This is a genomic window from Ruegeria sp. CE8 (assembly GCF_056537465.1).
The window spans coordinates 389,945-504,904 of the sequence record NZ_JBQFRP010000001.1 but is presented as its reverse complement, the minus strand read 5'-3'; the positions used below and the strand labels follow the sequence as shown (position 1 = coordinate 504,904).

General features: G+C 58.7%; 108 protein-coding genes and 3 tRNA genes (2 of these 111 only partly in view). 62 read left to right on the top strand and 49 right to left on the bottom strand.

Annotation, left to right across the window (positions count from 1 at the left end; genetic code table 11):
• The 5 genes from fabI to trpE form a co-directional block, all read left to right on the top strand.
• On the top strand, positions 1-769 hold the 3' portion of the coding sequence (gene fabI / locus ACR0AA_RS02560) for an enoyl-ACP reductase FabI (RefSeq protein ID WP_480660366.1). Its footprint begins 38 nt before the window's first position; 769 of the gene's 807 nt are visible here — the last part of the coding sequence; the start codon falls outside the window, past its left edge; the stop codon is at positions 767-769.
• 4 nt (positions 770-773) lie between these two features.
• Positions 774-1,283, top strand: a complete 510-nt coding sequence (gene gpt / locus ACR0AA_RS02555) for a xanthine phosphoribosyltransferase (RefSeq protein WP_170424560.1) — start codon at positions 774-776, stop codon at positions 1,281-1,283.
• Positions 1,284-1,313: 30 nt separating this feature from the next.
• Positions 1,314-2,489: an aminotransferase gene (locus tag ACR0AA_RS02550; RefSeq protein WP_480755369.1), complete on the top strand. Its 1,176-nt coding sequence runs from the start codon at positions 1,314-1,316 to the stop codon at positions 2,487-2,489.
• Positions 2,490-2,572: 83 nt separating this feature from the next.
• Positions 2,573-4,414, top strand: coding sequence for a peptidyl-prolyl cis-trans isomerase (locus tag ACR0AA_RS02545; RefSeq protein WP_480755368.1), 1,842 nt, complete (start codon positions 2,573-2,575; stop codon positions 4,412-4,414).
• Positions 4,415-4,426: 12 nt separating this feature from the next.
• Positions 4,427-5,938, top strand: coding sequence for an anthranilate synthase component I (gene trpE / locus ACR0AA_RS02540; RefSeq protein WP_480660372.1), 1,512 nt, complete (start codon positions 4,427-4,429; stop codon positions 5,936-5,938).
• Positions 5,939-5,983: 45 nt separating this feature from the next.
• On the opposite strand, the gene ACR0AA_RS02535 is transcribed toward trpE, so the two are convergent.
• Positions 5,984-7,546 carry a divergent polysaccharide deacetylase family protein gene (locus ACR0AA_RS02535; RefSeq protein WP_480660374.1) on the bottom strand — a complete coding sequence of 521 codons (1,563 nt, stop codon included), beginning with the start codon at positions 7,544-7,546 and terminating at the stop codon, positions 5,984-5,986.
• A 195-nt stretch (positions 7,547-7,741) separates the two neighbouring features.
• Here ACR0AA_RS02535 and ACR0AA_RS02530 point away from each other — a divergent pair, with 195 nt between their 5' ends.
• The 6 genes from ACR0AA_RS02530 (at position 7,742) to lexA (ending at position 12,567) form a co-directional block, all read left to right on the top strand.
• A complete protein-coding gene (locus tag ACR0AA_RS02530) occupies positions 7,742-8,323 on the top strand; it encodes an anthranilate synthase component II (RefSeq protein WP_480755367.1) in 582 nt (193 codons plus the stop codon).
• Positions 8,320-9,339, top strand: coding sequence for an anthranilate phosphoribosyltransferase (trpD, locus tag ACR0AA_RS02525; protein WP_480755366.1), 1,020 nt, complete (start codon positions 8,320-8,322; stop codon positions 9,337-9,339). The genes ACR0AA_RS02530 and trpD overlap by 4 nt, the downstream gene beginning before the upstream one ends.
• Positions 9,336-10,148, top strand: coding sequence for an indole-3-glycerol phosphate synthase TrpC (gene trpC, locus ACR0AA_RS02520; RefSeq protein ID WP_480660380.1), 813 nt, complete (start codon positions 9,336-9,338; stop codon positions 10,146-10,148). Before trpD ends, trpC begins: the two co-directional genes overlap by 4 nt.
• Complete coding sequence (gene moaC / locus ACR0AA_RS02515) at positions 10,148-10,621, top strand: cyclic pyranopterin monophosphate synthase MoaC (RefSeq protein ID WP_480660382.1); 474 nt, start codon at positions 10,148-10,150, stop codon at positions 10,619-10,621. Before trpC ends, moaC begins: the two co-directional genes overlap by 1 nt.
• Positions 10,618-11,790, top strand: coding sequence for a molybdopterin molybdotransferase MoeA (locus ACR0AA_RS02510; protein ID WP_480660384.1), 1,173 nt, complete (start codon positions 10,618-10,620; stop codon positions 11,788-11,790). Before moaC ends, ACR0AA_RS02510 begins: the two co-directional genes overlap by 4 nt.
• A 78-nt stretch (positions 11,791-11,868) precedes the next feature.
• Positions 11,869-12,567, top strand: a complete 699-nt coding sequence (gene lexA, locus ACR0AA_RS02505) for a transcriptional repressor LexA (RefSeq protein ID WP_480660386.1) — start codon at positions 11,869-11,871, stop codon at positions 12,565-12,567.
• Between the two features lie 2 nt (positions 12,568-12,569).
• Here lexA and ACR0AA_RS02500 read toward each other — a convergent pair whose 3' ends face one another.
• Positions 12,570-14,606, bottom strand: a complete 2,037-nt coding sequence (locus ACR0AA_RS02500; RefSeq protein ID WP_480660388.1) for a ComEC/Rec2 family competence protein — start codon at positions 14,604-14,606, stop codon at positions 12,570-12,572.
• A gap of 78 nt (positions 14,607-14,684) precedes the next feature.
• Between ACR0AA_RS02500 and gltX the strand changes: the two genes are divergently transcribed.
• Positions 14,685-16,085 carry a glutamate--tRNA ligase gene (gene gltX, locus ACR0AA_RS02495; RefSeq protein ID WP_480661199.1) on the top strand — a complete coding sequence of 467 codons (1,401 nt, stop codon included), beginning with the start codon at positions 14,685-14,687 and terminating at the stop codon, positions 16,083-16,085.
• Positions 16,086-16,207: 122 nt separating this feature from the next.
• The gene (gene gltA / locus ACR0AA_RS02490) at positions 16,208-17,503 is read left to right on the top strand and encodes a citrate synthase (RefSeq protein WP_480660390.1); all 1,296 of its coding nucleotides are present in this window, start codon (positions 16,208-16,210) and stop codon (positions 17,501-17,503) included.
• Between the two features lie 51 nt (positions 17,504-17,554).
• Here the strand turns inward: gltA and ACR0AA_RS02485 are convergent, their stop codons facing one another.
• Positions 17,555-18,619 carry a PA0069 family radical SAM protein gene (locus tag ACR0AA_RS02485; protein WP_480660392.1) on the bottom strand — a complete coding sequence of 355 codons (1,065 nt, stop codon included), beginning with the start codon at positions 18,617-18,619 and terminating at the stop codon, positions 17,555-17,557.
• 301 nt (positions 18,620-18,920) lie between these two features.
• Here ACR0AA_RS02485 and ACR0AA_RS02480 point away from each other — a divergent pair, with 301 nt between their 5' ends.
• From ACR0AA_RS02480 to ACR0AA_RS02470, 3 genes are all read left to right on the top strand, one after another.
• On the top strand, positions 18,921-19,619 hold the full coding sequence (locus ACR0AA_RS02480; protein WP_480660394.1) for a corrinoid protein: 699 nt from the start codon (positions 18,921-18,923) through the stop codon (positions 19,617-19,619).
• Between the two features lie 146 nt (positions 19,620-19,765).
• On the top strand, positions 19,766-20,800 hold the full coding sequence (locus tag ACR0AA_RS02475; RefSeq protein WP_480660396.1) for a Hint domain-containing protein: 1,035 nt from the start codon (positions 19,766-19,768) through the stop codon (positions 20,798-20,800).
• A gap of 75 nt (positions 20,801-20,875) precedes the next feature.
• Complete coding sequence (locus ACR0AA_RS02470) at positions 20,876-21,538, top strand: DUF1638 domain-containing protein (protein ID WP_480755365.1); 663 nt, start codon at positions 20,876-20,878, stop codon at positions 21,536-21,538.
• 16 nt (positions 21,539-21,554) lie between these two features.
• Here the strand turns inward: ACR0AA_RS02470 and ACR0AA_RS02465 are convergent, their stop codons facing one another.
• Entirely contained in the window at positions 21,555-21,965 is a 411-nt protein-coding gene (locus tag ACR0AA_RS02465; RefSeq protein ID WP_480660400.1) for a SufE family protein, read from the bottom strand.
• A 139-nt stretch (positions 21,966-22,104) separates the two neighbouring features.
• On the opposite strand from ACR0AA_RS02465, the gene ACR0AA_RS02460 reads away from it, so the two are divergent.
• Positions 22,105-22,629: a hypothetical protein gene (locus tag ACR0AA_RS02460; protein WP_480660402.1), complete on the top strand. Its 525-nt coding sequence runs from the start codon at positions 22,105-22,107 to the stop codon at positions 22,627-22,629.
• A 6-nt stretch (positions 22,630-22,635) separates the two neighbouring features.
• Here the strand turns inward: ACR0AA_RS02460 and rnd are convergent, their stop codons facing one another.
• From rnd to purM, 3 genes are all read right to left on the bottom strand, one after another.
• Entirely contained in the window at positions 22,636-23,793 is a 1,158-nt protein-coding gene (gene rnd, locus ACR0AA_RS02455; RefSeq protein ID WP_480660404.1) for a ribonuclease D, read from the bottom strand.
• 108 nt (positions 23,794-23,901) lie between these two features.
• A complete protein-coding gene (purN, locus tag ACR0AA_RS02450) occupies positions 23,902-24,498 on the bottom strand; it encodes a phosphoribosylglycinamide formyltransferase (protein WP_480660406.1) in 597 nt (198 codons plus the stop codon).
• Entirely contained in the window at positions 24,495-25,541 is a 1,047-nt protein-coding gene (gene purM, locus ACR0AA_RS02445) for a phosphoribosylformylglycinamidine cyclo-ligase (protein WP_480660408.1), read from the bottom strand. Before purM ends, purN begins: the two co-directional genes overlap by 4 nt.
• A gap of 107 nt (positions 25,542-25,648) precedes the next feature.
• On the opposite strand from purM, the gene ACR0AA_RS02440 reads away from it, so the two are divergent.
• Positions 25,649-25,725, top strand: a tRNA-Ile gene (locus tag ACR0AA_RS02440).
• A 2-nt stretch (positions 25,726-25,727) separates the two neighbouring features.
• Here the strand turns inward: ACR0AA_RS02440 and ACR0AA_RS02435 are convergent.
• The gene (locus tag ACR0AA_RS02435; protein WP_480660410.1) at positions 25,728-27,047 is read right to left on the bottom strand and encodes an ATP-binding protein; all 1,320 of its coding nucleotides are present in this window, start codon (positions 27,045-27,047) and stop codon (positions 25,728-25,730) included.
• A gap of 44 nt (positions 27,048-27,091) precedes the next feature.
• On the opposite strand from ACR0AA_RS02435, the gene ACR0AA_RS02430 reads away from it, so the two are divergent.
• The 4 genes from ACR0AA_RS02430 (at position 27,092) to ACR0AA_RS02415 (ending at position 29,036) form a co-directional block, all read left to right on the top strand.
• On the top strand, positions 27,092-28,006 hold the full coding sequence (locus ACR0AA_RS02430; protein WP_480755364.1) for an MBL fold metallo-hydrolase: 915 nt from the start codon (positions 27,092-27,094) through the stop codon (positions 28,004-28,006).
• Between the two features lie 76 nt (positions 28,007-28,082).
• Positions 28,083-28,157 (top strand) — tRNA-Asn (locus tag ACR0AA_RS02425).
• A gap of 224 nt (positions 28,158-28,381) precedes the next feature.
• Entirely contained in the window at positions 28,382-28,723 is a 342-nt protein-coding gene (locus ACR0AA_RS02420; protein WP_480755363.1) for a DUF4156 domain-containing protein, read from the top strand.
• 238 nt (positions 28,724-28,961) lie between these two features.
• Positions 28,962-29,036 (top strand) — tRNA-Asn (locus tag ACR0AA_RS02415).
• A gap of 20 nt (positions 29,037-29,056) precedes the next feature.
• On the opposite strand, the gene ACR0AA_RS02410 is transcribed toward ACR0AA_RS02415, so the two are convergent.
• The 4 genes from ACR0AA_RS02410 to zwf all read right to left on the bottom strand — a co-directional run bounded on the left by ACR0AA_RS02410 (position 29,057) and on the right by zwf (position 34,603).
• Positions 29,057-30,676, bottom strand: coding sequence for a long-chain-fatty-acid--CoA ligase (locus tag ACR0AA_RS02410; RefSeq protein ID WP_480755362.1), 1,620 nt, complete (start codon positions 30,674-30,676; stop codon positions 29,057-29,059).
• A gap of 188 nt (positions 30,677-30,864) precedes the next feature.
• Positions 30,865-32,475 carry a glucose-6-phosphate isomerase gene (gene pgi, locus ACR0AA_RS02405; protein WP_480755361.1) on the bottom strand — a complete coding sequence of 537 codons (1,611 nt, stop codon included), beginning with the start codon at positions 32,473-32,475 and terminating at the stop codon, positions 30,865-30,867.
• A gap of 5 nt (positions 32,476-32,480) precedes the next feature.
• Positions 32,481-33,152: a 6-phosphogluconolactonase gene (gene pgl / locus ACR0AA_RS02400; RefSeq protein ID WP_480755360.1), complete on the bottom strand. Its 672-nt coding sequence runs from the start codon at positions 33,150-33,152 to the stop codon at positions 32,481-32,483.
• Complete coding sequence (gene zwf / locus ACR0AA_RS02395; RefSeq protein WP_480660423.1) at positions 33,149-34,603, bottom strand: glucose-6-phosphate dehydrogenase; 1,455 nt, start codon at positions 34,601-34,603, stop codon at positions 33,149-33,151. Before zwf ends, pgl begins: the two co-directional genes overlap by 4 nt.
• 162 nt (positions 34,604-34,765) lie before the next feature.
• Here zwf and ACR0AA_RS02390 point away from each other — a divergent pair, with 162 nt between their 5' ends.
• Positions 34,766-35,719, top strand: a complete 954-nt coding sequence (locus ACR0AA_RS02390) for a radical SAM protein (RefSeq protein ID WP_480660425.1) — start codon at positions 34,766-34,768, stop codon at positions 35,717-35,719.
• Here ACR0AA_RS02390 and ACR0AA_RS02385 read toward each other — a convergent pair whose 3' ends face one another.
• Together ACR0AA_RS02385 and ACR0AA_RS02380 are read right to left on the bottom strand one after the other, a co-directional pair.
• Complete coding sequence (locus ACR0AA_RS02385) at positions 35,720-36,415, bottom strand: lipid-binding SYLF domain-containing protein (RefSeq protein WP_480660427.1); 696 nt, start codon at positions 36,413-36,415, stop codon at positions 35,720-35,722. It abuts the gene before it with no gap.
• 105 nt (positions 36,416-36,520) lie between these two features.
• Positions 36,521-36,790 (bottom strand): usg protein, encoded by a 270-nt coding sequence (locus tag ACR0AA_RS02380; protein WP_239334929.1) that lies wholly within the window; start codon positions 36,788-36,790, stop codon positions 36,521-36,523.
• A gap of 193 nt (positions 36,791-36,983) precedes the next feature.
• Here ACR0AA_RS02380 and gyrA point away from each other — a divergent pair, with 193 nt between their 5' ends.
• On the top strand, positions 36,984-39,707 hold the full coding sequence (gyrA, locus tag ACR0AA_RS02375) for a DNA gyrase subunit A (protein ID WP_480755359.1): 2,724 nt from the start codon (positions 36,984-36,986) through the stop codon (positions 39,705-39,707).
• A gap of 42 nt (positions 39,708-39,749) precedes the next feature.
• Here the strand turns inward: gyrA and yghX are convergent, their stop codons facing one another.
• From yghX to ACR0AA_RS02350, 5 genes are all read right to left on the bottom strand, one after another.
• Entirely contained in the window at positions 39,750-40,646 is an 897-nt protein-coding gene (yghX, locus tag ACR0AA_RS02370) for a YghX family hydrolase (RefSeq protein ID WP_480755358.1), read from the bottom strand.
• Positions 40,647-40,709: 63 nt separating this feature from the next.
• Positions 40,710-42,179: a carboxypeptidase M32 gene (locus tag ACR0AA_RS02365; protein ID WP_480755357.1), complete on the bottom strand. Its 1,470-nt coding sequence runs from the start codon at positions 42,177-42,179 to the stop codon at positions 40,710-40,712.
• A 5-nt stretch (positions 42,180-42,184) separates the two neighbouring features.
• Positions 42,185-43,330, bottom strand: coding sequence for a heme A synthase (gene ctaA, locus ACR0AA_RS02360; protein WP_480660435.1), 1,146 nt, complete (start codon positions 43,328-43,330; stop codon positions 42,185-42,187).
• 62 nt (positions 43,331-43,392) lie between these two features.
• Positions 43,393-44,136 (bottom strand): RNA methyltransferase, encoded by a 744-nt coding sequence (locus ACR0AA_RS02355; RefSeq protein WP_480755356.1) that lies wholly within the window; start codon positions 44,134-44,136, stop codon positions 43,393-43,395.
• Between the two features lie 93 nt (positions 44,137-44,229).
• Positions 44,230-44,631 (bottom strand): hypothetical protein, encoded by a 402-nt coding sequence (locus ACR0AA_RS02350; protein ID WP_480755355.1) that lies wholly within the window; start codon positions 44,629-44,631, stop codon positions 44,230-44,232.
• A 179-nt stretch (positions 44,632-44,810) separates the two neighbouring features.
• Here ACR0AA_RS02350 and ACR0AA_RS02345 point away from each other — a divergent pair, with 179 nt between their 5' ends.
• From ACR0AA_RS02345 to ACR0AA_RS02330, 4 genes are all read left to right on the top strand, one after another.
• Positions 44,811-45,431, top strand: coding sequence for a thiamine phosphate synthase (locus ACR0AA_RS02345; RefSeq protein ID WP_480660441.1), 621 nt, complete (start codon positions 44,811-44,813; stop codon positions 45,429-45,431).
• Positions 45,432-45,485: 54 nt separating this feature from the next.
• Positions 45,486-46,379, top strand: a complete 894-nt coding sequence (locus ACR0AA_RS02340) for a PfkB family carbohydrate kinase (protein WP_480660443.1) — start codon at positions 45,486-45,488, stop codon at positions 46,377-46,379.
• Positions 46,376-47,290, top strand: coding sequence for a pseudouridine-5'-phosphate glycosidase (locus ACR0AA_RS02335; protein WP_480660445.1), 915 nt, complete (start codon positions 46,376-46,378; stop codon positions 47,288-47,290). The genes ACR0AA_RS02340 and ACR0AA_RS02335 overlap by 4 nt, the downstream gene beginning before the upstream one ends.
• Positions 47,291-47,357: 67 nt before the next feature.
• On the top strand, positions 47,358-48,035 hold the full coding sequence (locus tag ACR0AA_RS02330) for a DUF502 domain-containing protein (protein ID WP_480660447.1): 678 nt from the start codon (positions 47,358-47,360) through the stop codon (positions 48,033-48,035).
• Here ACR0AA_RS02330 and ACR0AA_RS02325 read toward each other — a convergent pair whose 3' ends face one another.
• Positions 48,036-49,061 carry a patatin-like phospholipase family protein gene (locus ACR0AA_RS02325; protein WP_480660449.1) on the bottom strand — a complete coding sequence of 342 codons (1,026 nt, stop codon included), beginning with the start codon at positions 49,059-49,061 and terminating at the stop codon, positions 48,036-48,038.
• 15 nt (positions 49,062-49,076) lie between these two features.
• Positions 49,077-49,850: a 3-hydroxybutyrate dehydrogenase gene (locus tag ACR0AA_RS02320; protein ID WP_480660451.1), complete on the bottom strand. Its 774-nt coding sequence runs from the start codon at positions 49,848-49,850 to the stop codon at positions 49,077-49,079.
• Positions 49,851-50,142: 292 nt separating this feature from the next.
• Here ACR0AA_RS02320 and ACR0AA_RS02315 point away from each other — a divergent pair, with 292 nt between their 5' ends.
• Positions 50,143-51,957 (top strand): extracellular solute-binding protein, encoded by a 1,815-nt coding sequence (locus tag ACR0AA_RS02315; RefSeq protein ID WP_480660453.1) that lies wholly within the window; start codon positions 50,143-50,145, stop codon positions 51,955-51,957.
• A 458-nt stretch (positions 51,958-52,415) separates the two neighbouring features.
• Positions 52,416-52,652, top strand: coding sequence for a hypothetical protein (locus tag ACR0AA_RS02310; protein ID WP_239334904.1), 237 nt, complete (start codon positions 52,416-52,418; stop codon positions 52,650-52,652).
• Here ACR0AA_RS02310 and ACR0AA_RS02305 read toward each other — a convergent pair.
• Entirely contained in the window at positions 52,641-53,264 is a 624-nt protein-coding gene (locus ACR0AA_RS02305) for a helix-turn-helix domain-containing protein (RefSeq protein WP_480660455.1), read from the bottom strand. The genes ACR0AA_RS02310 and ACR0AA_RS02305 overlap by 12 nt on opposite strands.
• Before the next feature lie 65 nt (positions 53,265-53,329).
• Here ACR0AA_RS02305 and ACR0AA_RS02300 point away from each other — a divergent pair, with 65 nt between their 5' ends.
• The 5 genes from ACR0AA_RS02300 (at position 53,330) to ACR0AA_RS02280 (ending at position 59,180) form a co-directional block, all read left to right on the top strand.
• Positions 53,330-54,847, top strand: coding sequence for a class I adenylate-forming enzyme family protein (locus tag ACR0AA_RS02300; protein ID WP_480660457.1), 1,518 nt, complete (start codon positions 53,330-53,332; stop codon positions 54,845-54,847).
• A complete protein-coding gene (locus ACR0AA_RS02295; RefSeq protein ID WP_480660459.1) occupies positions 54,844-55,503 on the top strand; it encodes a DsbA family oxidoreductase in 660 nt (219 codons plus the stop codon). The genes ACR0AA_RS02300 and ACR0AA_RS02295 overlap by 4 nt, the downstream gene beginning before the upstream one ends.
• A gap of 75 nt (positions 55,504-55,578) precedes the next feature.
• Positions 55,579-56,787, top strand: coding sequence for a multidrug effflux MFS transporter (locus ACR0AA_RS02290; RefSeq protein ID WP_480660461.1), 1,209 nt, complete (start codon positions 55,579-55,581; stop codon positions 56,785-56,787).
• Between the two features lie 57 nt (positions 56,788-56,844).
• A complete protein-coding gene (locus tag ACR0AA_RS02285; RefSeq protein ID WP_480660463.1) occupies positions 56,845-58,509 on the top strand; it encodes a tetratricopeptide repeat protein in 1,665 nt (554 codons plus the stop codon).
• Positions 58,506-59,180 carry an SH3 domain-containing protein gene (locus ACR0AA_RS02280; RefSeq protein ID WP_480660465.1) on the top strand — a complete coding sequence of 225 codons (675 nt, stop codon included), beginning with the start codon at positions 58,506-58,508 and terminating at the stop codon, positions 59,178-59,180. Before ACR0AA_RS02285 ends, ACR0AA_RS02280 begins: the two co-directional genes overlap by 4 nt.
• Here ACR0AA_RS02280 and mfd read toward each other — a convergent pair.
• Both mfd and ACR0AA_RS02270 read right to left on the bottom strand, forming a co-directional pair.
• Entirely contained in the window at positions 59,177-62,635 is a 3,459-nt protein-coding gene (mfd, locus tag ACR0AA_RS02275; RefSeq protein WP_480660466.1) for a transcription-repair coupling factor, read from the bottom strand. The two genes, ACR0AA_RS02280 and mfd, sit on opposite strands and share 4 nt — an antisense overlap.
• Before the next feature lie 19 nt (positions 62,636-62,654).
• Positions 62,655-63,182 carry a component of SufBCD complex gene (locus tag ACR0AA_RS02270; protein ID WP_480660468.1) on the bottom strand — a complete coding sequence of 176 codons (528 nt, stop codon included), beginning with the start codon at positions 63,180-63,182 and terminating at the stop codon, positions 62,655-62,657.
• Between the two features lie 119 nt (positions 63,183-63,301).
• Here ACR0AA_RS02270 and hemB point away from each other — a divergent pair, with 119 nt between their 5' ends.
• The 4 genes from hemB to ACR0AA_RS02250 all read left to right on the top strand — a co-directional run bounded on the left by hemB (position 63,302) and on the right by ACR0AA_RS02250 (position 68,156).
• A complete protein-coding gene (gene hemB / locus ACR0AA_RS02265; protein ID WP_480660470.1) occupies positions 63,302-64,300 on the top strand; it encodes a porphobilinogen synthase in 999 nt (332 codons plus the stop codon).
• Between the two features lie 142 nt (positions 64,301-64,442).
• Positions 64,443-65,015: a lipid-binding SYLF domain-containing protein gene (locus ACR0AA_RS02260; RefSeq protein WP_480660472.1), complete on the top strand. Its 573-nt coding sequence runs from the start codon at positions 64,443-64,445 to the stop codon at positions 65,013-65,015.
• A gap of 175 nt (positions 65,016-65,190) precedes the next feature.
• Entirely contained in the window at positions 65,191-67,653 is a 2,463-nt protein-coding gene (locus tag ACR0AA_RS02255; RefSeq protein ID WP_480755354.1) for a penicillin acylase family protein, read from the top strand.
• A gap of 107 nt (positions 67,654-67,760) precedes the next feature.
• Positions 67,761-68,156, top strand: a complete 396-nt coding sequence (locus ACR0AA_RS02250; protein ID WP_480755353.1) for an SgcJ/EcaC family oxidoreductase — start codon at positions 67,761-67,763, stop codon at positions 68,154-68,156.
• Between the two features lie 12 nt (positions 68,157-68,168).
• On the opposite strand, the gene ACR0AA_RS02245 is transcribed toward ACR0AA_RS02250, so the two are convergent.
• The 5 genes from ACR0AA_RS02245 to trkA form a co-directional block, all read right to left on the bottom strand.
• Positions 68,169-68,453: a putative quinol monooxygenase gene (locus ACR0AA_RS02245; protein WP_480660478.1), complete on the bottom strand. Its 285-nt coding sequence runs from the start codon at positions 68,451-68,453 to the stop codon at positions 68,169-68,171.
• Positions 68,454-68,470: 17 nt separating this feature from the next.
• Complete coding sequence (hflX, locus tag ACR0AA_RS02240) at positions 68,471-69,742, bottom strand: GTPase HflX (RefSeq protein ID WP_480755352.1); 1,272 nt, start codon at positions 69,740-69,742, stop codon at positions 68,471-68,473.
• Positions 69,742-69,981, bottom strand: coding sequence for an RNA chaperone Hfq (hfq, locus tag ACR0AA_RS02235; RefSeq protein ID WP_010440340.1), 240 nt, complete (start codon positions 69,979-69,981; stop codon positions 69,742-69,744). Before hfq ends, hflX begins: the two co-directional genes overlap by 1 nt.
• A gap of 126 nt (positions 69,982-70,107) precedes the next feature.
• The gene (locus ACR0AA_RS02230; RefSeq protein WP_480755351.1) at positions 70,108-71,646 is read right to left on the bottom strand and encodes a TrkH family potassium uptake protein; all 1,539 of its coding nucleotides are present in this window, start codon (positions 71,644-71,646) and stop codon (positions 70,108-70,110) included.
• Positions 71,646-73,022 (bottom strand): Trk system potassium transporter TrkA, encoded by a 1,377-nt coding sequence (gene trkA / locus ACR0AA_RS02225; RefSeq protein ID WP_480660484.1) that lies wholly within the window; start codon positions 73,020-73,022, stop codon positions 71,646-71,648. The genes ACR0AA_RS02230 and trkA overlap by 1 nt, the downstream gene beginning before the upstream one ends.
• Before the next feature lie 96 nt (positions 73,023-73,118).
• On the opposite strand from trkA, the gene ACR0AA_RS02220 reads away from it, so the two are divergent.
• Positions 73,119-73,598 (top strand): hypothetical protein, encoded by a 480-nt coding sequence (locus tag ACR0AA_RS02220; protein WP_480660486.1) that lies wholly within the window; start codon positions 73,119-73,121, stop codon positions 73,596-73,598.
• Positions 73,599-73,603: 5 nt separating this feature from the next.
• Here the strand turns inward: ACR0AA_RS02220 and ACR0AA_RS02215 are convergent, their stop codons facing one another.
• From ACR0AA_RS02215 to dusB, 7 genes are all read right to left on the bottom strand, one after another.
• The gene (locus tag ACR0AA_RS02215; RefSeq protein WP_480755350.1) at positions 73,604-74,779 is read right to left on the bottom strand and encodes an MFS transporter; all 1,176 of its coding nucleotides are present in this window, start codon (positions 74,777-74,779) and stop codon (positions 73,604-73,606) included.
• 43 nt (positions 74,780-74,822) lie between these two features.
• Positions 74,823-75,416 carry a helix-turn-helix domain-containing protein gene (locus tag ACR0AA_RS02210; RefSeq protein ID WP_480755349.1) on the bottom strand — a complete coding sequence of 198 codons (594 nt, stop codon included), beginning with the start codon at positions 75,414-75,416 and terminating at the stop codon, positions 74,823-74,825.
• A 17-nt stretch (positions 75,417-75,433) separates the two neighbouring features.
• A complete protein-coding gene (ntrX, locus tag ACR0AA_RS02205) occupies positions 75,434-76,843 on the bottom strand; it encodes a nitrogen assimilation response regulator NtrX (protein WP_480755348.1) in 1,410 nt (469 codons plus the stop codon).
• Positions 76,840-79,128 (bottom strand): sensor histidine kinase NtrY-like, encoded by a 2,289-nt coding sequence (locus ACR0AA_RS02200; protein WP_480660494.1) that lies wholly within the window; start codon positions 79,126-79,128, stop codon positions 76,840-76,842. The genes ntrX and ACR0AA_RS02200 overlap by 4 nt, the downstream gene beginning before the upstream one ends.
• Positions 79,129-79,227: 99 nt before the next feature.
• Complete coding sequence (locus ACR0AA_RS02195) at positions 79,228-80,595, bottom strand: response regulator (RefSeq protein ID WP_480660496.1); 1,368 nt, start codon at positions 80,593-80,595, stop codon at positions 79,228-79,230.
• A 40-nt stretch (positions 80,596-80,635) separates the two neighbouring features.
• Positions 80,636-81,703: a two-component system sensor histidine kinase NtrB gene (locus tag ACR0AA_RS02190; RefSeq protein ID WP_480755347.1), complete on the bottom strand. Its 1,068-nt coding sequence runs from the start codon at positions 81,701-81,703 to the stop codon at positions 80,636-80,638.
• Positions 81,700-82,683: a tRNA dihydrouridine synthase DusB gene (dusB, locus tag ACR0AA_RS02185; RefSeq protein WP_480755346.1), complete on the bottom strand. Its 984-nt coding sequence runs from the start codon at positions 82,681-82,683 to the stop codon at positions 81,700-81,702. The genes ACR0AA_RS02190 and dusB overlap by 4 nt, the downstream gene beginning before the upstream one ends.
• Before the next feature lie 185 nt (positions 82,684-82,868).
• Between dusB and ACR0AA_RS02180 the strand changes: the two genes are divergently transcribed.
• The 6 genes from ACR0AA_RS02180 (at position 82,869) to ACR0AA_RS02155 (ending at position 88,810) form a co-directional block, all read left to right on the top strand.
• Positions 82,869-83,999 carry a bifunctional 2-C-methyl-D-erythritol 4-phosphate cytidylyltransferase/2-C-methyl-D-erythritol 2,4-cyclodiphosphate synthase gene (locus ACR0AA_RS02180; RefSeq protein WP_480660502.1) on the top strand — a complete coding sequence of 377 codons (1,131 nt, stop codon included), beginning with the start codon at positions 82,869-82,871 and terminating at the stop codon, positions 83,997-83,999.
• Entirely contained in the window at positions 83,996-84,493 is a 498-nt protein-coding gene (locus ACR0AA_RS02175) for a phosphatidylglycerophosphatase A family protein (protein WP_480660504.1), read from the top strand. Before ACR0AA_RS02180 ends, ACR0AA_RS02175 begins: the two co-directional genes overlap by 4 nt.
• Positions 84,490-84,972, top strand: a complete 483-nt coding sequence (locus ACR0AA_RS02170) for a CinA family protein (protein WP_480660506.1) — start codon at positions 84,490-84,492, stop codon at positions 84,970-84,972. Before ACR0AA_RS02175 ends, ACR0AA_RS02170 begins: the two co-directional genes overlap by 4 nt.
• A gap of 145 nt (positions 84,973-85,117) precedes the next feature.
• The gene (locus ACR0AA_RS02165; protein WP_480660508.1) at positions 85,118-86,299 is read left to right on the top strand and encodes an ammonium transporter; all 1,182 of its coding nucleotides are present in this window, start codon (positions 85,118-85,120) and stop codon (positions 86,297-86,299) included.
• Between the two features lie 141 nt (positions 86,300-86,440).
• Entirely contained in the window at positions 86,441-87,118 is a 678-nt protein-coding gene (locus ACR0AA_RS02160) for an orotate phosphoribosyltransferase (protein ID WP_480755345.1), read from the top strand.
• A gap of 201 nt (positions 87,119-87,319) precedes the next feature.
• Positions 87,320-88,810, top strand: coding sequence for a replicative DNA helicase (locus tag ACR0AA_RS02155; RefSeq protein WP_480755344.1), 1,491 nt, complete (start codon positions 87,320-87,322; stop codon positions 88,808-88,810).
• Positions 88,811-88,813: 3 nt separating this feature from the next.
• On the opposite strand, the gene ACR0AA_RS02150 is transcribed toward ACR0AA_RS02155, so the two are convergent.
• Positions 88,814-89,353 (bottom strand): GNAT family N-acetyltransferase, encoded by a 540-nt coding sequence (locus tag ACR0AA_RS02150; RefSeq protein ID WP_480660514.1) that lies wholly within the window; start codon positions 89,351-89,353, stop codon positions 88,814-88,816.
• A gap of 197 nt (positions 89,354-89,550) precedes the next feature.
• Between ACR0AA_RS02150 and alr the strand changes: the two genes are divergently transcribed.
• From alr to ACR0AA_RS02095, 11 genes are all read left to right on the top strand, one after another.
• Positions 89,551-90,585: an alanine racemase gene (alr, locus tag ACR0AA_RS02145; RefSeq protein WP_480755343.1), complete on the top strand. Its 1,035-nt coding sequence runs from the start codon at positions 89,551-89,553 to the stop codon at positions 90,583-90,585.
• Complete coding sequence (locus ACR0AA_RS02140) at positions 90,582-91,364, top strand: MlaE family ABC transporter permease (RefSeq protein WP_480755342.1); 783 nt, start codon at positions 90,582-90,584, stop codon at positions 91,362-91,364. The genes alr and ACR0AA_RS02140 overlap by 4 nt, the downstream gene beginning before the upstream one ends.
• A complete protein-coding gene (locus tag ACR0AA_RS02135; RefSeq protein WP_480660519.1) occupies positions 91,361-92,107 on the top strand; it encodes an ABC transporter ATP-binding protein in 747 nt (248 codons plus the stop codon). Before ACR0AA_RS02140 ends, ACR0AA_RS02135 begins: the two co-directional genes overlap by 4 nt.
• A complete protein-coding gene (locus ACR0AA_RS02130) occupies positions 92,104-92,499 on the top strand; it encodes a hypothetical protein (RefSeq protein ID WP_480755341.1) in 396 nt (131 codons plus the stop codon). Before ACR0AA_RS02135 ends, ACR0AA_RS02130 begins: the two co-directional genes overlap by 4 nt.
• Before the next feature lie 10 nt (positions 92,500-92,509).
• Positions 92,510-92,962 (top strand): paraquat-inducible protein A, encoded by a 453-nt coding sequence (locus tag ACR0AA_RS02125; RefSeq protein ID WP_480755340.1) that lies wholly within the window; start codon positions 92,510-92,512, stop codon positions 92,960-92,962.
• Between the two features lie 147 nt (positions 92,963-93,109).
• The gene (locus ACR0AA_RS02120; protein ID WP_480755339.1) at positions 93,110-93,892 is read left to right on the top strand and encodes a DNA repair protein; all 783 of its coding nucleotides are present in this window, start codon (positions 93,110-93,112) and stop codon (positions 93,890-93,892) included.
• A 120-nt stretch (positions 93,893-94,012) separates the two neighbouring features.
• A complete protein-coding gene (gene radA / locus ACR0AA_RS02115; protein ID WP_480755338.1) occupies positions 94,013-95,377 on the top strand; it encodes a DNA repair protein RadA in 1,365 nt (454 codons plus the stop codon).
• A 40-nt stretch (positions 95,378-95,417) separates the two neighbouring features.
• Complete coding sequence (locus ACR0AA_RS02110; protein ID WP_480660527.1) at positions 95,418-96,017, top strand: CvpA family protein; 600 nt, start codon at positions 95,418-95,420, stop codon at positions 96,015-96,017.
• A gap of 634 nt (positions 96,018-96,651) precedes the next feature.
• The gene (purF, locus tag ACR0AA_RS02105) at positions 96,652-98,175 is read left to right on the top strand and encodes an amidophosphoribosyltransferase (protein ID WP_480660529.1); all 1,524 of its coding nucleotides are present in this window, start codon (positions 96,652-96,654) and stop codon (positions 98,173-98,175) included.
• Positions 98,176-98,388: 213 nt separating this feature from the next.
• On the top strand, positions 98,389-98,703 hold the full coding sequence (locus tag ACR0AA_RS02100) for a hypothetical protein (protein WP_480660531.1): 315 nt from the start codon (positions 98,389-98,391) through the stop codon (positions 98,701-98,703).
• 41 nt (positions 98,704-98,744) lie between these two features.
• A complete protein-coding gene (locus ACR0AA_RS02095) occupies positions 98,745-99,389 on the top strand; it encodes an SDR family NAD(P)-dependent oxidoreductase (RefSeq protein ID WP_480660533.1) in 645 nt (214 codons plus the stop codon).
• A 58-nt stretch (positions 99,390-99,447) separates the two neighbouring features.
• Here the strand turns inward: ACR0AA_RS02095 and ACR0AA_RS02090 are convergent, their stop codons facing one another.
• The 4 genes from ACR0AA_RS02090 to ACR0AA_RS02075 all read right to left on the bottom strand — a co-directional run bounded on the left by ACR0AA_RS02090 (position 99,448) and on the right by ACR0AA_RS02075 (position 101,959).
• Positions 99,448-100,290, bottom strand: a complete 843-nt coding sequence (locus ACR0AA_RS02090) for an ATP-binding protein (RefSeq protein WP_480660535.1) — start codon at positions 100,288-100,290, stop codon at positions 99,448-99,450.
• Positions 100,291-100,406: 116 nt separating this feature from the next.
• Positions 100,407-101,282, bottom strand: a complete 876-nt coding sequence (gene tatC / locus ACR0AA_RS02085) for a twin-arginine translocase subunit TatC (protein ID WP_480660537.1) — start codon at positions 101,280-101,282, stop codon at positions 100,407-100,409.
• Positions 101,279-101,737 carry a Sec-independent protein translocase protein TatB gene (gene tatB / locus ACR0AA_RS02080; protein ID WP_480660539.1) on the bottom strand — a complete coding sequence of 153 codons (459 nt, stop codon included), beginning with the start codon at positions 101,735-101,737 and terminating at the stop codon, positions 101,279-101,281. Before tatB ends, tatC begins: the two co-directional genes overlap by 4 nt.
• 6 nt (positions 101,738-101,743) lie before the next feature.
• Positions 101,744-101,959, bottom strand: coding sequence for a twin-arginine translocase TatA/TatE family subunit (locus ACR0AA_RS02075; protein ID WP_170325152.1), 216 nt, complete (start codon positions 101,957-101,959; stop codon positions 101,744-101,746).
• Positions 101,960-102,176: 217 nt separating this feature from the next.
• Here ACR0AA_RS02075 and ACR0AA_RS02070 point away from each other — a divergent pair, with 217 nt between their 5' ends.
• Both ACR0AA_RS02070 and ACR0AA_RS02065 read left to right on the top strand, forming a co-directional pair.
• Positions 102,177-102,485 (top strand): hypothetical protein, encoded by a 309-nt coding sequence (locus ACR0AA_RS02070; RefSeq protein ID WP_480660541.1) that lies wholly within the window; start codon positions 102,177-102,179, stop codon positions 102,483-102,485.
• A gap of 15 nt (positions 102,486-102,500) precedes the next feature.
• Entirely contained in the window at positions 102,501-103,172 is a 672-nt protein-coding gene (locus tag ACR0AA_RS02065; protein WP_480660543.1) for a helix-turn-helix transcriptional regulator, read from the top strand.
• Between the two features lie 11 nt (positions 103,173-103,183).
• Here ACR0AA_RS02065 and ACR0AA_RS02060 read toward each other — a convergent pair whose 3' ends face one another.
• The 8 genes from ACR0AA_RS02060 to ACR0AA_RS02025 all read right to left on the bottom strand — a co-directional run bounded on the left by ACR0AA_RS02060 (position 103,184) and on the right by ACR0AA_RS02025 (position 110,600).
• Complete coding sequence (locus tag ACR0AA_RS02060; RefSeq protein ID WP_480660545.1) at positions 103,184-104,344, bottom strand: peptidoglycan DD-metalloendopeptidase family protein; 1,161 nt, start codon at positions 104,342-104,344, stop codon at positions 103,184-103,186.
• Positions 104,345-104,406: 62 nt separating this feature from the next.
• Positions 104,407-105,057 (bottom strand): protein-L-isoaspartate(D-aspartate) O-methyltransferase, encoded by a 651-nt coding sequence (locus ACR0AA_RS02055; protein WP_480660547.1) that lies wholly within the window; start codon positions 105,055-105,057, stop codon positions 104,407-104,409.
• Positions 105,054-105,836 (bottom strand): 5'/3'-nucleotidase SurE, encoded by a 783-nt coding sequence (gene surE / locus ACR0AA_RS02050; RefSeq protein WP_480660548.1) that lies wholly within the window; start codon positions 105,834-105,836, stop codon positions 105,054-105,056. Before surE ends, ACR0AA_RS02055 begins: the two co-directional genes overlap by 4 nt.
• Before the next feature lie 118 nt (positions 105,837-105,954).
• The gene (locus ACR0AA_RS02045; protein WP_480660550.1) at positions 105,955-107,040 is read right to left on the bottom strand and encodes an ABC transporter ATP-binding protein; all 1,086 of its coding nucleotides are present in this window, start codon (positions 107,038-107,040) and stop codon (positions 105,955-105,957) included.
• 80 nt (positions 107,041-107,120) lie between these two features.
• Complete coding sequence (locus ACR0AA_RS02040; RefSeq protein WP_480660552.1) at positions 107,121-108,167, bottom strand: methyltransferase domain-containing protein; 1,047 nt, start codon at positions 108,165-108,167, stop codon at positions 107,121-107,123.
• Between the two features lie 105 nt (positions 108,168-108,272).
• Positions 108,273-109,385 carry a DNA alkylation repair protein gene (locus ACR0AA_RS02035; RefSeq protein ID WP_480660554.1) on the bottom strand — a complete coding sequence of 371 codons (1,113 nt, stop codon included), beginning with the start codon at positions 109,383-109,385 and terminating at the stop codon, positions 108,273-108,275.
• Between the two features lie 2 nt (positions 109,386-109,387).
• A complete protein-coding gene (locus ACR0AA_RS02030; RefSeq protein WP_480660556.1) occupies positions 109,388-110,167 on the bottom strand; it encodes an SDR family oxidoreductase in 780 nt (259 codons plus the stop codon).
• Between the two features lie 70 nt (positions 110,168-110,237).
• Positions 110,238-110,600, bottom strand: a complete 363-nt coding sequence (locus ACR0AA_RS02025) for a SnoaL-like domain-containing protein (RefSeq protein WP_480660558.1) — start codon at positions 110,598-110,600, stop codon at positions 110,238-110,240.
• Between the two features lie 109 nt (positions 110,601-110,709).
• Between ACR0AA_RS02025 and ACR0AA_RS02020 the strand changes: the two genes are divergently transcribed.
• The 3 genes from ACR0AA_RS02020 to ACR0AA_RS02010 form a co-directional block, all read left to right on the top strand.
• Entirely contained in the window at positions 110,710-112,317 is a 1,608-nt protein-coding gene (locus ACR0AA_RS02020; RefSeq protein WP_480660560.1) for a peptide chain release factor 3, read from the top strand.
• Positions 112,318-112,518: 201 nt separating this feature from the next.
• A complete protein-coding gene (locus ACR0AA_RS02015; RefSeq protein ID WP_480755337.1) occupies positions 112,519-113,448 on the top strand; it encodes a glycosyltransferase family 2 protein in 930 nt (309 codons plus the stop codon).
• A 184-nt stretch (positions 113,449-113,632) separates the two neighbouring features.
• Positions 113,633-114,960, top strand: the 5' portion of a protein-coding gene (locus ACR0AA_RS02010) for a DEAD/DEAH box helicase (protein ID WP_480755336.1). Its footprint extends 31 nt past the window's final position; 1,328 of the gene's 1,359 nt are visible here — the first part of the coding sequence; its start codon is at positions 113,633-113,635; the stop codon falls past the right edge of the window.

Genomic DNA, 114,960 nt, shown 5'->3' with positions numbered 1-114,960 from the left:
CATGGGACTGGCCAATGATAAATCAATCGCATGGGGAATAGCCCGCGCCTTGTCCGAATCCGGAGCAGAGCTGGCTTTTTCCTATCAAGGGGACGCACTTAAGAAACGCGTCGATCCTTTGGCAGCGCAACTTGGCAGCGAAATCGTCCTGCCCTGCGACGTCAGTGACGAAGAATCGATTGATGCGCTGTTCACATCTCTCGAAGAGAAATGGGGCAAGCTGGACTTCGTGGTTCACGCCATCGGTTTCTCGGACAAGAACGAACTTCGTGGCCGCTATGTCGACACGTCTCGCGCGAACTTCAAGCTCACCATGGATGTGTCGGTCTATTCCTTCACCGCGGTGATGCAGCGCGCCGAAAAGATGATGTCCGAAGGCAGTAGCGCAATCACCCTGACCTATTACGGTGCCGAGCAGGTGATGCCGCATTACAACGTGATGGGTGTCGCCAAGGCCGCGCTTGAGGCGTCGGTCAAATATCTGGCCGAGGATCTGGGCAAGGACGGTATTCGTGTCAACTCGATCTCGGCGGGTCCGATCAAGACTCTGGCCGCCAGCGGCATCGGAGACTTCCGCTACATCATGAAGTGGAACGAGTACAACTCGCCGCTGCGCCGCAACGTGACCATCGACGATGTCGGCAAATCGGCTTTGTATCTGCTGTCCGATCTCAGCAGCGGCGTGACCGGCGAGAATCTGCACGTAGATTCGGGCTATCACATCGTCGGCATGAAGGCCGTCGACGCACCGGACGTTGAAAAGGGGTAATGACATGAGTGCCAAGGACCGCCTGCCCCACGAAAAAGGGTTTCACATCAGCTGGGATCAGATCCATCGTGATTCCCGCGCATTGGCCTGGCGTCTGGACGGGCAAGGCCCGGATGACGGTGCCTGGCGCGCTGTTGTGGCAATCACCCGCGGCGGTATGGCCCCTGCGATGATTGTCAGCCGTGAGTTGGACATTCGCACCGTCGACACGATCAGCGTGCGCTCGTACCACCATCAGGAACAAGGCGAGGCAGAAGTTCTGAAAGCCCCCGATGCCGAGCTGATGGGGGATGGCGAGGGCGTTTTGATCATCGACGATCTGGTCGACAGCGGCAAAACGCTGGAACTGGTGCGCGACCTCTACCCCAAGGCGCATTTCGCGACGGTTTACGCCAAGCCTAAGGGCCGCCCGATGGTTGATACGTTCATCACCGAGGTCAGCCAGGACACCTGGATTTTCTTCCCCTGGGATATGGCCCTGCAATATGTCGAGCCCTATCGCGGCACCGACTGACGCGCCCCGTCTTCAAATCAGAGATCTCGCATGACACGGACACGCACCGCCGCAACCTTCGCCCCTCCGGTGATGGAGGCGCGGCGCTGGCTGGAGGGCGTGGACTTTCCTGACCACCAGCCGCTCGTAAACGTCAGTCAGGCAGCTCCGGTCGACCCGCCGCCCTTGGCCTTGCGCGAAGCTTTGGCCGAATTCGCCGTAACCGAAGACAGCGCCCATTTATACGGTCCGGTTTTGGGCAACCCTGATCTTCGCGCCGAGCTCGCCCGGCAAATCGGTTTCCACTATGATGCGACCATTGCCAGTGATCAGGTGGCGATCACTTCGGGCTGCAATCAGGCTTTTTCCGCTGCAATCACCGCCATAACCGATCAGGATGACGAAGTTATCCTGCCTACGCCCTGGTATTTTAACCACAAAATGTGGTTGGACATGGCTGGTGTCCGGGCCGTGGATTTGCCCACGGGCGATGACCTTTTGCCTGATCCCAAAAGGGCACGAGAGCTGATCACCGACAAAACCCGCGCCATTGTTTTGGTGACCCCTAACAATCCGGGCGGTGTTGAATACCCAGCCCATCTTGTGCGCGCGTTCTTCGACCTGGCGCAAGAGGTGGGTATACGCCTTATCGTGGACGAGACCTACCGCGATTTCGACAGCCGCACCGGTCCACCTCATGAGCTGTTCAGTCAGCCCGACTGGGACAAAACGCTGGTCCATCTTTATTCGTTTTCTAAGGCGTATCGTCTGACCGGTCACCGCGTCGGCGCGATTGCAACCCACTCGGGACTGCTGTCCGAGATCGAGAAGTTTTTGGATACCGTCGCCATCTGCCCGGGTCAGATCGGCCAGTACGCAGCCCTCTGGGGGATGCGGAACCTGTCTCAGTGGCTTGCGGGCGAGCGGGATGAAATCCTTGATCGACGCGCTGCAATTTCCGAGCTTTTGCCAAGCCTGACCGACAAGGGCTGGCGGCTGTTGGGTCTGGGCGCTTACTTTGCTTATTTCGAGCACCCGTTCGATATCCCCTCGGACGAGCTGGCCAGACGTCTGGTGCCCGAGGCGGGCATTCTGCTGCTGCCCGGAACCATGTTCATGCCCGAAAACGATCCGGCCGGTAAATGTCAGGTGCGCATCGCATTCGCCAATCTTGACCGCGCCGGATTGGGCCAATTGTTCGAACGGCTGAAGGCGCTGTCCTTCTGATCTTGCCCCCCGACGGTGCGCGTCGTATTCAGGGCCGCAACCGACAGGGCAGATACCTGCCGAATAAGCACGAAGAGGGCACCATGGCCGCAGGCATGAAAAACCTATCGAAGACCTTTGTCTGGATTCTCATGGGCCTTTTGATGCTTGGCCTCGCGGGATTTGGCGCGACCAGCCTGACCGGCACGGTTCGCACAGTGGCCCAAGTCGGGAACGAGGATATCTCGGTCGACGATTATGTCCGTGAGCTGCAGCGCGAGATCCGCGCTGTTGAGCAACAGACGGGTCAACCCATACAGATTTCGCAGGCGATGGAATTCGGTCTGGACCGGCTGGCCTTGTCGCGCCTGACCGCGCTGGCCGCGCTGGATAATGAGGTCGGATTGCTCGGCATCTCGATTGGCGATGAAAACCTGCAAAAGGAAATCGTTTCTATTCCCGCTTTCCAAGGCGTCAACGGCACGTTTGACCGTGACGCTTACCAGTTCCAACTGGATCAGGTCGGTATGTCGGATACCGAGTTCGAATCGGACCTGCGCAAGGAAACATCCCGCACCATCGTTCAAAACGCAGTGGTCAGCGGTGTGAAGATGCCGGAAACCCTGACACAGGTGCTGACGGATTATGTCGGCGCGCGTCGCAGTTTTACCGTCGCCACCGTAGCGCCGGATGCGCTGCTTGCGCCCGTTGCCGAGCCGACCGGCGAAGAGGTTCAGGCCTATTACGACGAGAATACCGACCTGTTCACCCTGCCCCGTACCAAAAAGCTGACCTATGCGATCCTGTCACCCGAAATGTTGCTGGACGAAGTGGAAATCGACGAGGACGCGGTAAAGCGCCTCTATGATCAGCGTTCGGCTGAATTCCAACAGCCTGAGCGTCGGCTGGTCGAGCGCCTCACCTTCCCAAGTGAGGATGAGGCCGAAAGCGCCATGGCGCAGCTTGAAGTTGGCGGCACAACTTTCGAACAACTGGTCCGGGATCGTCAGCTGGAGCTGAGCGATATCGATCTTGGCGATGTCACCCGTGAAGACTTGGGCGACGCCGCCGATGGCGTGTTTGCCGCCGAACTGGACGCTGTGGTCGGCCCGCTGCCTTCGACATTTGGCCCCGCACTGTTCCGGATCAACGGTACGCTTGCCGAAAACAACACCCCGTTCGAAGATGCCGCCGCCGCCCTGCGTGAGGAGCTGGCCGCAGATCGCGCGCGTCGCCTGATCGAAGCACAGGCCGAGGATATCAACGATCTGCTGGCGGGCGGTGCAACGCTGGAAGAGCTGGGTGCCGAGACTGAAATGGAGCTGGGCCAAATCGACTGGACCAGCCAGAGCGAAGATGGCGTTGCAGCCTACGAAGGTTTCCGCAGTGCCGCCGAAGCCGTGCAGGACGGCGATTTCCCTGAGGTCGCGTTCCTTGAGGACGGATCCATCTTTGCCCTGCGTCTGAACGAGGTGCTTGAGCCGCGGCCAGAACCTCTGGACACCGCGCGCGACCGCGTTGTTGCAGCATGGACGTTCGCTGAAACCAACAAGGCGCTGGAAGAACAGGCGAACACTGTTCTGGAGCAAGTGAAAGCCGATGGTGATTTCACAGTGACCGGCTTACCTTTCCGGGTGGAAAACGCCCTGACCCGCACTGCTTTCCTGGAAGACGTACCCGCAGACTTCATGACGCAGGTCTTTGAAATGGAACAAGGTGACCTGCGCGTCATTCCGAGTGCCGGTACCGCATTCATCGTGCGCGTGGACGAGTTGCTGCCGCCTGCCGAAACAGATGAGCTGCGTCAGGTGCAAGAGGCGCTGGCGGCGCAATTGGACCAGGCGCTGGCGCAAAATATCTTTGACGCCTACGTCCGCGATGCGCAGGTCCGTGCCCGTCCCGTCGTGGATCAGCAGGCCCTGAATGCCGTTCAGGCCAGCTATTAAAAGAGACCGGATATGGCCCTGACCCCCGATTTTGACGAATTCGCACGCGCTTATGAAGCTGGCGAGAACCAGGTCGTATACACCCGCCTTGCCGCTGATCTGGATACGCCGGTTTCCCTGATGCTCAAGCTGACGGGCGCGCAAAAAGACGCGTTCATGCTGGAATCGGTCACCGGTGGTGAGGTTCGCGGCCGGTACTCGATCATCGGCATGAAACCGGACCTGATCTGGCGCTGCCACGGCAAATCCTCTGAACTGAACCGCTCGGCCCGGTTCGACCCCGAGGCGTTCTCGCCGCAGGACGGTAACCCGATGGACAACCTGCGGGCGCTGCTGGCCGAAAGCAAAATTGACCTGCCAGATGACCTGCCGCAGGCAGCTGCGGGTCTGTTTGGCTATCTCGGCTATGACATGGTGCGTCTGGTCGAATACTTGCCTGATGTGAACCCAGACCCGCTTGGCCTGCCCGATGCGATCATGCTGCGGCCGTCGGTCATCGCGGTGCTCGACGGTGTAAAGGGCGAAGTCACGGTAGTGTCCCCGGCTTGGGTCAGTGAAGGGCAATCCGCCAAGGCGGCCTACGCTCAGGCCGCAGAACGCGTGATGGATGCTGTGCGCGATCTGGAACGCGCCATGCCAGCCGAAACCCGGGATTTGGGTGACGCGTCCGAGGTGGCTCCACCGGTGTCGAACTTCACCAAATCCGGCTATATGGAAGCGGTTGAGAAGGCTAAGGAATATATCCGCGCGGGCGACATCTTTCAGGTGGTCCCGGCGCAACGCTGGACGCAAGACTTCCCCCAACCACCCTTCGCTCTTTACCGCTCATTGCGGCGCACAAACCCGTCGCCCTTCATGTTCTACTTCAATTTCGGTGGCTTTCAGGTCGTAGGGGCCAGCCCCGAGATTCTGGTGCGCGTCTTCGGGGACGAAGTCACAATCCGCCCCATCGCAGGTACACGCCCGCGCGGTGCCACCCCCGAAGAGGACAAGGCTAACGAGGTCGACCTGCTGGCCGATAAGAAAGAGCTGGCAGAACACCTGATGCTGCTGGATCTGGGCCGAAACGACACGGGTCGGGTTTCCAAGATCGGGACAGTGCGACCGACCGAAGAGTTCATCATCGAACGCTACAGCCACGTGATGCACATCGTTTCGAACGTGGTCGGCGAACTGGCCGAGGACAAAGACGCGCTGGATGCCTTCTTTGCCGGAATGCCTGCGGGCACTGTGTCGGGTGCTCCGAAGGTACGCGCGATGGAGATCATCGACGAACTGGAGCCGGAAAAGCGTGGCATTTATGGCGGCGGTGTCGGGTATTTCAGTGCAGGCGGTGACATGGACATGTGTATCGCCCTGCGTACGGCCATCGTGAAGGATCAGAAACTGTACATTCAGGCAGGCGGCGGTGTTGTCTATGACAGCGACCCCGAGGCTGAATTCATGGAAACGGTCCACAAATCCAACGCCATCCGGCGCGCCGCAGCAGATGCCGCCCGGTTCACAGGATCTGGCAATTCTTAAGATTTACGGCTGACCCCAACGGTCAGCCGTTTACATTTTCTGGCCTTACTGAGCTTCTTTCATCATGACCGCAGAGATCGGAGCCATCGCCACACGGCTGCCCCGGTCTTCCAAACCCCACAACAACAAAGCCGAGATGGTGTCGGGGCGCAAACGTCCCAGCATCACCACCGTTCCCTGCTGGCCGGCGCGGAACGCGGCCTGGTCCAGAAAACGCCGCATGATCTTGGGATCCTGACGCGCCCCGTCGATGTCGCGGAAGATGACACCCGATGGGACGCCGTTTCGCGCTGCCAGCTTTTGTACAGTGTTCAAACCGTTATCCTGCGTGACCAGACCACGGCCGGTATCTCCGGCAATGGCGGCGACCTGATCGGCAAGTTTGCGGTTGCCCTGAATTCCCGTGTCCACGCCTTCCAGAATGCCAACGGTTTCCGGCAGGGTTTCCAGCCAGACCGCCAACGATACCTCGGCGTCCTGAGCGCTGGCGGCCCGGGGCAGGTCAGCAAGGGCAAGCACTTCGAAACCGGCTGCACGGTGTTTAGCCATCTTTTCAGCTGCCTCCGGATCGGACGGGCTGACCGCAAAGCTGAGCGGATACGGGAAGTCTTGCAGCGCCTCGGCCCCGTACGCGCCCTCGTCGTCGATCAGAATGATCGACATAAGGGGTTTGGCTTCGGGGTTGTCGAACTTGGCGGCGTAGGCATCAATCGGTTTTCCAGGCTGGATGATCTCTACCGGGTCAGGTCCTGCTTCCGTCGTATCATCGCGTTCCGTCAAAGGAACCACGCGCTTGCCGATGGTGAGGCCTGTGTTTGCTGTCTCCGCTCCGCCAATCTGCGGAACGGCCGCGATCCGGGGCAATTTCCGCAATTGCGGGTCTTCTTCACCTTCCACAGCAATCGGGTTGTCCTCTAGCGGCTTTACCTTCGGCTCCTGAGGTTCCGCCGCGACAGGCTGCGTTTCAGGCTCTGGCTGCAGCGCCGCTACTTCAGGCTCCTGTTCGGTGGGTGTTTCGGCAATTTCCGGCTGCGGCTCGGGTTCCGTCGGTGTCTCAGCAACTTCCGGCTGCGTCAGCTGCTCTGGTTGTATCTCGACAGTTTCGGGTTCAGGCTGCGGCTCAACCTCGACAACGGTTTCCTCTTCCACGACGGGTGCCGGTGGCTCGGGCGCGGCGTCTGCCAGAACCGGCTCATCCTCGGTGTTCGGTAAGTGCTGCAGGGGTGCAGGTGCCTGAGGCACGACCGGTGCCTCGGCCGAGATGGTCACCTCCGACGTTTCGGTGGTTTCCAGGGCTTCGACCTGTGCGACCACCACGCTAATCTTGGGCTCGGTGTCCGGAGCGATTTCCACCTCGGCCAGCCCGGCCAGACTGTCCGTCTGTTCTGCAGAGGCATCCACCGAAACCGGAGGCAGGGTTACCAGATCGGCATCTGCAATTGACTCAGCGGCGTCCGTGCTGACTTCAGGAACCTCGGCCGACGCGGGTTCCGGTGCCTCTGCGGATACTACCGGTTTTCGGGTCAAAGGGGTGTTCAGGGATAGTACCGCTCCAAGCAGCGCTACAACGACCGCCCCCGCGATCATTCCGCCTAAAAATCCGCCCATCTTAACTGCCTCTCGCCTTCATCGTGCTTCGGTCGCCTCAACGCCGTTCGCCGCGCTTGTAGCTTGTGATTGCGCCCGGAACAGGATGTCCCCTTGACGCTGCCCCACAAGCCTGAGCATGTATGTCCCGACATTATACCGTGGCCAGGGGCTGTATCGCCAGTCCGAAATGCCCAAGCCGAGACAAGTGCCCAAATGCTGCTGCTGATCGACAACTACGACTCGTTTACCTACAACCTGGTACATTATTTAGGCGAACTTGGCGCCGAAATGGTCATTCGGCGGAATGATGCCTTGGATGTCCAGGAAGCCATGGCCATGAACCCGGCGGGGATCTTGCTGAGCCCCGGTCCGTGTGACCCGGATCAGGCGGGGATTTGCCTGGCTTTGACCGAAGCTGCGGCTGAGACGAAGACGCCGCTTATGGGCGTCTGTCTGGGGCATCAGACCATCGGTCAGGCATTTGGTGGAGATGTCATTCGCTGCCATGAGATCGTGCATGGCAAGATGGGTACAATGCACCACGCCGGAAAAGGCGTTTTTGCCGGACTGCCGTCGCCATTTGAGGCGACCCGCTATCATTCGCTGGTGGTTGAACCGAACACCCTGCCCGATTGCCTTGAAATCACGGCGAAACTGGATGACGGGACAATCATGGGCCTGCAGCACAAAGAGCTGCCCATTCACGGCGTCCAATTCCATCCGGAATCCATCGCCTCCGAGCATGGCCACGCCCTGCTCAAGAATTTCCTGTCCGAGATGAAAGTTCCTGCATGAGCGACGCTCTGAAACCACTGATCGGAGCCGCAGCCGACCGGCCCCTGACCCGTGCCGAGGCCGAACAGGCCTTTGGTATCCTGTTCAACGGTGAAGCCACGCCCAGCCAGATCGGCGGGCTGTTGATGGCGATGCGCACGCGCGGAGAAACGGTTGACGAATACGCCGCCGCTGCAGCCGTGATGCGCGCAAAGTGCAATGCAGTCCAAGCCCCCGCGGGCGCTATGGATATCGTCGGCACAGGCGGCGATGGCAAAGGTACTTTGAACATCTCGACGGCAACAGCGTTTGTCGTAGCCGGTGCTGGTGTCACCGTTGCGAAACATGGCAACCGTAACCTCAGCTCGAAATCTGGTGCGGCGGATGCCTTGGGTCAGCTGGGAATCAACGTAATGGTCGGCCCGCAAACCGTTGAAAAGGCTTTACAAGAGGTCGGAATCGGTTTCATGATGGCGCCCATGCACCATCCCGCAATTGCGCATGTCATGCCTAGCCGGCAAGAGCTTGGGACGCGCACGATTTTCAATATCCTGGGCCCGCTGACCAACCCTGCAGGTGTTCGGCGGCAGTTGACCGGCGCGTTCAGCCGCGACCTGATCCGCCCGATGGCCGAAACTTTGGGCTTGCTGGGTGCGGAACACGCCTGGTTGGTCCACGGGTCAGACGGAACTGACGAGCTTACAATCACCGGGATCAGCTGGGTTGCTTCGCTGGAAGACGGCGTTGTCAAAGAAGTTGAACTGCACCCCGAAGACGCCGGGCTGCCCGTGCATCCGTTCGAGGACATCATCGGCGGTACGCCAGAGGAAAACGCTGTTGCCTTCCGCGCCTTGCTGGACGGTGCACCATCGGCATACCGGGACGCAGTATTGTTGAACTCTGCCGCAGCCCTGGTGGTTGCGGACGCTGCCGATGACTTGAAAGACGGCGTCGCCAAGGCGTCTGAAAGTATCGACAGCGGGAAAGCTAAAGACAAAATCGCGGCACTGGCCCGAATTACGCAGGAGGCCGCATGACCGAGACGGTTCTGGACAAGATCAAAGCCTATAAACTCGAAGAAGTTGCGGCAGATAAAGCGCAGAAATCGCTGGAAACACTGGAAAACGAAGCTCGCAATGCCCCAGAGGTCCGTGGGTTCGCCGATGCGCTTCGGACAGCGGCGCGTCGGGGTTATGGCTTGATTGCCGAGGTCAAGAAAGCAAGCCCGTCCAAAGGTTTGATCCGCCCGGACTTCGATCCACCTGCTTTGGCCAAAGCCTATGAAGAAGGCGGAGCAGCATGTTTGTCGGTGCTGACCGACACGCCCAGCTTTCAGGGCGCAAAAGAGTACCTGACCGCAGCCCGCGCGGCCACTTCACTGCCCGCATTGCGCAAAGACTTCATGTACGACCCCTATCAGGTCGTTGAGGCACGGGCGTTGGGCGCGGACTGCATCTTGATTATCATGGCATCGGTTGATGACGCTCAGGCGGCTGAACTGGAACAGACGGCTTTCGAATGGGGCATGGACGTTTTGATCGAGGTCCACGATGCGGAAGAGCTGGAACGCGCCTCGAAACTGAAAAGCTCTCTGATTGGGATAAACAACCGCAATCTCAAGACGTTCGAGACCTCTCTTGATACAACACGGAGTTTGTCGAAACTGGTCCCAGCGGGCCGGACGATCGTCTGCGAAAGTGGACTGAGCACACCCGAAGACCTGGCGGATATCGCGCGTTATGGCGCACGCTGCTTTTTGATCGGCGAAAGCCTGATGCGTCAGGACGATGTTGAAGCGGCAACCCGCCACCTGCTGGCAAGCCCTCTGATCCCCGGAGTTATGTGATGCCACTGACCCATTTTGATGCGCAGGGACAGGCCCATATGGTCGATGTCTCCGACAAAAAGGTCACCGACCGCGTCGCCGTAGCGGCTGGCCACATCAAAATGGCGCAGGAAACCTTTGATCTGATCTCGGAAGGCCGCGCCAAAAAGGGTGACGTTCTGGGTGTTGCGCGCCTCGCGGGTATCATGGGGGCGAAGAAAACACCCGACCTGATCCCGCTGTGCCATCCGCTGCCGGTCACGAAGGTATCCGTCGAACTGACACTGGACCCGGACCTTCCTGGCGTTCAGGTCCAGGCTACCGTCAAAACGTCCGGCCAGACCGGGGTCGAGATGGAGGCTCTGACCGCCGTGTCGACGGCCGCCTTGACGGTGTATGACATGACCAAGGCCGTCGATAAGGCAATGGAGATCGGCGGTATTCGCGTATTGTTGAAAGACGGTGGAAAGTCAGGACGTTACGAGGCGAAATGATTACTGTCGAAGAGGCCCGTGCGCTGCTGTTTGATCTGGTCTCGCCCCTGCCGGCCGAAACCGTAAAACTGTCAGAAGCCGCCGGGCGTGTACTTGCACAGGACGTAGTCGCCACACGCGATCAGCCGCCTTTTGCCGCGTCCTCGATGGACGGGTACGCCCTGAAATCGACCGAAGTTGAACTGCATGCGATGTTCAAGGTCATCGGCGAGTCGGCCGCTGGCAAACGTTTCGAAGGCCGCGTTGGCCCTGGGCAAGCTGTTCGCATCTTTACCGGCGCCCCCATTCCTGATGGGGCAGATTTCGTTGTCATACAGGAAGACACTGAACGGCGAGGCGATCTGATCACAATCTCGGACCTGCCCGGCCCGAAAACCAACATCCGCCCGGCCGGCGTCGATTTCAGCACTGGCACAAAAATCCACGCGCCCCGCCGCTTGCGCGCGGAAGACATCGCGCTGATGGCGGCAATGAACGTGGCCAGAATACCAGTGGCGCGAAAGCCTGTGGTCGCGTTGATTTCGACGGGCGACGAGTTGGTGATGCCCGGCGAAACACCTGGCCCCGACCAGATCATCGCCTCCAACACCTTTGGTCTGAAAGCGTTGCTGGAAGAAGCCGGTGCACATGTGCGCATTCTTCCCATCGCGCGCGATACCGTCTCGTCGCTTGAGACCGCCTTTGGACTTGCGGAGGGTGCTGATCTGGTGGTCACCATCGGCGGTGCCTCAGTCGGCGATTATGATCTGGTATCCGATGTCTCCTCCGGCCTCGGGATGGAGCAGTCGTTCTACAAGATCCGAATGCGACCGGGTAAGCCCCTGATGGCTGGTCGGTTGGGTCGTTCTGCGATGGTTGGATTGCCGGGAAATCCTGTCAGTGCAATGGTTTGCGGCTATCTCTTCCTGTTGCCAATGGTGCGGCGCATGCTGGGCATCGAACAGGTTCTACCCCCGCTTCAAAGCGCGCGTCTTACTGAACCGCTAGGCAAGAACGGACCGCGAGAGCATTACATGCGTGCGGTGCGGGACGAATCCGGCATCCGCGCCTGCCCCGATCAGGACAGTTCGCTGCTCAGCGTTTTGGCTGAGGCGAACGCGCTATTGGTGCGCGCCCCGCATGATCCCGACCGCTCCATCGGGGAAGAAGTTCAGTATCTGCCGATATAGGCGTTGCTCAATTCCGTTGACACAAAACGTGAACATGCGTAGAACAAAAGAAAACGCATGACCGACGAGGTGTGAGCAATGCTGACCAAGAAACAGTTGGATTTGTTGGAATTCATCCACAAACGCGTTCAGGCGGACGGTGTTCCGCCCAGTTTCGATGAAATGAAGGCCGCATTGGACCTCAGATCCAAATCCGGTATCCACCGGCTGATCACCGCGTTGGAAGAACGTGGGTTTATCCGGCGCCTGGCACATCGTGCCCGCGCTATCGAAATCGTCAAACTCCCCGAAAGCCTGGGCGGAGAGCCGACAGCAGCGTTCAAGCCCCGCGTGATTGAGGGTGACAAACCGGACGGACAGCGCCCAGCGAATTTTGAACCCGTTACTGTGAATGCACTGGAACTGCCCGTGATGGGTCGCATCGCTGCCGGTGTACCGATCGAAGCTATCAGTCACGTCTCACACCGTGTTGCAGTGCCCGGTACGATGGTATCGGGAAAGGGCGAGCACTATGCATTGGAAGTGCGCGGAGACTCGATGATCGACGCGGGCATCAACGATGGGGATGTGGTGGTAATTCGCGAAACCTCTGTTGCCGATAACGGCGACATTGTTGTCGCGCTGGTCGAGGATCAGGAAGCCACTCTGAAGCGGTTTTTCCGCCGGGGTCAGGCCATCGCGCTTGAGGCCGCCAACCCAGCGTACGAAACCCGCGTTCTGCCAGAGGAAAAGGTCAAGGTTCAGGGGCGACTGGTCGGATTGATCCGCAGCTATTGATCTCATTTGATATCGCGGTCTCCGGACGCGTCCGGGGACCACAACCTGTTTCCAATCGCCTCTTTGCTGGTTGTGATCTTGCCGTCCGACAGGGACAGGCTTCCGGTTTCCAGCAACCTTTCCGGATCGAATACCTTGCAACCGCCGTCTAACTGCAGCGCAACGGCCGAGACTATGATCTGGTTCCCTGAACACTCATTGAAGCCACTCGCCGCGCGTTTACCTGTGATGTGAAGCACCTCTTTACCGCGCCAATCATAACGCTGAACACCGCCCGAACCCTGCGGCCACCGCGCGGCCGCCTGCTGCTGATCCACACCGTCTCCGTCGTTTTCCAACCATATGGTTGCGACAAACCCGCTTCCCTTCTGCTTGCTCAGTGCCCGCCCTTGTTCGGTCATGACCCCGACAAGCCCGCCGGTGTCGGCGATCAAAACATCCGGACGATGCCCCTGCCCCCAAAGCAAAAATGCTGCAACCACCGGGAAACCACCCACCCATTTTGCGTGCCCCCTCCACAGCGCGATCCACAGGCCGCCGAGCGCAAAAAGAGGTAGGACGTAGAATGGCGGATTGACGACATACCCCTGCGCCCCGTCCAGCCCGGAAACCCATTGGGATACCGCGAGGATCCATTCCAGCCCAAATCCCATGATGACCAGCGGCAAGGCTTCAAGCCCGAATGGTGCCAACAATGCCGCAACAACGGCCGAAGGCACAACGATCGTGCCCATCACCGGAACCGACAGCATGTTGGCCAATAACCCGTAGTGGGACATCGTATTGAAATGAGCCGCGCCGATCGGCGCTGTTGCAAGGCCCGCAATGGCCGAGGACAGCAACAACCCCAAAACCGGTTTCAACCATCCCGGCCCAGGCAGCGGACCGATATCCCGCAACGCTCCGAACACCGCAACAAGTGCCGTGGTCGCGGCAAAAGACATCTGAAACCCCGGGCTCAGCAAGGATTCTGGTCGCAGGATCAGAACGATCAACGCTGCAATCGCCACAGCCCGCAACGAGATGGCGCGCCGATCAACCAATATGGCGCCCAGCATGACGCTGGCCATGACAAAAGCACGTTCGGTGGCCACGTTTCCACCCGACAGCAATAAGTAGACGACTGCCGCAACAAAGGCGCAGACAGCCGCCAGTTTCCGCACTGGCAACCTGAGCGCCAGCATTGGGACAGCAGACAGCATCACGCGGCACATCAGATAGACGAAGCCTGTCAGCAATCCCATGTGCAGGCCTGAAATCGCCAGCAAATGCGCCAGGTTCGATGCGCGCAGCGTCTTCAAGGTGTCTTGCCCTATTCCGCTGCGATCTCCGGTCGTAACAGCGGCTGCAAACCCGCCGATCTCACCTGGCAGGATCGTTCGGACATGGTCGGAAATCGCCATTCGCCATGCAGTGACACGGACGCCGTCGGACTGTGAAGGTGCCGCAGTCAGCACAGGAACACGCGTGTATCCAACGGCGCCAAGGCGCTGAAACCAGGCATGTCGTCGAAAATCGAACCCGCCAGGCTCAACCGGGCCTTGCGGTGGAGACAGATGCGCGGTTGTCATGATCCTTTGCCCCGGCGCAAGTGGAACCGCGTCACCGTGCAAGGAAAGCCGGACGCGCTGCGGCCGCTGATCACCGGGCACATCCCCTATACGCACCCGATCCAGCGTTACCCGCAACGCGTCCGACGCAGAGCGATCCATGGCTACGACCCGCCCCTCGACCGGGCCGTAGTAACGCCACGACAGGACCGGCTCTGCCACCGTATGGGCGCGTACACCCGCCAGGATGAACCCGGCAGCGATCAGCGCCCCCCCTGTTGCCAACGCAGTCCAGCCAGACGACAATATGCGTGCCACCCCCAAGCAAATGGCAATCGCAGCCGTGAGGCTTGCATAAACCACCCAATCCGGTTCGAACCGGAGGCTAAAATACAGTCCAATTCCGCCAGCCAGACACACCGGAGACCACTGAAACAAATACCCTGTCTGGTTCAGCAATGAGGTCTCGACCCGTGCCAGAACACGCATGGTTGCCCCCGTCCTTCGGGCTCGTTAGACAGGCGCCAATCTATGCCCGACACGGTTACCAAAAGGTTAATCCATACAATGTCCGATCAGGTCGTCACTCGTTTCGCTCCATCGCCTACCGGTTTTCTGCATATCGGCGGGGCCCGCACCGCGCTGTTCAACTGGCTGTACGCCCGCGGGCGCGGCGGAAAATTCCTGCTGCGGATTGAGGACACCGATCGCGAACGTTCCACGCCCGAAGCGACGGCTGCGATCCTGCAGGGCATGGAGTGGCTGGGGCTGGATCACGACGGAGACGTGATCAGCCAATTCGAAGGTGCGGAACGCCATGCCGAGGTTGCGCATCAACTGCTGGCCGAGGGCAAAGCGTACAAGTGCTTTTCCACGCAGGAAGAAATCGCGGAGTTCCGTGAACAGGCCCGCGCAGAAGGGAAATCGACGCTGTTCCGCAGCCCATGGCGGGATGCAGACCCGTCGACGCACCCGGACGCGCCGTTCGCGATCCGCATCAAGGCCCCGCAGGATGGCACGACGGTAATTCGCGATCAGGTTCAGGGTGACGTGACCATTCGCAACGACCAACTGGACGACATGATCCTGCTGCGCTCGGACGGAACGCCGGTCTACATGCTGGCGGTCGTGGTGGATGACCACGACATGGGTGTAACCCACGTGATCCGGGGCGACGACCATTTGAACAACGCCGCGCGCCAGATGATGATATATGAGGCCATGGGCTGGGACGTGCCCGTATGGGCGCATATCCCGCTGATTCACGGGCCTGATGGCAAGAAGCTGTCCAAACGCCACGGCGCTTTGGGCGCTCAGGAATATCAAGCCATGGGTTATCCCGCCGCCGGAATGCGCAACTATCTTGCGCGTCTGGGCTGGAGCCACGGCGACGATGAGTACTTTACCGACGCGCAGGCCAAAGAGTGGTTTGACCTCGATGGAATCGGCAAAAGCCCTGCCCGGTTTGACCTGAAAAAGCTGGAAAACCTTTGCGGACAGCACATCGCGGTAGCGGATGATGCTGCACTGCGGCAAGAGATTGAGGCCTATCTGGCAGCGGCCAATTTGCCTGACCTCACGGAAACACAATCCGGTGATCTGGAACGTGCGATGTATTGCCTCAAGGATAGGGCGCGCATGTTCCCGGAACTACTTGAAAAAGCGCACTTTGTTTTGACGTCACGGCCAATCGAACCCGATGAAAAGGCCGCCAAAGCGCTGACCTCAGTATCCGATGGTATACTGAGAGAATTGACGCCGCACGTGCAAAATGCTAGCTGGACGCGAGACGAACTGGAGCAAGCCCTAAATTCGTTTGCAGAAGCGAAAGGGGTTAAGTTCGGCAAACTGGCAGGCCCCTTGCGGGCCGTGTTGGCAGGTCGGGCAGTGACGCCTTCAGTTTTTGATATGATGCTCGTGTTGGGAAAAGAAGAAACCCTTGCACGGCTTTCTGACGCAGCGACTTAAACCCAAACTTTATATTTGGGTAACGCTGCTCCGCTAACACCCGGACTGCGCGTCCTTCGCGCAGCCGTTGCCCGCAGCGTCGGACAGCGATCCGACTTGCGCAAGAATGAGGAAGGGACACTATGACCGACAGCAATAAAACAGCCACTCTGACAGTCCATGGTGAAACATACGAGTTGCCGGTTCATTCTCCGACCGCTGGGCCTGACGTCATCGACATCCGCAAGCTTTATGGCACCGCGGGCGTCTTTACCTACGACCCCGGTTTCACGTCGACTGCGAGCTGTGACAGCACGATCACCTATATCGACGGCGAAAAAGGCGAGCTGCTGCACCGCGGCTATCCGATTGATCAACTGGCCAGCAAATCGCACTTCCTGGAAGTCTGCTATCTGCTGCTGTACGGAGAGCTGCCGGTCGCCAAGGATCTTGAGCAGTTCGAAACCACCATCACTCGCCACACGATGCTGCACGAGCAGATGCAGTATTTCTACCGCGGTTTCCGCCGGGATGCGCACCCGATGGCGATCATGGTGGGCGTAGTTGGCGCGATGTCGGCCTTTTACCACGACTCGACTGACATTTCTGATCCGCATCAGCGCGAAGTCGCCTCGCACCGCCTGATCGCCAAGATGCCGACCATTGCGGCCTGGGCTTACAAGTACCACATCGGTCAGCCTTTCGTTTACCCGCGAAATGATCTGGACTACGCGTCGAACTTCCTGCGCATGTGCTTTGCCGTTCCGGCGGAAGAATATGAGGTGAACCCGATCCTCAGCCGCGCGATGGACCGTATTCTGACGCTGCACGCAGACCACGAACAGAACGCTTCGACCTCGACTGTGCGTCTCGCCTCGTCCTCGGGCGCAAACCCGTTCGCCTGTATCGCAGCCGGTGTTGCCTGCCTTTGGGGTCCTGCCCATGGTGGTGCGAACCAGGCCTGTCTGGAAATGCTGGAAGAGATCGGTGACGTCGATCGTATACCTGAGTACATCGCCCGCGCCAAGGACAAGAACGACCCATTCCGACTGATGGGCTTCGGTCACCGCGTCTACAAGAACTTCGACCCGCGCGCGAAAGTGATGAAGCAGTCGGCGGATGAAGTTCTCGATCTGCTGGGTGTGGAAAACAACCCGAAACTGCAGGTCGCCAAGGCGCTGGAAAAACAGGCGCTGGAAGATCCGTATTTCGCCGAGAAGAAACTGTTCCCGAACGTGGACTTCTACTCGGGCATCATTCTCGAGGCGATGGGCTTCCCGACATCCATGTTCACCCCGATCTTTGCTCTGTCGCGTACAGTCGGCTGGGTCAGCCAGTGGAAAGAAATGATCGCCGATCCTCAGAACAAGATTGGCCGTCCGCGTCAGCTGTATCTGGGCGAAACCAAGCGCGACTACGTGGACATCGAAAACCGCTGATTGCTGGTTACGTATTGGAAGCGCCCCGGTCTTCAGTCCGGGGCGTTTTTTTCAGAACAGGCTCAACTGGTCGCCGGCCTGAGCAGGTTTGGAAAACAGATCACATCTCAATGACGGCGTTTTCGTTGCAAGCCCAAGGCGTTTGACGGCCAGTTTGAATCGCTTGGCGACGATCCCGGCATATTCCCCCTCGCCCCGCATGCGATGCCCCCAGCGTGGATCGTAATCGCGGCCGCCGTGCATTTCCCTCAGCTTGGACATGATTTTCTCGGCCCGAGCCGGCTCGTGATCCTGTAACCACGCTTGCCAGAGGTACGAGACCTCTCGGGGAAGACGCAGCATGATCCAGCTCGCTGAATCGGCGCCCGCGTCCCGACCCGCTTCAAGCAGGCTTTCCAGTTCGTGATCGGTCAGCCCCGGAATCAACGGCGATGTCATGACGCGCACAGACACGCCCGCTTCAGTCAACCGCCGGATCGTCGCCAAACGACGCAAGGGCGACGGGGCACGCGGTTCCATCCGGCGCGACAGGTCGGGGTCCAAAGTGGTCAAAGAGATACCGACCCGGACAAGGCCAAGTTGTGCCATCGGGGCCAGGATATCCAGATCCCTCTCGATCATCGCCCCTTTGGTCACGATGGCCACCGGATGCCGGAACTCTTGCAGGACCGACAAGCATGACCTTGTAATCAATTGGCTTTTCTCAACAGGTTGGTACGGGTCTGTATTCGTTCCCATCGCGATGGTGGCCACATTGTACCGCGTCGACGACAACTCTTTTCGAAGAACATCCGCGGCATTTGGCCGGGCAATCAGCCGGGTTTCGAAATCCAACCCAGGAGACAGCCCAAGGTAGGCGTGCGTTGGACGGGCAAAACAATACACGCAGCCGTGTTCGCAACCCCGATACGGGTTGATCGAACGGTCGAATGGCAGGTCAGGCGAGCGGTTATAGGTAATCACACTGCGCGCGACTTCTTCGCGGACCTCGGTCCTTAGCGGAGGAAGGTCATCGTCCAGCTCCCACCCATCGTCGCAGGGCACAGTTTCAAACCGTTCGAATCTGCCTGTGTCATTGGTCGCCACTCCACGAGCCCGTATGTTGAGTGCAGGCATGTTTGTTCCCGTTACGTTCCTACCCCTAAACAGATATACCCTGTTTGTTCGCACGACAAGCAAAAGCACATGCTCTGCCTTGCCCGCGCGCCATGCCACCGTCCGTCGAATTTCGCCGGTTGTGAACAAATTGCAGGATGTTGTTGCAGAAAATTCCATCGAGACAGCAAAGATTTTGCCGTATAGGTCGGTCCCGGAACCGCCAAGGTCGCAATCGTCACAGTCGAACTGCGGCGAAATGGCCAAAACGGAAAAAATGCCACCACGGGCGCAATGCCCGACCAGCACAGGGAAATGCCCCATGTCCGATGAAGAAGACATCGTCCTGTCCGAACTGAACGACGACGAACTTGTCGAACAGATGTTCGACGATCTTTATGACGGCCTGAAAGAAGAGATCGAAGAAGGTGTGAACATCCTGCTGGAACGCGGATGGACACCATACGACATCCTGACCAAAGCCTTGGTCGGTGGTATGACAATCGTGGGCCATGACTTCCGCGACGGCATCCTGTTTGTTCCAGAAGTTCTGCTGGCCGCGAACGCCATGAAGGGTGGCATGTCCATCCTGAAACCGTTGCTGGCCGAAACCGGTGCGCCGCGCGTTGGCAAGATGGTCATCGGTACTGTGAAGGGCGACATCCACGACATCGGCAAGAACCTTGTTTCGATGATGATGGAAGGCGCCGGTTTTGATGTCGTGGATATCGGCATCAACAACCCGGTCGAGAATTATCTGGAAGCGCTGGAAACCGAACAGCCCGACATTCTGGGCATGTCCGCCCTGCTGACCACCACGATGCCCTACATGAAGGTCGTCATCGATACGCTGGTCGAACAGGGCCTGCGTGAAGACTACATCGTTCTTGTAGGCGGCGCCCCTCTGAACGAGGAATTCGGCAAGGCCATCGGTGCAGACGCCTATTGCCGTGACGCTGCTGTTGCCGTGGAGACTGCCAAGGATTTTGTTTCTCGCAAGCACAATCAGCTGGCTGGGTGACACCCTCAGAAAGCATTTCGAGTGGGCCGTCCATGTTGGGCGGCCCTTTCACTTTCCGGAGAGCTAAAGATTGTTTGGAATAACAACCTTTACAAATTTTCAATAGTGGTCTTACTACAAGATGTTAAACGAGTTACGAGGTTCCCGTGCCTACCACCTTTACTGCCATTTCACTTGGCGTTCTCCCGGATATTGACACAACTGAAGGCAACGATGTTGCCGAAAATGCCTCTGCGCTTGTCGGACTGACTTTCGGCGGGCCCGGTGATGCCCTTCTGAACGATGCCGTCACATGGAGTCCCGTCCAAGTATCTGGCGGTGTCTACGATATGGATGGCTCCCCGACTGAGCAGTTTTCGATTAACGGCGGCCCCGCACAGACGTTTGACGGCACCTCAATCTACAACGCGACAATTACCTATATCGACGGAACAACGGCCAACATTTCGGCAGTCGTGGCTCAGGACATCAACGGTAACACGTATTTGATGCCCGAGTTTTCAGACAACACTGACCAGGCAGCACTGGAAGCCGGACCAATCCGATCCATCACCTTTAACAGTGTACAAGGTAACTCTTTCTCCGGCCTCACGGCGGATCGTGAGACGTGGGATCTGGTTACCTGTTTTACAACCGGGACATTGATTGAAACGGCCAAAGGTCCAATTGCCGTGCAAGATCTTCGCGCAGGCGATAAAGTCCAAACGCTGGATCACGGGATGCAAACCCTGCGTTGGGTCGGGCAGCGCACGGTTCGCGCATCGGGAGCGTTTGCTCCGGTCCTGATCAAAAAGGGCGCGCTTGGCAATGACCGTGATCTTATCGTGTCGCAACAGCACAGAATGCTGGTCAGCGATTGGCGGGTCGAACTGCACACCGGCCATGCCGAGGCTCTCGCGCCGGCCAAACAGTTGGTTAACGGCCACGATATCGTGATGCGGGCTGGCGGCTTGGTGACCTATTACCACCTAATGTTCGACCAACACGAACTGATCTGGGCCGAAGGCTGCCTGAGTGAGAGCTTCCATCCGGGCATACAGGCATGGAACAGTCTTGAGGATGCAACCCGGCAAGAGATACTGACGTTGTTTCCCGAACTTGCGGATCAAGGTATCACCGCCTATGGCCCCCCTGCCCGTCCGTCGCTTCAATCCTTTGAAACCCGCGCGTCGGTGGCCTGACACAGGATGTCGGATGCGGGCTTGCCTTGATCCGGCATTCATTCTTTGATGCTGCAATCCTTTGGGGAATTAGCGATGCAGCAGAACAGCACACCGGATGACGAAAGCCTGACGTCAAAGGGCTACACAGAAAACGGTCGCCAGGGCGGTATTTTGCTGCTGGCCTGCGGCGCGCTCGCACGCGAAATCCTGCATCTGAAAAAGCTCAATGGCTGGGATCACATAACCCTGACCTGCCTGCCCGCCATTTTGCACGTCCACCCCGAACGGATCACCCAAGCGGTCGAGGAAGCCGTCGCCAAACACCGCGGAAACTTTGACCAGATCTATGTCGTCTACGCCGATTGCGGCACCGGAGGTCTGTTGCAGAAGGCCTGCGAGGAAATGGGCATCGAAATGATCAAAGGTCCGCATTGTTATTCCTTTTTCGAAGGAAATCAGGCCTTTGAGGAACATGGAGACGATGAAACGACTGCGTTTTACCTGACGGATTTTCTGGCTCGGCAGTTCGACGCATTCGTCTGGAAACCCTTGGGGCTGGATCGCCACCCTGAACTGCGCGACATGTATTTCGGCAACTACACTAAGCTTGTCTATCAGGCCCAGACCGACGATCCGGACCTGACCGCGCGCGCCCGCGACTGCGCCGAGCGGATGGGCTTGGCATTCGAACGCCGCTTTACCGGGTATGGCGATTTGGAATCGACACTTACCGAATGGGCCGCGCGCCACGGCTGACCAACTGGATAAGCGATCAGGCGTTTTCCTGCGCGACCTCTCGAATGCGCTCAATCATAGACCGCAAGCCGTTAGAGCGCTGGGCCGACAGGTGGTCGTTCAATCCCAGACGCGCCAATTCGCCCCCGGCATCGACCTTTGGAACCTCATTCACGGGCAAGCCGTTGTATAGGGACCGCAGCACGGCAATCAGCCCTCGCACGATCAGCGCGTCGCTGTCCCCGTCGAACCGGAACACGCCGCCTTCGATCATCGGATGCAGCCAAACTTGACTGGCGCAGCCGTGCACCTTGGTTGCAGGAACTTTCAAGGCCTCGTCCAGCGGCTCCATCGCCTTGCCCTGATCAATGACATGGCGGTACCGGTCTTCCCAGTCATCCAGAAACTCGAAATCCTCGACGATTTCCTCAAAGGCGGGCGTTGCCATTTCGGGGCAGTCCTTTTTGTTACGATCACAATTGTGACCTATGCCTCCATTGCGCACCTGTCCAGTCCCGGCGTGGGTTTTCAAACTTCGGATTTTGCGATAACCCATTGCTCAAATTACTTCTCTGGGCTTTGGGACCATGAAAAAATCAATACCTGTTCTAATGGTCAGCGCACTGGCACTGTCCGCCTGCAGCGGCTGGAGCGAGTCGCGGGTCAACCCGTCCAATTGGTTCGAGTCAAGCACACCAGCGCCCGTTCAGGTATCTGCAAATGATGCCAATGCCTTGGTACCCGAGCAACGCGATGGTGTCAGGCTGTTTGGAAGACCCGAAGAAGAAGAAATCACCTTTCCGATCACCAAGATCGACGAGCTGCGGATTGAGCCGACGCCATCCGGTGCAATCGTCTATGCTACGGGCACGGCCGCAAGGCAGGGTGCTTATAACGCCCGCCTCGTTCGTGTGGAAAACGACGAAAACGCAAAGAACGGTATTCTGGAATACACGTTCGAGGTCAGTTACCCGGAATACGCAACAAATCTTGGCACCGAAAGATCGCGGCAGGTCACGGACGCGTCCAATATCGGCCTGAAAGAACTGAAGAACGTACGTTTGGTCCGTGTTCGGGGGGAACAAAACGCACTGGAATCGCGGCGGCGTTAATCGCCGCTAAAGCGATACGACCTTTACGGACTGCCCCTTTGCGGCCAAGGCGATCTTGCCATCACACAGTTTGAGGGCATCTTCGCCGAACACTTCAAAGCGCCACCCTGACATCGAGGGCAATTCGCGCTCGCCGGCGGCAAGCTGATCCAGTTCCGAGCTTGTGGCGATTAGTTTGGCCGCTACGCCTGAGCTTTCAGTCTTGGACTTCAGCAAGACTCGCAACAAATCCGCCAGCGCGGGATTGACCTTGAGCTTATCGCGGCTGTTATCAACACGTGGCAGCTGGTCTGCGGGGCAATTCACACCCTTCTTTACGGCAGCCAGAATACCGTCAGCGATCGCGCCTTTGCGCGCCTCGCGTAGCAACAAGCGGGATCCGCCCAGATCGGACGGAGACTTGGGCTTGGTCGAGGCCAGCTCGATAAGCGCATCATCCTTGAATACCCGGCTGCGCGGGACATTGTTGTCCTGTGCATAGGCTTCGCGAAACTGCGCCAATTCGCGCACCACGGCCAGAAACTTGGCCGAGTTCGTTCGGGTCTTTACCCGTCTCCACGCATCCTCGGGGCGAATGTTATAGGTCTCGGGCTGGGTCAGCGTCTGCAACTCCTCGGACACCCAATGGCTGCGCTGTGACTTTTTCAGCTGGGCCGCGAGGTGTTCGTAAATCTGGCGCAGGTGCGTCACGTCAGCCAGTGCATATGTTTTTTGCGCATCAGACAGGGGTCGACGCGACCAATCGGTAAAGCGCGAGGTCTTATCGACTCCCTGCTTGCAGATTTTGCGCACCAGCGTCTCATAGCCCACCTGCTCGCCAAACCCACAGACCATCGCGGCGACTTGCGTGTCGAACAGAGGTTTGGGGAACACGGACGCTTCGACCCAAAAGATCTCAAGGTCCTGCCGCGCGGCGTGGAACACTTTGACCACGCTTTCATCACGGAAGAGATCATAAAGCGGGTCCAGCGACATGCCGTCGACCAGGGGGTCGACCAGAACCGCGCTGTCCTCGTCATCGGAAGGCACCGCAAGCTGCACCAGACAAAGCTTTGAATAGTAGGTTCGTTCGCGCAGAAACTCAGTATCTACGGTGACATAGTCATATTCCGCCGCGGCCTTGCAGAAGTCGGCCAGCTCTTGCGTCGTTGTCAGGGTTTTCATGCGCGATGCTGTTCTTGCTCTTGTTCTGTGCGGCCGATCAATACCGTACCTGGCCGTATTGCGGACCATAGGCTGAATATGACACGCGTGTAAATCACCCTGAGACGTTCAGGGCAGCAACACCGGAGTCCGATCCCCACTGGCGTAACGGCGCAACACTGCGGGATAAAGCTTGTGTTCCCAAACCAATACTCGTGCGGCCAATGCCTCGGGCGTATCACCGGGTTCAATGTTCACCCGTGCCTGCCCCAAAATCGGCCCGTCATCCAGGGCAGCTGTGACCTCATGAACCGAGCATCCATGCTCGGTATCCCCGGCCTCAATAGCGCGCGCATGGGTGTCCAGACCCTTGTATTTCGGCAGCAGAGAGGGGTGGATGTTGAGCATCCGCCCTTGAAAGCGGGAAACGAATTCGCCTGTCAGGACCCGCATAAACCCGGCGAGGCAGACGATGTCGGGTTGCGCAGCCTCAAGCGGTTTCAACAATTCCGATTCAAACGCGGCGCGATCCCCTTTGAACGGGCGGTGATCCACTGCCGCCGTGGGGATGCCACGGTCCGCCGCCTTTCTCAGCCCGCCCGCTTTCGGATCGTTGGACAAGACCAGACAGGCCCTCGCCGGGTGATCGCCGGTCAAGCTGTCGACCAGCGACACCATGTTGGAGCCGCCGCCCGAGATCAGGATTGCGACGCGCTTGTGGCTCACAGCAGGTTGCCCGAATAGGCCATTCCCGGCGCGTTTGTTACCGTACCCAGACGCGCGACCGTTTCACCGGAATCAGACAGCAACGCCGCCAGATCATCTGCGCGTTCCGCATCACATACGACGATCATGCCGATGCCGCAGTTAAAGGTTTTCAGCATTTCGGATTCGACAATCCCGCCGGTTTCAGCCATCCAACGGAAGACGGGCGGTAGGTCCCAAGCGTTCAGATCGATCTCGGCACCCAGGTCATCGGGCAGAACGCGCGGCAAGTTTTCTGTCAGGCCACCGCCAGTGATGTGGGCCAGAGCATGCACGCCCCCTGCACGGATCGCTTCCAGCGCAGGCTTCACATATAGGCGCGTGGGCGTCAGCAGCGCTTCACCCAGCGAACCCTCGCCAAAGGGCGAGGCTGCATCCCAACCAAGGCCGGACATCTCGACCAGTTTGCGCACCAGCGAATAACCATTGGAATGCACGCCGTTCGAAGCCAGCCCCAGCAGCACGTCGCCTTGCTGCACTCCGGCAGGCAGATGGGCACCGCGTTCCATCGCGCCGACCGAGAAACCGGCCAGATCAAAGTCACCATCCGGATACATCCCCGGCATTTCGGCAGTTTCACCACCGATCAAGGCGCATCCAGATTGCACGCAGCCTTCGGCAATGCCTTCGATGATCCGCGCCGCGGTATCGGTATCCAGTTTGCCGGTGGCGAAATAGTCGAGGAAAAACAAAGGCTCGGCACCCTGACAGATCAGATCGTTGACGCACATTGCGACCAAATCAATTCCAACGCCATCAACTACGCCTGTGTCGATAGCAATGCGCAGCTTGGTGCCGACGCCATCGGTGGCCCCGACCAGAATCGGGTCTTGATATCCGGCATCCTTCAGATCGAACAACGCACCAAATCCGCCCAGCCCGCTCATGACCCCCGAGCGGTTGGTTCGTTTTGCCGCCGGTTTGATCCGGTCGACCAGAGCATTCCCCGCATCAATATCAACGCCCGCATCGGCATAGGTGATTCCGTTCTTGCCCGTCGTCATGGCCAACCCCTTATGAATGGTTCCCGCGCGGGTTATTCGATTGTTGGACATGTTGCAACGGTCAGGCTTGACGCGGGCGTTCACCGTGATACTCAAAGCGCTCAGGCGGGCCTGTAGCTCAATTGGTTAGAGCAGAGCGCTCATAACGCTTTGGTTGCGGGTTCAAGTCCTGCCGGGCCTACCAAATCACCGTCCGATGATGATATCCGCGCACAACCCGCCCAGACGTTCGCTTTTGCCAAGGCGCAGAACGCCGCCATGCGCGCGCGCGATATCCGATACAATCGCCAGACCAAGACCAACTCCGGTGCCCTGATTCTGGTTGCGTGCCGGATCCAGGCGCGAAAACGGCTTTAACGCCTCGGTCCGCTGTTCCGCGGGAATGCCCGGCCCATCATCCTCGACCCGGATGCGCAGCGTCTTAGGGGTCATGGACAGGCTGATGTCGGCCTGATTACCGTAACGAACGGCATTCCCGATCAGATTTTCGACCGCACGACGAATGGACGACGGTCGTAGCATGACAGTACCCTGCCCTTCGACCGAGACCAGTCGGGCCTTGTAACCCGCCCGCCGAGCATCTTCGACAATCTGACCCAAGAGCTCTTCCGGCTCCACTTCTTCCGGCGCGCCCTCGGACGCCCCGCGTGAGAAATCCAGAAAAGCATCCAACAACAGCTGCATTTCATCCACATCTTGCTGCATTGGGGCCGCTTCATCCTCGGGCAGCATTGAAAGTCCCAGCTTCAGGCGCGTCAGCGGCGTTCTCAGATCGTGGCTTACACCGGACAGCATCATCGTGCGCTGTTCCATTTGTCGTTCGATTCTGGCCCGCATATCCAGAAAGGCGTTTCCAGCCGCGCGCACCTCGATGGCCCCTCCGGGCGAATAGGGCACGACCCTGCCGCGACCAAAGGCCTGTGCCGCATCGGCAAGTCGAGTGATCGGCCGCAGCTGATTCCGCATATACAAGAAAGAGATCGAGGTCATAACGACGGCAAAAAACACCATTGTAACGATCAATTGGTGCGGTGCGGTGGGCGACAGACGTCGCCGGTCCAGCGTCAACTGCAACACGCCCAGATGGGTTTGAAGATACAACCGTGCCTCATCCCCGGTCGGCAAGGCGACGTCGACCAGATCAGGTAGCCAAGCGTACAGATTGGTCTCGACCTGTGGCGCGATAAAGTCATACCACCGCCGCCGGTCCACAATAGGCTCATCGTCAACGTCCACGAAGCGCGCTTTCATGTCCAGCGCCATCAGATCGAGACGAATGGCGGCCAAAGCCTGCTGCTGAGTTTCTGTACCCTCCATCGTCTCAAGCACAAGGGTCACCTCGCGCGTGGCGGTCCTGGTCATCTGCATCGTGACGTCTTCGAGGTGTTTTTGCAGGAATGCGATACCCACGACCAGCAACAAAACGATCACTGGAAGAACCAGAATCAGTGCTGCCCGGGCGTAGAGGCTGCGCGGCATATAGTGTTTGAGCCATTGACTGGACATGCGCTAAACCTAACGGGCTGATCCGGCAAGAGAAAGAGTGCAGAATGCAGGCGCCCGACGATTTCAACCCGCCCCTTGGCAAAGCAATTGAATTGCAGCCCGGTCTGCGACGGATTCTGGCCCCCAACCCCTCACCCATGACCTATCGTGGCACCAACACCTACCTGCTGGGCGAGCGCGATCTGGCAGTCATTGATCCCGGCCCCTTAGGCGACGCGCATCTCGACGCGATTCTGGACGCCCTGCGGCCCGGCCAGCGCATCAGCCATATCGTGGTAACGCACAGCCATCTGGATCACTCTCCCCTTGCTGCGCCGCTGGCAGCCCGTACTGGTGCGCCGATTCTGGCCTTTGGCGGGCCTCAGGCGGGGCGTAGCGCAGTGATGACACAACTGGCACACCAGGGCCTGGCCGGCGGCGGCGAAGGGATTGATGCGGCGTTCCGCCCGGACATCGAAGTCGTCGATGGCGAGATCATCAAGGGCGGAGGTTGGGACCTTGAGGTAATTCACACGCCTGGCCACCTTGGCAACCATATCGCCCTGGGCTGGGGCGAAGTTTGCTTTACCGCCGATCACGTCATGGGCTGGGCCAGTTCTCTGGTCTCTCCACCCGACGGGGATCTGACGGATTTCATGCAGGCTTGTCGCAAGTTGCGCGACCGGAACTGGTCTGTGTTTCACGCTGGGCACGGCGCCCCGATCACCGATCCGGCGGGACGGTTGGACTGGTTGATCAATCACCGGCTGACACGCGAGGCTCAGATACTGGCGGCGCTGGAGACTCAGCCCGGAACAGCCCGCCAACTTGCCAAGCGTATCTACACCGATACACCTGCAGCGCTTCTGCCGGCGGCCGAAAGAAACGTGTTTGCGCATCTGGTTGATCTATATGGAAAATCACAAGTCACCGCACCTAAAGGGCTGTCGGTGGACGCCAAATTTTCCAGGTCGGCATGAGCAAATGAAATTTTTTGCCGTTTGATGCAGTTCCCCTCTGGACGGCGAAAAATGGGATTGTTATACGCCCCTCAGTTCCGGCGTAGCTCAGCGGTAGAGCAGTTGACTGTTAATCAATTGGTCGTAGGTTCGATCCCTACCGCCGGAGCCAAAATCCTATAATCGCAAATCTCTCATGCGCAGCGCTTCATCGTGATATGAATTGGTCACGTAACGGCTTGATTCCCTGAACTTTCACCAAACGACGACGTTTAGCCGGCGAGCCTTTAGAAACCTGAAATACCCAGCCCAAAGCCGGCAGAAACCCTCCACTTTGCCGCACAACTTGGCTGATATTCATTATTCTTCATATTTCAATTGGAGATAGTCCCGCCAATGATTATGGTTCTCTCGGGAGAGACAGTGAGGGAGACAGAGATGCGTGGAGTTTTGGTATTCGTTTGTTTGGCGTCGGTGGCGGCATGTAGCACAGACCTAACGCCACAGGGTCAGCAAGTCAGGCAACTCTCTCCTCAGACCGTTCAAAACTGTCAGTTTTTGGGACCAGTAAGTGGAATGGAGCTTTTTGGCTTAGACACACCGATGGATGCGCAAAGCGCGCAGAACAAAATGCGCAACGCCGTGGCGTCAATGGGTGGTAATGGGTTCGTTTTGACCCAGAGTTCAACCAGCGATGGCGGAACTTTCGTATCAGGCGACGCGTATAGATGCCCCTAGAATATCCGGGCGGCGGATCAAAAGCCAAAAACTAACACCTTGCTGCCGGTCAAAGGATCTCGAGCTGTCGACCAATAAGTTGTAGTTTCACTCGCGTTGAGCGAAGCTGAATTAGCGGTAACGGCATACACGTTTTGAGCTCGGAAACTACGCCGGGACCCGCCTCGTTTTTTCCTCCAAAAAATGTGCCGCACCCTCTGGACGCCGCAGAAACAGGTTGCTATACGGCGCGAACCGTTCCGGCGTAGCTCAGCGGTAGAGCAGTTGACTGTTAATCAATTGGTCGTAGGTTCGATCCCTACCGCCGGAGCCATTCTCAACAATATCAGGCACTTAGTCCTTCAAGGCGTCCTCGAAATCCGCGCGTAAATTCCGCTTGAGAACCTTGCCCGTCGCATTCAGCGGCAACGCATCCACAAAGACAACCTTGTCCGGCACCTGCCACTTAGCAATCTTGCCGTCGAAGAAGGCCAGCAATTCGTCCTCGGACGGGTCCTCGCCCTCGGCCTTGACCGCCACCAGTAGCGGACGTTCATCCCATTTCGGGTGCGGCACGCCAACAACGGCAGCTGTGGCGAGTTTCGGGTGCGCAACGGCGATGTTTTCCAATTCGACCGAGCTGATCCACTCACCACCGGATTTGATGATGTCCTTGGAACGATCACGGATCGTCATGTAACCGTCAGAATCCAATGTGGCGACGTCTCCGGTGGCGAACCAGCCGTCCTGCAGCAGTTCCTCATCCTGCATCTGGAAATAGCTGTCCAGCACCCAATGCCCGCGCACCAACAGATCACCTTGCGTGATACCGTCTTGGGGCAGATCATTGCCATCATCATCGACGATTTTCAACTCGACCCCAAACGGCGGGCGGCCCTGATTTTCGCGCAGCTTGTGCTGCTCTTCAATTGGGAGGTCGAAGTGCCTTGCCAATGGATGGTTTGCAGTGCCCAAGGGGCTCATTTCGCTCATCCCCCAGGCGTGAACCGTGTCGACTCCGTAGGTGTCGCGGAACGTTTCGATCATCGACGGGGGGCAAGCCGCCCCGCCAATCACAGTGCGGTTCAGGCTGGCCAGTTTGCTGCCGGACTTCTCGGCATGGGCCAGCAATCCCTGCCAGATCGTCGGAACGCCCATGGCGAGCGTCACGCCATAGGTATCGACCAGATTCACCAGTGCTTCGCCATGTAACCCCGGCCCCGGTAGCACCATGCGCGAGCCCGACATGGCGCAGGCATACGGTGATCCCCACGCGTTCACATGGAACATCGGGACCACTGGCATCACGACATCCATAGCGGAAAACCCGATCACATCACGGGTATTCGACGCAAAGCTGTGCAGAACTGTCGAGCGGTGGGAATACAAGACCCCCTTAGGATTGCCCGTGGTGCCCGACGTGTAACATAGGCTCGACGCGGTGTTTTCGTCGAAGCTGGGCCATTCAAAATCGGCATCCCCAGTCTCGATAAGTTCGTCATAGAATTCGACGCCCGGGATTTGGGCAATGGTGTCCTCGTTACGCGGTCCCATCAGCACGAAATGGCGAACCTCGGTCAAATGCTCGCGCAGGGCAGCAACCAGAGGGATAAAGGTCGCATCAAAGAACAGAACCCGGTCTTTGGCGTGGTTGATGATGTAGGTCAGCTGCTCTGGGAAGAGACGCGGATTGACCGTGTGGCACACGAAACCAGCGCCCGAGGTTGCATAATAGATTTCCAGGTGCCGCCGGTTGTTCCAGGCCAACGTGCCGACACGATCCTGCGGCTCCAGACCCAACTTGGTCAGCGCGGACCCGAGTCGTCGTGCGTTCCTTGCCACTTCTGCCCAGTTTGTTTGCGTGACCGATCCATCGGTTTCGACCGAGTAGATCTCGGTCTGGCCATGATAGTGTTCGGCATGATCTATCAGCGACGAGATCAGCAAAGGCTGCGTCATCATCTGTCCCAGCATGGGCATCCTCCCTATGTCAGCGCCACGTCTGTGCGGCAGCGCCGTCTGCCAGCCTGAACACATTAGCCCGCGTTCGCGTTACGGGGGGTTCAGGGCGTTCCCTAAGAACAGACCCTGCCAATCATTTAATTGTCTGACAATAAGAGAATGCAGCCTGCCCTTGCGACAGGCTGCGGAAAAACGCCTTATTAATCCCGATGGCGCATTGCGTAAGCAACAAGAGCCGCAGTCGAACCGTCCTTGCCGGATGCGTTTTCTTCGCCGTCTACAATCGGGCCGAGTGACGTTGCCAGCTCCTTGCCCAATTCCACACCCCACTGGTCGAAGGAGTTCATACCCAGCAAAACCCCTTCTACAAAAACGCGATGCTCATAAAGGGCAATGATCTGGCCCAGCACAAAGGGTGTGAGCTTGGGATAGATCAGCGTTGTCGATGGGCGGTTGCCCGGGAAAACGCGGTGACGCGCCTGCCGTTCCAATTCAGCACCCTCCAATCCCTTCTCGGCCATCCGCTGCCGCGCTTCATCCAGGGAACGGCCGCGCATCAGCGCCTCGGACTGGGCAAGGCAATTGGCGAGCAATAGGCGGTGGTGGTGCGTGAGTTCGGGTTCGTGCCCTTCGGCGGCCACCATGAACTCGCAGGGAACCACGTCGGTACCCTGATGGATCAGTTGATAGAACGCATGCTGGCCATTCGTACCCGGTTCTCCCCAGACAACAGGCCCGGACGGCATGGTCAAATCGCTGCCGTCCATGGCGACGGATTTGCCGTTCGATTCCATTTCCAATTGCTGGAAATACGCAGGTAAACGTAACAAGCGCTGATCATAGGGCAGTACGGCCCTGCTGGTATGGCCCAACACCTGACGATGCCAGACGCCGACCAGCGCCAACATGACCGGCATATTCTCGGCCCAATCGGCAGCGCGGAAGTGCACGTCCATCGCCTGCCCGCCCCGCAAAAAGGCGTCAAAGGCGTTCGACCCGACGGCGATCATCACCGGCAGGCCAACCGGACCCCAGACTGAATAACGACCACCAACCCAATCGGCAAAGCCGAAGACCCGGTCCTCGGGGATGCCAAAGGCCTGCGTCTTGTCCAACGCGCTGGATACGGCGGCAAATTGCTTGGTTGGATCGCCGCCGCCATCCTCCATCCAGGCCCGGGCCGTCCGGGCGTTGGTCATGGTTTCAATGGTCGTGAAGGTCTTGGACGCGACGATCACCAGCGTGCGCGTCGGATCGAGCTGGCGCAGCGTGTCCGCGATATGTGCGCCATCCACGTTGGAAACATAGTGCAGCCGTGGCCCGTCGTGATACGGCGCCAGCGCGTGCGTTGCCATGACCGGCCCCAGATCCGAGCCGCCGATGCCGATATTCACCACATCGGTAAAGCTGCCCCCTGCCCCGGAAACCGCGCCGCCGCGCACCTCTTCGGCAAAGACCCGCATCCGTTGCAGCGTGTCCATCACATCGGGCATGACGTCCAGACCGTCCACTTCGACCGGGCCGCCATCCAGATTGCGCAATGCCGTATGCAGCACCGCACGCCCTTCGGTTTCGTTGATCTTTTGCCCCGTAAACATCGCCTCGCGCCGCTCGGCTAGCCCGGCTTCATCGCACAATCGGATCAACGCGTCGCGTACATCGCTGTTGATCTGCGTTTTCGAGTAGTCAAACAGAAGATCACCGGTCGAGGCCGAATAGCCCTGCGCGCGGTTCGGATCGGCTTCGAAAAGGTCCAGAATGGCCTGGTTTTGACCGTCGGACGCCAAGGTTTTGAGTGGGGTCAGTTCCATCTTTATTACTCCGCCCAATGAACCGTTATGCCGCTCAGCGCGGCGGCGATTGGGGCCTCTTCCGGCGGCAGGGACATGGCTTTTTCCAACGCATCGCGTTTGGCGGCCCCATAGATGATCAGGTGCTTGGACAGTGCACCATCCAGCACCGGCGCGGTCAGAGTAATACGCGCTTCGGGCTGTGTCTCGGTCCGGGCGACCGCGAGGGTTGGCGCGTGACTGTCCAAGGCTGCCTCAAGCCCCTCCATCCCCGGAAACAACGAGGCGGTATGCATGTCCTCGCCCATTCCCAACACCAGGACCGACAACGGCAGCACCGGATTTATCAGGCTTTCGATCTCAGGCAGCACATCTTCAGGTTCCTTACCCTCAAGATACAGCGGAACATACTGGGCGACTGAGGCACGGTTTGTCAGCAAGCGTTCACGGATCAAACGCTCGTTCGACCGTTCGCTATCACCCGGGACACACCGTTCATCCGTAGGCAGAACCCGCACGCGGTCCCATTCAAGATCCGCCGCGCAAAGCCCGTCAAACACCGGACCCGGAGTCGTGCCGCCCGGCACGGCCAGAGAGACCATATCATGATGTAGCAAGGCGGATTCCAGCTCTCCGGCCAGTGCGTTTGCGACGTCGATGGCCAGCATGTCGCGGTCGGCATATTCCTGAATCTTCATGGGTTTATTCCTTGCCAGCGGCGACCGTCTCGTTTCATCAGCAGCTCGGCGTCGCCCGGACCTGTGCTGCCACTTTCATAGGGTTTAGGTACGTCACCACGGGCCTGCCAGCCCGCAATGATCGGATCGGTCCACGCCCATGCGGCTTCGACCTCATCGCCGCGCATGAACAAGGTCTGATTGCCCCGTATCACGTCCATGACCAGCCGTTCATAGGCGTCTGGCGGGTCTTGATTTTCCGGTCCCAGCGCCTCGGCGAAACTCATGTCCAGGGGCACGTCGACCAGGCGCATCCCACCCGGCCCCGGTTCCTTGATCGTTACTTTCAAAGTTATGCCTTCGTTCGGCTGCAACCGGATCGACAGGACATTGGCGTGGCGCCCGGCCACTTCGCCAAAGATCGAATGCGGCGCATCCTTGAACATCACATTGATCACCGAAGACCGCGCCACCAGCCGCTTACCAGTTCGCAGGTAGAACGGTGTACCCGCCCATCGCCAATTGCTGATATGCGCCCTTAGCGCCACATAGCTTTCCGTGGTCGAGCGTGGGTTGCCAACGACCTCACGATAGCCCGAAGCGTTGCCACCGCCATCGAACTGTCCGCGTACAATGTGATGCGGTTCGACCTGATCCAACGCCCGGATGACTTTGAGCTTTTCATCCCGCACCGCATCCGGGTCAAACTTTGCCGGCGGCTCCATCGCGATCAGGCAGAGCAACTGCATCAGGTGGTTCTGCATCATGTCGCGCATTGCACCTGCACGCTCATAATACTCTTCCCGCCCGTCAATTCCTACGGATTCGGCCACAGTAATCTGAATGTGATCAACGTACTGGCTGTTCCAGAGAGGCTCGAACAGCATGTTGCCGAACCGAACCGCCATCAGATTCTGGACGGTTTCTTTACCCAGATAGTGATCGATCCGATAAATCTGGCCCTCGTTGAAATGCGCGGCCAGCGTTGCATTCAGGGCCTTCGCGCTATCCAAATCATGGCCAAAAGGCTTCTCGACCACGATGCGCGTATCCGGCGTCGCCAAATCATTTGCCTTTATCCGCTCGGCCAATGGTCCAAACAGGCGCGGCCCGACAGAAAAATAGAATGCGCGCACCCGGTTTTGGTTCAGCTTGTTGGCCAGTTGGTCCCACCCTTCATCCGAACAGCCATCCAGCTTAACGTAATCGACGCGGTTCAAAAACGCGCGCAACGCTTCCTCGTCCTGACACTGCTTTGCCGCGTAGGCACGCAACGATTCGGCCACAACGCCCTGAAATCCTTCCCGGTCATACTCGGTTCGCGCCGCGCCCACGATTTGCACGCCGTCGGCCCATTGCCCCGCGCAAAAGCGCCTGAACAAAGCTGGCAGAATCTTACGTTGCGCCAAATCCCCGGTCCCGCCAAAGATGACGAGATCGAACGGATCAACGGGTATGACGCGAGAAACCATGACTTTTCCTTACCTTGCCCCAATGGGCATGTCCAACGTTAGCGCAACCAATCACGCCGAAATTCCCATTATCAAAACTCTGTCAGGTCGGTCCTGCCTTACTTAACTATCCCAAGTCGAACAGTTAAATCAGAGGATGACTTCAAGGAACCGGATACCGGAATGAAAGACAACGCGCCTCAGACCGCCAATATCGGCAAGTTTCAGAACAAATTGGTGACAGCAGATGGACAAACCCGCGCCTCCGTTGCGCTGAACAACCCTGAGACGTTGTGGTTCAATACCGGTACCTTGTGCAACATCGAATGCGTGAACTGCTACATAGCCAGCAGTCCGACCAACGACGCACTGGTTTATATTACCGCTGAAGAAGTCCGCGATTATCTGGACCAGATCGAAGAGCGCAACTGGCCTGTGCGCGAAATTGGCTTCACGGGCGGCGAGCCCTTCATGAACCCCGAAATGATCGACATGACCCGCGTGGCTTTGGAGCGGGGTTACGAGGTTCTGATTCTGACTAACGCCATGCAGCCGATGATGCGCCGCAAAATGCGCGAGGGGATGCTGGAACTGAAACGCGACTACGGGAACAAGCTGACCCTGCGTATCTCGGTCGACCACTACCGCCCCGAACTGCACGACGAAGAGCGTGGCAAAGGCAGCTTTGAAAAGACCCTCGCCGGCATGGAGTGGTTGCGCGACAACGGGTTCAACATTGCCATTGCTGGCCGCACGGTCTGGGGGGATTCCGACGCGGAAAGCCGCGCCGGGTACGAGGCGTTCTTCACACAGCACCGCTTTGACATCGACGCACAGAATCCGGGCCAGACCGTTCTGTTCCCCGAGATGGACGAGTCTGTCGAAGTTCCTGAAATCACAACAGCTTGCTGGGGTATTTTGAACAAGTCTCCAGCCGAGGTGATGTGTTCTAACGCGCGTATGGTGGTAAAACGCAAAGGTGCTAAACAACCCGCCGTTCTGGCCTGTACCCTACTGCCGTACGAGCCGGAATTCGAAATGGGCGCGACACTGGCCGAAGCCGAGGCCGACGTGCATCTCAACCACCCGCATTGCGCCAAGTTCTGCGTTTTGGGTGGAGCCAGCTGTTCGGGCTGATCAGTTCAGTTCGGGTGACTTCCAGTATTTGGTTCCCGACGCCCCGGCCGAAACGCGCCAGCCTTTCTTGCTGAGCACAAAGAAGGATCGTCCATTCGTGAACCTGAGCGTCTCATCCGTGCGCTCTTCGCCGTACATCGCGCCTGATTCCGCAGTGGCGTCATAGCCATAAGTGATGAAGTGATCCAAATCCGCCTGTGTTTCGAACAGGATCACGAATTTCGTCTCGAACCCGCCTATCCCGATGGCCGCGCCAACGCCTCCGGTCCCCATGTTCATGTAAGTGTGCTGGCCCGTTTCCTTGTCTATCGCGACACCGCGACCGTAACCGGCCGAGACCGGAAATACGGTTACCTTTCGGGAATCAAAGACCGCATACCCCGCGCTGACGTCATAAAGCGCCTGTGCCTCGGGGTTTTCCGCCAGCAACTGCGCCAAGACGTCCGAGGCCATGACATCCAGCTTGGCCCGGGTTTCCTCTGGCGTTGCCTCATTGGAAAGCAGATCGGACGTTGACGTGAGCGTTTCGTCGACCGCAGTCGCCCCTTTTTCGATCGTCTGACCGACGCTCTCCGCCCCGCGTCCAATGGCGCCTGCGGTGTTCTCCGCGCCTTTCTTGATTTTGTCGAGAACGCCTTCGGCAGACGCAGGTCCGCTTAGCAGAACAGCTGCGGCAAACAATACTACTCTAGGCATCCCGGGGTTCCGTATGTGGCCAATGAATTGACCGACACGTTACCTAATATGCCGAAAAAGTATATGGGTCTTTGCTTTGACAGGTTGAGAAACCCGCTCAGGTGATTAATTCACCCGAAACTCTCCCACAACATTGCGCCATTCTCCGGGCGCGATCATCTTGCGGTGCGTAAACCGCACGGAATGCAGCGGCCCATCGATCTCGCGCTGCCAGAATTCAATAAAATCGAACAGTTTGGGATGATCCGGCGCAAGGTCGTAATCCTGCCAGATGAACGTGTTGAGTACGTGAATATAGTCGGGCATGTGATAGAAAAATTCCGCTGTCGTCAGCCCGTACCCCTTGAGCATAAGTTCCGTTTCGCTTTGCTCCATGCAGACCTCCAATTTTTTGCAAGGTCTCTTCAGCATAGCACGAAAACTGGCTAACCCTTAGTTAACAATGTGTTACTCTGGTGTTACAGGGGTTTTTCGCGCGCGAAATCGTTGCTTGCTTGCACCTTATGTGCTGGGTCTGATAAGGTACATCCACAAGATATAGACCCAGCACAATAAACGGGCAGTTTACGTGAGCGATACGCCAGAAATCCCCGAAAACATGGATGAAACCCCGCCCGAGCGCCCCGTCTATGACGGCCCGACGGTGTCCATCGAATCCGAGATGCGCACCTCGTATCTCGATTACGCGATGTCGGTTATCGTCAGCCGCGCGATCCCCGATCTGCGCGACGGGCTGAAACCGGTGCACCGCCGTATCCTTTACGCGATGCACGAGACAGGGAATACGCATGACAAGGCCTATCGTAAATCGGCCCGTCCGGTCGGCGATGTGATGGGTAAGTACCACCCGCATGGCGACAGCGCGATCTATGACGCGCTGGTGAGGATGGCGCAGGATTTCTCGATGTCGCTGCCACTGCTGGATGGTCAGGGCAACTTTGGCTCAATGGACGGCGATAACCCGGCGGCCATGCGGTATACCGAAGTTCGCATGGACAAACCCGCCGCGTCTCTACTGGCCGATATCGAAAAAGAGACGGTCGATTTTCAGGACAACTATGACGGTAAGGACAAAGAGCCGACGGTTCTGCCCGCGCGTTTCCCGAACATGCTGGTCAACGGTGCCGGTGGTATCGCCGTGGGTATGGCGACCAATATCCCGCCGCACAATCTGGGCGAAGTCGTCGACGCTACGCTGGCGCTGATCGACGATCCCGACCTGACCTCGGAACAGCTGATCGAATACGTCCCCGGCCCGGATTTCCCGACCGGCGGCGTCATGCTGGGCCGGTCCGGCGCGCGCAAAGCCTACCTGGAAGGCCGTGGCAGCGTCATCATCCGCGCCAAAACCCGCGTCGAAGAGATCCGCAGGGACCGCTACGCCATCGTCGTCGACGAGATCCCCTATCAGGTGAACAAATCCTCGATGATCGAAAAGATCGCCGAGGCCGTGCGCGAGAAGCGGATCGAAGGCGTAGCCCACGTACAGGACGAATCCGACCGTAACGGCGTGCGCGTCGTGGTCGAGCTGAAGCGTGATGCGACGCCCGAAGTGGTGCTGAACCAACTCTATCGCTTTTCGCCGATGCAGACCTCATTCGGCTGCAACATGCTGGCATTGAACGGCGGTCGGCCCGAGCAGCTGACCCTGCGCCGCTTCCTGACCTCGTTCATCGACTTCCGCGAAGATGTTGTCGCCCGTCGCACTGCCTATGACTTGCGCAAGGCACGCGAACGCAGCCACATTCTGTGTGGTCTGGCCGTGGCCGTTTCGAACGTTGACGAAGTTGTTGCCACGATCCGGTCCTCGGCTGACGCGGCGCAAGCGCGTGAAAAGCTGATGACGCGTCGCTGGCCTGCATCTGAAATTGAAGGTTATCTGCGCCTGATCGACGATCCGCTGTCCAAGATGAACGACGACGGCACTTATAACCTGACCGAGGTTCAGGCCCGCGCCATCCTCGACTTGCGCCTGCAGCGCCTGACCCAGCTGGGCGTCAAAGAAGTCACGGACGAGCTTGAAGAACTGGCCGCCAAGATTAAAGAATACCTGGATATTCTGTCCTCGCGGGAACGCATCATGTCGATCATCGGTGATGAATTGCGTGCGGTTCGCGAGCAGTTCGCCGTTCCACGTCGCACCGAGATCGTCGACTGGTCCGGCGACATGGAAGACGAAGACCTGATCGAACGTGAAGACATGGTCGTGACGGTCACCTCGGGCGGCTATATCAAGCGCACGCCGCTGGCCGATTTCCGCGCTCAAAAGCGTGGCGGCAAGGGATTGTCGGGGATGCAGACCAAGGAAGAGGACGTGGTCACCACCCTCTTTGTGGCGAATACACATACCCAATTGCTGTTCTTCACCACCGACGGGATGGTCTATAAGCTCAAGACCTGGCGCCTGCCTCAATCGGGCCGTACCGGCAAGGGCAAAGCCATCGTTAACATCCTGCCGATCCCGACGGGCGTTTCCATCGCCGCGATCATGCCAGTGGATGTCCCGGATGAAGAATGGGAGAACCTGCAGATCGTCTTCGCCACCAGCGCGGGCGACGTGCGCCGTAACCGCCTGTCGGATTTCACCAATGTCCGCCGCAACGGCAAGATTGCTATGAAGCTGCCGGAAGGCGTGGAACTGGTGAACGCCCGCATCTGCTCGGAAGACGAAGACGTGATGCTGGTCACCAATTCCGGTCGAGCGATCCGCTTCCGGACAACGGATGTTCGCGTCTTCAACTCGCGTGAATCCACTGGTGTCCGCGGCATCAAGCTGACCAATGGCGACCGCGTGGTGTCGATGTCGGTAATCCGCCACTTCGAGGCCGGTCCGGATGAACGTGCCGCTTATCTCAAGATGCGTCGGGCCGTTGAAGGCATCGCCGACGATGGTGAAACCGACGAAGACGAAGCAGCGCCCGGCATGATCACACAAGAGCGTTACGCTGAAATGTCGGCGGCCGAAAACCTGATCCTGACGATCACGGCTGGCGGCGCGGGCAAGTTGAGCTCCAGCCACGATTACCCGGTCCGGGGTCGTGGCGGTATGGGCGTGGCGGCCATGGACAAGGCGATGCGCGGTGGTGAGCTTGTGGCATCGTTCCCGGTCGACATCGAGGATCAGATCATGCTGGCCACGTCCAAAGGACAGTCGATTCGGGTGCCGGTCGAAGGGATTTCCTTCCGGTCCCGCTCGGCTGGCGGTGTGAAAGTCTTCAACACCGGCAAGGGCGAAGAGGTCGTCAGCGTCGCCTGGATTGCCGATCAGGGCGACGAAGAAGCCGAAGAATAAACTAAAATGCCCGGGTGCCGGATCAGCGGCACCCGGTTCCGTTCAGGTCAGGTAGGTGTTGAAAAAGGCAATCGTTCTTTTCCATGCCAGATTGGCCGCAGCCTCATCATATCTTGGAGTCGTATCGTTGTGAAAACCGTGGTTCACATCCGGATAGAAATGCACGCTGAACTTCTTTTGATTGGCCGATAGCGCCTCGGAATATTCCGGCCAACCGGCATTGATGCGATCATCCAGACCGGCATAGTGGATCATCAGCGGCGCTTCTATGGATGGGACATCCTCGGCCGGGGGCTGTCGACCATAGAATGGTACCGAGGCCCCGAGGTCCGGATAAGCCACGGCCAATGCATTGCACACACCTCCGCCATAACAGAACCCGACAGCGCCGATCTTGCCGGTCGACAGATCGTGATCGCGCAGGAACTCATAGGCGGCAAAGAAATCCGCCATCAGCTTTTCCCGATCCATCGAACGCTGCATCTCACGCCCTTCATCGTCTGTTCCGGGATACCCGCCAAGCGGCGACAGCCCGTCGGGTCCGAATGCCAGGAAGCCAGCCTTGGCCGTCCGGCGGACGACGTCCTCAATGTACGGATTGAGTCCACGGTTTTCGTGAACGACGAGAACCGCAGGTAACTTCCCCTCAGCATTTGCGGGCATGGCCATCAAGCCACTGGTCTGAGCGTGTCCATCAGGACTGTCGAACTCGACCACCGTGGTTTCTATGTCCGGATCATCCGGGGCGACCTGTTGCGCCCACGCGTAGTTGGGCTGCAACTGGTCCAGGATCATGGCGCCGGTTACTCCGGCGGCGGTGTATTTACCGGCCTTGGAGATAAACTCGCGCTTCGACATGGTGCCATGCACATATCCGTCAAAGATTTCGAGGATCCGGGGATCAAAGTCACTGGCTTTCTTGCGGGCGTTTCCGGTCATCGTTGCCTCCCAAGCGATGGTATCGGTGCAACGATGGTAACCGGCCTTGGCGCGCCCGCAAACTCACAAGTCGTACAAAGTGCTGAACTTGCCTTCGAGATAGCTCAGCAATGGCTCTGGCCCCGGTTCGATTCCACTAGCGCGCTGAATAGTCTCGCGCGGCGCGTAAAGCCCGCCATATTGCTGCAAGTTCCCGCGCAGCCATCCTGTCGCACTCGAGGTGTCCCCGCTGGCCAACTGCGTATCCAAATCCGGTACGGCCACCCGAAGCGCCTGATACAGGCACCCGGCATAAACGTTGCCCAGCGAATAGGTCGGGAAGTACCCAAACAGCCCGACCGACCAGTGCACATCCTGCAAACACCCATTTGACGGCTTGTCGATTGCGTAACCGAAATCAGCCTTGAAACGGTCATTCCATGCTGCCTCAAGGTCCGCGACTTGCAGGTCACCTGCCATCAGCGCGCGCTCCAGATCAAAGCGCAGCATGATGTGGAGGTTGTACTGCACCTCATCCGCTTCGGTTCGGATATAGCCGTTATGGACACCGTTCACCGTGGCGTAGAATGCATCCTCGTCTGCTATGCCGAAATCGCCAAACGCGTCTTTCATCTGACCAAACAGCCAGCCGGTGAAGGCGCGAGAACGGCCCAACTGGTTTTCGTAGATCCGGCTTTGGCTTTCATGCACGCCCATCGACACGCCCTGCCCCAACGGTGTCAGCGTATAGGCAGGGTCGATGCCTTGCTCATAAGCGGCGTGACCGACCTCGTGAATGGTCGAATAGAAACAGTTGAACGGATCGGTCTCGCTGGTGCGAGTGGTGATCCGAACGTCCAGCCCGCTGCCCGAGCTGAACGGGTGCACGGCCTTGTCGATACGGCCTGTGTTCAGGTCATACCCGAAGGTGACGGCCAGTTTCTGCGACAACCTCATCTGGGCCAACTCGTCAAAACTGCCGGTCAGACCAGCCGGTGCGGGTTTGTCCAGCACCGCCGCGCGTAATGCCACCAGACGGGGACGCATCTGATCGAATATCTCTGCGATCTGTGTTCCGGTCGTGTACGGTTCATAATCCTCGACCATGGCGTCGTAGATGTCTCCGCCTTGCGCCAGCGCTGCGCCCTCTTCACGCTTCAGAGCGACAACTTCGCCGAGCGCCGGTAGAAAGGCAGCGACATCCTCGTCGGCACGGGCCTGCGCCCATGTGCCTTGCGCGGCCGACGTGACACGCGCAATGGCCGTGGCCAGATCAGCCGGAACTTTGACCGCCCGATCATAGGCGCGGCGAATTTCGCGTAGCTGGGCGTGCTCGACCTCATCCTCAGCGCGAGCCTGTTCCAGCCAGTCTGCTACGCGAGGGTCGGAACGGCGAGAGTGCAAGACTGCCTCGATCGCGGCCATCTCTTCGGCGCGCTGCGAGGCCGCACCGCGCGGCATCACCGTTTCCTGATCCCAGCCCAGCCGTCCGGCAATCTGCCCAAGGGCTGACGTTTCACGTTGGAACGCCATCAGGTCTTTGTAAGCACTCATCGGTGTCAGGCTCCGCGCAGAGAGGTTGCGATTGGATAAGCCGTCAGGAAGCGGGCGCGCAGGATAAGCGTCCAGACAACCACGGCCATGAACTGGTGGAAGATGGCAATCTGCCAAGGCGCTCCGTAGACCACGGTAAGGATGCCGATAACCACCTGCAAAGACAGGGCGGCAAAGGCCGCGTTAAAGGCAAAACGCGTTTGGGGGTGTGCGCTGGTGCTGCCACGACGCCAGACGACCACGCCAAATGCAAACAGCAGATACCCCGCGCAACGGTGAATGAACTGAACTAGGCCAGGGCTTTCAAAAAAGTTCCGCCACATCGGCTCCAGTATCGTTGCATCGGGCGGCAGGAGCTGTCCACCGATCAGCGGCCAGTCGGTGTAGGACCGGCCAGCGTCGATCCCGGCCACCATCGCGCCAATGAGTATTTGTAGAAAGGCGAAATGCATCAGGCCGGTGGACAGTGAGAATAGCCGCGCTTCTTTCGCGCGGCGAGCCTGCATCAGGTCACGTTCTTCACGGCCCAGCATAAAGATGTACCAGGCGAGGAACCCAAGGATCACAAAAGCAAGACCCAGGTGGATTGCCAGTCGATAGCTGGCGACAGCGGTCATCCCCTCGCCCTGCGTCACGCCCGAGGCGACCATCCACCAGCCGACCGCGCCCTGAATGCCGCCGAGAATGCCGGGGATCAAAAGTCTGCTGGTCCAACCGACGGGAATTTTTCGAGCAATTAGGAACCCAAAGAAACCAATGGCCCAAACCAGACCAATCACGCGGCCCAGTTGGCGGTGCCCCCATTCCCACCAGTAGATCGTTTTGAAATCATCCAGCTCCATCCACTGGTTCTGGATGCGCCACTGGTCGATCTGCTTGTATTTGTCGAACTCGGCTCGCCAGTCGGCCTCGCTCATCGGCGGGATGGCCCCGGTGATCGGTCGCCATTCGGTGATCGACAGTCCGCTATCGGTCAGGCGGGTCAGCCCGCCCACAGCGATCATCACGACCACAAGTGCAAACAGGATCATCAGCCAGATGCGAATGGCCTTGCGCGCACCGCCGCGCCCGCGGTCAATCATACCCGGTTGAACGGCTTGTTGTTTTTCTGTGTCTGAGACGTCTTCGAAGATGCTGCGCTTACCGCTCATGCTGTCCTCTTGTGCCTTGGATTTCGTCGCAAGCTAGGGTGAAGCGGAACATAGGTCCAGCCTCAGCCCTTGTCTTTCCAGCGGACCATCTGCCGCATGATCCCGTGCAACATCTGCACGTCCGCCCGTGTCATGCGCATCCGCGACCACAGGTTGCGCAGGTTGGTCCTCATGCCTTCGGCCTTCTCGGGTGGATAGAAGAAGCCAGCCGCCTCGAGCCGATCCTCGTAGTGCTCGACCAGTTTCTCGACTTCGATCCCGGTGGCCCAGTCACCTTTGCCCAGATCGGTGGCCTCATGCACTACGTCGCCGGTTTGGCGCATCCACTCATAAGCGGTGAGCAACACACACTGCCCAAGGTTAAGCGAAGCGTATTCAGGGTTCACAGGCACCGAGATGATGGCGTTTGCCTTTGCGATATCCTCATTATCTAACCCGGCGCGTTCGGGCCCGAACAGGACCGAAACCTTCTCGCCAGCCGCGACCTTCTCAGCCGCGATCTGCATCGCGCGCTCGGGGCTGTAGACGGGCTTGGTCAACCCGCGTTGCCGCGCCGTGGTCGCAAAGACAAATGTGCTGTCGGACAGCGCGCCGGCCAGATCGTCGAACAGCTGCGCCTCATCCAACAGACGCCCGGCCCCGCTGGACATCGCAACGGCCTTGGGGTTCGGCCACCCGTCGCGTGGCGCGACGATCCGCATCCGGTCCAGCCCAAAATTCCACATCGCCCGCGCGGCGGCACCGATGTTTTCACCCATCTGCGGGCGCACAAGCACGAATGAGGGCTGGGATTTATCGCTGGGCATGACTGTCTCCGAAAGTTCCGCCTGCTCTAATCGCCGTTCCGGCGCAGGGCAAGTCGATCATTTCACTGAACTGTGCTCTGCCTGAATAAATCGTCATTGCGGCGGGAATTCACTTCTTGTCAGCATCGAGGCAGACTTCCCGGCAACCTGCATTTCGTCCAGGGCGACCTCAAAGCAACGCGCGAGTCCGAATTTTCGGGACGCGTGATACAGATAGTACCGCGCGTAAATATCCAAGTATTGGCGGTCATTGGGTCGGGAAATGACTTCAAGTTTGCGGGACAAGAAATCCTCATACTTTTTGCACGCTTCTCGGTAATCGCCTCTCCGATGTAAGAAATCTGCCTGTAACAGGGTCACTTTCGCAAGATCTTCGGCGATAAGAGCAACGCGATCCAAGTATTGAAGGGCCTCATCGTATCTGTGCAAATTGTTGAGCCTGCACGCCCGAGCAATCAAAAACGCATTCTTTACCGCAGCAATTTCCTGTTTCATGTTTTCAGCCTAATTGCCCATTCAGACCAAGCTATTCCCTAAGCACCTGTAAAACAACAACCTACTGCCCATATTCAGACGTCAATGCTTCAATTTTGACCCCAAAATTTCTGTAAAAGTTTGCTTCCCCGCCGCAATCCGCTAAACCGCGCAAAAGACTGAAAGCGAAGGACGCGCCAATGGACACCCCCGAGCAGCCACAGATTTACCTGATTACGCCACCGACCATCGAGTTGAGCAAATTCCCCAATCGCTTGGCCAGCGTGCTGGACGGGGCCGAAATCGCCTGTATTCGCCTGGCGCTGGCTGGCGGAGATGAGGACACCATCGCCCGCGCAGCCGATGCATGCCGTGAAGTAGCTCATGCGCGGGACGTGGCACTTGTGATTTCGAACCATGTGTTGCTGGCACAGCGTTTGGGACTGGACGGGGTACATCTTGATGACGCCGCACGCTCCGTTCGCGCCGCGCGTAAAGAACTGGGCGCTGACGCCATCGTTGGCAGCTTTTGCGGGGCCTCCAGCCATGACGGCATGACGGCAGGCGAAGCGGGTGTTGACTACGTGGCCTTCGGCCCGGTCGGAACGTCGACCTTGGGTGACGGCACGACTGCCGAACGTGATCTGTTTCAGTGGTGGTCCGAAATGATCGAAGTGCCGGTCGTTGCCGAAGGCGGGCTGACGCCAGAGCTGATCCGAGACTTGGCGCCGTGTACCGATTTCTTTGGCATCGGTGAAGAAATCTGGACGCAGGAAGACCCTCTGGCCGCACTAAAAGGTTTGACCGACGCGATGCGCTGAACCGTGTGAGCGTTAACCCTTGCGCCCGCATCTGGCCTGCGGCATGACATCGATATGACTCAGAACAGCGACATTCTTTGCATCGGCTCTGTCCTTTGGGACGTGATCGGCCGGTCTGCTAGCGCCATGCGACAGGGCTCGGACGTGCCGGGGCGGATTACCCGCCTGCCCGGCGGCGTGGCCATGAACATTGCCATGACCCTCGTGCGCTTTGGCATGACCCCCACCCTGCTGACCGCCATCGGACGCGACCCCGAGGGCGATGAGCTGGCTAATGCCTGTGCACGTTTGGGCATGGTAACCGACCACATCTACCGCTCGCAGGACTTGCCGACCGACCGCTATATGGCCGTCGAAGGAGCAAACGGGCTGATCGCAGCAATTGCCGACGCGCATTCGCTTGAGGCAGCGGGAGCAAAGATTCTGCGGCCTCTGATGCACGGACCGCTGGGATATGAGAACGCCCCTTTCGAAGGTCCCATCGCGCTGGACGGCAACCTGACGCTGAATCTGCTAGAAGAAATTGCCCAAAGTCCCGCTTTCGCGCGCGCCGATCTGCGCGTGGCTCCGGCCTCGCCCGGTAAGGCTGAACGGCTTCTGCCGTTTCTGAAACACGCCCGTGCCACGCTGTACGTGAACCTCGAAGAGGCTGGCATCCTATGCCAGCGTGAGTTCGCAGACTCGGAAAGCGCCGCCAAAGGCCTGCTGGATCGCGGCGCCCTGCGCGTGCTGGTCACGGATGGCGGCAATTCGGCTACCATCGGCAGCGGAGATGAAATCCTGACCCAAACACCCCCATCCGTACTGGTCACCCGCGTGACCGGTGCGGGCGACACATTCATGGCGGCCCATATCGCCTCAGAATCCGGTGGCGCATCCAGCGCCGAGGCTCTGACCCGCGCGCTGAACGCCGCCGCAACATACGTATCCGGAGAAACCCCACTGTGATCGACATTCAATATTCCGCCGAGGTCCGCGCCGCCAAAGACGCAGGCCAACCCATCGTTGCGCTGGAAAGCACCATCATCACCCACGGGATGCCGTACCCTCAGAACATCGAGGTTGCGGCACAGGTCGAACAGGACATTCGCGACGCGGGCGCGGTTCCGGCAACGATGGCTGTGATCAAAGGCAAGCTACACGTGGGCCTTGAGGCCGACGAGCTGAAATCGCTGGGCCAGGCCCAGGGCGTCGCCAAGTTGTCGCGCGCCGATATGGCCGCCTGCATGGCGACCGGCGGCACCGGCGCGACCACGGTCGCGGCCACGATGATCGCCGCACAGTACGCCGGCATCGAGGTCTTTGCGACCGGTGGTATTGGCGGTGTTCATCAGGGTGCCGAGACGACCTTTGACATCTCGGCCGACTTGCACGAACTGGCACAGTCGCCGGTAACGGTTGTTGCTGCGGGCGCCAAAGCCATCCTCGACCTGGCCAAAACGTTGGAGGTTCTGGAGACTCTGGGCGTTCCGGTCATCGCCTATGGGCAGGATGAGTTCCCAGCCTTCTGGTCCGCGAAATCTCCCTACGCCGCCCCGCTTCGCATGGATAACCCGGACGATATCGCCAAGGCCCACGCAACGCGCCGCGCTCTTGGTCTTCCGGGCGGTCAGCTGGTCGCCAACCCGATCCCAGCGGAGGATCAAATCCCAGCCGAGGAACTGGCCCCCATCATTGCCTCGGCGCAGGCCGATGCGGATGCGCATCGTATCAGCGGCAAGGGTGTAACGCCCTACCTGCTGCAACGAATATACGAGCAGACAGACGGGCGCTCATTGACGGCCAACATTGCCTTGGTGCGTAACAATGCACGTCTGGCGGCCGGAATTGCACGTGCCCTGTCCGACCGGGACGATTGACATAAACCTATTGTACCGACACACCGGACTGCTTAACTAACTCGGCAGAAAACCGCTCAGGGCCATAATGAACACACCATTTGACGAAGAACCGCATCGCCGCCCGGGACTGCTGTCCCGGCTGCGCGCGTCGTTCCTGACAGGCATTGTGGTCATTGCACCCGTTTGGCTGACGATATGGCTGATCTGGTCAGTCGTCGGCTGGATCGACAGTGCGGTGCTGCCGCTTATCCCTCAGCAGTTTCAGCCTCAGCAATATGTCGGAATCAACCTGCGCGGCGTGGGTGTCGTCATCTTCCTGACCTTCACCGTGATCGTCGGCTGGATTGCAAAGGGCATTCTGGGCCGGTCCCTGATCCACTTTGCCGAAAGTCTTGTGAACCGGATGCCGGTGGTCCGGTCTGTCTATTCCGGGATCAAGCAAATCTCGGAAACCGTGTTTGCCCAGACCGAGCGGTCCTTCGAGAAAGCCTGCCTGATCCAATACCCGCGCCGGGGCATATGGGCGATTGGCTTTGTCTCCACCGCTGCAAAGGGTGAAGTCAGCGAGCGGGCAGAAACCAGTGGCGACCTGCTGGGAGTGTTCGTCCCGACCACCCCCAACCCGACCTCGGGGTTCCTTTTGTTCTTTCCGGCCGAGGACGTGATCATACTGGACATGTCCATCGAAGACGCCGCTAAGCTGGTGATTTCTGCGGGCCTTGTTTACCCCAACGAAAAAGACCCGACGCAACCGCCCGAGTGATCAGCCAAACATCTCGGGCAAATTGACAGTACTTCGTTCGCTCAGATCGTTTTTGTGATCGTCAATGAACCGATGCGCCGCAGCGCGCCCGGCCTCTTTCAACTTGTGTAGGATCACCGGGTTCGGAACCGTTTTCGTCGCCACCGATAAGTCGTTCATCAACTCGTCATCTGCGATCATATGCACAAACACGCGGCTCATCTCTCCGGCTTTCAGCTTTCCTTCGGCCAACAGACGTTGAACAAAGCTGATTGCCCGCAGTTCGCGGAACAGGGATGAATTGAAGCTGATCTCATTGATCCGGTTCTGGATTTGTTGCGGCGTTTTGGGCACCTCGTCCCGTTCTAGCGGATTGATGTTCACGATCACCACGTCGTCCGGCAGATCCGCGTTGAACAAAGGATACAGCGCCGGGTTGCCGGTATAACCGCCATCCCAATATGCCTCTTTCCGACCTGATTTCGGGTCAAATATCTCAACTGCCTGAAACAGGTTCGGCAGGCAGGCCGAAGCCAGAATGGCATCCGTCGAGATCTCGTCCCCGGTAAAAACGCGGATCTTACCGCTGCGCACACAGGTCGCGCAGACAAACAACTGCGGCCCTTCATCGGTACAGATTTCGTCAAAGTTGAACCGATCCACAACCGGTTCAAGCGGGTTGCGATAGAATGGACCGTAGGCGTAAGGCGACACCAGACGCGACCAGGCATCGCCGACCGAGAAAGGCAGCGAATATTCCATCGCCTGCGCGATCTGAGCGGGCTCCAACGCCTGCATCCAATTGGCCATGCGCATGTCGCCCACCGCGCCCATGCGAGCCCACAGCCCGTTTAGACTTGCCCGCGCGCCGTCGCGCCCGTTGTGAACTATCCCGGACTTGAACGCGGCCCCGTTCAACGCTCCGGCCGAAGTTCCGGTGATCGCCGCGACCTCGATGTCCTCTTCGTCCAGAAGCCGATCCAGAACGCCCCAGGTAAAGGCCCCATGCGCCCCACCACCCTGCAATGCCAGATTGATCCGTTTCACTGTGGGCCTCCCAAATCAAAGAGCTGTCCAACCCCCATCCACCGAAATCGTGGTCCCGGTGATCTGCGCGGCCGCATCTGAGCACAGGAAGATCGTGGTGCCGCCGAGCTGCTCGACCGTGGCAAACTCTTTCGATGGCTGACGCTCCAGCAGGACGTTTTTGACCACATCCTCGCGGCTCATGCCATATTCTTTCATCGTGTTCGGGATCTGGGCTTCGACCAGCGGTGTCAGTACATAACCCGGGCAGATCGCGTTACAGGTGATCGGTTCCTGCGCGGTTTCTAGCGCAACAGTCTTGGTCATCCCAACGACCCCATGTTTGGCCGCAACATAGGCGGCCTTGAACGGAGAAGCCGTCAAGCCATGCGCCGAAGCGATGTTCACGATCCGGCCCCACCCGGCCGCGCGCATCATTGGCAGAGCGGCAGCCATTGTGTGATAGGTCGAGTTCATGTTGATGGCGATGATCGCGTCCCACTTTTCGATCGGAAACTGATCAATGGGCGCGACGTGTTGAATACCCGCGTTGTTCACCAGAATATCGCAGGCCCCTGCCTGCTCGATCAACGCGCGGCATTCATCACCCTTGGACATGTCGGCCTTGATGTAACGCGCGTTGGCGCCGGTCTCTTGCGAGATCTCGGCAGCCAGGGCGTGATCTTCGTCGCGGTCGGTAAAGGAATTCAGCACGACGTTCGCGCCGGCCTTGGCCAGTTCACGCGCGACCCCCAATCCAATGCCCGAATTCGATCCGGTGATGATGGCTGTTTTTCCCGAAAGGCTCATGGCCGAACTCCTTCAAAATCCAGTTTGGCGACACACTGCCATGCTGCAACTGCAAAGAAAACGGGGAAACACTCGGGTCGCGCATCCAAGGCCAAATCCGCATAAAAAAACGCCCGCACGAAGCGGGCGTTAAGTTATTGAGGCAGGTTTCATACAGGCAAGAAACCTATCGAGCAGTGGAACCTTTATAAGCAATTCCGCGCCTTCGTCCAAGCTAAAAGTTTGAAAATAAGAAAAATCATCGCTACGGTGAATCCCAACAAAATAAGGCCAGAGCAGGATTGTTTCCAAAATGAGCCCCGATTTTCTACGCCCCGCACGTCCCTGGATTGCGGGAATCACCGCGCTTTTGAGCACTTCTATTGCTCATGCAGAATCGGCACATGGCATAGCTATGTATGGCGACCCGGCGCTACCACCGGATTTTGTGTCTCTGCCCTACGCCAACCCGGAGGCGCCAAAAGGTGGAAAAGTCGTTTTCGGGAATACCGGCGGCTATAACAGTTTGAACCCGTTTGTGCAAAAAGGCAGCTCTCCGTGGCAGTTGCGTTTTTGGACTCACGAAAGCCTGATGGGCCGGTCCTGGGACGAACCTTTCACTCTTTACGGGCTATTAGCCGAATCAGTTGAGACTGCGCCGGACAGGTCCTGGGTCGAATTTACCCTTCGGGAAAACGCCCGTTTTTCGGATGGCACCCCTGTTACTGTAGACGATGTCATCTGGTCCTATGAGACATTGGGAACCGAAGGCCATCTGCGGTATCGCGGTCTTTGGGGCAAAATCGACAGCATCGAACAAACCGGTCCACGGTCCGTGCGCATCACCTTTAACGAGCCCGACCGGGAACTTGCCCTGATCGCCGGGATGCGCCCGATCCTGCAGAAGGCGCAGTGGGAAGGAAAGGACTTCGCCAATGCCGGATTGCATGACATTCCGGTGGGCACCGGCCCCTATGTTGTCGATAGCTATGAGGCTGGCAGGTACGTAAACCTGAAACGGAACCCGGATTATTGGGGCACCGACATCCCCTTCCGCCATGGCACCATGAACCTGGATGAGATGCGCATCGAGTTTTACGGCGATGGCACCGTTCTGTTCGAGGCCTTCAAAGCCGGAGAATTGACGGCCGTACGCGAATTCAACGCCGACAAGTGGGCCACACAGTACAACTTCCCAGCTGTTCAGAGCGGTGACGTCATCAAAACCGAAATCCCGCACGGCAAGCCCTCGGGCATGACCGGGTTCGTGATGAACACACGCCAGGCTCCGCTCGACGATTGGCGCGTTCGCGAAGCGCTCATGCTGGCCTTCAACTTCGAGTTCATCAACGACACGATCACAGGTGGCGCACAACCACGTATCACGTCCTATTTCTCGGGTTCAGATCTGGCGATGCTGCCTGGCCCGGCCACGGGGCGCGTCGAAGAGTTATTGCTGTCCTTCAAAGACGATCTGCCGCCCGGAGCGCTAGAGGGCTACACCCTGCCCGAAGGCGATGGATCGGCCCGGAACCGGTCCAATATCCGCGCTGCGACCAAACTGTTGGCCGACGCGGGATGGACCATTCAGGACGGCGTGCTTCGCAACGAAAACGGTGACGCATTTACGATGACCGTGTTGCTGCAACAAGGCGACACCGAGAGTCAGACGGCCATCGAGATTTACTCGCGCGCGTTAGAGCGTCTTGGGATTCAGGTAACAATAGAACAGGTCGACAGTGCCCAATTTACCGGACGCACATCCGAGTTGGATTTTGATATGACCTTCTTCCGCCGCGCGCTGTCCCTGTCACCGGGCAACGAGCAGCGCCTGTATTGGGGCAGCGAAAACGCGGACACGCCGGGTACACGAAACCTGATGGGTGTCGCCTCGCCCGTTGTGGACGGATTGATTGACGCAATGCTGGCCTCGGAAAGCCATGAGGATTTTGTTGCCGCGACCCGCGCCCTTGATCGCGTTCTGACCGCCGGACGTTATGTCATTCCGATCTGGAACTTCGATGAAGGTCGGATCGCTCATGCCAAAGAGCTTAAGCAGCCGCAAACGCTGCCGATCTATGGCGATGGGCCGGAATATATGCCGCAGGTCTGGTGGTACGAAGAGTAATCGGCCAGACGCGGTCTTTAGAGGCGTAGGCGGAAATCGGCACAATGCCAACGAGCACCGCATATTGCGGGTTCATTTCCAGCCTACGCCAACATGTTGTCGTTGACCCTACGTCAAGTGGCCTAATAAAAAACCTACACAAAAAGCTTTACTGAACGGGTATTGGCGATATAGCTTGTACATATATTGCAGCGTACATCGCGAACTGATTATTGCTTTGATTTTCAAAACGTAACTCTTCGTCCGGTGCGCTTCACATCGAATTCACGGACCGGCCTCCACTCACTCCAAAAACAGGTCCGTTTGCCCGTTGCGGGTTGACTGCAACGGGCAATTTCGGTTTCGCCAGAAAACATCCATGGGTGCGACATTTTGTCATGCCCAGTCCCTAGCGATGCGTCCGTACGCTGAACTACGGGCCGAGCAGTTGTGAAACCTTTAATACGGAAAGCTCGCTGATGTTGAACTGGACCGATCTAACGCAAGACTGGGACGCAATGTATGCGCGCGCCAAACGGCGTTTTCCGAACCTGCGGGATCAGGACATGGTGCGGTTGAGCAAAGACCGCAAACGTTTCGAAGCGTATCTGGCCGAGCGCCACCAACTGACTATGAACGAAGCCCACGAAGAGCTTGAGGACTTTTTGTTCACAGAAGGTTTGAACCGCGAATTTAGCCGCTCGTTAAGTAAGTGATGTCACCCACAGGATCATTGCGTCTTCGTCGCTGACCGAAATTACATTGTGACCCATGCTACCGTCGTAATAGGCGCTGTCGCCGCGGCGCATTTCGACTGGTTCATAAAACTCGGTATACAAGCGAACAACCCCCGTCAGAACATACAGAAATTCTTCGCCGTCATGGCGCACCCAGCCATCGAACTCCTCCATTGACCGGGCGCGGACGCGGGCCCGATAGGGCAGCATCTGCTTTTTCGTCAGCGTGTCGGCCAGCAATTCATGCTCGTAAGTGGCAGTTGGATGCGCCGACCCTTCGCCCATCCGCGTAACGGCCATCCGTCCGATCACCTGTTCCCGCTGCGGCGGGGTAAACAGCTGTGGCACTGAAATCTCCAGACCGGTCGCCAGCTTTTTCAGCGCGTCATAGGTGGGCGACATCTGCCCGTTTTCAATCTTGCTGAGGGTTGAACGCGCCAGACCGGCCTGCGTCGCCGCCTGTTCAAGCGTCCATTTCCGCGCCTTTCGCAGCTCGCGCACACGCGCGCCAAGGTCAAGCGGCTCAACTTCCGTATGTTCGCCCGAGTCACGTGCAATGCGGATTAAGGATGTCTGATCTTGGGTGCTCATGAGTCATTCTATAGGCGCAGCCTGTCGTGCTTGCAACGCACCTGTCGTCACGCTAGCCAGTTGCTATGCTTTCTGTATTCGATCAGGGGCCGCCACCGGCCTGCCCGAAACCGTTCAATCTGGCTGCGCATGTTCTACGCTCTGCGGACAGGCTAGCGGACAAGACCGCCTTGTCCGTTCTGGGCCCGACAGATGCAACGCATTGGACCTATCGCGACCTGAAGCAGGCTATTCTTGGCACCGGAACAGGGCTGCTGAATGCCGGGCTAAAGCCCGGCGATATCACGTTGATGCGGTTGGGGAACACAGTTGATTTCCCAATCGCCTATCTGGGCGCGATTGCCGTCGGCATCGTCCCCGTTCCAACTTCGTCGCAGCTGACACAGCCCGAAACGGCGCGCATGATAGAAGACCTCAAGCCCGCCGCGATCCTGCGCGACCCGTCGGTCACCTGTGCTATGCACCCGGTTCAAATTGATTTGAGCGCATTGGTCGGGATGCGCGCCCTGCCCCCAGCCGAGTTTCAAATGGGCGATCCGGATCGTATGGCCTATGTCGTGTACACGTCGGGCACGTCCGGTAAACCGAGAGCCGTAGCCCATGCCCATCGCGCCATCTGGGCACGGCAGATGATGGTCGACGGTTGGTACGGCCTGAGCGAAAGCGACCGTTTGTGCCATGCGGGCGCGTTCAATTGGACGTATACCTTGGGTACCGGGTTGATGGACCCGTGGACCATCGGCGCGACGGCTCTGATCCCTGAACCCGGGACCGACATAAACGCCCTGCCCGCTCTGCTGCGCCAACATCAGGCAACCATTTTCGCCGCCGCACCCGGTGTGTTCCGAAAAGCGTTGAGCTCCGGGGATGACCTCCGCCTGCCAGATCTGCGACACGGGCTGTGCGCCGGCGAAAAGTTGTCGCGCCACCTGCACGAAAAGTGGACACAGGCGACGGGAACAGAGCTTTTCGAGGCTTATGGAATGTCCGAATGCTCGACGTTTATCTCTTCAAGCCCGGAACATCCGGCGCGGGGCGATGCGCTGGGGCAACCCCAGCCTGGCCGTCGCGTGGCGATCCTTGGATCGGACGGGCCGGTGCCGCAGGGTCAGGAAGGCACCATTGCCGTGCACCGCTCGGACCCCGGCCTGATGCTGACCTATCTTAACGCCCCGGACGAGGCCGAAGCCCGCATGCAGGGCGACTGGTTTCTGACCGGCGATCAGGGTGCGATGGCTGTCGACGGCCAGATCACCTATCTGGGCCGCGACGACGATATGATGAACGCCGGCGGTTACAGGGTATCTCCGGTCGAGGTCGAGGCCGTGCTTACCAGATACCCCGGCATCGCACAGGTCGGGGCCGCCGTTGTCGAAGTCAAACAGGACACATTTGTGATAGCTGCCTTCTATACCGGCCCGGAAAAGCTGGACGAAAACGCCCTTCGCACCTATGTCGAGGCAAATCTGGCCCGCTACAAACAACCGCGCGCCTTCATCCATCTGCCTGAACTGCCTGCCGGCGGGAACGGCAAACTTCTGCGCCGGGCGCTGCCGGCCTATTTCAAGGCGACCAATGAATGACCCAGACCGTCAAGCTTGATATCATGTCCGACCCGATCTGCCCGTGGTGCTATATCGGCAAAACGCATTTGGACAAGGCTCTGGCGGCAATCCCGGATCATCCCTTCGTCATCGAATGGCATCCCTTCCAGCTGAACCCCGACATGCCGGATGCGGGCATGGACCGCCGCGAATACCTCGAGCGGAAATTCGGCGGCAAGGAAGGCGCCGTGCACGCCTATGCTCCGGTCGTCGAACACGCCGAAAATGCAGGTTTGAAAATCGACTTCGAGGGCATGAAGCGCACGCCCAACACTCTGGACGCCCATCGCCTGATCCATTGGGCCGGGATCGAGGGTAAACAGAACGCCATCGTGGACGCCTTGTTCGACGCCTATTTCGTACAAGCCCGCGACATCGGAGATCACGAGGTGCTGGCCGACATCGCCGACAATGCCGGAATGGACGCCGCCGTTGTGCTGAAACTTCTGAAATCCGACGCCGACCGCGAGGATATCAGCAACCGCGACAGCCATTCCCGGCAAATGGGCGTGAATTCGGTCCCGACTTTTATCGTGGCCAATCAGCACGCCGTTCCCGGTGCGCAACCCCCTGAAATGTGGGAAAAAGTGATTGCCGAGATCATGTCTCAAATTGAGGCTTCTCCTGCAAATTAGCACAGCCCCTTGTGCATTTAGACACCTAGCGTCACCTGATCTGCCGTGATAGCGCGATCAGGTTAGGAGGGCGCCATGGCCAATCGCATGTCTCGCGGCGAGTTCATCGCACTTATTGCAATGATGTTTGCAACGATCGCGTTTTCGATCGACTCGATGCTGCCAGCGCTGCCAAGTATTGGTGCTCAGCTCAGCCCAGATGACATCAACAAGGCGCAGTTGATCCTTACCTCGTTTGTTCTTGGCATGGGAATCGGCACGTTTTTCACCGGTCCGCTCTCCGACGCCTTTGGCCGAAAACCAGTGATTTATGTCGGTTCTGCCCTGTACATCTTGGCCGCCGCGGCCGCGTGGGCCAGTTCCTCGCTTGAGATGCTGCTGATCGCCCGCATCTTCCAAGGGGTCGGTTGCGCGGCCCCCCGCGTGGTGGCCATGGCGATTATTCGCGACCTGTATTCGGGCCGTGAAATGGCCCGCATCGTGTCCATCGCCATGATGATCTTCACGCTGGTGCCCGCAATTGCGCCGATGCTGGGGGCCGGAGTGATCGCCCTGACCGGATGGCGCGGGATCTTTGCCTCGTTCATGCTGTTCTCGCTGATCACCGTTGTTTGGATGGGTTTGCGCCTGCCCGAGTCGCTTGATGCGGAAAACCGCCGCCCCCTGCGCCTGCCACTGATGCTGGACGCCGCGCGCCAGATGTTTGCACACCCGACTGTTCGGGTTTCGATCATGGTGCAGACCCTGTGCCTGGGCATGCTCTTCACCATGCTGACCATGGTGCAGCCGATCTACGACATCATCCACGACAGCGCCGACAGTTTCCCGTTCTGGTTCGGTTTCGTTGCCTTGATGTCTGGCTCCGCCAGCCTGTTGAACGCGGCGCTTGTTATCAAACTGGGCATGCGCCGGATCGTGACATGGGCCTTGGGTGCTCAGGTCGTTTTCACAACAGCCGTCATCGCCCTGAACGCGGCAGAGCTTTCGCCCAACATGTCCTTTGCTGTTTTTGTCAGTTGGCAGACGGCGGTGTTCTTCATGGCGGGTATGACGATGGGCAACCTGAACGCCATTGCGATGGAGCCGATGGGCCATATCGCAGGCATGGCGGCCTCGGTGATCGGGGCAATCTCGACCGTTCTGGCTGCGGCGATCGCGGCGCCGATCGGCCTTTTTTTCGACGGCTCAATCGCGCCGCTGGCACTAGGCATTCTGACCATGAGCACGCTTGGGTTCGGCCTGATGCTGCACATGGGCCGTGTTGAAAACCGACTGGCAGCCTGACCTGTGCAGAACCGATGAATCAGTCTAACCTCCCCTCAATCCGAGGGGAGATTTTCAATGAGCGAATATTACGATCTGGGCGTCTATTCCTGCCCTGTCACAACAGCTTCCTCAGACGCACAGCTGTGGTTCGACCAGGGGCTGAACTGGACCTACGGGTATAACCACGACGAAGCGGTCGTGTGCTTTCAGCGCGCGCTCGAATTCGACCCGGATTGCGCGATGGCCCACTGGGGCGTGGCTTATGCAGCCGGGCCGAATTACAACTTGCCCTGGAAATTGCTGGACGACCGCGGTCAGAGAAAGGCGTTGGCTCTGGCCTATGATGCCACACAGAATGCTCTGGCTTTAGCAGACGGCAGTACTGCGGTGGAACAAGCGCTGATCCGCGCCCTTCCCGCGCGATATCCTCAGCGCGATCCTATCGAAGATATGCCCAGCTGGGACCACGACTTCGCCGACGCGATGCGCGCGGCTTTTGCTGAACTGCCGGATCAACTCGACCTGCGCACCATATATGTCGAAGCCCTTCTGAACCTGACCCCTTGGCAGATGTGGGACCTGAAATCCGGGCAGCCCGCAGAAGGCGCCGCGACGCTTGAAGCGCAAAGAGCGCTGGAAGACGCCATGGCCAACGATCCGGGAGCCATGTCACACCCGGGCCTGCTGCATCTTTACGTTCACCTGATGGAAATGTCGCCGACGCCAGAAAAGGCGCTGAAGGCTGGGGATGTCCTGCGCACCTTGGTTCCGGACGCGGGGCATCTGGTGCATATGCCGACGCATATCGACGTATTGTGCGGACACTATCACAACGTCGTCTATTGGAATGAAAAGGCCACCGAGGCCGATCTGAAATATTATGAGCGTGAGGGCGCGTTCAACATCTACACTGGCTATCGCCAGCACAATTATCACTTTGCCATCTATGGCGCGTTGTTTCTGGGACAGATGGAACCCGCACTACGCGCCAATCAGGGCATCTGGGACACCACGCCCGAGGAAATGCTGCGCATCGAAAGCCCGCCCATGGCGGATTTCTTCGAAAGCTATATGTCGATGGGGCCTCATATCCTGATCCGCTTTGGTCGGTGGGAAGAGGCGAAAGCCTTGCCGCTGCCCGAAGACCAGAATCTCTATCGCACGGTCACGGCGACCACCCATTACGCCCGCGCAGTCGCATATGCCGCGACCGGTCAGGTCGCCGAGGCTGAGGCAGAGGAGCAACTGTTTATCGCCGCCAAGGACCGGGTGCCCGAAACCCGGCTGCTGCACAACAACCGGGTGGTTGATCTGCTGGAAATCGCCCGTGAAATGCTGCGAGGCGAAATCGAATACCGCAAAGGCAACTATGACGTCGCTTACACCCATTTGCGCCGCTCCGTCGAACTGGACGACACACTGCCTTACGACGAGCCCTGGGGCTGGATGCAACCCACGCGTCATGCGCTTGGGGCATTGCTGTTCGAACAAGGGCATGTAGCCGAGGCAGAGGCGGTGTATCGCGAGGATCTGGGTCTGGGGGGAACCCTCAGCCGCGCCTCGATCCACCCCGACAATGTTTGGAGCCTAAAGGGGCTGCATGATTGCCTGAAGGCGCGCGGCGAAACCGTTGAAATCAAGCAGATCAAACAGCGCCTCGATCTGGCACTGGCTCGTGCGGACCGCGCTGTCGGAGCCTCCTGTTTCTGTGCTCAAGCCGCTATGAGGGCGGCCGAATGACCCGCGTCGCGCTACTTTGCGTGTTGGCCTGCGGCCCGGCACTGGCCGAGCGGCAGTCGTTTCCTCCCGTCGATCAGGCGGACCGCGATCCAACGCTTGCGGCCTTTCGCGAAGCGTTTCTGGCCAAAGTCGCCGCGCGGGATACCGAAGGCGTCATCGCTGATGCCTGCCCGGACGTCTACCTCAGCCACGGCGGCAATGGCGGCCCGTTAGAGTTACGCGCGAACCTTGACCCCGATCCGGAAAGCCTGCCGGAACAGGACCGCCATCGTGCGGACGAAATCCGTGAAAACTATTGGAGCGATCTGGAAAACACCCTGTCCCAGCCCGGCTATTTTGATGAAGGCGGCGAGTTCTGGATGCCCCATCAGTGGCAGATCACCCTGCCCGCCTCATTGGACCCCTACATGGCCTTTTATGTGACCGGAAAGGATGTAACACTGCGCCAAGCGGCAGGGCGCAATGCGCCAAAGCTTGCCCTGATCAGCCATGAAGTCGTCATCATCCCGGATTACTCGGAAGCCAATAAATACCAGCGCGTAATTCTAACGGATGGCACGCGGGGTTACATGCACAGCGACTTTCTATGGCCCATGTCCGGCCACCGTGCCGCGTTCGCGAAATCCGACGCGGGTGAATGGCAACTGTGCACCTTTGTCAGCGGCGACTAGGCCTTCGCCTTTTTCTTCTTCTCGGCCATAACCTTCTCGGCCAGATCGCGCGCAATGGCGAACGCGCCTTTGATCTTGTCGCTGTCCTTCTTCCAGTCGCGCCGGACGACGATCTTGTTGTCCTTGACCTTAGCCAGCCCACGCTGGTTCTGGATGAACTCGACCAGTCCTTGTGGCGAGGCGAATTTGTCGTTGTGAAACTGGATCGTTGCCCCTTTCGGCCCGCCGTCCAGCTTGGCAATGCCCGCACGTTTGCACATCGCCTTGATGCGCACCACCAGCATCAGGGTGTTCACCTCTTTCGGCAGCGTCCCGAACCGGTCAATCAACTCAGCCGCAAAGCCTTCAAGTTCCACCTTGGTCGACAGCGACGACAGGCGACGATAGAGGCCCAGACGCACGTCCAGATCGGGCACGTAATCCTCGGGGATCAGGACCGGCACGCCCAGGTTGATCTGGGGCGCCCATTGATCGTCAGCGTCCGACAGCCCTTCCATCTCACCGGCTTTGATCTTGGCGATCGCCTCTTCCAGCATTGACTGGTAGAGTTCGTAGCCCACGTCGCGCATCTGGCCGGACTGTTCCTCACCCAGCAGGTTGCCCGCGCCGCGAATATCCAGATCCTGCGAGGCCAGCGTGAAACCAGCGCCCAGCGTATCCAACGATCCCAGAACCCGCAGGCGTTTCTCGGCCGTGGCCGTCAGTTTCTGACGCGGCTTCGTGGTCAAATAGGCATAGGCACGGGTTTTGGACCGCCCGACCCGGCCCCGGATTTGGTAGAGCTGCGCGAGGCCGAACATATCCGCGCGATGCACAACCATCGTGTTGGCAGTGGGAATATCCAACCCGCTTTCCACAATCGTCGTTGCCAGCAACACATCGTATTTACCATCGTAGAAGGCGTTCATCCGGTCATCGAGCTCACCCGCCGCCATCTGCCCATGTGCGACCATATAGGTGAGTTCCGGCAGTTGGTCCTTCAGGAATTCCTCGATTTCGGGCAGATCCGAGATGCGCGGCACCACATAGAAACTCTGCCCGCCGCGATAATGCTCGCGCAGCAGAGCCTCGCGAATGGTGACCGCGTCGAATTCGCTGACATAGGTCCGGATCGCCAGACGATCGATGGGCGGCGTGCCGATGATCGATAGGTCTCTCACACCGGTCAAAGACAGCTGCAGCGTGCGCGGGATCGGCGTGGCGGTCAGGGTCAGCACGTGGACATCGCTGCGTAGTTGCTTCAGACGCTCCTTGTGACCGACGCCGAAATGCTGCTCCTCGTCGATGATCAACAGGCCGAGATTGTTGAACCGGATGCCTTTGGCCAGCAGAGCATGGGTGCCGATCACGATATCGACCGTCCCGCGTGCCAATCCATCGCGGGTCTGTTGCGCCTCTTTCGCGGAGACGAAGCGCGACAACTGTCGTACTTCGAGTGGGAAACCCCGGAACCGTTCCTTGAACGAAGCCGCGTGTTGACGGGCCAACAGCGTAGTCGGCGCGATCACGGCGACCTGCACGCCGGACATCGCAGCCACAAAAGCCGCCCGCATGGCGACCTCGGTCTTGCCGAACCCTACATCGCCGCAGATCAGTCGATCCATTGGTGCACCGGAATGCATGTCCTCCATCACCTCGGAGATCGCGCGCAGTTGGTCGTCAGTTTCCTGATAGGGGAAGCGTGCGCTGAATTCTTCCCATGCATGTGGCGGCGGATCCATGACCGGAGCTTTGCGCAAGGCACGCTCGGCCGCGATGCGGATCAGCTTGTCCGCCATCTCGCGAATGCGCTCTTTCAGCTTGGCCTTCTTCGCCTGCCATGCACCGCCGCCGAGACGGTCCAGCAGCCCTTCGTCATGGCCGTATTTCGACAGCAGTTCGATATTCTCAACCGGCAGGTATAGCTTGGCCTGTTCCGCATATTCCAACAGCAGGCATTCATGCGCGGCACCGGCGGCAGTCACGACCTCCATCCCCATGTAGCGGCCGATCCCGTGGTCCACATGCACCACTAGATCGCCCGGGGAAAGCGATTGGGTCTCGGTAAGAAAGTTTTCGGCCTTGCGGCGTTTCTTGGGCTGTCGGATCAATCGGTCGCCCAGCACATCCTGCTCGGCAATGACCGTCAGGCCGGGTGTTTCAAACCCATGCTCCAGCGCCCAGACCGCCAGATGCAGACCGCGTTTGCCGATCCGTGTGCCGTCGGTGACGGGGATGGCTTCGGCCAGGCCTTCGTCCTCAATCAACCCGGTCAACCGTTCGCGGGCGCCTTCGGAATAGGACGCGATCAGGACTGGCCCTTTGGCCATCTTGTCTGTGATATGGCTTGCCAGCGCACCAAACAAGCTGATGCTTTCCTGTTGCCGCTCCGGTGCGAAATTGCGACCAATCCGGCCACCCGCGTCGATCACACCGGGGCCACTGGCCTGTGGCAGCGGGCTGAATTGCATGACACGGCGCTTGCCGACCGCCTGATCCCACGCAGCATCGTCCAGATACAACAGCCCCGGCGGTGTAGGCTTATAGACGGTGTCCATGCGAGAGCGATTTTCCAGCGCCAACCGACGCGTTTCGTACTGATCGGCAATCGTGTCCCACCGCGCCAGCCGCGCGGGCGTCACCTGATCATCCAGCGAAACCGTTGCGCCGGGCAGATAGTCAAACAGCGTCTCGAGCTTTTCGTGGAAGAACGGCAGCCAGTGTTCGATGCCCTGATGCTTGCGGCCTGCACTGACGGCCTCATAAAGCGGATCGTCGGTACCGGCCGCGCCAAACTCGATACGGTAGTTCTGGCGAAAGCGGGTAATGGCGGCATCGTCCAGAATGACTTCCGAGACCGGCGCCAGTTCCACGACGTCCAGCTTCTCGGTCGTGCGCTGGGAAACCGGATCAAACCGGCGGGCGCCATCGAGAACATCGCCGAACAGGTCCAGCCGGACCGGGCCGGATTCGCCCGGTGGGAAAATGTCGATGATCCCGCCGCGGATGGCGTAATCGCCCGGCTCCATCACTGTCGGACTTTGGGTGAACCCCATCCGCACAAGGAAATTCCGCAGCGCGGTTTCATCCACGCGTTGATTTACGCGGGCGGTAAAGGCGGCCTCGCGCAGAATTTCGCGCGCCGGCACCCGCTGGGTTGCGGCATTCAGCGTGGTCAGCAGGACAAACCGGTCGGGCATCTGGTGAATCAGCGCCGCCAGAGTCGCCACACGCGCTGCAGCGATATCTGCGTTGGGCGAGACCCGGTCATATGGTAAGCAGTCCCAACCCGGAAAGACGAACACCGGCATATCCGGTGCAAAAAAGGCCAGCGCCGCCCGCATGGCTTCCATCCGCTTGTCGTCGTGCGCGACGTGACAGACCGGCCCGCTGGAGCGCGCGATCTCGTTCAGAACAAGCTGCGCGTCAAACCCTTCGGGAGCGCCGCCAACCGTCACATGGTTCGGAGCCGTCATCGCCTTGCCTTTCCGATTTTTATCCCCCGAGAACGCCGATTGAGACGTTCTGATACATACCCCAAAGTGACGTAATCAAAATTGAGATCATGCCAATAATCTGCGTGTATATGCGGCACCGGGTGAGCGTCTTCGTCACAAACTCCAACCTCTGGTTGCTCTGCTGCAGCTTACGCGCGGCACGTATATTGATAAGCGTAACGATGCACACGGGGAAAAGCAGTAAAAACACCGCCTGCGCAAATTCGACACCGTAGTAGAACCCAAGCGTCGCGAGCCCGGTGAATATGAAGCAGCTCAGCGCAAGGATGACCAGCCCGGACACATCCACGATGTAAAGCAACCGGTTACGGTTTATCCGTACGATATCCAGCAGGTCCTGTTCGGACTGTCCGCCAACCCGACGTGCGCGCACGACCAGATCATACGGAACCCCCATCGCCCAATGGCTGGCTGTCGACCAAAGCACCGCCAGCACGATCCAATACCACAGATTCGAAAAGCTGCGCATGTCGATGAGTTCGAAGATCGAAGATTGCAAATCCACGCGTCAGCCCTTTGTTCACTGTCCTTGGGGCCTTCTTCGCACAGGCGCGTCCATTGTTACCCTTGAGACCACCGGGAATTCATGCCACCCAATGCGCAAATATTCAAGGAGAGCGCGACATGAAACCGACCATCGCCCCCTATCCTCTGGCCCGATTTCGCAGAGCGCGCCAATCCGACGCGATCCGAGGGCTGGTGCGCGAAAACACCCTGACCACGGACGACCTGATCTGGCCGGTTTTTGTGCGCGACGGTGAGGGTATCGAAGAACCCGTTCCCTCAATGCCCGGTGTGGTGCGCCGCTCGGTTGACCTGATCGCGAAGGCAGCGGTCGAGGCACAGGCGCTGGGTATCCCCGCGATCTGCATTTTTCCATACACCGACCCGACTTTGAAAACTGAAGATTGCGCCGAGGCTTGGAACCCTGACAACCTGTCGAACCGCGCCATTCGGGCAATCAAGACAGCAGCACCTGATATCGCAATTATGACGGATGTCGCGCTGGATCCGTACAACATCAACGGCCATGACGGGTATGTTGTGGACGGCGAGATCGTGAACGACCAGACGGTCGACGCCCTCGTCAAAATGACACTGGCGCAAGCCGAAGCCGGTGCCGACATTATCGGTCCGTCGGACATGATGGACGGTCGCATCGGTGCCATGCGCAGCGCTCTTGAGACGGCCGGGCATACAAACGTCATGATCCTGAGCTACGCGGCCAAATATGCCAGCGCCTTCTATGGCCCCTTCCGCGATGCGGTGGGCGCGTCGGGCGCGCTGACCGGGGACAAAAAAACCTATCAGATGGACCCGGCCAATTCGAACGAGGCCCTGCGCCTGATCGAACGGGATCTGACCGAAGGCGCGGACATGGTGATGATCAAGCCGGGCATGCCTTATCTGGATATCTGCCGCCGCGTGAAGGACACGTTCGGAGCGCCCACCTATGCCTACCAGGTGTCCGGCGAATACGCGATGATTCAGGCCGCAGCCCAGAACGGATGGATCGATGGAGAGAAGGTCATGCTGGAAAGTTTGCTGGCCTTCAAGCGTGCCGGATGTGACGGCATCCTGACCTATTTTGCACCTCAGGTCGCACGCATCCTTCAGGGCTAAAACACGGGACGGTCGCAATTTTTCGCCGATTGTGAAAGCTGGCGGACCAGCTTTCCCGTGACACACGGGCGCAATCGGCGTATTCTTGCACACAAGATCGGGAACACCCGACACTTCAGGCAGTTAATACAGAGAAAAAAACATGAGCAGTTCCAACTCTCCCCGACTGAACCGTCGTGGCTTTGCGCTTGGCATGGCCGGACTGACAGTGACCGCAGCCTGCGGCAACGGCGTAGGAAGTTCGAACGCGGCCCAGATTGATGCCCGCGTGAACGTGACTTTGAACGAAATGTTCACAAAATACCCAAACACCGTCGAGATCGCCAACAAATCTGACGGCATGCTGGTGATGCCGCTGATCACCGAGGCCGGGTTCATCTTTGGCGGTGCCTATGGCCAGGGTGCGCTGCGCATCAATGGCGCAACGGTCGACTACTACTCGGCCGTGTCCGGCAGCGCAGGCCTGCAGATCGGCGCGCAGCAATATGCACATGTTCTGTTCTTCATGACGCAGGACGCATTGGATGACTTCCGCCGCTCCAGCGGTTGGACCGCGGGGGCGGATATCGGCTATGTCGTCGACGCCACCGGCGAGTCAATCTCAACCGACACCAACCAATTGCGCAAACCCGTACTGGCCGCCGTTTTCGGGCAAGCCGGTCTTAAATTCGGTGCCACCGTCGAAGGCACCAAGTACACACGCATCATTCCCTGATACTCGGATACCACGCCCCCCCCCTCCGGTAAGCCCTGCCACAGTCTTGGAAATTGTGGCAGGGCTTTTCATTTGAACATGATAACTCGACGTTCGCGCGGCGTTCCTCTTTCGGTCCGCAGGACCTTCAAGTAGTGTTCAGCACATAATTTTCGTACGAAAACGTGGGGCGTTCATGGGTCTTGTCTTTCGCTGGCTGGTTCGGATTGCAACGGGTCTGATCCTGTTGGCTGTGGCGGCTGTGAGCCTTGTCTATTTCCTCGCCAGCCAGTCCTTGCCGGACTATGACCAGGACGTCGAAGTCAACGGTCTGAGCGCACCTGTCGAAATCGTGCGCGACACTGCCAATGTCCCCCACATTCTGGCCGAAAACGACCCCGACGTGTTCTTTGGCCTTGGTTACGCCCACGCGCAGGACCGCCTGTGGCAGATGACCGTAATGCGTCGCACGGCACAGGGTCGCCTCTCTGAGGTTTTCGGCAAGCGCACCGTCGCCATCGACAAACTGCTGCGCCGTTTTGACCTTTATGGCCTCGCCCATCGCTCGGTCGAGGTGCAGGACGACTACACCAAGGCCGCGCTGCGGGCCTATTCTGCGGGCGTCAATGCGCGTCTGGATGAGATCAACGAAAACGCGTTGGGACGCGGTGCGCCCGAGATGTTCCTGTTCAACGCGCCGGTTTCGCCATGGCAACCCGGCGACAGCATTGCGGTCATCAAACTGATGAGCCTTCAGCTGTCTGGCCATCTGAAAGACGAGGTGTTGCGCGCCCGCACGTCCCTGATGCTGAACGATCCCGAACGGTTGGCCGATATCCTGCCGGATGTACCCGGTCCGGGGATCGCAGCATTGCCGGAATACGCGGCGCTGTTTCCCGGCCTGCCCCGCTATGCCGAAGGCACCCCGATGCCCGTCTCTCCCCTGTCGCCATTTCCCAAGCGCGGTCTGGCCGGGGCATCTAACGCGTGGTCCGCCGCCCCTTCACGCTCGGCAATTGGCGGCACGTTGCTGGCCAATGATCCGCATCTTGGCCTGACTGCACCCGGCGTTTGGTATCTGGCTCGTCTGGAGCTGGCCAAAGGCGGGGTCATCGGAGCGACCATTCCCGGCATTCCGGCAGTCATGACAGGCCGTAGTGACCGGCTGGGCTGGGGGCTGACCTCCTCTTATCTGGACGATCAGGATGTCCATATCGAGCAGTTGAACCCGGAAAACCCTGAAGAATACCTGTCACCCGACGGTTATAAACAATTCCGCTCCCGCCCGTCGATCATCGAAATCAAGGATGAGGCGCCCATCACCCTGACCCTGCGTTGGACCGAAAACGGGCCTGTCCTACCCGGCAGTCACTATGATCTGGAAACGATCACCCCACCCGGCCACGTCACGTCCCTGTCGTGGACAGCGCTCAGCCCCCGTGACACATCCATGACGGCGTCGATGGCACTGATGAATTCGGACAACGTGCGCGAAGCCATTGATGTGGCTGAACAATTCATTGCGCCCTCGCAAAACCTGTCGCTGGTCGACAAGGACACCATCGGCATGAAGCTGATCGGCGCGATGCCCAAGCGTGACATCCGCAACCAAAGCCGCGGTCGCATCCCTACACCGGGTTGGTTGGCGGAAAACCTCTGGCAAGGACGCTTACCTTATGCGGACAACCCCGAATTTGTTGCCCCCGCAGGTGGCATTCTGGGCAACACAAACAACAAGATCATCGACCGGCCCTTCCCGGAACATGTCTCGTACGAATGGGGCGACACCCAGCGCATCAATCGGTGGGAACGTCTGATGCAATCGCGTGAGGTACACACCCGCGACAGCTTTATCGAGGCGCAGCTTGATACCGTCAGCTTTACCGCGCGCTCGTTGCTTCCACTGATCGGCGCGGACTTGTGGTTTACCGAGGCATCGGCCCCCGAAGGCACCCCGGAACGCCAACGTCAGATCGCGCTGTCCCTGCTGGCTGAGTGGAACGGTGAAATGAACGAACACCTCCCCGAGCCACTGATCTACGCCGCATGGCTGCGCGCGCTGCAGAACCGGCTGATCTCGGACGAGTTGGGACCTCTGGCCACCGAATACAAGCACGTCGAACCGCTGTTTATTGAGCGTGTGTACCGCGACATCGATGGCGCATCCGTCTGGTGCGACGTCCGCCAGAGCGCACCCGTGGAGACCTGCACTGATATGGCGCGGCTGGCGCTGGACGACGCGCTGATCTGGATCACCGAGAAATACGGCGGCGCTTTGGAATCCCTGCGCTGGGGCGACGCCCATCAGGCCACACATGATCACCAGGTTCTGGGATCGGTTCCGGTTCTGCGGTTCTTCGTCAACATCCGCCAGTCCACCAGCGGTGGTGATAATACCCTGCTACGCGGACGCACATCGGGCGAAGGTCCCGACCCGTTCCAAAACGTACACGGGGCCGGTTATCGCGGCGTATATGATTTTGCCGATCCCAACAGCTCGGTCTTCATCACGGCAACCGGTCAGTCCGGCCACTTCCTGTCGCGCTACTACGACGATCAGGCGCAGCTTTGGCGGCGGGGTGAGTATATCCCGATGTCGCTGGACCTGGACCTGGCCCGTGCGGCAGCAGTTGGTGTGACAAACCTGATCCCGCGCTGAATTCTATCGTTTCGGCAGGACTTTGCCCCTTTTCTTGCCCGCCGTGGACGCGCGCGGGTGTTTTCGCCTACGATCCGTTGGCCGACTATTTGGAACCGGGGGTACAGATGGCCAGTATTCGGGACATGATGAACAATCTCGCGCGCGATTACGCAATCGCCTGGAGTTCGGGCGACCCTGAAGCGGTTGCCAGTTTTTTTGCACCCGATGGGCAGATCACCATCAACCGGGGCGAACCGATCGTCGGGCGGGCCGCCGTAGCGGAAATGGTTCGCGGTTTTTACGCCGACTTCCCGGACCTTGAAGTCCGTTGCGACATGCTCCGGTGGGCCGGAACGCACGCCATCTTTGTCTGGACACTGGAAGGACACCATTCCAAGACCGGCAACCATGTGGTTACCCGTGGCTGGGAAGAATGGGAGCTAACGGCCGACAACAAGGTCCAGTTTTCGTTCTTCTGGTTCGATGCAGATGATTATCAGCGCCAAATTGACGGGCAGTAATCTGCATTCTGGTTATTCGGTTGTGATCGCGTAGTCGCGGGGGATACCCTTGGTCACTTCGAACCAGGCAGATGCTTTGGTTCGACTTTGGTGCGCATCAAAAGCCGCTTGGCTTTCAAAGACTTCTCGGACGTTGAACCGGCCCGGGACGGCCGCGTCTTCCTCAACTTCGAATGAAAGGCAACCGGGTTCAGCGCATGTCAGGGCAATATGTTCAGGCAATGCAGCGCGTACCTGCGCGAGTCGATCGGCAGGTACCGCTATGTGGCCTTTCAGGAAAACCCGTGCCTCTGACATTGCGCCTCGCGGTCCGATCAAAGTGCCTTGAACTGCGCCGCCTGCTTGTCGGTCCACAAGACGGTGATTTCGAACCCGGTTTCCGTCTGTTCTTCGGATCGAACGACATCCTGACGGAACAACCATGCGCGTTTGTCGCCTTCGGCAAATCCCAGCGTCAGTACTGATTGGTGCCGAACGCCCTGCAGCTTGACCGCGATCTCGGCCAGCAACGGCTCGATCCCCTCGCCGGTGACCGCGGAAATGGCAAAGATCGACGGATCGCGATCAGCCCGCGCAAAAGCGGCCTCGCGTTCGTCCTCGCTCAGCAGGTCAATCTTGTTCCAGACCTCAAGGCGTGGCCGTTCCTCGTCCACACCAAGCGAGGTCAGGATCGCCTCAACATCCTGCGCCTGTTCGTCGGTTTCTTCGTGGCTGATATCGCGAACGTGCACGACGATGTCTGCGCCCAGAACTTCTTCGAGCGTGGCGCGGAACGCCGCGACCAGTTCCGTTGGCAAGTTCGAAATAAAGCCCACTGTGTCCGACAGGATCAACTCTGGCCCATCAGGCAGTTCGACCCGCCGCATGGTCGGATCGAGCGTGGCGAACAACATGTCCTTGGCCATCACTTCCGCCCCGGTCAGGCGGTTGAACAGCGTCGACTTCCCGGCGTTCGTATAGCCCACCAGCGCCACAATCGGATACGGTACCTTGGCCCGTGCAGCGCGGTGCAACGTTCGGGTTTTGATTACCTTCTGCAACTGGCGGCGCAAGCGCACCAATTGATCATCGATGGCGCGGCGGTCGGCCTCGATCTGGGTTTCACCCGGACCACCTACAAAACCCAAGCCGCCGCGCTGACGTTCCAAGTGAGTCCAGGCCCGGACCAGGCGGGTGCGCTGATAGCTAAGCGCAGCCATCTCGACCTGAAGCACGCCTTCGCGGGTGCGGGCGCGATCGCTGAAAATCTCGAGGATCAAGCCGGTTCGGTCAAGGATCTTGACCTTCCAAGCCTTCTCGAGGTTGCGCTGCTGTACCGGCGTTACTGGTCCATCGATCAGCACCAGTTCGATTTCGTTTTCCTTGAATCGCGCGCCAAGCTCTTCGATCTTGCCACTGCCGAACAAAAGACCCGGCTGGGCGCGCTGAAGACGCACGATTTCGGACCCGATCACATCCAGATCGGGCAAAGCGGCAGCCAGCGCCACCGCTTCTTCCAGCGCCGGTTCGGGAACACGGCGCTGTTCATCTGATTTGATTTCCGGATGCAGCACCCAAGCCCGGGTGCGCGTCCTGTCATGTTCCATCAAGAGGCGTCTTCGCCCTCATACAGGCTGATCGGCTGCGACGGCATGATCGTCGAAATCGCATGTTTGTAGACCAGCTGCGACTGTCCGTCGCGGCGCAACAATACGCAGAAATTGTCGAACCAGGTGATTACACCCTGCAATTTCACGCCGTTGATCAGGAATATTGTGACCGGGACCTTTGCTTTCCGTACATTGTTCAGGAACGCGTCCTGCAGATTCTGTCTGTCCGAAGCCATATTTTTATAATCTCGCCATTGTTCTTGCTACGCGCTGCGGACCAACGCGCTCCCTCTGGCCGAGTATGGAGTGTCGTTAACCGATATTCCAGATGAAAAATAAGGCGTCAGCAAAGGTGAGGATTCTCAGTCTCGCCAGAGGGTTGGAGTAATCAACGCAATGATCGCCAATGTTTCCAGCCGCCCGATCACCATCGCCGCGCACATGGTAAGCTTTGCCCCCCACGGTAAATCAACCAGTCGAATGGGAACATCCGTGGCCAGTTCGATCAACGGTCCCGTGGTACTGAGCGCCGCGACGCTAAGAACCATGGCTTGTTCAAACCCCGACCCCATAGCCGCCAGCAGCAGATTGAACAACGCCGCCGTAAGGGCAAACATCATCAGGAAGATCCAGGCAATAAAAGCCCCATCGCTTTGAATACGCCGATTGCCGCCACCAATGCCACTGACGGATGACGGATAGATCAGTCGGTCAATCTCGCGCGCGCCATTCAGATACAAAGCAAAGACACGCAGCAGCTTCACCCCGCCCGCCGTGGTGGCCACGCCTCCTCCGATCAGCGCGAGGCCCATCAGGATCAATCCTGGAGTCCCCAAGCCGGACAGCTGTTGCGCATCATTCCAATTCGCGCTTTCGAAACCGGCCGTGGTCAGGAAGGACAAGGCCGTAAAGATCATCCCCCAGATCACGCCAAGCGCCTGAAGCGGCTCCAGCTGATTGCCAATTTCAAGGACACCCGCCCAGACCCGCGCAAACAACAGAGCAGCGACGAAACCGACAATCATCAGACCGATCCGGAACTCCGGGTCCTTATCCAGCCGGGAGTAACCTGTTGTTGCCGTGTCGGTGGAAAACGTCAGACGGGATAAGGCAAAGAACAGGAAAAGAAACAGGATCGCCTCGCCCGTGATACCCGCCTGTGCCCCTTCCAGACCCCCAACCGGCGAAATACCGGACGTGGCCATCGTCGACATCGCATGGCACACGGCGGTCAGCCCCTCTTCTCCTGCGACCAGAAGCAGAATCCATATGACGGCCGTCAGCCCGGAATAGACGGGCGTCAGAGTGCGCGTTACCCGGATCAGCCGACCGCGCGGGTCGACCGCTTCGCTTTGTGCAACGCCTGAAACAGGGCGTCCGGGCTGACCGCGGGCCGTAATCTCGAACCCACCCAGCGACAAAGGGGCGAGAATGGCGGCCGCTGCAATCCACATCAGCAGGCCACCCATCCAACCGACCAGCGCCCGCCACAGGTGAAGAGGTGCAGTCAGACGATCCGGATCCGGGAACAGATCCGCGCCGGTGGTGGTCACGGCGCTGACCATATCGAAATACGCGTTTAGGTAGGTCGTGTTGCCTAGGGCATCATGCAAGGGAATCGCAAGAAACAGGGGCAAAACGGTGAAACAAGCCAGCAGCACGGCCAGTTGCCCCAAGGTTCCTCGGCGCGGAACCCGGCTGGACGAGGCCAGCGCGATGCTGCTCACAATGAACAGCCCCAACAAACCCGAGTAGAAAAACGATCGGGACGTACCGTGATCGTCCAGCGCCAGCGCATAAATCGCCGGCACCCACATAGACAATGCAACGATACCCGAGATCAACAGAAACAGCGGTAACCGCTGCACCAGTCTGATCTGTTGTGTCCGAGCGCGCGCCATCAGAAGAAATCGATTGAAACCTGCATCAGGCGTTCGACCTCTGGCACGTCCTTGGCCATGGCGAAAATCGCCACCACATCCTTTTCATCAATCCGCAGGCTGCCTGTCGGGCGCAAAAGTTCATCGCCTTTTCTAACCGCGCCCACCAAAACGCCTTCGGGGAAATCAATGTCCCGTAGCTTCTGCCCCGCCATGGGAGAAGTCGACAGAACCTCCGCCTCGATCACCTCGGCCTCGGCATCGCCGATGGAGTAAACCTGCCGTACCCGCCCGTGGCGGATATGGCGAAGGATCGAACTGACCGTAGTCGCGCGCGGGTTGATATAAGCGTCGATCCCCAACGGGCCCATCAGGGCCACCATGCTGGGGTCATTGATCAGGGCAATCGCCAGCGCGCAGCCTTCGGCCTTTGCCCGCACTGCGGCCAACATGTTGGCACGGTCGTCATCGGTAACGGCCAGCATCGCGTCAGCGCGTTCGATCCCGGCCTCGCGCAACAAGGCCGCGTCCAGGCCGTCCCCGTTCAGAACAATCGTCCTCTCGAGTGTTTCGGCGGCTAATTCGGCGCATTGGCGATCACGCTCAATAACCTTGGCGCGCACGCGACTTTCGCGCTCTTCCAACGTCCGGGCCACTTCCAGCCCGACATTGCCGCCGCCAACGATCACCACGCGGTCCTGTTTCTTTTGAGCTTTTCCGAACACCTCCATCGTGCGGTCCACGTCTTTGACATTGGTAAAGACGTAGCATTCATCGCCAACAAACAGCTGATCTTCGGATTCAGGCGCAAACAACGTGCCATCGCGCCGAACGCCGACAACGATTGAGCTGAGGGTCGAAAACAGGTCCGTCAGCTGCCGCAACGGCGTGTTCACGATGGGACAGTCCTCTTCGATGCGGATGCCCAGCAATTGCGCCTGCCCGTCCATGAACATCTCGGTATCAAAGGCGGACGGCGCCGACAGGCGCCGCATGGCAGCGGCCGCGACCTCACGCTCGGGGCTGATCACCACATCGATGGGCAGGTGGTCGCGGCGAAACAGGTCCGAGTGGATGGCCTGCAGATACGATTTCGCCCGCAACCGCGCGATCTTGCGCTGGATGGAAAAGACCGAATGCGCCATCTGACAGGTGACCATGTTCACCTCATCCGAATGGGTCGCCGCGATGATCATATCAGCGTCCCGCGCACCAGCGCGTTCCAGCACGTCAGGATAGCTGGCGAACCCGGCAATCCCCTGCACATCCAGCGTTTCCGTCGCCCGGCGCACCAGATCGGGATTGTTATCCACTACCGTCACGTCATTCAGCTCGCCCGACAAGTGACGTGCGATCTGCCAGCCGACCTGACCGGCGCCGCAAATGATGACCTTCATGTTTTTGGCCCTTCTGCCTGAAATCTTTGAATGACAGATGCCCCCATAGCGGTCAATTGAATTGTCATACCTGCGAGACTGAGGCAAGATAAGCCCATGAAATCAGTACTTCGCCTGCTCGTTCCCGTGATGTTCCTATCCGCCTGCACCGGCCCCCTTTCGCTGTACTACCGCGAGGGTGAAAGCGTTTCGCGCGCGCAGTCCGAGACCACACAATGTCAGGTTCAGGCGGTTAAAGACGTACCGATCGCCAATCAGATACGGCAGAGCCCGCCCACATATTGGCCCGGTCGCACCTATTGCGACAGCCAAGGCAGGTGCCATCGGTCGCCCGGTTGGTGGCAACCCGGACAGGTTTACACTGTCGACGTCAATGCCGGTCTGCGCAAACAGGTCGAGGCTCAATGCATGGCCAGAAAAGGGTTCCGTCCCATTAGCCTGCCGCCCTGCAAGCAGAACGTTAAATCACAGGTACCGCCTTCGCGGACAACGACACTACCGCCGTTGGGAACCGAGTCCTGCTACGTGAAATTCGACGACGGATCGTTCCAGATCATTACACCCGGCCAAACATGACAAATTCAGACAGATCTGGCTTGCCTGCGCCGTGACGCAAACCACAGGTGAAATGCAATTGCGGTGCCGTAGATACCTATGACCACAGCCAGCATTGCGGCCTCATCCGTGCGCAACAGGATTGCAAGCAAGAGCGGCGTGCCCAACAGGTTTCCACCATTCCCCATCTGCGCCATAGCGCCATAGCTCAGCGCCTGCGCCTCGGCCGAAGCATTTAGCTGCGGAACCGCCGCGAAACTGCCGCCCTGAACCAATCCCAATACCGCGAAAAGAGCGATGCAAACAACTGGCAGCGAAGCGCCGAAAAACAGCGCCGAAATCGTGAGGATGCCCAACCCGAACCCGAGGTTGATGACAACGACACTGGACACAATGTTCAACAGCTGCGGAACAACCAGCCACGACAGCACGATACCCGCGAGTGGCATGAGGCCAGCAATCGAGGCCCTCGTCGCCTCAGGTAACTGACCGGGCAGGATCGCCAGCAGCGACACAAAGGTCAGTGTGTAAAAGAACCACCCCAGCGCCGGTGCGGCCACAAAGGCCGAGCGGTAGGTCTGCAGGTGAACCTCGGCAAAGTACTTCAGGCTCCATCGCATCCTTTCCGGTTGCCCCATGTCTACTTGCAGCCGGATCAATATGATCAGCCCGGCGGTCGCCAACATCAGTGCACCATGCAATCCGAAAAAGCCGGGCAAGCCAAATTGATCCACGAAAGGCAGGCCAATCCACGCGTTCAGGGCAAAGGCCACTCCGAAGAAACTGCTCCACAGAACCATCGCCGCATTTCGGGCTTTCCCATGAGTGATCTGTGCGATCAGCGTCGGGGCCGCAACGACGATGGCGAGATGAGACACCCCTTCGAGCACGCGGCTGGTCAGCATCGCGTAAAAGCCGGGTATCGTCGATTGGAACAGCGAAATTGCGCCGCCAAGTAACAGGCCAAAAATCAATAGCCTGACGGGGCCTACCCGCCCCGTGACCGCACCAGACACGGCCCCGAACACCGCGCCAATCAGGCTGATGATCGACAACATCCATCCGATAGAGCCCGCATATTCAGGATAGAGCAACCCGACATCGGCGAAGGGCACCGCAATCTTGGCAAACTGCGTGGCGGCACCCAACCCGGCTAGCCAGAGTATTAAAACTTGAATGAAAACGCGAACAGGCTGTGTCATGAGGCCGTTCTACAGGCCGCCTTTATCTGTGGACACGCATAAATTATGCGCGGCTGTCCCGCGACCCGCTGACCAACCGAACCGGCGTCCCATCAGACAGATACAGCCGTTCCCAAATGATCTGACCGGCGCTGATCCGTATCTGATCATGCCGGGCCTCAGAAGTTATGAAAGATTTGGGTTCAGGGTGCTGCAGATCCCACCAGCCTTCACCCTGCAACTCCGCCTCTGCCTGTCGGATTTCATCGGTTGCAAACTGCCACAGAGACACGCCCAGCAGTGAGTTCTGGCTGGTTTTCCAGTCTTTTGCGCGTCCGGTCGAATACGCCAGACACTTGTGGCTGGCCTCTTCCACCAGATGGACGCACTCGTTCGAGTTCGCCACCAGCCGCTTGAGTGCGCTGTCATCTCGTCTGGTGGAACCAAGTGCCGAGAAAACCGCAGCCTGTATGGCCGGCTTTGGAATCTGAACACCGTTCTCCCATCTGGAAATCGTCGTCTGGTCAACCCGCAACAATTCGGCAAGCACGGATTGTTTGTACCCGACCGACCTGCGCATCCGTTTGAGACGCGGGCCAAACGCGGGGTACCCCGCACCGGCTGAGGTCATATGAAGCGTGACTGCTGGCTTTGCCATTCATGCCTCCCAGCGGATCACTCCGCCGGTTCCGGTTCATCCAATTGCGCAACACGCGCACCAGATTTGTTCGACGTCACAACACCCAGCGATTTCAGCTTACGGTGCAGCGCGCTGCGCTCCATGCCGACAAAACTGGCGGTCCGGCTGATATTGCCGCCAAAGCGGTTGATCTGGGTCAGCAGGTATTCGCGTTCGAACGCCTCGCGGGCTTCGCGCAGTGGCAGCGTAGCCAGCGCACCAGACAGAACCACGCGACCGGATTCATCGGTTTTTTCCTCTTCGGCAGGCAATTCCCTGGCTTCGATCGGACCAGTCCCGTCGCCGAGGATCAGGACACGCTCGATCAGGTTTTTCAACTGACGCACGTTACCCGGCCATGTCATGGTCTGCAGCAAAGCGACGGCTTCCTCAGACATATCCCGAACCGGCAACCCTTGAGATTCATTGCACATTTCAATGAAATGCTGCGCCAGAACCGGAATATCCTCGCGCCGGTCTTCCAGCGACGGAACGGCAATCGGGACGACATTCAGACGGTGGTACAGCTCCTCCCGGAACCGGTCGGCTTCGATCTCAGCCTCCAGATCGCGGTTTGTCGAGGAAATCACCCTCAGATCGACGCGAACCTTGTCGGAACCCCCTACCCGCTGGAATTGCTGGTCGACCAGAACCCGCAGAATTTTGGACTGGGTACCCAGTGGCATATCTGCGACCTCGTCAAAGTAGATCACACCGCCATGGGCTTCTTCCAGCAGACCGGATTCGATTCCGCGCTCAGTGGACTCGCGCCCGAACAGCACTTCCTCAACCCGCTCCGGCTCGATACCGGCACAGTTTACGGTGACAAATGGCGCATTGGCGCGATTGGAATGTGCGTGGATATAGCGGGCAGCGATCTCTTTGCCCGCCCCGGCCGGACCGCTCAGCATCACGCGACCATTCGACTTGGTAACCTTGTCCAAATGACTCTGCATCGCGCGGAACGAGGCCGATTTGCCGATCATGTCCGAGTTTGTAACCTCGCGGCGTTTCAGCGAGGCATTTTCGCGACGCAAGCGCGAGGTTTCCATGGCGCGACGGATCACAACCATCAACTGGTCAATGTTGAAAGGCTTTTCGATAAAGTCGTAAGCCCCCTGCTTGATGGCTGCGACCGCGATTTCGATGTTCCCGTGCCCGGAAATTATCACCACCGGCACATCCGGATTGTCGCGTTTCACCGCCTTCAGGATATCGATCCCGTCCATGCGGCTGTCCTTGAGCCAGATATCAAGGATCAAAAGACCCGGTGGCTCGGAATTGATCGACGACATGCACTCGTCCGAGTTTGCCGCCAGCCGGGTTGAATAGCCTTCGTCCTCCAGAATGTCGGACACCAGTTCGCGAATATCGCGTTCGTCATCTACGATCAGAATGTCGCTCATCTTTGGCCTGCTTTCAGTTTGTTAGTATGAATTGCCTGCTTTTGTGGCGCTGCGGTCTGGGAAATATTGCCCCCCGGCAAACGGATTACGGCCATCGCACCGAAATGGTCCTGTCCGTCGAATACGGGCGCGTCTTCCAAAGTCAGCGCGCCGCCATGTTCTTCTATGATCTTCTTGACGATGGGCAGGCCCAGACCCGTGCCCTCGTCGCGAGTCGTGACATACGGTTCAAACAGTCGCGCCCGATCTTCGGGCAAGCCTATGCCATTGTCCGCAATAGTTATTACCGTTCCCGCTTCATCATTGGTTAGCGCCACTTTTATCTGTGGCTTCAGGTTTTCCGGTGGGCCTTTTTGTTTAAGCGTTTCAATGGCCTCACCCGCGTTCTTGATCAGGTTCGTCAATGCCTGGTTCAACATCGTCGCGTCCACATCCGCCAGAACCGACTGCTCCGGCAGGGTCGCATCGATTTGAACATCTGGTTGTCCGGCCTGTTGCAGCAGGACCGCTTCGCGCACCAGCTCGACAATATTCTCCTCACGTCGATCAGGTTCCGGCATTCGCGCGAATTTTGAGAATTCGTCCACGATCCGTCGCAGGTCGTTGGTCTGCCGGACGATCACATCGGTCATGGACTCGAGGCTGTCGCAATCTTCTTCGTCCAGCTTGCGCGAGAATTTCCGTTTGATCCGTTCAGCGCTGAGCTGGATGGGCGTCAGAGGGTTCTTGATCTCATGCGCAATGCGCCGGGCAACATCGCCCCAAGCGGCCATGCGCTGCGCGCTGACCAGATCGGTCACGTCATCGAAGGCCACCACGTAGCCTTCCAAACCACCGTCTTCGCCGCGCCGGATTGCCATTCGGACCAGCAGGTTTTCCAGCTGGCCCTTGCGAGTCACCTTGATCTCGCCCTGCACCGCCTCTTGCCCGCTGGCCTTGAGGCTTTCGAACAATGGCAAGAACTCGGGCACCGCAATGCCAATAGCCAAGTGTTCCTCGCCGCGCGACCAGTCCAGCAGTCGTTCGGCCGACCGGTTCACGAACGTGACGCATCCATCCGAATCCACACCGACCACACCGGACGTTACCGAGCTGAGTACCGAATCAAACAGGCGACGACGGCGTTCGATCTGACGCGTGTTCTCCAACAGAGTGTCGCGTTGTCCTTTAAGTTGTCGCGTCATCTGATTGAAATAACGGCCTAACATAGCGATCTCGTCGTCGCTGGCCTCTTCGATGACCTGCACGCTCAGGTCCCCAGCCCCGACGCGTTGCGCTGCCGTGGTCAGGCGTCCGACCGGGCGCGACAGGCGTTCGGCAAACCACATCCCCAAGGACATCGCGGCAAGGATGAGGATAACGGCAAAGCTCAGATACAAAAGCCCGAACTCGAACAGAACCCGGCCTCTCTCGCTTTCTAGCTGTTGGTAGAACTGAACCGTTTCCTTGGTGTCGTCCAGCAGCGTCAATAACTCACCGTCCACATCGCGGCTGACGTATAGATAGCGGTCCAAATACGCTTGCAGCGGCACCAGCGCGCGAAATTCGTTGTTTTGCCAATCGGCGATGATCAACAGACCATTGTCGGTGGCCTCAACGATCTGTTCCGGCGTCGGCGCCTCGTAGTTGAAAAGATAAGACCGATCACCACGGGATTTGATTTCACCACTGCCATCAATGACATAGGCCTCACGCAGACCCCGTTGAATCTGCGACTGGCCCTGCGCCAGAACCTCACGCAGTTCAGCATCTGAGATGTAGAAGTCAAGCGACCGCGCGTTGTCGAGGAACCGCGACAGAACGATGGCATCCTGTGTCAAACCCCTGCGGTGCTCCTGCTCATAGGCTTCGGCGGCGGACAAGGATGAGCCGACCACCTGACGGACCCGGTCCGAGAACCAGCCCTCGAGGCCGATATTCACTGTAAGACCTGCAAAGATAGCAACGGTCACAGTCGGCACCAGTGCAAGTAAGGTAAACGCCCCGATCAAACGCAGGTGCAGACGCGACCCGGCGGATTTTGCACGGCGTGCCGCTATCAGGCTGCCTACCTGTCCCAGCACCAGTGCGGCAACGACCAGAACATAGACCAGATCGGCCAGCAGAATCAGCCGCAGAGTGGGCGCTGCCGAGCCCAGATCGAAGGGGCCGATGACCAGATAGGTCGCCAGCGCCAAGACCGGCCCCAAAAGAACCAGCCCCAACGTGCTAATATTGCGCAGTTTTCGGGATTTCCGCCACCGATCAATCGATAGGATCAGCCCGCTCTGTGCTCGGGTTGCCACCGTCTGCCCTCATCCTGATGTGCCGCTTGCGCGGCTTACCGCCATATCTCGTGGTCCTTGCCGGATGCGTACCCGGATGCCACGCTTTGTGTGGCGATATTACATCAGTTTGCGGCGCCGTGTCACCTGAATATCGAGATCTGTAATTTTTTTGCGCAGCGTATTTCTGTTGATCCCCAGCAAATCGGCACATTTCGCCTGATTTCCGCCGGTTGCGTCCAGCGCCAGTTCGATCAAAGGGGCTTCGACCTCGCGCAGGATGCGCTGATACAGGCCCGGCGGTGGCAATAAATTGCCGTGCAAATCGAAATAGCGGCGCAGGTGGCGGGCGACCGAGGCCGACAGTTTTTCGCGCTCTCCATCGCCCAGCACAGGTTCGGCCTCGGGCTGGCTGCCCAATACCATCTCGACTTCGGCTTTCGAGATTTCCTCGGCCCGGCTGGTCAGGCTCAAACGGCGGATTGCGTTTTCGAGTTGCCGTACATTCCCGGGCCAGGAGTATCGCCGGACGAGTTCTATGGCCTCGGGGCTGAGCCAGCGTTTTACGCCCTGTTCACGCTCTTCACGGGCAAGGAAATGATCAGCCAGCAAGGTGATATCATCCACCCGTTCGCGCAGCGCCGGCACATGGATGGTTGCACCGCACAGGCGGTAATAGAGGTCCTGACGGACGCGACCGCTCTCCATTGCCTCGGTCAGATCCGATTGGCTGGTCGCCATGAATCGCGGAACATGATCGCCGGGCGTATCCATCATGCGGACAATACGAGCCTGAAGCTCATCCTCGATATCGGCGATTTCATCGATCAGCAGCGTGCCGCCACGCACCCGTGCCATAACGCGCGCAGGTCCTTCCAAATCGCGCAGATCACCGGCAGTCGCCGTTACAAACGGCAAAGTCCGCCGGTCCGAGAAATCATGAATGGCTCGTGCTATCAGTGACTTACCCGTTCCGCTTTCACCAGAGATCATCACGGAGAGATCGGTGTTCATCACCCGCGCCACCAGCCGATAAAGCGCCTGCATTCCCGGTGTCCGTCCAACCAACGGCAGTTCCTCGGGCCGATCTTCCGCAGGTGCAACCGCATCCGCCTGTACGCGCTGCTTCTGCTCTAACGCGCGCGCCGTGCGCTTCATCAGGTCTGGCAGATCGAAAGGTTTGGGCAAATAGTCGTAGGCATCAGCCTCAGCCGCCTGAATGGCCGTCATGATAGTGTTCTGTGCCGAGATCACGATAACCGGCAGCCCCGGCCGATCCTGAGCGATCTTTGGCAGCATCTCCAACCCGTTCCCGTCCGGCATGACCACGTCAGAGATCACGACGTCGCCTTTTCCCTCGCCGACCCAACGCATCAGAGTTGTCAGCGAGGATGTCGCATGCACCTTGCACCCGGCCCGTGTCAGGGCTTGTGTCAGTACGGTTCGGATCGTGCGGTCGTCATCTGCGACGAGTACGGTTCCATCCATCAGGTGCTCTCCTTAGTCTCCGGCCGTTTGGCCAGCTGCCTTATGTTGTGTCGCGAGGCGCCCGTCTGAGGGACAGGCGAAATACTGTGTTGCCCGGCACCGACTCGGCGGAAATCCAACCGTCGTGGTCCGAGATAATCTTGCTGACCAGCGCCAGCCCAAGGCCGGTGCCGTTTTCCTTGCCGGATACGAACGGGTCGAAAATGTCGCTGCGTATTTTGTCCGGCAGTCCTGGCCCGTCGTCGATGATTTCGATCTGAAGGGGCAGAGAATATCCTGATCCATCACTGCGCCGCAGGCGGAAGGAATGTTCGAAATACGTCCGCAGACGAATTGTACCACCTTTGGGATCAGCCGCTTCGGAGGCGTTTTTGAGAAGGTTCAGCACCACCTGCAAAAGCTGATCCGGATCACCATAGGCCAAGGGTAGCGAGGGGTCGTAATCCTCGACGATCGTCATATGCGCGCCAAACCCCAACAGCGCCGAGCGTCGTGCACGGTCGAGAACATCATGAACGTTGACGGGTTTGAAATCCGGTTTCGAAAGGTTTCCGAACTGTTCAACCTGCTCCAGCAGCTTCACGATACGGCGGCTCTCGGCCACAATTAGATCAGTCAGTTCAAGGTCTTGCTGGCTGATGTTCATACTCAGAAGTTGGGCTGCGCCGGTGATCCCGGCCAATGGGTTCTTGATTTCATGCGCCAGCATCTCGGCCATGCCAATCGCGGACTGTGCCGCCGACTTTACGGTGTTGCCCCGTGTCATCCTCCCTGCCATCTCACGCGGGGACATTGTCATGATCATCGATCCCGGATGCCCCAGCAGCGGCGCGATCTGCAATGCGCATTGCAGCGGCGCACGATTGCCCGAACCGACATCCACGTCATTTACAAACAGCGGCGTACCATATTCACGCGCACGCAAAAATGCCTCTTCCAGCGGCGCATCCACGGCTATCTGATCCCAGACGGGATGTCCTATGACAGATTTCCGGGACGCGTTCAAAAACCCCTCGCCTGCGGAATTCACGTCTGCGATCTGATCTTCGGCATCGATTATGAAGGCCGGAACGGGCAGCGAGGCCCAGATGCTTTGATCTGAAGTCATGCGGCTGCCTCCGCATCTCCACTAAGCGCATCCCCCAGAAGGCGTTGCACCTCGTCGGTGTCCCGTGACGTCAGAACTGCGCGGCGCAAAGTGGCCGGCGTACCGGCTTCATCCATGTACCAACCCAGATGTTTGCGCGCCACGCGCAGGCCCAGATCGGCACCGTAGAAGCCGAGCATCGCTTCGTAGTGATCGCGCACCATGTCAATCAGTTCCCCGTTCGCAGGAATGACCGGCGCTTGCGCGCTGTAAAGGTCGTGGCACATCTGAGCCAGCAACCATGGCTTGCCCTGCGCGCCTCGCCCAACCATGACCCCATCCGCGCCCGAGTGGTCCAACGCGGTGCGAGCTGCTTCGGTATCCACGATGTCACCGTTCGCGATGACAGGGATCGAAACCGCCTCTTTCACCGCGCGGATCGCACGCCAATCGGCGTGGCCCTTGTAGAATTGGCACCGGGTTCGGCCGTGAATCGTGACCAGCCGAATACCCGCGTCCTGCGCCCGGCGTGCCACGTCCGGCGCGTTCAGCAAGCTGTCATCCCACCCCAAGCGGGTCTTAAGCGTCACAGGGACATCTACGGCCTCGACCACCGCTTCGATCAACGTCAGCGCGTGATCCGGCGTTTTCAGCAGGGCCGACCCGGAGTACCCGTTCGTGACCTTTTTAGCCGGGCAGCCCATGTTGATGTCGATCACCCGTGCGCCACGGTCGGCGACCTGACGGGCTGCCTCGGCCATCCAATGCGCCTCACGCCCGGCCAGTTGAACGGCAGTGTTTTCGACGTCTGCGGACAGCTCTGCCCGTTCCCGCACGCCGGGTTTGGCCTGAACCATTTCCTGACTGGCGACCATTTCGCTCACGACCATGCCCGCGCCAAAGCGCATCACCAGATCACGGAACGGCCGGTCGGTAATCCCGGCCATCGGGGCCAGCATGACAGGCGGGTTCAGGGTTTTGTCAGCGAGTTGCAGAGTCAACGTGCTTAATCCTTGGGCAGTTACGGCTTAGATATCGAATTCCCCGCATATGAACAACAAAACGGCAGCAAACAAGCCTGCAAAATCATCATATGCACAATTTTTAGGCAACTTTACGTGGGTGATTGCCTCTGCATTCACCGCAGCTTAAACACTGCGCTCAAATCACCGGAGAATTTGCCGTCATGACCACCGCAGCAATCATCGTCGCCGCAGGACGCGGATTGCGCGCCGGAGGGGGTGTTCCAAAGCAGTGGCGACCACTTGCAGGACGCCGCGTGGCGGACTGGACCATCGACCGGTTTCGAGAACAGGTGGACCATATTGTGCTAGTGCTGTCTGAGGATGATGCACCCGCGTGGAATGAGTTCTCGGACACAGACCTGCTGTTGGCCACAGGCGGTAGCGATCGCGCAGGTTCTGTGCGGAACGGGCTGAGTGCCCTAAGCGACCGTCAGGTTGAACACGTCCTGATTCACGATGTCGCCCGCCCGTGTATCAGCAGTCGCACAATTCAGGATGTTCTGAATGCTTTGACCACGCACGCAGCCGCCGCGCCGGGTCTGGCGGTGACCGATGCGCTCTGGACCGGAGAAGGAGCCGTCGTGACAGGAACGCAGGATCGGAGCGGTCTGTTCGCCGCACAAACTCCGCAGGGCTTTCATTATGATGCAATTGTCGCTGCGCATGCAGCGCATCCCGGAGGGGCGGCAGATGATGTTGAAGTCGCGCGCGCTGCGGGTCTGGACGTGGTTATTGTGGCTGGCGACGCAGATAATATCAAAATCACCCGACCCGAGGATTTTGCCCGGGCGGAACGCATATTGGGAACGGACATGGATGTAAGGCTGGGCAACGGGTACGACGTGCATCGGTTTGGCGACGGAGACCACGTGATCCTTTGCGGTGTGAAGGTGCCGCATGATCGCGGCCTTCAGGGTCATTCGGACGCGGATGTTGGTATGCACGCCGTGACCGATGCGATCTATGGCGCACTGGCGCAGGGCGATATCGGCCAGCACTTCCCGCCTTCGGACCCGCAATGGAAGGGCGCCGCCAGCGAGATCTTCCTGCGCCACGCGGTCGAGTTGGCCGCGAAGATGGGGTACGCTATCTCTAATGTCGACTGCACGTTGGTCTGCGAATACCCGAAGATCGGGCCCCATGCGCCCACCATGCGAGAGGAAATGGCGCGGATTATGGACCTGCGCGCAGATCAGGTCTCGGTCAAGGCGACCACATCGGAACGCCTGGGTTTTACTGGTCGTAGCGAAGGCATCGCTTCGCTGGCCACGGCATGTCTGGTGAAGTCATGAGTGTCGCGCGAATGATCGGTACGGTCTGCGGCGTCGGCTACCTGCGCCCTGCACCGGGGACCTGGGGATCTCTGGTCGCCCTCCCCTTGGCTTGGGCTCTGCACACAATGGGCGGGTTTCCCTTGCTGGTCCTTGCCACCATTGCCGCGTTCTTCGCCGGCCTCTGGGCCACCCGCGTTATGACCGCAGGCAAGGATGATCACGACCCTTCGGAAATCGTCATTGATGAGGTCGCCGGTCAGTTCATTGCCCTCTGGGCCATCTCCTACCCGTCTTGGGCGCATGGGATCGAGATCACGGCGCTTTGGCCCGGTTGGGTGGCAGGGTTCCTGCTGTTTCGCCTGTTCGACATCACCAAGCCCGGCCCGGTAGGCTGGGCAGATCGCAAAGGCGACGCGATGGGCGTCATGCTGGACGATGTCATCGCGGGTGTCTTTGCTGGTATCGGTGTTCTGATACTTGCAGGCATTTCGCACGGAGTTCTGGGCCTATGAACGTCCCCGCCCTCCTAGACCGCGCCAAGGCACAAGGCGTGATGATCGCCACAGCCGAAAGCTGCACTGGCGGGATGGTCGCCGCAGCGCTGACAGATATTCCCGGCAGCTCGGCGGTGGTCGACCGAGGATTCGTTACCTACACGAACGAGGCAAAGCAACAGATGCTGGGCGTTCGAGAAGAGACATTGGACGCCCATGGCGCGGTCTCCGAAGAAGTCGCTCAGGAAATGGCAGAAGGGGCGTTAAAAAACTCCAACGCTCAGCTTGCAGTTTCCATCACCGGCATCGCTGGCCCCGGTGGGTCAGAATTCAAACCCGAAGGGCGTGTGTGCTTTGGCCTGGCCGCTGACGGGCAGCCAACGATTACCGAGACGGTCGAATTCGGCGCAGCCGGTCGTGACAATGTCCGCCGTGCCGCACGCGATCACGCTCTTGGGCTGCTTTCGCAGGGGCTTTCGTCCCTTGCACAAAATTAAAGCACCGTCCGCTTTTTGACGCCCATTTAATCACCGGTTGGCAAAAGGCTCTAAAAACAGGCGCCAAATTCAGGGTCTGCCTCTTTTTTCCCCGCTCACTCTCGGCTTCAACGCCCGCTAAGCAAGCTGAAGAGGAGACCGGCTGATGAATGGAGCCGATACCGCCTGGATCATAGTAGCAACCGCACTGGTCCTGTTCATGACACTGCCGGGCCTGGCCCTGTTCTATGGCGGCCTTGTGCGCGCCCGCAACGTGCTGAGTGTTTTCATGCACTGCTTCAGCATTGCCTGTTTAATGAGCATCCTGTGGCTGGTTGCAGGGTATTCTATCGCGTTTGGCGACGGCGGTTCGGGCCTCTGGGGCGGCCTGGGCAAAGCCTTTCTGAACGGTGTCGATGCTGACAGCCTGTCGGGAACCCTGCCCGAGATCCTGTTCTTCGCCTTCCAGATGACCTTCGCAATCATCACCCCGGCGCTGATCGTTGGCGCCTACGTGGAACGTGTAGGCTATGGATTTGTCCTGATCTTCTCTGGCCTGTGGATGCTGCTGTGCTATGCACCGGTTGTTCACTGGATCTGGGGCGGCGGTATCCTGACCGATGGTGGTATTCTGGGAGAGATCGGCGTCCGCGACTTTGCAGGTGGCATTGTTGTACACGAAACTGCAGGTCTGGCCGCGCTTATCATCGCCGTTGTGCTCGGCCCGCGCCGCAACCGCACGACGCCTCCGCACAACCCCGGTTTTGTCATGATCGGTGCCGCGATGCTTTGGGTCGGCTGGTTCGGTTTCAATGGCGGTTCGCAGTTGGCAGCAGATGGCGGTGCCGCGATGGCGATGACCGTCACGCATATCTCGGCCGCCACCGCGTCGCTGACATGGGCACTGTACGAACGCATCAAATACGGCAAGGCGTCGATGGTCGGTCTGGTCACCGGTACGATTGCAGGTCTGGCCTCGATCACCCCCGCTTCGGGCTATGTTGACCCGGTTCAGGCGCTGATAATCGGTGGGGTGGCTGGTGTGCTGTGCCAGGAGGCCGTCAACGTCATCCGTAACAAGCTGAACATTGACGACACGCTGGACGTCTTCGCCGTGCACGGTGTGGGTGGCATCTTTGGCACCATCATGATCGCTGTCTTCGGCCTGGGTGCATGGACCGCGCAGTTGGGCGGGCTGGTGATCGTGGGTGTCTTTACGGCAGTTGTCACATTTGTGTTGATCAAGGTGGTTGCGTTGATCACCCCGCTTCGCGTAGACGCAGAGACCGAAACAAACGGGCTGGATCTGTCGGTACACGGCGAACGAGCCTATGACATGAGCAGCTGAGCCCACCTTGGCATGCTCTGCCCGCAAGGGCACTAAGCGGACCTCTTGGGGGTCCGCTTTTCTTTTATGCGCGACCCTCTCGACTCTGGGCCAAGGGACAGGCTATCAGCCCGCAATGCCATTCAGCCCAGAGGTACCGTTATGATCCCCAGTTCATTCCCCGACAGCACCGAAATCGCCCGCCTGACCGCGCGGATGTTGCTGGAGATCAAGGCCGTCCACTTCAATTCGCGTGAGCCGTTCACGCTGGCCTCCGGCCTGCCCAGCCCGACCTATATCGACTGCCGCAAGCTGATCTCGTACCCGCGTATCCGCTCAACCCTAATGGACTTCCTGACCGTCACAGTGATGCGTGATGCGGGCTTTGAGGCGTTCGACAATATCGCTGGCGGCGAAACCGCAGGTATCCCCTTCGCGGCGATGGTGGCCGAACGCATGGCGCTGCCGATGACCTATGTCCGCAAGAAACCCAAGGGCTATGGGCGAAACGCCCGTATCGAAGGCGCGATGAGCGAAGGTGAGCGCGTACTGCTGGTCGAGGACCTGACCACCGATGGCGGTTCGAAACTGTCTTTCGTGGACGCGATCCGGGAAACCGGCGCGACTTGTGGGCATACGGCGGTGATTTTCTACTACGGCATCTTCCCTGAAACGGAAAAAACGCTGGGCGACCACGGCGTACAATTGCACCACCTATGCACCTGGTGGGATGTGCTGGCCGAAGCCAAAGCGCAGAAAGCGTTTGACCAAGAGACACTTGACGGCGTCGAGGCATTCCTGAACGACCCGCGGGGCTGGCAGAAAGCAAACAAAGCCTGACGCGACGAAAACTGTTTTCACACCGGAAACAGTAGCGGCAAAACTGACCGCCTTCGCACAATATGTTGACGCCAAGCCCCTTTCCAATTCAAGATAGTGGGGTCGGGAGATATACACAGAATATCCCCAGAAAACATACAATTTGCCCCGCGGGGCAAGGCCGCGCTATGGACCTTGCCCAAGGGGATGGTGAGAGCAGCAATGAACGAGATAAGCAGCATCGAGCAGGCGGCGGCTCAGATTCAGAACGCCGAAACCATGCCGCATTCCATTGAGGCAGAGCAACAGCTTCTGGGTGCGATCCTGACTAACAATGACCTGTACGACCGGGTGGCCTCGATCATCGGGGCCGAACATTTCTATGATCCGGTCCATGCCCGGATTTACGAGGTCGCGGCCACACGCATCGCCAAGAATGCGCTGGCCTCGCCCGTGACGCTGAAATCCTTCATGGCCGAAGACGAGGGCCTGAAGGAGCTGGGCGGTCCGGCTTATCTGGTCAAACTGGCAGGTGCCTCGATCAGTGCTTTTGCGGTGCATGATTACGCCCAGATGATCTATGACCTCGCCATCCGGCGCGAGTTGATCCGGCTGGGCCGCGATATCTCGGACAAGGCGGCGCGGGTCGATGTCAGCAGCGAACCAAAAGAACAAATCGTCGAGGCCGAGCAACAGCTTTATCAGTTATCCGAGCAGGGCCAGACCGAACAGGGATTTCAATCCTTCCTCAAGGCGGTCACAGAAGCCGTCAACGTCACCAACGAAGCGTACCAGCGCGGTGGTGGCATGGCGGGGATTTCCACCGGTCTGGCCGACTTGGACAAGCAATTGGGTGGTCTGCACCCATCGGACCTGATTATCCTTGCGGGGCGCCCGTCGATGGGGAAAACCTCGCTAGCAACCAATGTGGCGTTCAACGTGGCCAAGGCCTACAAGCGCGGCACCAAACCGGACGGGTCCGAGGGTGCAATTGACGGCGGCGTGGTCGGATTCTTCTCTCTCGAGATGAGCGCGGAACAGCTTGCGGGTCGTGTTCTGGCCGAGGCCTCCGAGATTTCGTCGCACAAGATCCGTCAAGGTGATATGACCGAGGCCGAGTTCCGCCGGTTCGTGGACGCCGCCAAGGAACTGGAAGCCTGCCCCCTGTTCATTGACGACACCCCTGCCCTGCCAATCTCGCAACTCGCCGCGCGTGCGCGGCGGTTGAAGCGGACGCATGGGCTGGACCTGCTGGTCATCGACTACCTGCAGCTTTGCCGTGGTATGGCCGACAATCGCGTCAACGAAATCGCCGAGATCTCGATGGGCATGAAAGCCATCGCCAAGGAATTGAATATCCCGGTGATCGCTCTGTCACAGCTGTCGCGTCAGGTCGAAAGCCGTGACGACAAGCGCCCGCAATTGTCCGACCTTCGGGAATCCGGCTCGATCGAACAGGACGCCGACGTGGTGATGTTCGTGTTCCGCGAGGAATACTACAAGGAACGCGAAAAGCCCGGCGATCACGAGCTGGAAAAGATGGAAGAGTGGAAGCAGGCGATGGAGCGCCTGCACGGCAAGGCCGAGGTTATCGTTGGCAAGCAGCGTCACGGGCCCATCGGAACGGTCGAGCTTTCGTTCGAGGCTCAGTTCACTCGCTTCGGTAACCTGGTCAAACCCTGGCAACAGGGCGGCGAGATCGAAGGGTACTGATCCCTACCAAAGCTCAGGTCGGTTAAACGCACTGACACAACGGGATGGCCCTTTAAATGGGGCCGTCTCGCCCTCCTTCAGCGATTGCCCCAGCCAGCCGTGCGGATGGCTCAGCGGCAAAGGTGCGGGAGCGAAGCCTTCGGTAATCGGGTGAAACCCCGTTTTGCAGTAATAGTCCGGATCACCATAGGTCACGGCAAAATCAACGCTGTGACGACGCAACTCGTCCAGTCCAAAGCGGATCAGCCTTTGCCCGATACCCGACTTCTGCCGATCCGTCCGAGCAGCCACCGGTGACATCAGAAACACCTGGCGAGGATCCTGATCAAAACGCAGGCGCGAAAACAGAATGCAGCCCAGCGGCTGAGGACCATCATGAGCGATGGCCGCGAACAGGTCTTCATCGGGTGTAGTCGACAGCAAATCCCTTACCAACTCACTGATGGCTTTTCCCTCATCCTTGCCTTCAGAGGCAGTAAAAACCTGTCTGAACAGATCGGGCAATGCATCGACCCATTCCTCTTTCTCTGCGGTCAGTTTCATCACAACCTCGATTCATACCCTGCGGACTGCAACACAGCCACCTGAGTACAAGGATGAGACTCGAACGGGTGAGCACAACCTCTTTTTCGCCAATGGCTTGCACGACTGGCCATTAGTTGCCCAACTTCCCGGTCAAGATTGCATTAATCGCCGCCTACCCCCTTGACCTGCCGTGATCCAATGTCATGAACAGAGCCATGAGTACCGCACGTTTGACGATCAATCTTCAGGCGCTGGCCAGCAACTGGCGGGCGCTGGATGCAAAAACCGAAGTCGAGACCGGCGCCGTGGTCAAAGCTGATGCCTATGGCCTTGGGGCCGGACCGGTGTCTGCGACCCTGGCCGAAGAAGGCGTCCGCAAGTTCTTTGTTGCTGTCGCCGAGGAAGGCGCAGCTGTGCGCAAGGCCATCGGTCCTGGTCCGATGATCGGCGTTTTCTCGGGTCATATGGAAGGCGACACCGATCTGCTGCGCGATCACGACCTGACGCCGCTGATCAACTCGCCCGAGCAATTCCTGCGCCATCAGCAAGCTCTGCCGGACCGCCCCTTCGGGATTCAGCTGGACAGCGGCATGAACCGTCTGGGGCTGGAACCTGCGGACTGGGCAGAACTGCGCCCGAAGGCCGAGCCGCTGAACCCTGTCGTCGTCATGTCGCACCTTGCCTGTTCGGACGAACCCCAGCATCCCATGAACCGCCAACAGCTGAAGGCCTTCCGGGAAATGACCGAAGGCGTTGTTGCTCCGCGGTCCCTGGCGGCAACTGCCGGTACTCTGCTTGGACCCGAGTTTCATTTTGAATTCTGCCGCCCCGGCGTCGGGCTTTATGGTGGGATGCCGTTTTCCGACGCGAAACCCGTGGTGACGGTCGATTTGCCCGTTGTTCAGGTCCGTTCTGTCGAGGTCGGTGAATCGGTTGGCTATGGCAACAGCTGGACCGCCCGCCGTCCGTCGCGCATCGCGACAGTGGCCGCAGGATACGCCGACGGGCTGCACCGGGCGATTGGCGGTGGAATCGACGCCTTTGCCGGCGGCAAACCCTGCCCCGTGGTTGGACGCATTTCGATGGACCTGATCACAGTCGACGTCACAGACCTGCCCGAAGACCCCGAACGCCTGCGCATCCTGAACGGCCACCAAACCGTCGATGACTTGGCCGAAGCCGCTGGAACGATCGGATATGAGATCCTGACGTCGCTCGGCGCGCGTTATTCCCGAGGATACGTGGAATGAACCCTCTGGCCGCGCTGGGTGGGCTGGGCCGCGCTGTCCTGTCCCTGCTCGCCACTTTCGGCAAGGTGGCGGTGTTCGCGCTGGACGCGATCTCGCACGTTTTTCGGCCACCATTTTACCCGCGCGAGTTTTTGGTCGCTCTGATGAACGTCGGCTGGCTGTCCCTACCGGTCGTCGGGCTCACCGCGATCTTCACCGGCGGCGCACTCGCCCTGCAAATCTACGCAGGCGGCGCACGTTTCAATGCCGAGGCCGTGGTGCCTCAGATTGTTGCCATCGGCATGGTGCGTGAGCTTGGCCCCGTTCTGGTCGGCCTGATGATCGCCGCGCGTGTGACCTCGTCCATCGCTGCCGAGATTGCCACCATGAAAGTGACCGAGCAGATCGACGCGCTGGTCACTCTATCGACCCACCCGATGAAATACCTCACCGCCCCGCGCGTTCTGGCGGCCCTGATCACTGTGCCTATTCTGGTCGGGATCGGAGACATCATCGGCATCGCAGGCGGCTATGTGGTCGCAACGCAAAACCTTGGCTTCAACGCAGCGACATACCTTCTGAACACCGTCAATTTCCTTGAGGTCAAGGACATCGTATCGTCGCTGGTCAAAGGCGCTGCGTTTGGTCTGATCGCGGCCATCATGGGCTGCTACTACGGCATGAACTCGGGCCGCGGTGCGCAGGGTGTTGGCCGCGCGACCAAGTCCTCGGTCGAATCCGCCGCGATCATGATCCTGGCCGCCAATTTCATTCTCACAGGGGTGTTCTTCTCGGTATGATCAGGATGGAGAACGTAACGAAAGCCTTTGGCGACAATCAAGTTCTGCAGGGCATGAGCCTTGAGATCCCCAAGGGCACGTCGATGGTCATCATCGGTGGCTCGGGCACCGGGAAATCCGTGGCTTTGAAGTGCATTCTGGGCCTGATCAAGCCCGACAGCGGTATGATCTATGTAAACGGCAAGGACGCCACCAAAGGCGACCGAGACAAATTTCTGGCCCGCTTCGGAATGCTGTTTCAGGGGGCGGCCTTGTTCGATTCCCTACCCGTCTGGCAGAACGTCTCATTCCGCCTGCTGCGCGGCCCGTTGAAGCGCCCCGCGGAATACGCCCGCGAGATCGCCATCGAGAAACTGCGCCGCGTGGGCCTGAAATCCGACGTGGCTGACCGATTTCCGTCCGAACTGTCAGGCGGCATGCAGAAGCGCGTGGGACTTGCCCGCGCCATCGCGGCCGAGCCGGAGATCATTTTCTTTGACGAACCCACCACCGGCCTCGACCCGATCATGTCCGGTGTGATCAACGATCTGATACGCGAGATCGTGACCGAAATGGGCGCCACCGCGATGACCATCACGCACGACATGAGTTCGGTCCGCGCAATTGCCGACAACGTCGCCATGCTGCACGGAGGCGTCATCCAATGGACCGGCCCTGTGAGCCAGATGGACGCCTCGGGTGACCCCTATGTCGAGCAGTTCATCAGCGGGAGTGCGGAAGGGCCGATTGAGGCGGTGCGGTGATTGACAACGCGATGGTTGTTTTGCACCTAGCGCTGTTTTCCTATCTTGTTTCAGTGACGATAGCTTGGGTTCTTATTCACTTGATTGGTGAAAAGTCGGGTGTACCACATGCACTCAAGGCTGAAGTAATAATCTATCCAATTATTTTCTCTATTCTAAAAGGCTTATTGCCCGGCATGTTAGTTGCTGCTCTCTTATCAAACGGGTTTGGCGTAAGTGGTCCAATCTCTATGGTTCCTGTGGCCGGAGGGGCAGTGGTTTCCGGGTTTATTATTCATCGGAATTTGCGATCTACAGTAACTCATAAAACAGAGTCGGACCTCCTCGTCGGCGCGATATTTTTTGTTTTTCTTGTAGGTATTGTGCTTTCCGTCAAAGGCGTGAGTGCCTAGATCTGCAAACATGACCCTCCGCCTCGCCACCCTTTCCCTCCTGATCCTCTACCCCATCGCGTGGTTCGCCCCACTGATGCGCGCTGGCCTGCTGCCGATCTTCGGCCTTAGCGAAATCAGCGTCATCACCGGTCTGCAGTCTCTGTGGAAGTCGGACGTCTTTCTGGCCCTGATTGTCACCATCTTCGCCCTCTTCGCGCCCTACATCAAAACCATAGGCACAGCGCTTATCCAATGGGACCTGTTGGACCCACGTGTTCAACCCGCGCTGAACATCCTCGGCAAACTGGCCATGGCCGACATTTTCCTGATCGCGCTTTACATCACGCTGGCCAAGGGAATTTCCTACGCGACCATCGAAACTGCGTGGGGCCTTTACCTGTTCACAGCATGCATTCTGGCCTCACTCGCATTGGGCCACATTACCGAAATGACACGCAGTTCACGAAATCCTCAGACGTAATTGATTGAAAACGTTAATCTGAGTATCATCTTTATATTTCGAGCAGTGAAAATTTGTAGTTTCGGTCCTTAGCGGATCAATCTGTGTGCTTTAGTTGTTCTCCGCTTTGGGCTGGTTGGTTCCGGTTCCTAAAGGAGTTCGTCTATCATGACAGCCCTTCACAACATCACATTGCAATTTCAGAATGCCTTTTTAAAGCTGACTTTTTTCCTGATATGCACAGCGGCGATATTCTCGGTTGGCGCATGCTTTTTAGCCGCTTTGGGCGTCTTACCCTGGCTCTCAATGCAAGCCGGATTCGGCACTGGCCCCGTCGTGGACGCCGGGATGTATATCCAGATCGGCCTGACGGTACTGATTCTCATGCTGGCGTTTTACCTACCTGCGAATGCCCGCATGATGTCTCTGGAAAACTCTCATCGGAAGTTCGCACTCAACATGCATGACATTTCTCAGGCTTATCAGCTGGCCCATGCTGCTGATCGCGGTGATACATTCACGATGTCCTCCGAGTTTGATGCGGTTAAGGAAAGAATGGCCTTCCTGCGCCACCACCCCGACCTGCAATCGCTCGAGCCGCAGATTCTCGAACTGGCCGCGCAAATGAGCCATATCAGCCACGAACTGGCAGAAACCTATGGCGATGCCCGCGTGAACCGCGCCCGCATGTTCCTACAACAGCGGCAGGAAGAGATCGAACTTTTCCAGAAGCGGATCGAAGAAGCGCAGGTCATCCAGCATGAATTGCGCCAATGGACCCATGATATTGAGATGGAGGAATCCATTGCCAAGTCGCAACTGGCGCGCCTGCGGGACGAATTGTTCGAACTGCTGCCCGAATTGTCGGCACAGCTACAATCGGCTTCGAGCGAACGGGAATCCAAGAAGTCGAGCGTCATAGCAATGTCGCCGCCCCGCGCTGCGGAGTAGGCGCCTCAGCGCCCGCCGTGGACGATGGCCCATCGGGCCTGAGGACACGGCGCCCCACCGGCGGTGAGGAAAGCCCGCAAGGGCTTGAAGAACCGCTCAACCTCGGGCACCAAGGGCCGCATGGCAAAAACGACTTCTTTTTCCTGCTCGGCCTGTGGCGCGACCCATACCCGTTGGTCCGGGCGCTGCGACGGGTGCGGTGAATGGAACACCATCGTCCAGGACGTACCCCTTTCGGCTGGTCCAGCTAAGAAATCCCTCGGTGGCAAACGCGGCCAGTCCATTGCACTCACGGACCTTTCGACCGAGGAAACACCACCACCTCGCACTTTGTGCGGCGTAGAAGAGCTGGACCGCGTTTTGGGTGGCGGTCTGGTCCTGGCTTCGGCCCTGCTGGTCGGAGGAGACCCGGGCATTGGCAAATCGACGTTGCTGTTACAGGCCGCAGCTCGGTTTGCGCGTGCAGGCGTAAAAACCGTCTACGTGTCTGGCGAAGAAGCCAGCGCACAGGTCCGTATGCGCGCGCGGCGTCTGGGGTTGGAGGACGCGCCGGTACAACTCGCGGCTGAAACCAACCTGCGCGACATTCTGACGACGCTTGAGGCCGAAAAGCCGGGGCTCGCTATTATCGATTCGATTCAGACCATGTGGGCCGACAATGTCGACAGCGCACCGGGTTCAGTATCACAAGTACGGGCCGCTGCGCATGAATTGACCACGTTTGCGAAACGACATGGCGTTTCCGTCATTATGGTCGGTCACGTTACCAAGGAAGGTCAAATTGCGGGTCCCCGTGTGGTCGAACACATGGTCGATACCGTTCTTTATTTTGAAGGCGAACGCGGACATCAATTCCGCATCTTGCGCGCCGTCAAAAATCGCTTTGGTCCAGCAGACGAAATCGGTGTGTTCGAGATGACCGGCAAAGGTCTGGCCCAAGTCACCAACCCTTCGGCCCTGTTCCTGTCCGAGCGTGGCACGCCGAGCCCGGGATCGGCCGTGTTTGCCGGAATCGAGGGCACCCGCCCTGTTCTGGTCGAGCTGCAGGCTCTGGTGGCCCCTTCCCCGCATTCCCAGCCGCGCCGCACGGTCGTCGGCTGGGATAGCGGCCGTTTGGCGATGATCCTCGCAGTGCTTGAAGCGCGCTGCGGCATCCCTTTTGCCGGGCTCGACGTCTACCTCAACGTCGCCGGCGGTCTAAAAATCGGCGAGCCTGCCGCTGATCTGGCTGTTGCCGCTGCGTTACTCAGCGCTCGTGAAGACACCGCCCTGCCCGCCGACACCGTTGTTTTCGGAGAAATCTCGCTATCAGGAGCACTTAGACCGGCCCCGCAGACCGAAAACAGGTTGAAAGAAGCCCAAAAACTTGGTTTCACATCGGCCATAGCTCCGGCCGGTGGCAAAACCGGCACTGTGGCAGGTCTGACACTCACCCGACCCTCTGACTTGGTGGGGTTTGTTGGCGAAACCTTCGGAGCAGGTTAAAGTTGCGCCTTGAGGGGCAGAAAAAGAACAGGCGAGGGCCATGGAAGGTTTTACAATTATTGACGGGGTGGTCGCCCTGATCATCGTCGTGTCAGGCATTCTGGCCTATTCACGCGGCTTCCTGCGTGAGGTTCTGGCCATTGCAGGCTGGGTCGCTGCGGCAGTTTTGGCCTTTATTTTCGCACCGCAGGCGGTGCCTTTGGTCAAAGAAATCCCGGTGGTCGGTGATTTCCTGCGCGACAGCTGTGAATTGTCCGTGATCACGGGCTTTGCAGCGGTGTTTGCCATTGCGTTGATTATCGTCAGCATCTTCACGCCCTTGTTCTCTTCCATTGTTCAGCGTTCCGCATTGGGCGGGCTTGATCAGGCATTGGGCTTTTTCTTTGGCATTGCACGCGGCATCCTGCTGGTTGCCATCGCTTTCTTTGTCTACGACACGGTCATGACAGGTCAGTCTTACACGATTGTCGACGAAAGCCGCTCGGCCAAGGTGTTTGAGCAATTCAGCGACAAGATCGAAGAGCAGAACCCCGAAGCCGCACTTGGCTGGGTAACCCGCCAGTACGAAGAACTGGTCGCAAGCTGCAACGAAAGTTCCGCACCGTCGGAAGAGCTGACAGCCCCCACCACCACCGAATAAAAAAGAGCCCGGAACAAGCCGGGCTTTCTTTTTCCAGTGCGACAGGCCGTTTTCAGACGAAACCCTCGCCTGCGCAAACCGTGCATCTGATCGTTTTTAAGCCGAAACACCCATCGCAGCGGCTAGGTATCGGCTTCCCATAGATATCGCGGGTTTTGATGACTTCGCCCGACCCGTTGCAAATCTGACAGGGTGCGCGTCCCATACCACGGCATCGATGACACCGGCGCTTAGCCGGCTCTTTCTTCTTTGTTCCTTGCTTGTGCTGCCACATGTCTGTCGTCCAATCGAAACTCTGCCAATGCCGCAAAACTTGCTACTTTCGTTATGACATCACATGCATGTGAATGTGTCACCTTTTCATGTGTCGTTTAGCAAAATATGCATGCGTCAAATCGCAAATGTGATCCTTTGATGACACAGACGCGGTTAGGCATTATGTGAGTGCCGAACTGACATGGAATCGGAGCTGCCGATCTTGCTGTATCTGTTTTCTTTCGCGCTCGCCCTCGTGACGCTGGCGCGTTTGCACCGCCCATTCGCAGGGCGACAAAACCTACAGATCGCACCGTGCAGATTTTCCGACCCGCAACGCTAATCAACGTCAATACGTCGTAGAAATTGGAGCCCGTACATGTGTGGCATTTTGGGGATCGCAAGCAGGACACATGATGTCTTTGCGGAAATCTATGACGGGCTGCTGATGCTGCAGCACCGGGGCCAGGATGCCTCGGGGATCGTCACCTATAACGGCGAGTTCTTTCGCGAGAAAAAGGCGAACGGGCTGGTCAAGGACGTTTTCAACGCCAACGACGCCGAGACCCTGCTGGGACAAGTCGGTATGGGGCATGTGCGCTACCCGACTGCCGGATCGCTCAGCGCGGCAGAGGCACAACCGTTTTTCGTAAACGCGCCCTATGGCATCTATCTGGTTCACAACGGCAACATCACCAACACGGCCGAGCAGCGCGAAAAAGTGACGGCCAAATACAGCCGCCATCTGCGCACCACGTCGGATTCGGAAATCCTGCTGAACGTACTGGCCGACAAGGTTGCCGATGCAATCAAGGTCAACGGCAACGCCGAGCCGATCCGTAACATCTTTGCCGGTGTGAAGATGACGATGGAGCGAGTTCAAGGCGCTTATTCGGTAATCTGTCTGGTGGCAGGCGTCGGCATGCTGGCCTTCCGCGACCCCTATGGCATCCGCCCCCTGTCGGTCGCCAAGCGCGATGTCGACGGAGTAGGCGACGACTATGCCTTTGCATCCGAAGATGTGGCATTCGGCATCAACGGCTTTGAAAAGCTGCGTGATGTGAAGCCCGGTGAGGCGATCCTGATCGATCTGGACGGCAATATGCACTCGTTCCAGGCGGTCGTAGGGAAGCTGACTCCGTGTATCTTCGAGTATGTTTACCTCGCCCGCCCAGATTCGCTGCTGGACGGTGTCTCGGTTTACAAGACCCAGATGCGTATGGGCCAGACGCTGGCGCGTCAGATCGAGGACGCAGGTCTTGAGATCGACCGTATCATCCCCGTGCCCGATAGTGCGCGCCCTGTGGCACTTGAAGTCGCGAAGGCCACCGGAATCCCCTATCGTGAGGGTCTGGTCAAAAACCGCTATGTCGGCCGTACCTTCATCATGCCCGGTCAGGAAGAGCGGCAGAAATCCGTACGCCGTAAGCTGAACGCTGTTCCGCTGGAGTTCGAAGGCCATAACGTGCTGCTGATCGACGACTCGATCGTGCGGGGCAACACGATCAAGAAGATCGTGCAGATGTGCCGCGAAGCCGGTGCCAAGAAGGTGTTCGTCGCCAGTGCCTCGCCGCCAGTGAAATTCCCAAACGTCTACGGGATCGACATGCCGACCAAGCATGAACTAATTGCCAACGGTAAGGACATCGAAGAAATTCGCGAGGAACTGGGCGCGGACGCACTGTTCTATCAGAATCTCGATGACCTGATCTGGGCGGCAAAGGAAGGTAACCCCGAGATCGAAGCCTTCGATTGTTCGTGCTTTGACGGCGACTATATCACCGGAAGCGTAAGTGAAGACTATTTGGACAGTCTCGAAAACAGCAGCCGGGTCAGCAAAAAGAAGCAGGACATGCAGGTTCCGGGGGGATCCTGGAACGCTGCAAAGCTGGTGTCCGGCTAAGTCCGGGCTGTAAGTACAGCACCGAATCAAAATTACTTTGGGCCCGTCTCGTTAACGCGAAACGGGCCTTGCTTTATCCGGTATTCGAGCCTGATAGGTCCTTTTCCGCGCACAACTTTTCGATGAAGGAAACGCAATCGCAAGGGCTTCTGCAAAGCCGTTAAACGGTGGCACCGTGCCTCCATTGACACCTCTTTTGTTCCGGGGTCTGGTTTGATAGCCCGTGACCAAACCACTCTGAAAACAAGGGGTCGGGCCATTGTGGCCGGGCCGGAAATCATGTCGAACGCCACCGTCAAAAGCGCGGCCACGCAGAAGGGCGCGTTGAAGAAGAATTCCGTTTCCGTCCTGGGCGTCTTCGGCCCCAAAGCGGACATGCGCGCCCTAATGCGCACGTCCTCCGGCCGGGTCAAAGAGGTCAAGCTGGGCAGCCGTGTCTCCTCGGGCACCGTGGTTGCCATCGATGCTGAAGGCGTCATGCTGCGACAAAGCGGCCGGACCACGCGGATCGTCATTCCCGGTAGTTAATCTGCCTTGACGCCCTGCGCGCAGGGGTTCAAACCGCTGTTATGACCGATCAGACCAAAATTGCCCTCATCACCGGGGCCTCGCGCGGTTTGGGTGCAGCCCTCGCCGAAGCTTTGGCACCCGACTACCACATCGTCGCAGTTGCCCGCACCACCGGTGGGCTGGAAGAACTGGACGACCGCATCAACGCCAAAGGTGGCGCGGCCACTCTGGCCCCAATGGACATCGCGGACCCGAATGCCATGGCAACGCTGTGCCGGGGCATCCATGACCGTTGGGGCAAGGTGGATCTTTGGATGCATACCGCCGTCCACACCTCGGCCCTGACGCCTGCGCATTTCGTGGATCCCAAAGAATGGACAAAGGCGGTCAATATCAATGCGACGGCAACGTCGGTCCTGATCCCCTATATCGCGCCGTTGTTGGGCGAGAACGGACATGCCGTATTTTTCGACGACCCCAAGGCGGGCGAGAAATTCTATGGCATCTATGGCGCCACTAAAGGTGCACAGCTGGCGCTCGCGCGCAGTTGGGCCGCCGAAACCGAGCGCACCGGCCCGCGTGTTTCGATCGTGGAACCAGCACCGATGCCGACCGCCGTGCGCGCCCGTTTCCATCCCGGTGAGGATCGCGATGCCTTGACGAGCACTGCGGACGAAGCCGCACGGATTCTGGCGCTGTTGTAGGAATGGCCCTTTAGGCCATGCCTTCGGCGGAGGTATTTTTGGCCAGATGAAGCCCGGATCAGGCGATATGGACGCCGTTGCGCCCCGCAAGATCCACAAAGAACTGCCAGGCCACACGACCTGAGCGCGCGCCGCGCGTGGCCTGCCATTCGATGGCCTCAGCGCGCAGCGTGTCTGCGTCGACAGTGACACCGTAAGCTGCGCAATACCGATCGATCATCGCTAGGTATTCGTCCTGATCGCAGGGGTGGAAGCCCAGCCACAAGCCGAACCGATCTGATAGCGAAACTTTCTCTTCCACCGCCTCGGACGGGTTGATGGCGCTGGAGCGTTCGTTTTCGATCATGTCCCGCGGCATCAGGTGACGCCGGTTTGAGGTGGCGTAAAAGACGACGTTCTCGGGCCGGCCCTCGATGCCTCCATCCAGCACCGCCTTGAGAGATTTGTAATGCTGGTCATCATGGCTGAACGACAGGTCATCGCAGAACAGGATGAAACGGTGCGAAGCCGCCCGCAGATGGTTCAGCAGGCGCGCGACCGAGCCCATATCCTCGCGCTGAAGTTCCACCAGTTTGAGGTCCGGAAAATCCGCCTGCAAAGTGCCATGGACCGCTTTGACAAGGCTGGACTTACCCATACCCCTAGCGCCCCACAGCAACGCATTGTTGGCTTTGAACCCGGCCGCAAATCGCCGTGTGTTATCCAGCAGCGTATCACGAGAGCGGTTGATGCCCACCAGCAGATCCAGATCGACGCGATTGACCTGCGCGACCGGTTCCAGCCTGTCTGGCTCAACGTGCCAGACGAACGCCGGGGCGGCCCCGAAATCAGGCGCGGCCAGCGGGGCCGGTGCCATACGCTCCAGCGCGTCAGCGATGCGGTTCAGGGCTTGGTCGTCCATAGGCTCCTCCGGTCCGTCTTGCGGGTTTCAAACCACGTTCAGGCCTGCGCAACAAGAGCTCTGCACAAAAAAGGCGCGCCCCGGGGGACGCGCCTGATTGTAATCAGCAGAGAAGGTTACTTGCCTTCTTCTTCCCGAACTATTTCTTCGTCGGCTTCTTCTTCGTCGTCGTAATAGCCGTCTGCACGCAACTGTTCTTCCCGCTTCTTCTCGACCCGTGCGACCAGGAAGATCGAAATCTCGTACAGGCCGTAGACGACGACGAACAGGATGACCTGAGTGATCACGTCCGGCGGTGTCACCAGTGCGGCCAGCACCAGAATGGCGACAACGGCGTATTTCCGTACCGATCCCAGACCCTCTGCCGTGACCAGCCCCGCCTTGCCCATCAGGGTCAAGAGAACGGGCAATTGGAAACACAGACCAAAGGCGACGATGAACTTGATCGTCAGGTTCAGGTATTCCTGTGCGGATCCCTGAAATACGACGCTCAGTGGTGCGGCGGTTGCGCCTTCGGTCACGGCCTCACCTTCGGCCCCGAATTGCTGGAAGCCAAGGAAGAAGTCATAAGCCAGCGGCGTCACGACGTAGAAGGCAAAGCTTGCGCCCAGCAGGAACATGAAGGGAGATGCGATCATGAACGGCAGGAACGCGTTCTTTTCCGACCGGTACAGGCCCGGTGCCACGAACCGCCACATCTGCATCCCGATATACGGGAACGCCAGAATGAAACCGCCCAGAAGCGAGACCTTGATGGCAACAAAGAAGCCTTCCTGCGGTGAAATGAAGATCAGCCCACAATCCTGCCCGCGCTCGGCGAGCACCTCACACAAGGGGTTTGTCAGGAAGTTAAACAGCGGCGTCGCGACGGTGAAGCAGATCACCATCCCGATCAGAAACGCCACAACACAGTGAATAAGCCGCGTGCGCAGTTCCGCCAGATGCTCGATCAGCGGGGCTGAGCTGTCTTCGATCTCGTCGGTCTTTGTCATGTCTTGCTTTCAGTCTTCAGCGCGGCTTCGGCCTCTTCGGCTTTGGCCAGCGCATCCGCAGCTTCCTTGGCCTTGCGTTCAGCGGCGGCCCGGGCGGTTGAGGCTTGAATCTTCTTGGCCTGCTCAGCACGCTCGGCGGCGAGTTTGCCGGTTTCGCTGTCGGGGTCGAACTTGGTCGGGTCCATGCTCTTGGCCATTTCCTGCGCAGCTTCTTTCACGCCGTCCATGGCGGTGTTTACAGGATTGGTGGCCGCATTCAGGCCCTTCTTGATCTCGTTCACACCTGCCTGATCCGCCGCCTCGTTCATGGCGCTGCTGAATTCGCGCGCCATGCCGCGGGCCTTGCCGACCCACCGGCCGACATTGCGGAACAGCACCGGAAGGTCCTTTGGCCCCACAACGATCAGGGCAACAATGCCGATGACCAGAAGCTCGGTCCAGCCCAGATCAAACATCTGCGCTTAGGCCTTGTCTTTGTCGGTCTCAGGCGTGACGTCTTTCGCCACCTCGGCCGCATCCTGCTCCAGTTCGTCCGCGCCCTCTTTGACGCCGCGCTTGAACGAGGTGATGCCCTTGCCCACTTCGCCCATCAGCGAGCTGATTTTGCCGCGGCCAAACAGCACCAGCACCACAACTGCGATCAGCAGAAGACCGGGAAGGCCGATATTGTTGAGCATGTCTCTTCTCCTTTGAAGTCGGCGCGCTGCGCCGGGAATGTGATCTGCGTCTTTGTTTACGCCCGAGCGGCCCATCGCAAAAGCGTATCAGTGGTGTTCCGCCCTCAAAATTGAACGGATCACGCTTTTTTTGAAGACTCGCATTTTCCAACTGACAGGTTTATGTCAGTTGCTAAGGCGTAATACGAACCTGTCTCAAACGAAACAGGAGCGTCACGTGACACAAATCGCAGAAACCGTAACCTTCAAACTCGCGGCCGATGTAACAGAGGAGGATTTCGTGAACATCATGAAGGGCACAGAATCCTTTGTTCGGAATGCAAATGGCTTTGTCTTCCGGCGCCTCAGTTCGGGTGAGGACGGGCTTTGGACCGACACTGTCATCTGGGCCGACATGGATTGCGCTCAGGCTGCCGCAGATGCCTTTCCCAAGCAGGATTTCGCCCCAGCCGTGATGGCTGCAATTGCGCCCGACACCGTGACCATGCGCCACGATGCGATCCACTGGACCATCGGAGCGTCATGACCAGCAGGGCATCCTATGCGCCGTACTGATCGGCTGTTCGATATCATCCAGATCCTGCGCGACGGAAAACTGCACCGCGCGCAGGACATCGCGGACCGGCTCGAGGTGTCAGTCCGCACGATCTATCGCGACATGGATACGCTGGTTGCCTCCGGCGTCCCGGTCGAGGGCGAACGCGGCGTGGGATACATGGTACGCGAGCAGATCACCCTGCCCCCGCTGAACCTGACCCCCGCCGAACTTGAGGCGTTGAATCTCGGCATGGCCATCGTCGCCGAGGCTGCCGACCCTGACTTAAAAGCTGCGGCCGAGTCGCTAGCGGACAAGATCGACGCCGTGCTGCCCACACAGGTCGTGGCCGAAGCGGACAGTTGGAAATTCGCCGTTTACCCATTTGCCGATGCAGCGCGGGGTTTGGCCCATATGGCGCCAATCCGCGCCGCCATCAAATCCCGCCAAAAGCTGCGCCTGGTTTATCGTCGGATTGATGGTGTTCTGACCGACAGGGTCGTACGCCCCCTGCATATGGAATACTGGGGGCGCGTCTGGACGCTGACATCATGGTGCGAACTGCGCCAGGGGTTTCGCGTCTTTCGTATTGATCTGATCGAAACCGTCTCGCCATTGCCCGAGGTTTTTGCAGACGAACCGGGCAAACGCCTAAGCGATTACGACCCGCACGCCTGACCGTTACACCTTCACCGCAGATAAGGTTCCGGATCGACGGATTCGAACCCTTTGCGCACCTCAAAGTGGACATAGGCATTGTCGCCACCCCGCAAGGACGCGATCTTTTGGCCGCGTTTTACACGGTCGCCCTTTTTGACGGTGATTTTCTCGACATTGGCGTAAACCGTCAGCAGATCGCTATTGTGTTTGACGACAACGATCGGCACCTGATCAGCGTCCGCCGTGATTGCGGCGACAGTTCCCGCTGCTGCGGCATTCACTGGACTGCCGGGCGCAGCGGCAATATCGATCCCCTCGTTCTTGCCTTTGTCATAGGTCCGAATGATCGTTCCGGTGGCCGGCATCCCAAGCGCCGAATTGCTTTGGTTGGTGGGCGCTTCGGCGGTCACATCCGGGGCGGGCGTCGCCGGCGCAATGACCTCATCCGGCAGCGGCTGAGTTGCACTTGGGGGCGTCGGCGTTGGTGAGCCCTGCCCCGGTTGCGTGATCGTGGTCGCAGGAACCGCAGCCGCCTGTCGTGGTGCTGGCTGGTTCTTGATCGGGATCAGCAGAAACTGCCCCTCGCGCACCGTAAAGTCCGAACCCAGCCCGTTCCATTCCGCCAGCGCATCTACCGGCACGTCATACAACCGGGCAATCGTATAGGCGGTCTCACCGCGCTTGACCTTGTGCCGAATCGGCTCCGGTCCTGCCGCCGGAGCGGGTGTCGGGGCCGGAGCTGCAGCCGGTTTCGCGGGCTCCAGTGTCGACGTACGCACCGCCCCATCTGCCGGAGCTTCGTCAATCGCGGTACCGGCTATCGTCGCGATATCGACGGTACTGGCTGCGCTGACTGCACGCGGCAATGCGACCACTTCACCGTCCCGCAAGGGATCTGTTGCTTGAAGGCCATTGAACCGCGCCACTTCTGCTGCGGGCAGACCAACCCGTGCCGCGACATCGTTAACGGTATCGCCACGACGTGCCACCGCCACCTGATAATTCGGATAGGTGATCACACCGCGCGCATCGGGTGCGGGCCGGCTTCCAGTCGCCGCAAGCGCCGCGTCTGCCGTGGAGAACCCACCGACATTCCCACGCAGGTCATAGTCCAGGGGGCCTTCGCATCCGGCCAGAAACGCCAAGGACGCCGCACCCGCCACAATTGCTGATTTGGAAACTGCTCTCATTTTTCTGTCCTCAACACCTGCCCCTGTTGTCCGGGGTTCCAGCGCATTTCGCAAATATTACTTTACGCCCCATCTTTGCCAAGCCCCTCAAGCAGGGGCACGAACCGAACGGGTAACAATTCGTCATAGTCCAAGCCGGTCTCGGTGCGCCTGACCCGGATCAGGGTCTGAACCGCATCCGACTGTCCCACCGGCAAAACCATGATACCGCCGATTTTGAGCTGCGCCAAGAGCGGCCCGGGCGGGTCCTCGGCAGCAGCCGTCACGATGATACGATCAAACGGCGCTTGTTCAGGTAAACCGAAGGAACCATCTGACAGCATCGCCGTCACATTGGTCAGGCCCATCTCGCGAAACAACTGCCCTGTTTCGCGCACCAGACGCTTATGGCGCTCAACGGTGTAAACCCGGCGCGCCAGTTTTGCCAGGATCGCCGCCTGGTAGCCCGAGCCCGTGCCGACTTCCAGCACGGTGTCCCGCGGGCGCACGTCCAGCGCCTGTGTCATCAGGCCGACCACCGACGGCTGGCTGATCGTCTGGCCACAGGCAATCGGCAGCGGAGTGTCCTCATATGCCCGCTCGGCAAACAAACCTTTAACGAAACACCCCCGGTCGACCTGCTCCATCGCGGCCAGCACGCGGGCATCCGTTACCCCGCGCGACCGCAGGGCAAAGAGGAATTGCATGGTAGTTTGTGGATCTGGTCCGCTCATTCGATTGACTTCAGTTTCTCCAGCACGTCATGCGCCGTCAGGTCGGCGCGCATGGGCGTGACGGAAATATAGCCCTCCAGGTTAACCGCGGCATCAGTGCCCGGCGCCGTGGGATTGTGTTGATACCCGCCCTTGATCCAGAGGAACCGCCGTCCCGAAGGCGAGCTGTGCGGTTCCACCGAAAAGCGGGTATCCCTCCGATAGCCCTGCGCTGCGATACGCGTACCCAGCACTTCATCTGCTGGAACAGGAGGAAAATTTACGTTGTAGAACAGGCGGTAATCGCCTTGTTCTGATGGAGTTGCATCCAGAATGCGACGCACAAGGTCCGCACCGAAGCGAGTCGCGGTCTCGAACGGATCGTCCAGCCCAAGATTGCGTGGGCCAAAGTACTGCGACAAGGCAATCGCAGGAATGCCCTGCAAAGCCGCCTCCATCGCGCCGCCTACAGTGCCGGAATACAAGGTGTTTTCAGCCGAGTTATTGCCCCGGTTCACGCCGGACAACACCAGATCGGGTGCTGCGTCCTTCATCACGTCATGAAGGCCAGCCAACACGCAGTCGGCGGGCGAACCTTCGGCGGCATAGCGACGCTCGCCCAGTTTGGCGACCATCATCGGGTGCGTGTAGCTGATACAATGACCAACGCCGGATTGCTCGAAGGCAGGCGCGACGACCCAGACCTCACCATCCGGGCCCGCAACATCGGCGGCAATCGCCTCCAGAGCGATCAGCCCCGGTGCATTGATCCCGTCGTCATTGGTCAGAAGAATACGCATGCCCCATCACCCCAGCGTTTTGACCTTGATAGACCCGCCCCCGCGCGTCGGCAAGCAAAGGGCACGTGCAATCTGATGCTTTCGCGCACCACTTGGGTCAAAACTGTGACTTCAGACCCTATTTCGGGAAAACAAAGCACCTGTCGCGGCGGATGGTCAGCCACATAACCCGCCCCGAACTTGGAACAAAAACATTCGGCACGGTGGCCTTCAGGATCGAGCCGTCATGGTCCATCCGGAACTCAACGAGGCTCTCATTGCCGAGGAACCGGGCCCGTTCGACAACACCACGTGCGGCAACACCGTCAGTGGGCGTCGGCAGCGGTCCCTTACCGTTGCGGTCAAAGTCCAACCGGACGTGCTGAGGACGAAAGACGATTTCAACATCCGTGTTATCCGGAACACCCGGCGCCAGGAATTGCCCAAAAGGGGTTTCGGCCAAAGCTCCATTCACTTTGGCCCGCAAAACATTGACATCGCTGAAAAATGCTACCGCTGCCTTGTCTGCCGGTCGCGTATAAACGTTGTAAGGCGCGCCTTGCTGCACGATCTTGCCGCGTCGCATCAGGGCGATTTCGTCGGCCATACGCATCGCCTCTTCCGGCTCATGCGTGACCAGTACGACGGCGGCATCCTCTTCTTTCAGGATCGCCAGCGTCTCATCCCGAATGCCGTCCCGCAAACGGTTGTCGAGGCCCGAGAACGGCTCGTCCATCAGCATGATCCGTGGTCGCGGAGCCAAAGCGCGGGCCAGTGCAACACGTTGCTGTTCACCACCGGACAGATGATGCGGGAAGTTGTCGACGAACCGCATCAGGTCGACCTTTTTCAGCAGTTCTTCAACGCGGGCACGTTTCTCGTCCCGATGCCCTTTCAGTCCGAAAGCCACATTGTCGGCAACGCTCAGATGGGGAAACAGCGCAAAGTCCTGAAACATCAGGCCAATCTCGCGCCGTTCGGGTGGCACGCGGAATACCGTGTCGCAGATCAGCTTACCGTCGACATAGATCTCGCCGGACTCCTGCATCTCGACCCCGGCGATCATGCGCAGCGTGGTGGACTTACCGCAGCCAGAAGGCCCCAGCAGGCACGTCACCTGCCCCGCCTGCACGGTCAGAGAGACGTCATCCACGACAACGCGCCCCTCATACCGGGCGATCAGATTTCGGATTTCCAGTCGAGGAGGAGTAGCGTTTTCTGTCACCGATGGACCCCGTTGCCTTTCCCGATCAAATCCATCGGGCTTGGGCGGGGATAACAACCCCGCCCGTCAGGCGCAAGAGATCAGCAGCACCCGCCGGTTGCTGCCTCCCCCATTGCTTCAAACGGGCTTTCGCCGCCGCAGCCTTCGAAAATTCCGTAATGGGTCGAGAAATCGCCGATGAGCTCGAAATGTCGCGCAAAACGCGTGTCTTTCAGCATCATCCAGGTGTTGCCGCAGACCGGAAAGACCTTGCCTGCCTCTATCGCGTGGTGATCATCCAGTTCGAAGACATGCGGCGCATTCGATATCGTGCCCTTGTAGATCACGGCCTGACCGTAGTCCTCGCAAGCAGGCTCCAACTCTGGCAGTTTGAACAACCGGTACGTGGCCGAGAGGAATTTCAACGGTGCCACCCGTTCCTCAAGCACCGGATTTTCTATGGTCAGCGGGCGATGGGTCACTCGACGCGGGTCACCGAACCCGGCCTTGCGCGAGATGGTCAGGAAGTCATTCCAATACAGCGCCCCTGAGAGGCATTCGCCATAAAGCACCTCATCCTCGGCCATTTCCTTGGGCACGCGGCGGTCTGCATAGACGTCAGAGAAATACATCTCGCCGCCGTCTTTCAGCAGACGATGCGCGCCGCGCAACACAGCCTCTTTGTCAGTGGCTAGGTTGATGACGCAGTTCGACACGATGATATCAAAGGAACCGGGCTCCAGATCGAGCGCATCCAGTTTTTCGATATAGCCGAGGTGGAATTCGACGTTTGACGCGCCATGTCCAAAGGCTTGCGCGTGATAGTCTTGGTGAGCACGGGCGACATCCAGCTGCTCGGGCGTCATGTCGACGCCGACCACACGGCCCTTTTCGCCCACCATCGCGGACAGGGCGTAAACGTCCCTTCCGGCGCCGCACCCGAGGTCCAGAATACGCATCCCTTCAAGGTCCAGCGGCGCGATCAGGCCGCAGCCATAATAACGGGTCAGCACTTCATCGTGGACTTTCGACAGGATCTTTTTGAGGTGATCGGGCATGTCATCAGGTGTGCAACACGCGTTTGTCTGCAAGTCGTCACTGCCCTGCAGCACTTCGCCATAGTAATTCTGCACTGCCTCATGCTTCATCGCGGTTTTCCTTTTTCCCGGTGGCTGCAAAGCAGCTAATGCACCGCACCGCCCGGTGCAATCCGGGCGCGAACATTCTGACGAAAGCGTGAGAAAGTGTTGGTGTCAGGCCAACAGATCGAATTCAACACCTGCGCGCACTTTGCCGTTCACCTGGATCTCAAGCCGGTGCGCGCCGGGAACCAGTTTGAACGTCGTCGCGTCACCCTTCAGCTTGTGCTTTTTGCTGAGGGTCAGCGTTCGGTCTTTCAACTCGGACTGTTTCAGCTTGTGAACTTTAGGCGAAGTTTTTCCGCCAGGGCGTTGAAAGTGAACAATATAGTCGACAAGAACAGGGTGATCCTCTGCGCCGTTTAGCGTGACGTCGAACTCAAGTGCGCCGCCAATCCGAGCCTCACCATTGATCTTCACATCCACTGCAATCTCGGCGTCCGGGTCAAAGCCAAGCATCGCCATCGCTCGCGGATGCCCCGCTTTCACAAGGCCGCGCAGGGTATGCGAAGTTATCCAATCCAGTTCCGCCTGATCCTGCTGAGCTGAGCGTGCCCAGCCTTGCAAACGATCCAGCACCAGATCCGGGTTCTTTTTGGTAATGTCATTGAGATGGTTCGCCACCGACCGCGTGACGTAGCGCGTACTATCCGAATGCAGTTGGTCCAGCAATGGCAAGGGATCCGTCAGTTCCAACCCAACCGCCTGCCCCCAAGGCAAGCGCGGGCGTGTCCCCTCGCTGACCAGTCGGCGCACGTGATAGCTGTCATGCGCACACCAATCTTCCATCTGCGCTAACACCTGTTGGGGATAGGCGTTAAGGAATGGACGAATGGCCCATTCCATCGAAAACCGCTGAGTCAGCTCTGCAAGAACGTCCAAAGACTGATCCGGATGATCCATCCCAACGGACACGACCCAACCCCCCAGTGGCGCGAAGATGAAGTCACCGAAGTCATCATCCGTCTTTTCGGGGTCCAGTGGAGGAGGCAGCGCGCGCAACAGGACCGGGGCGATGGCCGGTAAATCTCCGGGCACTGAGCTTTGCAGACATTCGGCGATCCAAGCCATACGCTCTTTCAATTCCAGATCCAGCAGGCGCGACATGACCTGTGCCTGGAATGCTTCCGCGTCAAAGGTTGGGTCTGCGCCAGCAAAAAGTCCGGCCAGATAACGGGTCTTTTCTGCGTTAAACAGCTGGTCTTTCAATGAAAAATTCTGAGCCATCTCTACATCGTCAGGTTTGTGGCGCCGCCATCCAGCAGAATGTTCTGCCCAACGATGAAACCGGCATGTTGCGAGCACAAGAACGCACAAGCTGCACCAAACTCGTCCCGCGTTCCATACCGACGCGCGGGGATAGTCGCCGCGCGCGCTGCGCGGGCCTCGTCAATCGAAATCCCTTTTTCCTTTGCCACGCCGCCATCCAGCGAGTTCGCACGGTCTGTGGCGTGGATACCCGGCAGCAGGTTGTTGATCGTTATCCCTTTGGGTGCGACCTGGCGCGCTGTTCCGGCAACGTAACCGGTCAGACCTGTACGAGCTGCATTCGATAGTCCCAGCGCCGGGATCGGCGCGCGCACCGATTGCGAAGTGATGTTGACCACCCGGCCCCAACCCTTGTCCATCATGCCCGGCAGAAGTGCCTTCATGAACGCAATCGGCGTCAGCATGTTGGAATCCAGCGCCTTGATAAAATCGTCGCGATCCCAGTCCGACCACAGGCCCGGAGGCGGCCCACCTGCGTTTGTTACAAGGATATCAACGCCCTGCGCCGCTTCGATCACCTGCGCCTGCCCCTCGGATGACGTCACATCGTAAGCCACCGTCTGGACCTGTACGCCGTGTTCCGCGCGAATACGCTCAGCCGACGCCTCCAAGGCTTCAGGACCTCGCGCGTTCATCACCAGATCAACTCCGGCAGCGGCCAGAGCCTCGGCACACCCCAAACCCAGCCCCTTACTGCTGGCACAGACCAGCGCGCGTTTTCCTTTTATCCCAAGATCCATCTGATCCTCCCTGACTTTGCCGAAACATCTAGCACCAGCCTTTCAGGGAAGACCAGCGGCCGATCATGGATCAGTAAAAGAACTCTTCGCGCACGATTTTACCGTCCGCGACGTGGTAAACGGCGACTTCACGCATATCAAAACTGTCGCCGCTTTCCTTCATTGTGCCTTTCACCTCAAAGATCACGGCAAAGCGGTCGTCACCATGCAGTAACGGATCACTGACTGATCCGCCGGTAACTTCGGTAGAGTTTTTCCACCATTCCTGCTTACCGCGGATCGCGTCCCGGCCATGAGCCTCGCGACCAATACCCAAGGCATCGACGGATTCGATCGAAACGGCATCGGCGGCATAAAGCTTGTCCAGATTTTCCATCGCCCGGTTTTCCCGGCATCCGGCAACGAGCTCTTCGGCAATTTCTTTAATATTCATCACACCCCTCCATCATTTGTTCACTATACGTTCTCATTGCCATATACGGGCGATTCTGAACAGTCCCTTTGTCTTGCCTCGGCAGGTTTCCCCGCATATACGCGCGTTCATGCTTGATACCGCCTCGAACCAACCCGTATTGCCGCCCGAGATCGCCCGGCGCCGGACATTCGCCATCATCTCGCACCCGGATGCGGGCAAGACGACGCTGACTGAAAAGTTCCTGTTGTACGGGGGCGCGATTCAGATGGCCGGTCAGGTGCGCGCCAAGGGTGAGGCACGGCGGACGCGCTCGGACTTCATGCAGATGGAGAAAGATCGGGGCATCTCGGTCTCGGCATCGGCCATGTCGTTCGACTATGACAACTTCCGGTTCAATCTGGTGGATACGCCCGGTCACTCGGACTTTTCCGAGGATACCTATCGCACGCTGACCGCAGTGGACGCCGCCGTCATGGTTATCGACGGTGCGAAAGGTGTGGAAAGCCAGACGCAGAAGTTGTTCGAGGTCTGCCGCCTGCGCGACCTGCCGATTCTGACCTTCTGTAACAAAATGGACCGCGAAAGCCGCGATACGTTCGAGATTATCGACGAAATTCAGGAAATGCTGGCCATTGATGTGACCCCCGCAGCGTGGCCCATCGGTGTGGGCCGCGATTTCATCGGCTGCTATGACATGCTGCGCGACCGGTTGGAACTGATGGACCGCGCCGACCGTAACAAGGTCGCCGAAAGCATCGAGATCAACGGGCTGGACGACCCGAAACTGGCCGAGCATGTGCCCGAACACCTTCTGGAAAAGCTGCTGGAAGAGGTCGAGATGGCGCGCGAGTTGTTGCCCAAGCTTGATCCGCAGGCGGTACTTGAGGGGCATATGACTCCGATCTGGTTTGGCTCGGCCATCAACTCGTTCGGCGTGAAGGAACTGATGGAGGGCATTGGTGCCTACGGCCCACAGCCGCAGATCCAATCCGCCGAACCGCGTCAGATCGCGCCCGATGAGAAGAAGGTCGCCGGCTTTGTGTTCAAGGTGCAGGCCAACATGGACCCCAAGCACCGCGACCGAGTTGCTTTCGTGCGCATGGCCTCGGGCCATTTCAAACGCGGCATGAAACTGACCCATGTGCGGTCGAAAAAGCCGATGGCAATCTCGAACCCTGTCCTGTTCCTCGCCTCCGACCGCGAACTAGCCGAAGAGGCCTGGGCCGGCGACATCATCGGCATCCCCAACCACGGCCAGCTGCGCATCGGCGACACGCTGACCGAAGGCGAAGCGCTGCGGGTGACCGGCATCCCGTCCTTCGCACCGGAACTGCTGCAAGGCGTCCGCGCAGGCGACCCGATGAAGGCCAAGCATCTGGAAAAAGCCCTGATGCAATTCGCCGAAGAAGGCGCGGCCAAGGTGTTCAAACCGTCCGTTGGTTCCGGCTTTATCGTCGGCGTCGTTGGCGCGCTGCAGTTCGAAGTGCTGGCCAGCCGGATCGAGATGGAATACGGCCTGCCCGTGCGGTTCGAGGCATCTCAGTTCACCTCTGCCCGTTGGGTCAGCGGTGACAAGGCCGAGGTCGACAAGTTCGTCAACGCCAACAAGCAGCACATTGCCCATGACCACGATGGCGACATCGTCTATCTGACGCGCCTGCAATGGGACATCGACCGGGTTGTGCGGGACTACCCAGAGCTGAACCTGACCGCCACGAAAGAGATGATGGTGTGATGCTAATGGCCGATTGCACACGCGTTAATGCCTGTGCAAGCTTACGCGCATGAGTGATGAATCTCTGTATCTTTCGGGGCGTATTCCAGGCACTGTGCGCGAGCAATGCAATCTGAGAAAACTGTTTGAATTCAGCGTCGAATCGCCCGACGCTTATCTTGGCAACTCCCGTCGTCACAGCGTCATTTGGCAGGTTCGGGCATGACGACTTGGGGGATCGTGTCCATGGTCCGCGGGTCCACCGAGGACATCCTTAGGTTCGCGGCACATCACCTCGATCTGGGCGTAGACTACATGTACATCTACATGGACGAGCCCAACCCGGAAGCTCACAAAGCGCTTCGCAAACACCCGAAGATCAGAGCGCGAATCTGCGATGATGCGTTCTGGGAGAAACGCAACCGAGTCCGGCCGGAAAGGCATCAGGTTCGCCAGACGCTGCATGCGACTTTTGCCTATCGCAACACCGATCTGGATTGGCTGGCCCATATCGACGTTGACGAATTTCTGTCGTCCTCAAAACCCATCCGGGAATTGCTGCAATCCGTCCCGTCCAATACCCCAGCTGTCCGCGTCCGCCCTATGGAAGTGATGGTCGGCGGAGACGACCTGTACAAGGCCCATATCCCAGCCGGCCCGGGCCGCTCGGCGCTTGTGCAGTCGCTTTACCCCAACTATGGGGAATTTGTTTTGGGCGGGTTTCTCAGCCATGTTCAGGGCAAGTTGTTTGTCCGAACCGGGCTGGAAAGACTGAACTTTCGTATCCACAATCTGTTTCAAAACAAAGAGCTTTTGCCCTGCAAATTTGAATTGCCCGGGTTGGAGTTGTGCCATCGCCACGCCGTGGATTGGGACCATTGGATGGCTCACTATCAATTCCGGATGGAGCGGGGCTCATACCAACCCGGTATGTCACCCAATGTCCCCCGTGAGCTGGGCGGTTTGAACAAAAATGAACTGTTTAACTGGATTGAAACGGAACAGGGCATAGACGGCCTGCGCGCATTCTTCGATGAAATCAGCGGTGCAGACCCGGACGTACGGGCACGGCTGCAAGAGTATGGCCTGATCCGGCACAGACCGCTGGATCTGGATGCGAAGATTGTGAAACACTTTCCCGGAAGCTGCTGAATTGTTGCGAAAAATCTGCAGCGGGAATTGGTGACATCAGGTTAAGGGGTCTTCATTTGACGCTGCCCCACGATTTTGTTATGTCCGCGCAAAGCCGAAATGTGCCTGACAGCGCATGGCCATCCGGGCCCGGCATACCTTTGACGCGCGGGCCAGGTTTAGTGTCCGCATGAACCGGACATACATGACAAAATTTAACGAACTGAACCTGAACCCGAAGGTCCTCAAAGCCATTGAGGAAGCAGGATACGAAACGCCCACTCCGATTCAGGAGGGCGCTATCCCCCCCGCGCTTGAAGGGCGCGACGTGCTTGGGATTGCGCAAACCGGCACTGGCAAGACCGCCAGCTTCACCCTGCCCATGATCACCCTGTTAGCCCGTGGCCGTGCACGCGCACGAATGCCGCGTTCGCTGGTACTCTGCCCGACGCGGGAATTGGCGGCACAGGTGGCCGAAAACTTCGATACGTACTCCAAACACCTGAAACTGACCAAAGCGCTGTTGATTGGCGGAGTCAGTTTCAAGGAGCAAGAAGCGCTGATCGACCGCGGCGTTGACGTACTGATCGCGACGCCAGGCCGTCTGCTGGACCACTTCGAACGCGGCAAGCTGTTGCTGACTGGCGTTCAGATCATGGTGGTGGACGAAGCCGACCGGATGCTGGATATGGGCTTTATCCCCGATATCGAACGCATCTTCTCGCTGACGCCCTTCACGCGCCAAACCCTGTTCTTCTCGGCCACCATGGCGTCCGAGATTGAGCGGATTACTGACACCTTCCTGTCAGCCCCGGCCCGGATCGAGGTTGCTCGTCAAGCCACCGCGTCCGAGACCATCGAACAGGGTGTCGTGATGTTCAAAGGCGGTCGCCGCGACCGCGAGGCCAGCGCCAAGCGCAAGACCCTGCGCGCGCTGATCGACGCCGAGGGTGATAAGTGCACCAACGCGATCATCTTCTGCAACCGTAAGACAGACGTGGATATCTGCGCGAAATCGCTGAAGAAATACGGCTATAACGCTTCAGCCATTCACGGCGATCTGGATCAGTCACAACGGATGAAGACACTGGACGGGTTCCGCGATGGCTCACTGCGCCTTCTGGTGGCGTCTGATGTGGCCGCGCGTGGGTTGGATATCCCGTCGGTGAGCCACGTGTTCAACTTCGACGTCCCCGGCCACGCCGAGGATTACGTACACCGCATCGGTCGTACGGGCCGGGCTGGACGTGAAGGCAAAGCCATCACCATCTGCTCAAAGCGTGATGAAAAGGCTCTGGATGCGATTGAAAAACTGATCCAGAAGGAAATCCCGCGGATCGACAATCCGATCAAAGAAGAGCCCAAGGACGAAGCGCCGAAGCCCGAGAAGAAAGCCAAACCTTCCGAAGGCAAAAAGAGCGAGGCCAAAAAAGCCGACCGCAAAAAGGACAAGGACTCCAAAGGTCGCGGTCGCCGCGATGACGGTGGCGCCGCGGTTGTGGGCATGGGCGATCACCTGCCCAGCTTCATCGC

Bases quoted from the DNA above. Each gene is read 5' to 3' on its own strand.
- gpt (WP_170424560.1), top strand. From the start codon at position 774: ATGAGTGCCAAGGACCGCCTGCCCCACGAAAAAGGGTTTCACATCAGC.
- ACR0AA_RS02550 (WP_480755369.1), top strand. From the start codon at position 1,314: ATGACACGGACACGCACCGCCGCAACCTTCGCCCCTCCGGTGATGGAG.
- ACR0AA_RS02545 (WP_480755368.1), top strand. From the start codon at position 2,573: ATGGCCGCAGGCATGAAAAACCTATCGAAGACCTTTGTCTGGATTCTC.
- trpE (WP_480660372.1), top strand. From the start codon at position 4,427: ATGGCCCTGACCCCCGATTTTGACGAATTCGCACGCGCTTATGAAGCT.
- ACR0AA_RS02535 (WP_480660374.1), bottom strand. From the start codon at position 7,546: ATGGGCGGATTTTTAGGCGGAATGATCGCGGGGGCGGTCGTTGTAGCG.
- ACR0AA_RS02530 (WP_480755367.1), top strand. From the start codon at position 7,742: ATGCTGCTGCTGATCGACAACTACGACTCGTTTACCTACAACCTGGTA.
- trpD (WP_480755366.1), top strand. From the start codon at position 8,320: ATGAGCGACGCTCTGAAACCACTGATCGGAGCCGCAGCCGACCGGCCC.
- trpC (WP_480660380.1), top strand. From the start codon at position 9,336: ATGACCGAGACGGTTCTGGACAAGATCAAAGCCTATAAACTCGAAGAA.
- moaC (WP_480660382.1), top strand. From the start codon at position 10,148: ATGCCACTGACCCATTTTGATGCGCAGGGACAGGCCCATATGGTCGAT.
- ACR0AA_RS02510 (WP_480660384.1), top strand. From the start codon at position 10,618: ATGATTACTGTCGAAGAGGCCCGTGCGCTGCTGTTTGATCTGGTCTCG.
- lexA (WP_480660386.1), top strand. From the start codon at position 11,869: ATGCTGACCAAGAAACAGTTGGATTTGTTGGAATTCATCCACAAACGC.
- ACR0AA_RS02500 (WP_480660388.1), bottom strand. From the start codon at position 14,606: ATGCGTGTTCTGGCACGGGTCGAGACCTCATTGCTGAACCAGACAGGG.
- gltX (WP_480661199.1), top strand. From the start codon at position 14,685: ATGTCCGATCAGGTCGTCACTCGTTTCGCTCCATCGCCTACCGGTTTT.
- gltA (WP_480660390.1), top strand. From the start codon at position 16,208: ATGACCGACAGCAATAAAACAGCCACTCTGACAGTCCATGGTGAAACA.
- ACR0AA_RS02485 (WP_480660392.1), bottom strand. From the start codon at position 18,619: ATGCCTGCACTCAACATACGGGCTCGTGGAGTGGCGACCAATGACACA.
- ACR0AA_RS02480 (WP_480660394.1), top strand. From the start codon at position 18,921: ATGTCCGATGAAGAAGACATCGTCCTGTCCGAACTGAACGACGACGAA.
- ACR0AA_RS02470 (WP_480755365.1), top strand. From the start codon at position 20,876: ATGCAGCAGAACAGCACACCGGATGACGAAAGCCTGACGTCAAAGGGC.
- ACR0AA_RS02465 (WP_480660400.1), bottom strand. From the start codon at position 21,965: ATGGCAACGCCCGCCTTTGAGGAAATCGTCGAGGATTTCGAGTTTCTG.
- ACR0AA_RS02460 (WP_480660402.1), top strand. From the start codon at position 22,105: ATGAAAAAATCAATACCTGTTCTAATGGTCAGCGCACTGGCACTGTCC.
- rnd (WP_480660404.1), bottom strand. From the start codon at position 23,793: ATGAAAACCCTGACAACGACGCAAGAGCTGGCCGACTTCTGCAAGGCC.
- purM (WP_480660408.1), bottom strand. From the start codon at position 25,541: ATGACGACGGGCAAGAACGGAATCACCTATGCCGATGCGGGCGTTGAT.
- ACR0AA_RS02435 (WP_480660410.1), bottom strand. From the start codon at position 27,047: ATGTCCAGTCAATGGCTCAAACACTATATGCCGCGCAGCCTCTACGCC.
- ACR0AA_RS02430 (WP_480755364.1), top strand. From the start codon at position 27,092: ATGCAGGCGCCCGACGATTTCAACCCGCCCCTTGGCAAAGCAATTGAA.
- ACR0AA_RS02420 (WP_480755363.1), top strand. From the start codon at position 28,382: ATGATTATGGTTCTCTCGGGAGAGACAGTGAGGGAGACAGAGATGCGT.
- ACR0AA_RS02410 (WP_480755362.1), bottom strand. From the start codon at position 30,676: ATGCTGGGACAGATGATGACGCAGCCTTTGCTGATCTCGTCGCTGATA.
- pgi (WP_480755361.1), bottom strand. From the start codon at position 32,475: ATGGAACTGACCCCACTCAAAACCTTGGCGTCCGACGGTCAAAACCAG.
- pgl (WP_480755360.1), bottom strand. From the start codon at position 33,152: ATGAAGATTCAGGAATATGCCGACCGCGACATGCTGGCCATCGACGTC.
- zwf (WP_480660423.1), bottom strand. From the start codon at position 34,603: ATGGTTTCTCGCGTCATACCCGTTGATCCGTTCGATCTCGTCATCTTT.
- ACR0AA_RS02390 (WP_480660425.1), top strand. From the start codon at position 34,766: ATGAAAGACAACGCGCCTCAGACCGCCAATATCGGCAAGTTTCAGAAC.
- ACR0AA_RS02385 (WP_480660427.1), bottom strand. From the start codon at position 36,415: ATGCCTAGAGTAGTATTGTTTGCCGCAGCTGTTCTGCTAAGCGGACCT.
- ACR0AA_RS02380 (WP_239334929.1), bottom strand. From the start codon at position 36,790: ATGGAGCAAAGCGAAACGGAACTTATGCTCAAGGGGTACGGGCTGACG.
- yghX (WP_480755358.1), bottom strand. From the start codon at position 40,646: ATGACCGGAAACGCCCGCAAGAAAGCCAGTGACTTTGATCCCCGGATC.
- ACR0AA_RS02365 (WP_480755357.1), bottom strand. From the start codon at position 42,179: ATGAGTGCTTACAAAGACCTGATGGCGTTCCAACGTGAAACGTCAGCC.
- ctaA (WP_480660435.1), bottom strand. From the start codon at position 43,330: ATGAGCGGTAAGCGCAGCATCTTCGAAGACGTCTCAGACACAGAAAAA.
- ACR0AA_RS02355 (WP_480755356.1), bottom strand. From the start codon at position 44,136: ATGCCCAGCGATAAATCCCAGCCCTCATTCGTGCTTGTGCGCCCGCAG.
- ACR0AA_RS02350 (WP_480755355.1), bottom strand. From the start codon at position 44,631: ATGAAACAGGAAATTGCTGCGGTAAAGAATGCGTTTTTGATTGCTCGG.
- ACR0AA_RS02345 (WP_480660441.1), top strand. From the start codon at position 44,811: ATGGACACCCCCGAGCAGCCACAGATTTACCTGATTACGCCACCGACC.
- ACR0AA_RS02340 (WP_480660443.1), top strand. From the start codon at position 45,486: ATGACTCAGAACAGCGACATTCTTTGCATCGGCTCTGTCCTTTGGGAC.
- ACR0AA_RS02330 (WP_480660447.1), top strand. From the start codon at position 47,358: ATGAACACACCATTTGACGAAGAACCGCATCGCCGCCCGGGACTGCTG.
- ACR0AA_RS02320 (WP_480660451.1), bottom strand. From the start codon at position 49,850: ATGAGCCTTTCGGGAAAAACAGCCATCATCACCGGATCGAATTCGGGC.
- ACR0AA_RS02315 (WP_480660453.1), top strand. From the start codon at position 50,143: ATGAGCCCCGATTTTCTACGCCCCGCACGTCCCTGGATTGCGGGAATC.
- ACR0AA_RS02310 (WP_239334904.1), top strand. From the start codon at position 52,416: ATGTTGAACTGGACCGATCTAACGCAAGACTGGGACGCAATGTATGCG.
- ACR0AA_RS02305 (WP_480660455.1), bottom strand. From the start codon at position 53,264: ATGAGCACCCAAGATCAGACATCCTTAATCCGCATTGCACGTGACTCG.
- ACR0AA_RS02300 (WP_480660457.1), top strand. From the start codon at position 53,330: ATGCTTTCTGTATTCGATCAGGGGCCGCCACCGGCCTGCCCGAAACCG.
- ACR0AA_RS02295 (WP_480660459.1), top strand. From the start codon at position 54,844: ATGACCCAGACCGTCAAGCTTGATATCATGTCCGACCCGATCTGCCCG.
- ACR0AA_RS02290 (WP_480660461.1), top strand. From the start codon at position 55,579: ATGGCCAATCGCATGTCTCGCGGCGAGTTCATCGCACTTATTGCAATG.
- ACR0AA_RS02285 (WP_480660463.1), top strand. From the start codon at position 56,845: ATGAGCGAATATTACGATCTGGGCGTCTATTCCTGCCCTGTCACAACA.
- ACR0AA_RS02280 (WP_480660465.1), top strand. From the start codon at position 58,506: ATGACCCGCGTCGCGCTACTTTGCGTGTTGGCCTGCGGCCCGGCACTG.
- mfd (WP_480660466.1), bottom strand. From the start codon at position 62,635: ATGACGGCTCCGAACCATGTGACGGTTGGCGGCGCTCCCGAAGGGTTT.
- hemB (WP_480660470.1), top strand. From the start codon at position 63,302: ATGAAACCGACCATCGCCCCCTATCCTCTGGCCCGATTTCGCAGAGCG.
- ACR0AA_RS02260 (WP_480660472.1), top strand. From the start codon at position 64,443: ATGAGCAGTTCCAACTCTCCCCGACTGAACCGTCGTGGCTTTGCGCTT.
- ACR0AA_RS02255 (WP_480755354.1), top strand. From the start codon at position 65,191: ATGGGTCTTGTCTTTCGCTGGCTGGTTCGGATTGCAACGGGTCTGATC.
- ACR0AA_RS02250 (WP_480755353.1), top strand. From the start codon at position 67,761: ATGGCCAGTATTCGGGACATGATGAACAATCTCGCGCGCGATTACGCA.
- ACR0AA_RS02245 (WP_480660478.1), bottom strand. From the start codon at position 68,453: ATGTCAGAGGCACGGGTTTTCCTGAAAGGCCACATAGCGGTACCTGCC.
- hflX (WP_480755352.1), bottom strand. From the start codon at position 69,742: ATGGAACATGACAGGACGCGCACCCGGGCTTGGGTGCTGCATCCGGAA.
- hfq (WP_010440340.1), bottom strand. From the start codon at position 69,981: ATGGCTTCGGACAGACAGAATCTGCAGGACGCGTTCCTGAACAATGTA.
- ACR0AA_RS02230 (WP_480755351.1), bottom strand. From the start codon at position 71,646: ATGGCGCGCGCTCGGACACAACAGATCAGACTGGTGCAGCGGTTACCG.
- trkA (WP_480660484.1), bottom strand. From the start codon at position 73,022: ATGAAGGTCATCATTTGCGGCGCCGGTCAGGTCGGCTGGCAGATCGCA.
- ACR0AA_RS02220 (WP_480660486.1), top strand. From the start codon at position 73,119: ATGAAATCAGTACTTCGCCTGCTCGTTCCCGTGATGTTCCTATCCGCC.
- ACR0AA_RS02215 (WP_480755350.1), bottom strand. From the start codon at position 74,779: ATGACACAGCCTGTTCGCGTTTTCATTCAAGTTTTAATACTCTGGCTA.
- ACR0AA_RS02210 (WP_480755349.1), bottom strand. From the start codon at position 75,416: ATGGCAAAGCCAGCAGTCACGCTTCATATGACCTCAGCCGGTGCGGGG.
- ntrX (WP_480755348.1), bottom strand. From the start codon at position 76,843: ATGAGCGACATTCTGATCGTAGATGACGAACGCGATATTCGCGAACTG.
- ACR0AA_RS02195 (WP_480660496.1), bottom strand. From the start codon at position 80,595: ATGGATGGAACCGTACTCGTCGCAGATGACGACCGCACGATCCGAACC.
- ACR0AA_RS02190 (WP_480755347.1), bottom strand. From the start codon at position 81,703: ATGACTTCAGATCAAAGCATCTGGGCCTCGCTGCCCGTTCCGGCCTTC.
- ACR0AA_RS02180 (WP_480660502.1), top strand. From the start codon at position 82,869: ATGACCACCGCAGCAATCATCGTCGCCGCAGGACGCGGATTGCGCGCC.
- ACR0AA_RS02175 (WP_480660504.1), top strand. From the start codon at position 83,996: ATGAGTGTCGCGCGAATGATCGGTACGGTCTGCGGCGTCGGCTACCTG.
- ACR0AA_RS02170 (WP_480660506.1), top strand. From the start codon at position 84,490: ATGAACGTCCCCGCCCTCCTAGACCGCGCCAAGGCACAAGGCGTGATG.
- ACR0AA_RS02165 (WP_480660508.1), top strand. From the start codon at position 85,118: ATGAATGGAGCCGATACCGCCTGGATCATAGTAGCAACCGCACTGGTC.
- ACR0AA_RS02160 (WP_480755345.1), top strand. From the start codon at position 86,441: ATGATCCCCAGTTCATTCCCCGACAGCACCGAAATCGCCCGCCTGACC.
- ACR0AA_RS02155 (WP_480755344.1), top strand. From the start codon at position 87,320: ATGAACGAGATAAGCAGCATCGAGCAGGCGGCGGCTCAGATTCAGAAC.
- ACR0AA_RS02150 (WP_480660514.1), bottom strand. From the start codon at position 89,353: ATGAAACTGACCGCAGAGAAAGAGGAATGGGTCGATGCATTGCCCGAT.
- alr (WP_480755343.1), top strand. From the start codon at position 89,551: ATGAGTACCGCACGTTTGACGATCAATCTTCAGGCGCTGGCCAGCAAC.
- ACR0AA_RS02140 (WP_480755342.1), top strand. From the start codon at position 90,582: ATGAACCCTCTGGCCGCGCTGGGTGGGCTGGGCCGCGCTGTCCTGTCC.
- ACR0AA_RS02135 (WP_480660519.1), top strand. From the start codon at position 91,361: ATGATCAGGATGGAGAACGTAACGAAAGCCTTTGGCGACAATCAAGTT.
- ACR0AA_RS02125 (WP_480755340.1), top strand. From the start codon at position 92,510: ATGACCCTCCGCCTCGCCACCCTTTCCCTCCTGATCCTCTACCCCATC.
- ACR0AA_RS02120 (WP_480755339.1), top strand. From the start codon at position 93,110: ATGACAGCCCTTCACAACATCACATTGCAATTTCAGAATGCCTTTTTA.
- radA (WP_480755338.1), top strand. From the start codon at position 94,013: ATGGCAAAAACGACTTCTTTTTCCTGCTCGGCCTGTGGCGCGACCCAT.
- ACR0AA_RS02110 (WP_480660527.1), top strand. From the start codon at position 95,418: ATGGAAGGTTTTACAATTATTGACGGGGTGGTCGCCCTGATCATCGTC.
- purF (WP_480660529.1), top strand. From the start codon at position 96,652: ATGTGTGGCATTTTGGGGATCGCAAGCAGGACACATGATGTCTTTGCG.
- ACR0AA_RS02095 (WP_480660533.1), top strand. From the start codon at position 98,745: ATGACCGATCAGACCAAAATTGCCCTCATCACCGGGGCCTCGCGCGGT.
- ACR0AA_RS02090 (WP_480660535.1), bottom strand. From the start codon at position 100,290: ATGGACGACCAAGCCCTGAACCGCATCGCTGACGCGCTGGAGCGTATG.
- tatC (WP_480660537.1), bottom strand. From the start codon at position 101,282: ATGACAAAGACCGACGAGATCGAAGACAGCTCAGCCCCGCTGATCGAG.
- tatB (WP_480660539.1), bottom strand. From the start codon at position 101,737: ATGTTTGATCTGGGCTGGACCGAGCTTCTGGTCATCGGCATTGTTGCC.
- ACR0AA_RS02075 (WP_170325152.1), bottom strand. From the start codon at position 101,959: ATGCTCAACAATATCGGCCTTCCCGGTCTTCTGCTGATCGCAGTTGTG.
- ACR0AA_RS02065 (WP_480660543.1), top strand. From the start codon at position 102,501: ATGCGCCGTACTGATCGGCTGTTCGATATCATCCAGATCCTGCGCGAC.
- ACR0AA_RS02060 (WP_480660545.1), bottom strand. From the start codon at position 104,344: ATGAGAGCAGTTTCCAAATCAGCAATTGTGGCGGGTGCGGCGTCCTTG.
- ACR0AA_RS02055 (WP_480660547.1), bottom strand. From the start codon at position 105,057: ATGAGCGGACCAGATCCACAAACTACCATGCAATTCCTCTTTGCCCTG.
- surE (WP_480660548.1), bottom strand. From the start codon at position 105,836: ATGCGTATTCTTCTGACCAATGACGACGGGATCAATGCACCGGGGCTG.
- ACR0AA_RS02040 (WP_480660552.1), bottom strand. From the start codon at position 108,167: ATGAAGCATGAGGCAGTGCAGAATTACTATGGCGAAGTGCTGCAGGGC.
- ACR0AA_RS02035 (WP_480660554.1), bottom strand. From the start codon at position 109,385: ATGGCTCAGAATTTTTCATTGAAAGACCAGCTGTTTAACGCAGAAAAG.
- ACR0AA_RS02030 (WP_480660556.1), bottom strand. From the start codon at position 110,167: ATGGATCTTGGGATAAAAGGAAAACGCGCGCTGGTCTGTGCCAGCAGT.
- ACR0AA_RS02025 (WP_480660558.1), bottom strand. From the start codon at position 110,600: ATGAATATTAAAGAAATTGCCGAAGAGCTCGTTGCCGGATGCCGGGAA.
- ACR0AA_RS02020 (WP_480660560.1), top strand. From the start codon at position 110,710: ATGCTTGATACCGCCTCGAACCAACCCGTATTGCCGCCCGAGATCGCC.
- ACR0AA_RS02015 (WP_480755337.1), top strand. From the start codon at position 112,519: ATGACGACTTGGGGGATCGTGTCCATGGTCCGCGGGTCCACCGAGGAC.